General features: G+C 53.4%; 108 protein-coding genes (2 of these 108 running past the window's edge). 63 read left to right on the top strand and 45 right to left on the bottom strand.

Going from position 1 to position 115,343, the window contains the following annotated elements; translation table 11 throughout:
* Nucleotides 1-1,048, bottom strand: partial view of a DEAD/DEAH box helicase gene (locus tag J9253_RS04950; RefSeq protein WP_028489105.1) — the 5' portion only. It extends 260 nt beyond the left edge of the window; only the first 1,048 of its 1,308 coding nucleotides appear in the window; it begins with the start codon at nucleotides 1,046-1,048; its stop codon lies beyond the left edge, outside the window.
* 253 nt (nucleotides 1,049-1,301) lie between these two features.
* Between J9253_RS04950 and pckA the strand changes: the two genes are divergently transcribed.
* Nucleotides 1,302-2,915, top strand: coding sequence for a phosphoenolpyruvate carboxykinase (ATP) (gene pckA / locus J9253_RS04945; RefSeq protein WP_210223567.1), 1,614 nt, complete (start codon nucleotides 1,302-1,304; stop codon nucleotides 2,913-2,915).
* Nucleotides 2,916-2,960: 45 nt separating this feature from the next.
* On the opposite strand, the gene J9253_RS04940 is transcribed toward pckA, so the two are convergent.
* From J9253_RS04940 to J9253_RS04910, 7 genes are all read right to left on the bottom strand, one after another.
* Nucleotides 2,961-4,484 (bottom strand): class I SAM-dependent methyltransferase, encoded by a 1,524-nt coding sequence (locus J9253_RS04940; RefSeq protein ID WP_228291568.1) that lies wholly within the window; start codon nucleotides 4,482-4,484, stop codon nucleotides 2,961-2,963.
* Nucleotides 4,485-4,524: 40 nt separating this feature from the next.
* A complete protein-coding gene (locus J9253_RS04935) occupies nucleotides 4,525-6,570 on the bottom strand; it encodes a heavy metal translocating P-type ATPase (protein WP_210223565.1) in 2,046 nt (681 codons plus the stop codon).
* 288 nt (nucleotides 6,571-6,858) lie between these two features.
* Entirely contained in the window at nucleotides 6,859-9,678 is a 2,820-nt protein-coding gene (gene uvrA, locus J9253_RS04930) for an excinuclease ABC subunit UvrA (RefSeq protein ID WP_210223564.1), read from the bottom strand.
* Nucleotides 9,679-9,746: 68 nt separating this feature from the next.
* Nucleotides 9,747-9,950, bottom strand: coding sequence for a hypothetical protein (locus tag J9253_RS04925; protein ID WP_210223563.1), 204 nt, complete (start codon nucleotides 9,948-9,950; stop codon nucleotides 9,747-9,749).
* A complete protein-coding gene (locus J9253_RS04920; RefSeq protein ID WP_210223562.1) occupies nucleotides 9,947-10,243 on the bottom strand; it encodes a BrnT family toxin in 297 nt (98 codons plus the stop codon). The genes J9253_RS04925 and J9253_RS04920 overlap by 4 nt, the downstream gene beginning before the upstream one ends.
* A 70-nt stretch (nucleotides 10,244-10,313) precedes the next feature.
* Nucleotides 10,314-10,511: a hypothetical protein gene (locus J9253_RS04915; protein ID WP_210223561.1), complete on the bottom strand. Its 198-nt coding sequence runs from the start codon at nucleotides 10,509-10,511 to the stop codon at nucleotides 10,314-10,316.
* A 290-nt stretch (nucleotides 10,512-10,801) separates the two neighbouring features.
* Nucleotides 10,802-11,842, bottom strand: coding sequence for an IS5 family transposase (locus J9253_RS04910; RefSeq protein ID WP_210223560.1), 1,041 nt, complete (start codon nucleotides 11,840-11,842; stop codon nucleotides 10,802-10,804).
* Nucleotides 11,843-12,035: 193 nt separating this feature from the next.
* Between J9253_RS04910 and J9253_RS04905 the strand changes: the two genes are divergently transcribed.
* The 3 genes from J9253_RS04905 to J9253_RS04895 are packed head-to-tail and all read left to right on the top strand — an operon-like array spanning nucleotide 12,036 to nucleotide 15,108.
* Nucleotides 12,036-13,067: a hypothetical protein gene (locus tag J9253_RS04905; RefSeq protein WP_210223559.1), complete on the top strand. Its 1,032-nt coding sequence runs from the start codon at nucleotides 12,036-12,038 to the stop codon at nucleotides 13,065-13,067.
* Nucleotides 13,068-13,073: 6 nt separating this feature from the next.
* A complete protein-coding gene (locus tag J9253_RS04900; protein ID WP_210223558.1) occupies nucleotides 13,074-14,702 on the top strand; it encodes a hypothetical protein in 1,629 nt (542 codons plus the stop codon).
* The gene (locus J9253_RS04895; RefSeq protein ID WP_210223557.1) at nucleotides 14,689-15,108 is read left to right on the top strand and encodes a hypothetical protein; all 420 of its coding nucleotides are present in this window, start codon (nucleotides 14,689-14,691) and stop codon (nucleotides 15,106-15,108) included. The genes J9253_RS04900 and J9253_RS04895 overlap by 14 nt, the downstream gene beginning before the upstream one ends.
* A gap of 227 nt (nucleotides 15,109-15,335) precedes the next feature.
* Here J9253_RS04895 and J9253_RS04890 read toward each other — a convergent pair whose 3' ends face one another.
* Entirely contained in the window at nucleotides 15,336-15,917 is a 582-nt protein-coding gene (locus tag J9253_RS04890; protein ID WP_210223556.1) for a Uma2 family endonuclease, read from the bottom strand.
* A gap of 93 nt (nucleotides 15,918-16,010) precedes the next feature.
* Nucleotides 16,011-16,706, bottom strand: coding sequence for a hypothetical protein (locus J9253_RS04885; RefSeq protein WP_210223555.1), 696 nt, complete (start codon nucleotides 16,704-16,706; stop codon nucleotides 16,011-16,013).
* A 165-nt stretch (nucleotides 16,707-16,871) separates the two neighbouring features.
* Here J9253_RS04885 and dbpA point away from each other — a divergent pair, with 165 nt between their 5' ends.
* The 3 genes from dbpA to ssb are packed head-to-tail and all read left to right on the top strand — an operon-like array spanning nucleotide 16,872 to nucleotide 20,156.
* The gene (dbpA, locus tag J9253_RS04880) at nucleotides 16,872-18,248 is read left to right on the top strand and encodes an ATP-dependent RNA helicase DbpA (RefSeq protein ID WP_210223554.1); all 1,377 of its coding nucleotides are present in this window, start codon (nucleotides 16,872-16,874) and stop codon (nucleotides 18,246-18,248) included.
* Between the two features lie 12 nt (nucleotides 18,249-18,260).
* Complete coding sequence (locus J9253_RS04875) at nucleotides 18,261-19,625, top strand: MFS transporter (RefSeq protein ID WP_210223553.1); 1,365 nt, start codon at nucleotides 18,261-18,263, stop codon at nucleotides 19,623-19,625.
* Nucleotides 19,626-19,658: 33 nt separating this feature from the next.
* Nucleotides 19,659-20,156, top strand: coding sequence for a single-stranded DNA-binding protein (gene ssb / locus J9253_RS04870; protein WP_210223552.1), 498 nt, complete (start codon nucleotides 19,659-19,661; stop codon nucleotides 20,154-20,156).
* Nucleotides 20,157-20,384: 228 nt separating this feature from the next.
* Here ssb and J9253_RS04865 read toward each other — a convergent pair whose 3' ends face one another.
* Together J9253_RS04865 and radC are read right to left on the bottom strand one after the other, a co-directional pair.
* Nucleotides 20,385-21,101 (bottom strand): hypothetical protein, encoded by a 717-nt coding sequence (locus J9253_RS04865; RefSeq protein ID WP_210223551.1) that lies wholly within the window; start codon nucleotides 21,099-21,101, stop codon nucleotides 20,385-20,387.
* A gap of 34 nt (nucleotides 21,102-21,135) precedes the next feature.
* Nucleotides 21,136-21,807, bottom strand: a complete 672-nt coding sequence (gene radC, locus J9253_RS04860) for a RadC family protein (RefSeq protein ID WP_210223550.1) — start codon at nucleotides 21,805-21,807, stop codon at nucleotides 21,136-21,138.
* A 51-nt stretch (nucleotides 21,808-21,858) separates the two neighbouring features.
* Between radC and coaBC the strand changes: the two genes are divergently transcribed.
* The 5 genes from coaBC to argB are packed head-to-tail and all read left to right on the top strand — an operon-like array spanning nucleotide 21,859 to nucleotide 26,145.
* A complete protein-coding gene (coaBC, locus tag J9253_RS04855) occupies nucleotides 21,859-23,079 on the top strand; it encodes a bifunctional phosphopantothenoylcysteine decarboxylase/phosphopantothenate--cysteine ligase CoaBC (protein ID WP_210223549.1) in 1,221 nt (406 codons plus the stop codon).
* Nucleotides 23,066-23,521 carry a dUTP diphosphatase gene (gene dut, locus J9253_RS04850; protein WP_210223548.1) on the top strand — a complete coding sequence of 152 codons (456 nt, stop codon included), beginning with the start codon at nucleotides 23,066-23,068 and terminating at the stop codon, nucleotides 23,519-23,521. Before coaBC ends, dut begins: the two co-directional genes overlap by 14 nt.
* 3 nt (nucleotides 23,522-23,524) lie before the next feature.
* Nucleotides 23,525-24,925, top strand: a complete 1,401-nt coding sequence (locus tag J9253_RS04845) for a phosphomannomutase/phosphoglucomutase (RefSeq protein ID WP_210223547.1) — start codon at nucleotides 23,525-23,527, stop codon at nucleotides 24,923-24,925.
* A gap of 34 nt (nucleotides 24,926-24,959) precedes the next feature.
* Nucleotides 24,960-25,280, top strand: coding sequence for a DUF3144 domain-containing protein (locus J9253_RS04840; RefSeq protein ID WP_210223546.1), 321 nt, complete (start codon nucleotides 24,960-24,962; stop codon nucleotides 25,278-25,280).
* Nucleotides 25,258-26,145 carry an acetylglutamate kinase gene (gene argB, locus J9253_RS04835; RefSeq protein ID WP_210223545.1) on the top strand — a complete coding sequence of 296 codons (888 nt, stop codon included), beginning with the start codon at nucleotides 25,258-25,260 and terminating at the stop codon, nucleotides 26,143-26,145. Before J9253_RS04840 ends, argB begins: the two co-directional genes overlap by 23 nt.
* On the opposite strand, the gene J9253_RS04830 is transcribed toward argB, so the two are convergent.
* The 3 genes from J9253_RS04830 to thiL all read right to left on the bottom strand — a co-directional run bounded on the left by J9253_RS04830 (nucleotide 26,066) and on the right by thiL (nucleotide 28,513).
* Nucleotides 26,066-26,746, bottom strand: a complete 681-nt coding sequence (locus tag J9253_RS04830; RefSeq protein WP_210223544.1) for a DUF4124 domain-containing protein — start codon at nucleotides 26,744-26,746, stop codon at nucleotides 26,066-26,068. The genes argB and J9253_RS04830 overlap by 80 nt on opposite strands.
* 162 nt (nucleotides 26,747-26,908) lie before the next feature.
* Nucleotides 26,909-27,487 (bottom strand): SPOR domain-containing protein, encoded by a 579-nt coding sequence (locus J9253_RS04825; RefSeq protein WP_210223543.1) that lies wholly within the window; start codon nucleotides 27,485-27,487, stop codon nucleotides 26,909-26,911.
* 75 nt (nucleotides 27,488-27,562) lie between these two features.
* Nucleotides 27,563-28,513, bottom strand: a complete 951-nt coding sequence (gene thiL / locus J9253_RS04820) for a thiamine-phosphate kinase (RefSeq protein WP_210223542.1) — start codon at nucleotides 28,511-28,513, stop codon at nucleotides 27,563-27,565.
* 135 nt (nucleotides 28,514-28,648) lie between these two features.
* On the opposite strand from thiL, the gene J9253_RS04815 reads away from it, so the two are divergent.
* On the top strand, nucleotides 28,649-29,299 hold the full coding sequence (locus J9253_RS04815; protein ID WP_210223541.1) for an arginine N-succinyltransferase: 651 nt from the start codon (nucleotides 28,649-28,651) through the stop codon (nucleotides 29,297-29,299).
* A 17-nt stretch (nucleotides 29,300-29,316) separates the two neighbouring features.
* Here J9253_RS04815 and nagZ read toward each other — a convergent pair whose 3' ends face one another.
* Complete coding sequence (gene nagZ, locus J9253_RS04810) at nucleotides 29,317-30,399, bottom strand: beta-N-acetylhexosaminidase (protein ID WP_210223540.1); 1,083 nt, start codon at nucleotides 30,397-30,399, stop codon at nucleotides 29,317-29,319.
* Nucleotides 30,400-30,442: 43 nt separating this feature from the next.
* Here nagZ and J9253_RS04805 point away from each other — a divergent pair, with 43 nt between their 5' ends.
* From J9253_RS04805 to J9253_RS04795, 3 genes are read left to right on the top strand one after another with little or no spacing between them, the layout of a single operon-like run.
* The gene (locus tag J9253_RS04805) at nucleotides 30,443-31,183 is read left to right on the top strand and encodes a spermidine synthase (RefSeq protein WP_210223539.1); all 741 of its coding nucleotides are present in this window, start codon (nucleotides 30,443-30,445) and stop codon (nucleotides 31,181-31,183) included.
* A 42-nt stretch (nucleotides 31,184-31,225) separates the two neighbouring features.
* Nucleotides 31,226-32,803 (top strand): peptide ABC transporter substrate-binding protein, encoded by a 1,578-nt coding sequence (locus tag J9253_RS04800; protein WP_210223538.1) that lies wholly within the window; start codon nucleotides 31,226-31,228, stop codon nucleotides 32,801-32,803.
* 55 nt (nucleotides 32,804-32,858) lie between these two features.
* Nucleotides 32,859-34,793, top strand: coding sequence for a PHA/PHB synthase family protein (locus J9253_RS04795; protein WP_210223537.1), 1,935 nt, complete (start codon nucleotides 32,859-32,861; stop codon nucleotides 34,791-34,793).
* Between the two features lie 22 nt (nucleotides 34,794-34,815).
* Here the strand turns inward: J9253_RS04795 and J9253_RS04790 are convergent, their stop codons facing one another.
* Together J9253_RS04790 and J9253_RS04785 are read right to left on the bottom strand one after the other, a co-directional pair.
* Nucleotides 34,816-35,724, bottom strand: coding sequence for a CPBP family intramembrane glutamic endopeptidase (locus J9253_RS04790; RefSeq protein WP_210223536.1), 909 nt, complete (start codon nucleotides 35,722-35,724; stop codon nucleotides 34,816-34,818).
* A gap of 130 nt (nucleotides 35,725-35,854) precedes the next feature.
* The gene (locus J9253_RS04785; RefSeq protein ID WP_051542552.1) at nucleotides 35,855-36,169 is read right to left on the bottom strand and encodes an ArsR/SmtB family transcription factor; all 315 of its coding nucleotides are present in this window, start codon (nucleotides 36,167-36,169) and stop codon (nucleotides 35,855-35,857) included.
* A gap of 136 nt (nucleotides 36,170-36,305) precedes the next feature.
* Between J9253_RS04785 and oppB the strand changes: the two genes are divergently transcribed.
* The 6 genes from oppB to J9253_RS04755 all read left to right on the top strand — a co-directional run bounded on the left by oppB (nucleotide 36,306) and on the right by J9253_RS04755 (nucleotide 40,689).
* Complete coding sequence (gene oppB / locus J9253_RS04780) at nucleotides 36,306-37,226, top strand: oligopeptide ABC transporter permease OppB (RefSeq protein WP_210223535.1); 921 nt, start codon at nucleotides 36,306-36,308, stop codon at nucleotides 37,224-37,226.
* Entirely contained in the window at nucleotides 37,219-38,064 is an 846-nt protein-coding gene (locus J9253_RS04775; RefSeq protein WP_210223534.1) for an ABC transporter permease subunit, read from the top strand. The genes oppB and J9253_RS04775 overlap by 8 nt, the downstream gene beginning before the upstream one ends.
* A 64-nt stretch (nucleotides 38,065-38,128) precedes the next feature.
* The gene (locus tag J9253_RS04770; protein WP_210224537.1) at nucleotides 38,129-38,875 is read left to right on the top strand and encodes a hypothetical protein; all 747 of its coding nucleotides are present in this window, start codon (nucleotides 38,129-38,131) and stop codon (nucleotides 38,873-38,875) included.
* 204 nt (nucleotides 38,876-39,079) lie between these two features.
* Nucleotides 39,080-39,436 (top strand): HopJ type III effector protein, encoded by a 357-nt coding sequence (locus J9253_RS04765; RefSeq protein ID WP_210223533.1) that lies wholly within the window; start codon nucleotides 39,080-39,082, stop codon nucleotides 39,434-39,436.
* On the top strand, nucleotides 39,405-39,863 hold the full coding sequence (locus J9253_RS04760; RefSeq protein WP_228291507.1) for a nitric oxide reductase activation protein NorD: 459 nt from the start codon (nucleotides 39,405-39,407) through the stop codon (nucleotides 39,861-39,863). Before J9253_RS04765 ends, J9253_RS04760 begins: the two co-directional genes overlap by 32 nt.
* 85 nt (nucleotides 39,864-39,948) lie before the next feature.
* On the top strand, nucleotides 39,949-40,689 hold the full coding sequence (locus tag J9253_RS04755) for a hypothetical protein (RefSeq protein ID WP_210223532.1): 741 nt from the start codon (nucleotides 39,949-39,951) through the stop codon (nucleotides 40,687-40,689).
* A gap of 74 nt (nucleotides 40,690-40,763) precedes the next feature.
* On the opposite strand, the gene J9253_RS04750 is transcribed toward J9253_RS04755, so the two are convergent.
* Nucleotides 40,764-40,949: a hypothetical protein gene (locus J9253_RS04750; RefSeq protein ID WP_210223531.1), complete on the bottom strand. Its 186-nt coding sequence runs from the start codon at nucleotides 40,947-40,949 to the stop codon at nucleotides 40,764-40,766.
* Nucleotides 40,950-41,018: 69 nt separating this feature from the next.
* On the opposite strand from J9253_RS04750, the gene J9253_RS04745 reads away from it, so the two are divergent.
* From J9253_RS04745 to J9253_RS04730, 4 genes are all read left to right on the top strand, one after another.
* Nucleotides 41,019-41,447 (top strand): putative toxin-antitoxin system toxin component, PIN family, encoded by a 429-nt coding sequence (locus J9253_RS04745; protein WP_210223530.1) that lies wholly within the window; start codon nucleotides 41,019-41,021, stop codon nucleotides 41,445-41,447.
* Nucleotides 41,444-41,701, top strand: a complete 258-nt coding sequence (locus J9253_RS04740; RefSeq protein ID WP_028488876.1) for a toxin-antitoxin system HicB family antitoxin — start codon at nucleotides 41,444-41,446, stop codon at nucleotides 41,699-41,701. Before J9253_RS04745 ends, J9253_RS04740 begins: the two co-directional genes overlap by 4 nt.
* A gap of 97 nt (nucleotides 41,702-41,798) precedes the next feature.
* Nucleotides 41,799-41,969, top strand: a complete 171-nt coding sequence (locus J9253_RS04735) for an oxidoreductase-like domain-containing protein (protein WP_210223529.1) — start codon at nucleotides 41,799-41,801, stop codon at nucleotides 41,967-41,969.
* Between the two features lie 15 nt (nucleotides 41,970-41,984).
* Complete coding sequence (locus tag J9253_RS04730; protein ID WP_210223528.1) at nucleotides 41,985-42,341, top strand: HopJ type III effector protein; 357 nt, start codon at nucleotides 41,985-41,987, stop codon at nucleotides 42,339-42,341.
* Between the two features lie 3 nt (nucleotides 42,342-42,344).
* Here the strand turns inward: J9253_RS04730 and J9253_RS04725 are convergent, their stop codons facing one another.
* The gene (locus J9253_RS04725) at nucleotides 42,345-42,941 is read right to left on the bottom strand and encodes a DUF938 domain-containing protein (RefSeq protein WP_210223527.1); all 597 of its coding nucleotides are present in this window, start codon (nucleotides 42,939-42,941) and stop codon (nucleotides 42,345-42,347) included.
* Nucleotides 42,942-42,988: 47 nt separating this feature from the next.
* Here J9253_RS04725 and J9253_RS04720 point away from each other — a divergent pair, with 47 nt between their 5' ends.
* Together J9253_RS04720 and J9253_RS04715 are read left to right on the top strand one after the other, a co-directional pair.
* Nucleotides 42,989-43,543: a thermonuclease family protein gene (locus tag J9253_RS04720; protein ID WP_210223526.1), complete on the top strand. Its 555-nt coding sequence runs from the start codon at nucleotides 42,989-42,991 to the stop codon at nucleotides 43,541-43,543.
* 61 nt (nucleotides 43,544-43,604) lie between these two features.
* Entirely contained in the window at nucleotides 43,605-45,743 is a 2,139-nt protein-coding gene (locus J9253_RS04715) for a metallophosphoesterase family protein (protein WP_210223525.1), read from the top strand.
* Here J9253_RS04715 and epmB read toward each other — a convergent pair.
* The gene (gene epmB, locus J9253_RS04710; protein ID WP_266097371.1) at nucleotides 45,740-46,726 is read right to left on the bottom strand and encodes an EF-P beta-lysylation protein EpmB; all 987 of its coding nucleotides are present in this window, start codon (nucleotides 46,724-46,726) and stop codon (nucleotides 45,740-45,742) included. The two genes, J9253_RS04715 and epmB, sit on opposite strands and share 4 nt — an antisense overlap.
* Nucleotides 46,727-46,809: 83 nt before the next feature.
* Here epmB and efp point away from each other — a divergent pair, with 83 nt between their 5' ends.
* The 5 genes from efp to secF are packed head-to-tail and all read left to right on the top strand — an operon-like array spanning nucleotide 46,810 to nucleotide 51,533.
* Entirely contained in the window at nucleotides 46,810-47,379 is a 570-nt protein-coding gene (efp, locus tag J9253_RS04705) for an elongation factor P (RefSeq protein ID WP_210223523.1), read from the top strand.
* A complete protein-coding gene (epmA, locus tag J9253_RS04700; RefSeq protein ID WP_210223522.1) occupies nucleotides 47,376-48,296 on the top strand; it encodes an EF-P lysine aminoacylase EpmA in 921 nt (306 codons plus the stop codon). Before efp ends, epmA begins: the two co-directional genes overlap by 4 nt.
* 34 nt (nucleotides 48,297-48,330) lie before the next feature.
* The gene (gene yajC, locus J9253_RS04695) at nucleotides 48,331-48,660 is read left to right on the top strand and encodes a preprotein translocase subunit YajC (RefSeq protein ID WP_210223521.1); all 330 of its coding nucleotides are present in this window, start codon (nucleotides 48,331-48,333) and stop codon (nucleotides 48,658-48,660) included.
* Nucleotides 48,661-48,720: 60 nt separating this feature from the next.
* On the top strand, nucleotides 48,721-50,571 hold the full coding sequence (gene secD / locus J9253_RS04690; protein WP_210223520.1) for a protein translocase subunit SecD: 1,851 nt from the start codon (nucleotides 48,721-48,723) through the stop codon (nucleotides 50,569-50,571).
* Nucleotides 50,572-50,582: 11 nt separating this feature from the next.
* Complete coding sequence (secF, locus tag J9253_RS04685; RefSeq protein WP_210223519.1) at nucleotides 50,583-51,533, top strand: protein translocase subunit SecF; 951 nt, start codon at nucleotides 50,583-50,585, stop codon at nucleotides 51,531-51,533.
* Nucleotides 51,534-51,564: 31 nt separating this feature from the next.
* On the opposite strand, the gene J9253_RS04680 is transcribed toward secF, so the two are convergent.
* On the bottom strand, nucleotides 51,565-54,273 hold the full coding sequence (locus J9253_RS04680) for a cation-transporting P-type ATPase (RefSeq protein WP_210223518.1): 2,709 nt from the start codon (nucleotides 54,271-54,273) through the stop codon (nucleotides 51,565-51,567).
* 142 nt (nucleotides 54,274-54,415) lie between these two features.
* On the opposite strand from J9253_RS04680, the gene J9253_RS04675 reads away from it, so the two are divergent.
* The 4 genes from J9253_RS04675 to J9253_RS04660 are packed head-to-tail and all read left to right on the top strand — an operon-like array spanning nucleotide 54,416 to nucleotide 58,904.
* Complete coding sequence (locus J9253_RS04675; RefSeq protein ID WP_210223517.1) at nucleotides 54,416-54,997, top strand: 2-oxoacid:acceptor oxidoreductase family protein; 582 nt, start codon at nucleotides 54,416-54,418, stop codon at nucleotides 54,995-54,997.
* On the top strand, nucleotides 54,991-56,244 hold the full coding sequence (locus J9253_RS04670) for a transketolase C-terminal domain-containing protein (protein WP_210223516.1): 1,254 nt from the start codon (nucleotides 54,991-54,993) through the stop codon (nucleotides 56,242-56,244). Before J9253_RS04675 ends, J9253_RS04670 begins: the two co-directional genes overlap by 7 nt.
* Before the next feature lie 9 nt (nucleotides 56,245-56,253).
* Nucleotides 56,254-57,276, top strand: a complete 1,023-nt coding sequence (locus tag J9253_RS04665) for a thiamine pyrophosphate-dependent enzyme (protein ID WP_210223515.1) — start codon at nucleotides 56,254-56,256, stop codon at nucleotides 57,274-57,276.
* A complete protein-coding gene (locus J9253_RS04660; RefSeq protein WP_210223514.1) occupies nucleotides 57,273-58,904 on the top strand; it encodes an NAD(P)-binding protein in 1,632 nt (543 codons plus the stop codon). Before J9253_RS04665 ends, J9253_RS04660 begins: the two co-directional genes overlap by 4 nt.
* Before the next feature lie 49 nt (nucleotides 58,905-58,953).
* On the opposite strand, the gene J9253_RS04655 is transcribed toward J9253_RS04660, so the two are convergent.
* Together J9253_RS04655 and J9253_RS04650 are read right to left on the bottom strand one after the other, a co-directional pair.
* Nucleotides 58,954-59,331, bottom strand: a complete 378-nt coding sequence (locus tag J9253_RS04655) for an HVO_A0114 family putative DNA-binding protein (RefSeq protein ID WP_210223513.1) — start codon at nucleotides 59,329-59,331, stop codon at nucleotides 58,954-58,956.
* The gene (locus J9253_RS04650; protein ID WP_210223512.1) at nucleotides 59,328-59,606 is read right to left on the bottom strand and encodes a toxin-antitoxin system TumE family protein; all 279 of its coding nucleotides are present in this window, start codon (nucleotides 59,604-59,606) and stop codon (nucleotides 59,328-59,330) included. Before J9253_RS04650 ends, J9253_RS04655 begins: the two co-directional genes overlap by 4 nt.
* A gap of 116 nt (nucleotides 59,607-59,722) precedes the next feature.
* Between J9253_RS04650 and J9253_RS04645 the strand changes: the two genes are divergently transcribed.
* Both J9253_RS04645 and J9253_RS04640 read left to right on the top strand, forming a co-directional pair.
* Nucleotides 59,723-60,118: a leucine-rich repeat domain-containing protein gene (locus J9253_RS04645; RefSeq protein WP_210223511.1), complete on the top strand. Its 396-nt coding sequence runs from the start codon at nucleotides 59,723-59,725 to the stop codon at nucleotides 60,116-60,118.
* Between the two features lie 48 nt (nucleotides 60,119-60,166).
* Entirely contained in the window at nucleotides 60,167-61,009 is an 843-nt protein-coding gene (locus J9253_RS04640; RefSeq protein WP_210223510.1) for a transposase, read from the top strand.
* A gap of 22 nt (nucleotides 61,010-61,031) precedes the next feature.
* Here J9253_RS04640 and J9253_RS04635 read toward each other — a convergent pair whose 3' ends face one another.
* Nucleotides 61,032-62,243 (bottom strand): RNA-guided endonuclease InsQ/TnpB family protein, encoded by a 1,212-nt coding sequence (locus J9253_RS04635; protein ID WP_210223509.1) that lies wholly within the window; start codon nucleotides 62,241-62,243, stop codon nucleotides 61,032-61,034.
* Nucleotides 62,244-62,377: 134 nt separating this feature from the next.
* Here J9253_RS04635 and J9253_RS04630 point away from each other — a divergent pair, with 134 nt between their 5' ends.
* A complete protein-coding gene (locus tag J9253_RS04630) occupies nucleotides 62,378-62,578 on the top strand; it encodes a hypothetical protein (protein ID WP_210223508.1) in 201 nt (66 codons plus the stop codon).
* An 88-nt stretch (nucleotides 62,579-62,666) separates the two neighbouring features.
* Here J9253_RS04630 and J9253_RS04625 read toward each other — a convergent pair whose 3' ends face one another.
* Together J9253_RS04625 and J9253_RS04620 are read right to left on the bottom strand one after the other, a co-directional pair.
* Nucleotides 62,667-62,894 (bottom strand): toxin-antitoxin system HicB family antitoxin, encoded by a 228-nt coding sequence (locus tag J9253_RS04625; protein WP_210223507.1) that lies wholly within the window; start codon nucleotides 62,892-62,894, stop codon nucleotides 62,667-62,669.
* The gene (locus tag J9253_RS04620) at nucleotides 62,894-63,328 is read right to left on the bottom strand and encodes a putative toxin-antitoxin system toxin component, PIN family (protein ID WP_210223506.1); all 435 of its coding nucleotides are present in this window, start codon (nucleotides 63,326-63,328) and stop codon (nucleotides 62,894-62,896) included. Before J9253_RS04620 ends, J9253_RS04625 begins: the two co-directional genes overlap by 1 nt.
* 18 nt (nucleotides 63,329-63,346) lie before the next feature.
* On the opposite strand from J9253_RS04620, the gene J9253_RS04615 reads away from it, so the two are divergent.
* The 3 genes from J9253_RS04615 (at nucleotide 63,347) to J9253_RS20890 (ending at nucleotide 67,666) form a co-directional block, all read left to right on the top strand.
* The gene (locus J9253_RS04615; protein WP_210223505.1) at nucleotides 63,347-66,823 is read left to right on the top strand and encodes a leucine-rich repeat domain-containing protein; all 3,477 of its coding nucleotides are present in this window, start codon (nucleotides 63,347-63,349) and stop codon (nucleotides 66,821-66,823) included.
* Between the two features lie 144 nt (nucleotides 66,824-66,967).
* Entirely contained in the window at nucleotides 66,968-67,195 is a 228-nt protein-coding gene (locus J9253_RS20895) for a hypothetical protein (protein ID WP_228291506.1), read from the top strand.
* A 33-nt stretch (nucleotides 67,196-67,228) separates the two neighbouring features.
* On the top strand, nucleotides 67,229-67,666 hold the full coding sequence (locus tag J9253_RS20890; RefSeq protein ID WP_228291567.1) for a Fic family protein: 438 nt from the start codon (nucleotides 67,229-67,231) through the stop codon (nucleotides 67,664-67,666).
* Between the two features lie 149 nt (nucleotides 67,667-67,815).
* On the opposite strand, the gene J9253_RS04605 is transcribed toward J9253_RS20890, so the two are convergent.
* Nucleotides 67,816-71,940: a hypothetical protein gene (locus J9253_RS04605; RefSeq protein WP_210223504.1), complete on the bottom strand. Its 4,125-nt coding sequence runs from the start codon at nucleotides 71,938-71,940 to the stop codon at nucleotides 67,816-67,818.
* A gap of 115 nt (nucleotides 71,941-72,055) precedes the next feature.
* A complete protein-coding gene (gene scpB / locus J9253_RS04600) occupies nucleotides 72,056-72,607 on the bottom strand; it encodes an SMC-Scp complex subunit ScpB (protein ID WP_210223503.1) in 552 nt (183 codons plus the stop codon).
* A 356-nt stretch (nucleotides 72,608-72,963) separates the two neighbouring features.
* Here scpB and J9253_RS04595 point away from each other — a divergent pair, with 356 nt between their 5' ends.
* The 5 genes from J9253_RS04595 to glk all read left to right on the top strand — a co-directional run bounded on the left by J9253_RS04595 (nucleotide 72,964) and on the right by glk (nucleotide 80,847).
* Nucleotides 72,964-74,178 (top strand): RNA-guided endonuclease InsQ/TnpB family protein, encoded by a 1,215-nt coding sequence (locus J9253_RS04595; RefSeq protein ID WP_210223502.1) that lies wholly within the window; start codon nucleotides 72,964-72,966, stop codon nucleotides 74,176-74,178.
* A gap of 149 nt (nucleotides 74,179-74,327) precedes the next feature.
* Nucleotides 74,328-75,802 (top strand): ISNCY family transposase gene (locus J9253_RS04590; protein WP_228291448.1). Its coding sequence is split into 2 segments (ribosomal slippage): nucleotides 74,328-74,781 and nucleotides 74,781-75,802, totalling 1,476 coding nucleotides; the frame shifts between segments, so codons are not numbered across the junction.
* Nucleotides 75,803-76,101: 299 nt separating this feature from the next.
* Nucleotides 76,102-76,515: an ATP-binding cassette domain-containing protein gene (locus J9253_RS04585; RefSeq protein WP_228291505.1), complete on the top strand. Its 414-nt coding sequence runs from the start codon at nucleotides 76,102-76,104 to the stop codon at nucleotides 76,513-76,515.
* Between the two features lie 124 nt (nucleotides 76,516-76,639).
* Nucleotides 76,640-79,840 carry a glycoside hydrolase family 15 protein gene (locus tag J9253_RS04580; protein WP_210223501.1) on the top strand — a complete coding sequence of 1,067 codons (3,201 nt, stop codon included), beginning with the start codon at nucleotides 76,640-76,642 and terminating at the stop codon, nucleotides 79,838-79,840.
* A complete protein-coding gene (gene glk, locus J9253_RS04575; RefSeq protein ID WP_210223500.1) occupies nucleotides 79,837-80,847 on the top strand; it encodes a glucokinase in 1,011 nt (336 codons plus the stop codon). The genes J9253_RS04580 and glk overlap by 4 nt, the downstream gene beginning before the upstream one ends.
* 4 nt (nucleotides 80,848-80,851) lie before the next feature.
* Here the strand turns inward: glk and glgX are convergent, their stop codons facing one another.
* Nucleotides 80,852-82,924 carry a glycogen debranching protein GlgX gene (gene glgX, locus J9253_RS04570; protein WP_210223499.1) on the bottom strand — a complete coding sequence of 691 codons (2,073 nt, stop codon included), beginning with the start codon at nucleotides 82,922-82,924 and terminating at the stop codon, nucleotides 80,852-80,854.
* 250 nt (nucleotides 82,925-83,174) lie between these two features.
* On the opposite strand from glgX, the gene J9253_RS04565 reads away from it, so the two are divergent.
* Entirely contained in the window at nucleotides 83,175-83,702 is a 528-nt protein-coding gene (locus J9253_RS04565) for an HU family DNA-binding protein (RefSeq protein ID WP_210223498.1), read from the top strand.
* On the opposite strand, the gene prmB is transcribed toward J9253_RS04565, so the two are convergent.
* Nucleotides 83,699-84,601, bottom strand: a complete 903-nt coding sequence (gene prmB, locus J9253_RS04560) for a 50S ribosomal protein L3 N(5)-glutamine methyltransferase (RefSeq protein WP_210223497.1) — start codon at nucleotides 84,599-84,601, stop codon at nucleotides 83,699-83,701. The genes J9253_RS04565 and prmB overlap by 4 nt on opposite strands.
* A 139-nt stretch (nucleotides 84,602-84,740) precedes the next feature.
* Here prmB and J9253_RS04555 point away from each other — a divergent pair, with 139 nt between their 5' ends.
* On the top strand, nucleotides 84,741-85,262 hold the full coding sequence (locus J9253_RS04555; protein WP_210223496.1) for a TIGR00645 family protein: 522 nt from the start codon (nucleotides 84,741-84,743) through the stop codon (nucleotides 85,260-85,262).
* 5 nt (nucleotides 85,263-85,267) lie between these two features.
* Here the strand turns inward: J9253_RS04555 and J9253_RS04550 are convergent, their stop codons facing one another.
* Both J9253_RS04550 and J9253_RS04545 read right to left on the bottom strand, forming a co-directional pair.
* Nucleotides 85,268-86,035 (bottom strand): fumarylacetoacetate hydrolase family protein, encoded by a 768-nt coding sequence (locus J9253_RS04550; RefSeq protein ID WP_210223495.1) that lies wholly within the window; start codon nucleotides 86,033-86,035, stop codon nucleotides 85,268-85,270.
* Between the two features lie 58 nt (nucleotides 86,036-86,093).
* Nucleotides 86,094-86,843: a lysophospholipid acyltransferase family protein gene (locus tag J9253_RS04545; RefSeq protein WP_210223494.1), complete on the bottom strand. Its 750-nt coding sequence runs from the start codon at nucleotides 86,841-86,843 to the stop codon at nucleotides 86,094-86,096.
* A 120-nt stretch (nucleotides 86,844-86,963) separates the two neighbouring features.
* Here J9253_RS04545 and J9253_RS04540 point away from each other — a divergent pair, with 120 nt between their 5' ends.
* Nucleotides 86,964-88,001 (top strand): substrate-binding domain-containing protein, encoded by a 1,038-nt coding sequence (locus J9253_RS04540; RefSeq protein ID WP_210223493.1) that lies wholly within the window; start codon nucleotides 86,964-86,966, stop codon nucleotides 87,999-88,001.
* A 167-nt stretch (nucleotides 88,002-88,168) separates the two neighbouring features.
* Nucleotides 88,169-89,728 carry a protein adenylyltransferase SelO gene (locus tag J9253_RS04535; protein ID WP_210223492.1) on the top strand — a complete coding sequence of 520 codons (1,560 nt, stop codon included), beginning with the start codon at nucleotides 88,169-88,171 and terminating at the stop codon, nucleotides 89,726-89,728.
* Between the two features lie 23 nt (nucleotides 89,729-89,751).
* Here the strand turns inward: J9253_RS04535 and J9253_RS04530 are convergent, their stop codons facing one another.
* From J9253_RS04530 to J9253_RS04495, 8 genes are all read right to left on the bottom strand, one after another.
* Nucleotides 89,752-90,078, bottom strand: coding sequence for a hypothetical protein (locus tag J9253_RS04530; protein ID WP_210223491.1), 327 nt, complete (start codon nucleotides 90,076-90,078; stop codon nucleotides 89,752-89,754).
* Nucleotides 90,079-90,220: 142 nt separating this feature from the next.
* Nucleotides 90,221-90,694 (bottom strand): rhodanese-like domain-containing protein, encoded by a 474-nt coding sequence (locus J9253_RS04525; RefSeq protein WP_210223490.1) that lies wholly within the window; start codon nucleotides 90,692-90,694, stop codon nucleotides 90,221-90,223.
* A gap of 30 nt (nucleotides 90,695-90,724) precedes the next feature.
* Nucleotides 90,725-91,399, bottom strand: coding sequence for a response regulator (locus tag J9253_RS04520; protein ID WP_028487968.1), 675 nt, complete (start codon nucleotides 91,397-91,399; stop codon nucleotides 90,725-90,727).
* A gap of 27 nt (nucleotides 91,400-91,426) precedes the next feature.
* On the bottom strand, nucleotides 91,427-93,118 hold the full coding sequence (locus tag J9253_RS04515) for an ATP-binding protein (protein WP_210223489.1): 1,692 nt from the start codon (nucleotides 93,116-93,118) through the stop codon (nucleotides 91,427-91,429).
* 4 nt (nucleotides 93,119-93,122) lie between these two features.
* Nucleotides 93,123-93,434, bottom strand: a complete 312-nt coding sequence (locus tag J9253_RS04510; protein WP_210223488.1) for a HesB/IscA family protein — start codon at nucleotides 93,432-93,434, stop codon at nucleotides 93,123-93,125.
* The gene (locus J9253_RS04505) at nucleotides 93,431-94,834 is read right to left on the bottom strand and encodes a cobyrinate a,c-diamide synthase (RefSeq protein WP_210223487.1); all 1,404 of its coding nucleotides are present in this window, start codon (nucleotides 94,832-94,834) and stop codon (nucleotides 93,431-93,433) included. Before J9253_RS04505 ends, J9253_RS04510 begins: the two co-directional genes overlap by 4 nt.
* Nucleotides 94,835-94,890: 56 nt before the next feature.
* Nucleotides 94,891-96,261 carry a sigma-54-dependent transcriptional regulator gene (locus J9253_RS04500; protein ID WP_210223486.1) on the bottom strand — a complete coding sequence of 457 codons (1,371 nt, stop codon included), beginning with the start codon at nucleotides 96,259-96,261 and terminating at the stop codon, nucleotides 94,891-94,893.
* On the bottom strand, nucleotides 96,258-98,168 hold the full coding sequence (locus J9253_RS04495) for a sensor histidine kinase (protein WP_228291504.1): 1,911 nt from the start codon (nucleotides 98,166-98,168) through the stop codon (nucleotides 96,258-96,260). Before J9253_RS04495 ends, J9253_RS04500 begins: the two co-directional genes overlap by 4 nt.
* Before the next feature lie 263 nt (nucleotides 98,169-98,431).
* Between J9253_RS04495 and J9253_RS04490 the strand changes: the two genes are divergently transcribed.
* The 7 genes from J9253_RS04490 to J9253_RS04460 all read left to right on the top strand — a co-directional run bounded on the left by J9253_RS04490 (nucleotide 98,432) and on the right by J9253_RS04460 (nucleotide 105,534).
* Nucleotides 98,432-98,740, top strand: a complete 309-nt coding sequence (locus J9253_RS04490) for a hypothetical protein (protein ID WP_210223485.1) — start codon at nucleotides 98,432-98,434, stop codon at nucleotides 98,738-98,740.
* Between the two features lie 46 nt (nucleotides 98,741-98,786).
* Entirely contained in the window at nucleotides 98,787-99,830 is a 1,044-nt protein-coding gene (locus J9253_RS04485) for a hypothetical protein (protein WP_210223484.1), read from the top strand.
* Between the two features lie 82 nt (nucleotides 99,831-99,912).
* Nucleotides 99,913-100,893, top strand: a complete 981-nt coding sequence (locus J9253_RS04480; RefSeq protein ID WP_210223483.1) for a hypothetical protein — start codon at nucleotides 99,913-99,915, stop codon at nucleotides 100,891-100,893.
* Nucleotides 100,890-103,451 (top strand): molybdopterin-dependent oxidoreductase, encoded by a 2,562-nt coding sequence (locus J9253_RS04475; RefSeq protein WP_210223482.1) that lies wholly within the window; start codon nucleotides 100,890-100,892, stop codon nucleotides 103,449-103,451. The genes J9253_RS04480 and J9253_RS04475 overlap by 4 nt, the downstream gene beginning before the upstream one ends.
* 20 nt (nucleotides 103,452-103,471) lie before the next feature.
* Complete coding sequence (locus tag J9253_RS04470; RefSeq protein WP_210223481.1) at nucleotides 103,472-104,200, top strand: 4Fe-4S dicluster domain-containing protein; 729 nt, start codon at nucleotides 103,472-103,474, stop codon at nucleotides 104,198-104,200.
* Nucleotides 104,200-104,817: a TorD/DmsD family molecular chaperone gene (locus J9253_RS04465; RefSeq protein WP_210223480.1), complete on the top strand. Its 618-nt coding sequence runs from the start codon at nucleotides 104,200-104,202 to the stop codon at nucleotides 104,815-104,817. The genes J9253_RS04470 and J9253_RS04465 overlap by 1 nt, the downstream gene beginning before the upstream one ends.
* A gap of 3 nt (nucleotides 104,818-104,820) precedes the next feature.
* Nucleotides 104,821-105,534 (top strand): 4Fe-4S dicluster domain-containing protein, encoded by a 714-nt coding sequence (locus J9253_RS04460; RefSeq protein WP_210223479.1) that lies wholly within the window; start codon nucleotides 104,821-104,823, stop codon nucleotides 105,532-105,534.
* Nucleotides 105,535-105,583: 49 nt separating this feature from the next.
* Here J9253_RS04460 and J9253_RS04455 read toward each other — a convergent pair whose 3' ends face one another.
* Nucleotides 105,584-106,552 (bottom strand): calcium/sodium antiporter, encoded by a 969-nt coding sequence (locus J9253_RS04455; RefSeq protein WP_210223478.1) that lies wholly within the window; start codon nucleotides 106,550-106,552, stop codon nucleotides 105,584-105,586.
* 122 nt (nucleotides 106,553-106,674) lie between these two features.
* Between J9253_RS04455 and J9253_RS04450 the strand changes: the two genes are divergently transcribed.
* Both J9253_RS04450 and mutS read left to right on the top strand, forming a co-directional pair.
* On the top strand, nucleotides 106,675-107,742 hold the full coding sequence (locus J9253_RS04450; protein ID WP_210223477.1) for an AI-2E family transporter: 1,068 nt from the start codon (nucleotides 106,675-106,677) through the stop codon (nucleotides 107,740-107,742).
* A gap of 21 nt (nucleotides 107,743-107,763) precedes the next feature.
* The gene (gene mutS / locus J9253_RS04445; protein ID WP_210223476.1) at nucleotides 107,764-110,340 is read left to right on the top strand and encodes a DNA mismatch repair protein MutS; all 2,577 of its coding nucleotides are present in this window, start codon (nucleotides 107,764-107,766) and stop codon (nucleotides 110,338-110,340) included.
* A 116-nt stretch (nucleotides 110,341-110,456) separates the two neighbouring features.
* Here the strand turns inward: mutS and J9253_RS04440 are convergent, their stop codons facing one another.
* Nucleotides 110,457-111,188 (bottom strand): DsbC family protein, encoded by a 732-nt coding sequence (locus J9253_RS04440; protein ID WP_210223475.1) that lies wholly within the window; start codon nucleotides 111,186-111,188, stop codon nucleotides 110,457-110,459.
* Nucleotides 111,189-111,311: 123 nt separating this feature from the next.
* Nucleotides 111,312-112,250: a site-specific tyrosine recombinase XerD gene (gene xerD / locus J9253_RS04435; protein WP_210223474.1), complete on the bottom strand. Its 939-nt coding sequence runs from the start codon at nucleotides 112,248-112,250 to the stop codon at nucleotides 111,312-111,314.
* 64 nt (nucleotides 112,251-112,314) lie between these two features.
* Between xerD and J9253_RS04430 the strand changes: the two genes are divergently transcribed.
* Complete coding sequence (locus J9253_RS04430) at nucleotides 112,315-113,577, top strand: hypothetical protein (RefSeq protein ID WP_210223473.1); 1,263 nt, start codon at nucleotides 112,315-112,317, stop codon at nucleotides 113,575-113,577.
* Between the two features lie 4 nt (nucleotides 113,578-113,581).
* On the opposite strand, the gene mtnA is transcribed toward J9253_RS04430, so the two are convergent.
* On the bottom strand, nucleotides 113,582-114,637 hold the full coding sequence (gene mtnA / locus J9253_RS04425) for an S-methyl-5-thioribose-1-phosphate isomerase (protein WP_210223472.1): 1,056 nt from the start codon (nucleotides 114,635-114,637) through the stop codon (nucleotides 113,582-113,584).
* A 46-nt stretch (nucleotides 114,638-114,683) separates the two neighbouring features.
* On the opposite strand from mtnA, the gene J9253_RS04420 reads away from it, so the two are divergent.
* Nucleotides 114,684-115,343, top strand: partial view of a TRZ/ATZ family hydrolase gene (locus J9253_RS04420; RefSeq protein ID WP_210224534.1) — the 5' portion only. Its footprint extends 648 nt past the window's final position; only the first 660 of its 1,308 coding nucleotides appear in the window; the start codon lies at nucleotides 114,684-114,686; its stop codon lies beyond the right edge, outside the window.

The raw sequence follows: 115,343 nt of genomic DNA, 5'->3' as shown, positions 1-115,343 counted from the left end.
CGGCACGCGCAGTACGCCCGATACGGTGGACATAATCTTCCGCCAATTGCGGCAAATCGAAGTTGAAGACGTGCGACACATCGGGGATGTGCAAACCACGTGCCGCCACATCGGTGGCAATCATCACTTGAAACTCACCCGCCTCAAACGCTTGCAGCAGCTTTTCACGCTTGTTCTGGCGTACATCGCCGGAAATCAGGTCGGAGGTAATGCCATTCGCCCGCAAGAAATCATCAATCTTTTCCGCAATGTGCTTGGTATTAACGAACACAATCGCCCGGAACGGCTGGAGCTTACGGATCAGGCCAATCAACAGGGGAATCTTTTCATCATTCGCTGGGAAGTACACATGCTCGGTAATATTATCCGCCCGCACCGATTCGGTCTCGATTTTGACCTGTTGCGGGTTATTCATGTGCTCATACGCCAATTCCAGCACGCGCTGCGACAGCGTAGCGGAAAACAGCATGTTCAAACGTTTCGCAGGCGGCGGCATTTTGTGCATCAGGAAGCGCACATCTTGAATGAAACCCATGTCAAACATGCGGTCGGCTTCATCCATCACCAAGGCTTGGGTGTATTTGAGGGTGAAAACGTGTTGTTTCCAGTAATCAATCACCCGACCCGGCGTACCGATCAACACATCCACCGGCTCTTCAAATTGACGGCGTTGCTTGTCGTAGCCTGCCCCACCGTAGACCAGCACCGAACGTAAGCCGGTATGCTTGCCCAGCTCTTCAGCATCACGCGCAATCTGGATCGCCAGTTCGCGGGTCGGCGCGAGGATCATGCAGCGCACGGTGCCTGCCCCGGCATCCGGCAACGGGTTACTCAGTAAATGCTGGAACACAGCCACCAGAAACGCGCCGGTTTTACCCGTACCCGTTTGTGCCTGACCAGCAATATCCTGCCCTGCCAAGGTGAATGGCAAGGTTTCCGCCTGAATGCGCGAGCAAAATTCAAAACCGGTTTCCCGAATAGAGGCCAATAAGCGCTCATCCAGCGGGAAATCGTCGAAACGTGTTTGACTTAAATACAAATTTTCCATTGCGTGAGAATATCACACTGCCTCAACAAGTCGTCACAAAAAGCACCGCAACTTTGACCTATTTTTCAAGAAAACCGTACACAAGTTTGTATTGTCGACAGCTTTCTTGAGCAATGTCGACAATAGCGCTGATTAAACCTGATTTTCGGATGAAATGTATTCTAATAGTCGACACCATACGATATTATCTTTTGCCTTCTTTATACCTGAACGACATATTGTCGACATTACACAGCGCTACCGGAGGCGTCACATGAGTACAACAGGCACACTGGCACAACACCTTGCCAGCACGTTGGGACTGAAAACTTCACAAAACCTTTATTGGAACCAATCATCCCCGGTTCTATACGAACAAGCCCTGAATCGCAGCGAAGGCAAAATCAGCGAAGATGGCGTATTTGTTGCCTACACAGGCACCTTTACAGGCCGCGCCCCCAACGATAAATTTATCGTGGATGATGCTGGCTCGCATGACAAGGTATGGTGGGGCAAAGTCAACAAGGCATTGAGTGAAGCACAGTTCAACCAAATTTTGGCAGATGCCCTTCAGTTCCTTGATGGACGTGAACTGTTTGTACAAGACCTGTTAGCAGGCGCAAGCGAAGCCGATGAATTGCCGGTGCGTATTATTACCCAATATGCTTGGCACGCTTTGTTTGCCCGCAATATGTTTATCCGCCCAGACGAATTGAACCGCACGCTAGATGTGGCTGAACCCAAATTTACGGTCATCCATGTGCCTGATATGCAGGCAGACCCGGAAACGCACGGCACACATTCCGGGGCTTTCGTCCTGTTGAACCTGAGCCGTGGGCTGATTCTGATTGGCGGCACGCATTACGCGGGCGAAATCAAGAAATCCATCTTCTCGGTACTCAACTACCTGCTGCCGCAACGTGGCATTATGTCGATGCACGCTTCCGCCAATGTTGGCAAAGAAGGCGACGTTGCTATCCTGTTCGGGCTTTCTGGCACGGGCAAGACGACCCTTTCCGCTGATCCAAAACGCTCGCTGATTGGTGATGACGAGCACGGTTGGAGCGACAATGGCGTGTTCAATCTGGAAGGCGGCTGCTACGCCAAGGTCATCAACCTCTCGGCAGAACAAGAGCCGATGATCTACCAAACCACCAAAACCTTCGGCACGGTGCTGGAAAACGTGGTAATGGATCAGGCAACCCGCAAGCTGAATCTGGATGATAACAGCCTGACCGAAAACACCCGCGCCAGCTACCCCATTACCCAGATTCCGGGCGCGTTGTACCCCGGCAAAGCAGGCCACCCCAAGCACATTATCATGCTGACCTGTGATGCTTTCGGTGTGTTGCCACCGATTTCCAAACTGACCACCGAACAGGCGATGTACCACTTCATTTCCGGTTATACCGCCAAGGTTGCGGGCACGGAAAAAGGTGTGACTGAACCGACGGCGACTTTCAGCACTTGCTTTGGTGCGCCGTTCATGGCGTTGCATCCGTCGGTTTACGCGGATTTGTTGGGCAAGAAGATCAATGAACACGGGGTTTCGTGCTGGCTGGTGAATACGGGCTGGACAGGCGGCGCTTACGGTGTGGGCAAGCGCATGAACATCCATCACACCCGCAGTATGGTCAATGCGGCACTGAGCGGTGAATTGGATGGCGTAGCAATGCGTCAGGATGCCATTTTCGGCCTGAATATCCCGGTTGAATGCCCGGATGTGCCTTCGGCAGTGCTAGACCCGTCTTCAACCTGGGCAGACAAAGCCGCGTATGAAGCGAAAGCCACGCATCTGGCCTCGCTGTTCCATCAGAACTTTGCGGAATACAGCGCGGGTGTGGCGGATAGCATTTGCGCAGCAGGGCCGTTGAAAGGTCAGGTTTAACCATACGCATAAAAACCCGTGCGGGTTAACGTCTGCATGGGTTTTTTATTCAGCGGGATTCACCGCCATAAACGTCACAAACGCTGCATTCGCATTGATAATTTCAATTTGTTCAAACCCCAGATTGGTCAGCGCATTCAGATACCAGGTGAAAGGATAAGTCACCAACACGCCTTCAATTTGCTGGCGTTTCCTCAGAATTTCTTCCTCGGTAACACCATTGGTACGCTTATAGTCATAATACAGGTCGTGGACGCACTCACTGCTCGACACCTTGTCAGACAGAATCAAAGTACCACCCGGAGCCAGTGAGCGCTTGATCGCCTCAAGGTAATTCAACGGGTTGCGGATGAAATGTAACGTCCAATTGTTCAACACATAGTCAAATGGGCCATGCGCTTCTGGGAAGTCTTCTGAATGGATGAGGGTTGCCTGCTGGAAGGATTGGGCGAGCATGTCTGCTGAAGCATCCACACCGTAAAGATTCCGGTAGCCCGCCTGATGCAGTTGCCGCAAGGTTTCGCCGGTTGCGCTACCCACATCAATGATTTTCGGCTGCTCAAGTTTACCCTTGCCGATGACCCGCACGCACAGGTCGATAACCCGCAGGTAATCGGGAATTTCACGGCGGGCAATGCCATCAAACACTTCCGCCACCTGCGCATCAAACTTCCACTCGCCCGGTTTAGCAGTGCTCGCCAGCGCTTTGGCCTGCCGTTGGTATGCATCAGTTCTGGCTGTAGCGACCGGATCATTCTCCCAGGAACGTTTCTGACCAGACTGTTCGGGCAGATTGCTTTCCAGCGTGGTCAGGCGCTGCTGCTTTTCATCACGGAAATAACGCACGGCAAAACGAATCTGCAAATCGCTACTACCCAGTGCGCTTTCGTCATAAATAACCGTGTCAGAGCCAAGTGGAAACACCAGCTTGTTTTCCTGTTTGGCAAAACCATTCAGGCGAAACAAAATATCCAGCGCCGACAGGGAAGTAGTGGCAGAAATGCCCAGCATCGACTGGTTGCCATGATCGAGATTGACTTCCTGATCGGTGACGTATTCGGTGACTGCCACATCCATTGGCAATTTCCCGGAACGCATACCCGGCGGGTAATTGGTTTCCACCACCACCTGCTGACTGGCTATCCGGCACGCTTGATCAATAATCTGCTTGGTATCGACGAAGTGATAAAGCATCCCCGCCAGCAACACCAGATCGAATGCCTGATCAGCCGTGGCCAGCAGGTAGCTGGTGACATCCTGATGCACAATCTCGACTCGATCCTGCCAGTGCGCCAACAAACGACGGGATTCACTGACGTAGTTTTGCTGCACTTCGACGCCGGTATAACTTGCCGCCCCGTTGTACAGCACCCACTGACCCGCAGCACCGTAGCAGGAGCCTAAATCCAGCACTTTCTTGCCTTTGAGCAGATGTTCTGGCAACAGGACGCCAAACTTGGCTTCCAGAAATGCCTTGCTGGTGGGATTGAAACCCCGGTTGCGGCGGTTATCGTCCTGATAAAAAGCCGGGTAGTCATCGAAAGCCAGTGTCTTGCGCAGGTTTGTCATCTCTTTCACCACATATCCTTATACATTTGTTTACGACGCATCAGCCAATGATTCGGGTTTGTTGGTGGCGAATCAGTGGCAACATGGAACTGCCAAAGCCTGCCAATACACTGGTAGCACTCAGGGTCATCGAAGCAGCCAGCCCGTAGCCGGGAACGAAAGCCAGACCCAGATTCATCAGTGAAGGAATGATGACCATCTGGGAAGTGGTTTTCACATTCTGGTCGTACTCGCGGGCTAACTGGAACAGGTCACACAAGCGGTTCAGATTTTGATCCATAAGAATGACTTCGGCAGTATCGGTTGCCACGCTGGATGCACCCCGCAACGACACCGAAACGCTGGCTTCCTTGAGTGCAATGGCGTCATTGATGCCATCACCGATGTAACACACCGAACGCCCTTCGGCCTGAAGCTGCTTTATGATTTCCGCCTTGGTTTCCGGCAGCACTTCCGCATGGTAATTATCAATATGCAGGGTTTCCGCCAGCCGTTTGGTGGGCGCCGGATGATCGCCAGAAATAATGTGCAAGGACAAACCCTGATCACGCAGTCTCTGAATCACTGCGCTGGTTTCCGGGCGAATCGTGGCTTGTAACTCAATGGCACCGGCAATGACACCATCCACACTGACGATAATCAGTGAGTTACCCAGTAAGTGGCATTGTTCGGCCTTGTCCAGCAGCGCGGGCGGAATCGCGAAGCCTTGTTGCTGGGCATAACGCAGACTGCCCACCTGAATCTGTTGCTTACCAATACTGGCGACCAGACCGTAACCGACCTGATAGCTGGCCTCATGACTGGCTTCGACCTGCAAACCGAGTGCGGCTGCCTTGTTGCAAATCGCTTTGGCTACCGGATGGCTTTGGCGGCCTTCGACCGATGCGGCAAGGCCGAGAATGGTATTGGCATCCCAGTCACCAAAGGCAGTGACCTCAGCAACGTTAGGCGTCTCCAGCGTCAGTGTGCCGGTTTTGTCGAAGACCACCGTGTCTATGTTTTGCATCTTCTCCAGTATGATGCCTGACTTCAGCAACACGCCTTTTTGCGCCGCCAGATTCAGGAAGGTCAATGCCGAGGTGGACGTAGCCAGCATCAGGCGATAGCGGAAATGGGAGTTGATGAAGATCAATGCAGTAGTCGGCCCAGCCAGCGCCAGCGTCAGAGCACTCAGACCCAAGGTGGGCATTACGGTCTGCTGGGTAATCTTTTCCGCCCAGAGTTGTTTGCTGGTTTTGAAGTCCACGGTACTGTTAAGAATCTGCCCGATGCGGGCGGAAGCGGTTTCTTCCCCGGTTTTTTCTACCTGCACATGGATAGAGCCGGTCAGGACAACGGTGCAAGCAAATACGGTGTCGCCTGCACTTTTCTCCACTGGCTGGGATTCCCCGGTTAGCATGTGTTGATCCACCGCAGCAAAGCCTTCCAGCACCTGCCCGTCAACCGGCACGGATTCCCCCGCCCTGACCACCACGATCGCTTTTTCCCGAATGGCGCTGACCTGTTGTTCCACCTCTGTGCCATCAATAATGACCCACGCGGTACTCGGCTGGTCGCGGAAGACATCAATGATGTTTCTCTTCGATTCCTGCTTGACCCGTTTAATCAGTTGCCGGTTTAGCAAATACAGGGAAATGAAAAAATGGCTGACGACGAAATGCCCCTGATAAAGCATACTGGTGGTGAAAATCGCCATTAACGGGTCAACACCGACAGGCTTGCCTTTGATCACTGTGTCGGCAGTATTAACATACACATCCCGCAGCAGATAGACTGCTCCCGGCACACTCAGAACCGCCAGCGGCGGGTAAAGCACTGTTCCCGCCACGGCAATGGCTGTTGAGCCAGCAAAGACGGAGGCAGTTCTTTTTAGCTCACGTTGATCCGCAAGGGCTTTTTCATCGGCTTCCTGATCGGGAGATTCGGCAATAAAGGTCTGGAGTGACTGTTTATGCGCTTTTATGGGAGCCAGTGCCGCCCTGAGCCTAGCAAGGGCATTGCGTTTATTGCCAGTTTTTTCAGGCTTTTTTCCAGCATAAAAAAAACCACCACTGAAACCTAATAACGCGAGCTCAAGCAAAGCCATACCATTCTCTACCATGTAAACAGGCGGAATACGCCATAAATTTTTCTGATAAAATATCACCAGAGCATTCTGGGTAAGCATACTTTTTCTTAGGCTGCTTCAGCAAGTGACGGTGACATTTCTTAACATTTCCCCCAATCCTCACGATGCTAACAGAAAACCTATTTTCGCAGCGTCAGGTGACAGATTGGATTGGCGCAATGATCTGGTGGTTGTATCTGGCGATTTTGCTATTCGCCAACAATTCCAACAATTGATAGGGGAAAGGATGCTTTTCTTGATACTGTATCACAACATCCGTTTGAGGAAATGCCCGGTAAACGACCCTTCCACCTCCGCCACCTGTTCCGGCGTACCGACCGCAATGATATTCCCGCCGCGACTTCCGCCCTCGGGTCCCAAATCCACCACCCAATCCGCCGTCTTGATCACATCCAGATTGTGCTCAATCACCACCACGGTATTGCCGCCATCGCGCAAGCGGTGCAGCACTTTCAACAACTGGTCAACGTCGTGGAAATGCAGCCCGGTGGTCGGCTCATCCAGAATGTAAATCGTCTTGCCCGTGCCGCGTTTGGACAACTCTTTCGCCAGCTTGACCCGCTGCGCTTCACCGCCGGAGAGCGTGGTAGCGTTCTGCCCCAAGGTAATGTACGACAACCCCACGTCCATCAGCGTTTGCAGTTTGGTGTGGATCGACGGCACAGCGGCGAAGAATTCGCAGGCATCTTCCACCGTCATCGCCAGCACTTCGCTGATGTTCTTGCCCTTGTAGCGCACGTCCAGCGTTTCGCGGTTGTAACGCTTGCCTTCGCACACTTCACACGTCACATAAACATCCGGTAGGAAGTGCATCTCCACCTTGATCAAACCGTCGCCGGAACAGGCTTCGCAGCGCCCGCCCTTGACGTTGAATGAGAACCTGCCGGGCTGGTAGCCTCGTGAACGCGCTTCCTGCGTGGCCGCGAACATGTCGCGAATCGCAGTGAACACCCCGGTGTAAGTGGCTGGATTAGAACGCGGAGTACGCCCAATCGGGCTTTGGTCGATGTCGATGATCTTGTCGATCTGATCCGCGCCCAACACTTCACGCACTGGGGCAACGTCCACGCTGCTGTCGTGCAGATGCCGCGCCAGAAACGGGAACAGCGTGCGGTTGATCAGCGTCGATTTGCCCGACCCCGACACGCCCGTGATGCAGGTCAGCAAGCCCAGCGGAATTTCCAGCGTCACATCATTCAAGTTATTGCCGGTCGCGCCGACCACTTTCAAGGTGCGTTCCGGGTCAAACGGGGTGCGCTGGGCAGGGATGGTAATGCTGCGCCGCCCGGACATGAATTGCCCCGTGACCGAATCCGGCGTGGCAAACACTTCGTCCGGCGTGCCTTGCGCGATAATGTAGCCCCCATGCACGCCCGCACCGGGGCCAATATCCAGCACGTAATCGGCGGAACGGATCGCGTCTTCGTCGTGTTCCACCACGATCACGGTATTGCCGAGGTCACGCAGGTGGAACAGCGTTTTCAGCAAGCGTTCGTTGTCGCGCTGGTGCAAGCCGATGGATGGCTCATCCAGCACGTACATCACCCCGACCAGCCCCGCGCCGATTTGCGAGGCAAGGCGGATGCGTTGCGCTTCACCGCCGGACAAGGTTTCCGAACTGCGGCTCAGGGTCAAATAATCCAGCCCCACGTTAACCAGAAACGCCAACCGCAAGGTGATTTCACGCACGATCTTTTCGGCAATCTTGCCTTGCGTGCCGGGCAATTGCAGGTCGCGGAAAAATGCATGGCTTTCGCCTATCGCCATGTGGGTGGTGGATGGCAGGTTTTTGCCCGCGATAAACACGTTGCGGGCTTGTTCGTTGAGGCGCGTACCACCGCAATCGGGGCAGGCACGGCTGGCAAGGTATTTCGACAATTCTTCGCGCACCGCGTTGGAATCGGTTTCGCGGTAACGGCGCTTGAGGTTGTTCAATACGCCTTCAAAGGTGTGCGAACGCTGGTAGACCTGGCCTTTTTGCCCGACGTAGGTGAATTCCACCTCCTCCAAACCGCTGCCGCTCAGGATCAGTTTGTGGACAGCGGCGGGCAATTCATCCCACGGCTGTTCCACGTCAAAATGGAAATGGTCGGCCAAAGACGTCAGCATCTGGAAGTAGTAGGCGTTGCGCCGATCCCAGCCGCGCACTGCGCCACCCGCAAGGCTCATGGATGGGTTTACCACCACCCGTTGCGGGTCGAAAAATTGTTCCACGCCCAGCCCGTCGCAGGTCTGACACGCTCCGGCGGGCGCGTTGAAGGAAAACAGGCGCGGTTCGAGTTCCGCCAGTGCCCAGCCACAATGCGGGCAGGCGTAGTTGGCTGAAAACACCATTTCCTCGCCCTCGCCTTCCATCGGTGCGACCCGCGCAATGCCGTTGGCGAGTTTCAACGCGGTTTCAAACGATTCCGCGAGGCGTAGCTGCATGTCGTCACGTACCTTGAAACGGTCGACCACGACTTCGATGGTGTGTTTCTTGCGCAATTCCAGCGCGGGCACATTGTCCAGATCGTAGACTTCGCCATTGATCCGCGCCCGTAAGTAGCCTTGCGCCCGCAGCGATTCAAACAGTTGCAGGTGTTCGCCCTTGCGATCACGCACCACGGGGGCAAGCAACATCAGCTTGCTGCCTTCCGGCAAGGACAATACTTGATCGACCATCTGGCTGACGGTTTGCACTTCGAGGTCGATTGCGTGGGTCGGGCAACGCGGCTTGCCTGCGCGGGCGTAGAGCAGGCGCAGGTAGTCGTAAATCTCGGTGATTGTGCCGACGGTGGAACGCGGGTTGTGCGAGGTGGTTTTCTGCTCGATGGAAATCGCTGGGGAAAGCCCTTCGATGTGGTCGATATCCGGCTTTTCCATCATCGACAGGAACTGGCGGGCATAGGCCGACAGCGACTCGACGTAGCGCCGCTGCCCTTCCGCAAAGATCGTGTCGAACGCCAGCGACGACTTGCCCGAACCCGACAGCCCGGTGATCACGATCAGCTTGTCACGCGGCAGGTCGAGGTCGATGTTTTTCAGGTTGTGGGTACGTGCGCCGCGAATGCGGATGAATTTTTCCATGGGGTCTGCAAGCTCGTGCCGAACAAAAAACGAAGTTTAGCAGGTTTTGTTTGGTATTCGTTGCTCGCTTAACTCATTGCCGATTGAATCAAAGAAATATCTTTGCGTAACAAGTCGTTAACCAATTGTTGTACGTCAATACCTTTGGCTTTGGCGCGTTCCACAAACCATGTTTCTACATCCTGATCTAAATAGACGGGGATGTTGAGATGGGTATCAGGGTGGAAAAATTGACCCCGCACTCCTTTAGAAAAATCGTATTCGTCTTTCATCCTAAATCCTCATACTGTCGTTGTTCATGGCGTGTAGCAGGTCTAGCAGAAATGATTCGTATCGTGACCTGATCGTCGTAATACGTTAGAAAAGTATGCACCACCAAATGAACCTTGTGTGCTTTGGTATTACCCAAAGTAACCCAACGTTCTTCAGTGTCACTGTGTTCGTCGTCAGGGATGGTTAAATGCAGGGGGTCAAGAAACACTTCCGCTGCCTCTTCAAAGCTAATTTTATGTTTTTTAAGGTTGGTCTTAGCCTTGACTGGATCCCACTCGAAATTATATTTCATCCTCTCATTCTCGGTTTGGGTATAGCCGCACAACACACTGTAATGATATTAGTATCAAATAGATAAGCCATTACTGCCAACCTTCGCGTGTTTCTCTCAGGTAGGCATCAATAGCCGTTTTAGGTTGTCGACCCACGCCGAAGAAAGCCCTTGGATTGAACACTGCGGGTGTAGTAGCGAGTGATGCCTCATGGGTCAAAACAATGATTCTGGCATGAGCCTTCTGTAAATTCCGGTAGATATAAGGGATATAGATGAGTTTTTCCATGAAGTGAAGCTCGTTACTTAGACAAAGTAGGGAGTTTAGCAGGATTCCGAGAGGGAGGGAGGATCCAAAATGAATGGGAAATACTTCATATCATAAAGAATAGTCACGTAAAAAATTTGCCTAAGCTCTCAGACATAGGGGAACCTCTAAAAACCCGTAGTATTGCAGAGGTTAGCGTTAACCTATCGGCATTTTGTTAAAAAAACACCAATCCATCTCAATTTTTAGCACACCAAGCCATAATCAGGTGGTTTTTCCGCATTTTTGCAGCTTTTTCAGGGGTTTTCCCGTCAAATGGGCACAACTCCGCCTTCTTTGAGCGAACAAAGCCGACGCAGGTTGTATACGGCAGCCTTGATGCTGAGTCCGAATACTGCCCGTGCCAACCCAATGCTACGGATGGCTTTGCCACCCATCGCACAGATTGACCCAAACACATGCTCAACCCGTGCGCGGGGTCTGGCGATGCGGGTGTTGCGGCGTTTCTGGCAGTCGGATTGCGGTTTGCCTTTCTTGGCTTTGTGCTGGATGTGTAACCGCCAGCTACCTTGGTTGATGCGTTGTTCACGGGATTGGTCTTCGTAACCTTTGTCCGCCCATACGTCACGGCTGGTGTTGGCTCGGTCAAGCACCGCTTCAAAATGGTTGGTGTCATGCTCTTTGGCAGTGCTGATGTGGCGTTTGCGGATGAGTTTGTATTTCCGGTCGGCACTGATGCTGAGTTTGTAGCCGTGGTAGCTTTTACCGTGTTTCTTCGTCCAGCTTGCTTCCGTATCCTTTTGGCGACGTTGGGCAGGCGTCCAGTCAGCAGGTGTTGCCGCTTGTTCCAACAGCACTTTTTCTTCTTTGTGGAAATGTTGTTTAGGTGCTTCCACCAGCGTGGCATCGACGATTTGACCACCACGGGCAATAAAACCGTGCTGTTGTAACTGCCGTTGGACGGCATCAAACAGCACATCCGCGCCACCTGCCTCGCTGATCCGTTCACGGAATACCCACAAGGTGTTGGCATCCGGGATCGTGCTGGAATGCCGCAGACCACAGAACCGTTGGAACGACAGTCGGTCAAGCAACTGGTATTCCAATGCCTCGTCCGACAGGTTGTAAAGGTGTTGTAATACCAAGATACGTACCATTAGTTCCGTTGGGTAGGGCGGACGACCTCCTCGTTTGTCACTGGGGCGTGGGGCGATGTGGTCGATTTCTGCTGCCAAGGCGACAAAGTTGACGTGCTGGTTCAGCGTGGACAGCAGGTCGCCCTTGCGGTCGAGTTTCTGTTCACGCTCTTCGGCGGCAAACAGACTGGTTTTGATGGCACTTTTCTTGGGCATGGCTAGTAACGGGGCGGTGGCTCAGATGAGCATTTTCTCACATTTTACGGGGTTCAGGGGGTTTTTAGAGGTTCCCATAGCTCTTAACTAACATCCTAAAATGATGAATAATATCTCTATATGGACTAGACATTAATAAAATTTTGGAAGAAAATCGCTCACCTAGTATCACATGCTTTATGAAGGATCGAAAATGACTAGTTACTTACAGAAAATATTGTTTGGTGGGCCAGGAATCGGGAAAAGTCATAAAATAGACAACATACTAGAAAAACTTAATATTGACCCTGACTCTAGTAATTGCATCAAAACAGTTTTTCATCCTGAATATAGTTATGGAGACTTCATGGGTAAATTATTACCCATAACTAAGGAGGGAAGAGTTGAATATAAATACTACCCCGGTCATTTTTTACAAGCACTAGCAAAATCATACAAAAATATATTGATTGATCAAATATCACCAAAACCCGTCTCTTTAGTTATAGATGAAATAAACAGGGGTAACTCTTCAGCCATTTTTGGTACAATTTTTCAGTTATTAGATAGAGATGACAATGGTTGGTCTTGCTATAGGACAACATTGTCAGAAGTGGAATATCTTACACTTCTTGAACGCATAGGAATTAAACATGTAGCATCGAAAAGTGAATATACAATAGAAGATAAAGTATTAAAAAATTCCATTAATGATCGCCATGCATTTTTGGAGGCGAGAGAAAACGAAATGAAAGTATTTAATGAAAAAATACTCTCGCCAATTAATATTAATAATATGTCTATAAAGATTCCTCCAAACATGTCTATATTGGCGACGATGAATACATCTGACAACTCTATATTCTACATGGATAGTGCATTCAAAAGAAGGTGGGATTGGGAATTCATAAAGGGAGAAAGACAAAATATCACCATAGACAACAAATATGACTGGTGTCTTTTTATTGATAATCTAAACAAATTTTTTATTGCAAACAGCAAATCAATTCGTCAAATAGAAGACAAGCAAATTGGCTATTGGTTTATAAAACCAAAAAACAAAAATAGCATCACAAGTGAAGAAATCAGTAATAAACTATTATTTTTTATTTGGGATAGCGTTTTTAGCAGGGATAAAACAAGCCTACAAGACCTCCTAAAGATAAAAAGTGATGAGCTTATAACATTCAGTCAGTTTGCGGATCAATGCAGTAACTTTATTGAAAAAATCATCAACTACAAATAATATACTATGTTTAATATTGATAATTTAGATGTAATTAATGGTAAAAGCAGAGATAATTGTAGCTATTCTTTTGTTGGCATTAAACGAAATACTGACACTAAAAGGCTGGAATTTTGGCTTCCTTTAAATTTTGAGAATTTCCCCATAAATGACAAAAAAGAAATACGGGTATTTTTCTTTAAAATGTATAAGACTCTAAAAGTATTTATCAATAGAAAACAAAAAACATCAAAGCAAAAGAAAAATGATCGTGATGGCATAATTCAATCTAGTGATGGATTGAAAATTTCCTATACAGATAAAGACGATGTGATTTGTTATGGGAAAATATCCATGATAGAGTCAATAATAGAATCTTACGATGAGATGATAATATCATCAATAGTTAGAAAAAACTTTCAACGAGAAAACAATATTGATTTTAGCAATATCAATAAGCATATTGATAAAGCAATTTACTTGGAAGACGATACAATTTATATTGACAAAATGCCTTCGCACTTAAGCATTGTTGATTTGAGTGCAAATCTTTTAGTAGAAATGTATTGCTTTATTTACTCTGAAATTAAAAAAGAATTATTTGAGGCAGATGAAGTACGAGAAGATGTCAGGTATATTGCTGCTAAATTCAAAGAAGGGCATTTAACCAGTAGTAGTTCAATTTTTGGGGAATCATTTGATGAAACCATATCTATTCTTAAAGAAACATTAGATTATATTCATAGGCAGACATCTTATAAAGATGGTGATTTCTGGTTGTTCTTTGATGCAATTGAAATGTTTTTATATGGCGAATACTTTCCCAATGATAATTCAGGGGATTTTTGGGGAGTTAGCAACTTCTGGGCAATATGGGAAGATATGTGTCATACATATTCATTCTCCGTTAATGCAGATTTAAGAAAAACAATAATTTATGCAGACAATGGAACTAACTCTAATTACAAATTAGAAAACAATAAGAGTGTATACATAAATAAAGAAGTCCTTCATGAAAATATATTTTATTTAGAATATCAAGGAGAGAAACGATATTTGTACCCCGATATGGTTAGATATATTGACCCGTTAGAAGAAGCTCGCCGTGATTTTGAAAAACTGATCAATTTACAAATCAAAAAAAATTCAAACACAGACAAAATCACTATAATCATTGAGAAAAATGACAATATTGGCTCTGATCGTTTTACTAACACTTTTATTGATAGGCTCAATTCTCATGTAACGAAGAAACAATCAAAGAAAAATCAAAAGACACGGTTTGATAATTACATCATGGCTATTTTTATTAAAGAGAAAGAAAATAGAATACAGTCAATAGCATTGAAAAATAAGCACGAATTTATTATTGTAGATTACAAATATCATGCAATATCTCATTACAACTCAGAGAATAAAAAAATTAATAATGATATAGTAAAACAACATGTTTATGAACTATCAATAAAAACTTGGCACAAAAACAATGATCAAACATCTTACAACCATCAGTTTTGCGTCCCAGTTTTTACATTAAGCCAAGACTTATTCCCTCAAACAGAACAACCAGAAATTCTATCCAGAAGTAGAATTGAACTTGTTTGTGTAAATTTTTCAATCTTACAAGAGTTATATATAAAAAATGGAATATTTTGACAAAAAATTAGAAGAAGTATATCAACCAGATATTGAGTTTTTTTCATTCAATTTAATCAGACCTTTAGTTCAAGAAAAAGCTAGTAAATTTTTTTATTCAAGAGAAATAAAAGAATTTGATTTGCTTTCTGAAAAAATAATAGTATCAAGCATTTTTTTCAAAAAAATAGATTTTCACGATTACTTTTATAGCGAAATTTTCAGAGACATTCACAAAAATAAGTTTAATGTGAAGTATAGCGTGACTATAAACAGCTCATTAACTGATCAATATTGCGATAAAACAGATACTAAATTTTCAACAATTAATTTAAATAGTGAGCCAGTTTTATATTATATATTCTTGCCTATAGAAGAAATCTCATGTTTTATGGAAAACAAAATAAAAAATTATTTGATCGCATAATTTACTCTCGTTGAACTTTGGCTAACACCAAAATTTCGGATAGTTTTAAATGCACTTAACACTATGACGGTGCAATCCTCCATTTGATATTTCAGTAAATTAAAGCGCACTTTAACTCGAAAAATTCAGGAGTAAGAAAAATATTAGCTTCGTCAATCATTGATGATAATTCATAAAGCACTTTAGATTCATTAAAAAACTACCTGTTTTTATCAGTTGGGGTTTTTTCAAGCCAACAAACGCCCAACATCCTCGTTCCGCACCCGCTCGTAAATACTTTCCACACTCAAACTCAACCCAACCGATTCCAACACCACCATATCCCCCCAATAATAATACGAAGGTCGCCAGCTATCGCTCCGGCGGAAAACTTCCACTTCTACCGTATCCTGCTCAATCAGCATGTATTCCTGCAAACTGGACAACTGCAAATACTCCAGCCGCTTAACTTGTCGGTCACGCTGGCGGGTAGCCTTGGATAGTACTTCAACAATCAGCACCGGGGATTCGGTCGAATAGTCATCCAGAAACTGTTCATCGCACACCACCACAACATCCGGGTAACGGTAGCGGTCTTTGCCCGTTCTCACCAGCAAATCGCTGCTGAACGGGCGGCAATCCACACCCGTTTGCTTGAAATGAATCCGCAATTCGGTCAGGACATTAGCCGTAATCTGGTTATGGTTCACGCTTGCGCCCGCCATCGCATAAGCAACCCCATCCACGTATTCGTGGCGGATTTCGCTCTCACGTTCGCCCGCGAGATATGCCTCAACGTTCAGGTAATCGGCTTGCCTTGCTAATGCCACTGAAATATCTCCTTAGCTACTATCACCGCATTGTAGCAAATGCCTGAAGCGATTATCTAACACCGCCAACACGGTTCTGAATCAGGTCACGTACTACAGCCCCAACGCCTCAAATTGGATAGAAGTACGCAATTCCCCCTCAAATAACGCATCAAACCCCACCACACCCTCTTGCTGCTGCACAGCAAAACCAGGTTGATTATTGGGCGTAACCGTCCCTACTTCCAGTAAATTCGCGGGGTACTCAATCTGCATGGAAACCCGCATGGGGTAATAGCCATCCAAAAACTTACGCATGTAAGGGCCATTCACCAAAACATACGTACCATCATCTTGAAAACGTAAGGCACGAGTACGCGCCTGCAAACAAATACGCGCATTTTCACCCACCTTGCTGAGTTGCAGGCTAGAGCCTTCGACCCATGCTTTGCCAATGTTGCGCTGCTCCGTCACCTGCATGTCGCGTATGTAGCCATCACGGAACGTGATTTGCATCGCAGCCACTTGATCCAGATTCTCGTGGCATTGTTCAAGTTGCGCCCAACCTTCATCCAATGATTCAGCGGTAATCTTGACCTTATTTTGGTGATGGTGAATCGCCTCCCCAGCCGGTGCTTGCTTCAGGAAATCCAATTGACCTTCGTTAATGTCTTCCACCTTGGTTTTCGTTGACGTATCTTCCTCAAACCACTTTTCCAACGCTTCACGACTAGCCCCTGCTGCGGGTTCCTCCGCTGAAGCAGGTAACGACAACCCCAAGAAGCAAACCCAATAAAAGACCTTACACATGTTGGAATTCTCCCAATAAAACCTGCAATATCCGGCTTATTAAACAATCTGACAAATACTGCCAACAATTGCGGGGAAGGAACCCAACGTATGCGGGATTTGATGGGCGTTACCCCGCAAAACCCGCTATGATACACAGCTCCCCCGTTACCCAAGAGCCTTCCCATGCCCAATTCCTTTGCGAATTTGAATCTCCCCCCCCAACAACTCGCCAACCTCGGCAACCTAGGTTACAAATTAATGACCGGGATTCAGGCCAAAGCCCTGCCACCCGCGTTACAAGGCTCTGACCTGATTGGGCAAGCCAAAACCGGCAGCGGCAAAACCGCCGTATTCGCCATTACCTTGCTGGCCAAACTTGACCCACAAAACTTTGCCATACAAGCCTTGGTGATGTGCCCTACCCGCGAACTCAGTGCGCAAGTCGCCACCGAAATCCGCCGCCTTGCCCGTTACCAGCCCAATATCAAAGTCGTCACCTTAACGGGCGGACAACCTCTCGCACCGCAAGCCACCTCGCTGGAACACGGCGCACACGTCATCGTCGGCACACCGGGGCGCATCGGCGACCATATCGGCAAAAAGACGATTGACCTCAGCCAGATTCACACACTGGTGCTTGATGAGGCCGACCGGATGCTGGAAATGGGCTTCATGGAAGACATTGGCAGAATCATCAGCCTCACCCCCAAATACCGCCAAACCTTGCTGTTTTCCGCCACCTACCCGGACGACATTAAACGCCTGAGTGCACAATTTCAGCGTAACCCCGTCGAAGTCAAAGCCGAAGCCTTACATCACGCAGGCGTCATCAACCAGCACTCATTCCTGTGTGAAAAGACCCAGCGCTTACAAGCGCTTGAAATCCTGCTAGCGCATTTCAAACCCCGTTCTGCGGTGATTTTCTGCAATATGAAAGTCGGTGTACGTGAAATCACCGAACACCTCGACCAACTTGGTTTCAGCGTCAAAGCCCTGCACGGTGAAATGGACCAACGTGACCGCGATGAAGTCTTCGTGCAATTCAAGCACAACAGTTTCAACATACTGGTTGCTACCGACGTCGCCGCTCGCGGGCTGGACATCGAAGACCTGCCTTGCGTCATCAACTACGAATTGCCGCACGATGCTGATGTTTACATCCACCGCGTCGGGCGTACCGGGCGAGCGGGCAAGGAAGGCATGGCGCTCAACCTGCTCACCGATGCCGAACGCCACAAACTCGCTGACATTGGTATCGCGCAAAAAACCGAACTGGACTACGAAGTCATTACCGCGCTACCTAAAGCCGCCCTCAGCCCCACCCAGCCCAACAACGTGACATTACGCATTGCTGCCGAGCGTAAGGAAAAAATTCGCCCCGGTGACATTCTCGGCGCATTGACTGGCGAAGGCGGTATCAACGGCAAATCCGTCGGCAAAATCGACGTGATGGATTACGCTGCTTACGTCGCCATCGAGCGCAGCGCTGCCAAACAAGCCCTCGCTTGCCTGCTCAATGGCAAAATCAAAGGGCGCAAATTCAAGGTTACAAAGTTGTAAGGGATTGAACCGATGAATAGTCTGGAATGGCGTGTCACCGCCTCGCTTGCTGCCATTTACGCTGTGCGGATGCTTGGCCTGTTCATGATCCTGCCCGTGTTTGCGCTGTATGCCGAAACCCTGCCGGATTCCACCCCGTTTCTGGCAGGCTTCGCGATTGGCATTTATGGCCTGACACAAGCCATTTTTCAGATTCCGCTGGGGGTGCTCTCGGACAAAATCGGGCGTAAACCGGTGATCATCGGCGGCTTGCTGGTGTTTGCACTGGGTAGCGTGATTGCGGCAACAGCACACTCCATGTGGATTATCATCGTCGGGCGAGCCGTGCAAGGCTTGGGCGCGATTGCAGGCCCGACCATGGCATTGGCCGCTGATCTGACGCGTGAAGAAAACCGTACCCGCATCATGGCCGTGATCGGCATGACCATTGGTTTATCGTTCATGGGTGGGATGATCCTCGGCCCCCTCATCAGCCAGTTCCACGGTGTCGGCGTGCCGGGCATTTTCTGGTTTACCATGATACTGGCCTTGTCAGGCATTGCACTGGTGATATTCGCCGTACCTACTCCCGCACGCATTACCCGTCACCGCGATGCCGGAATCATCAAAGGTTATCTGGGCACTGCACTGCGCAACATTGCTCTGTTACGCATGAATGCAGGCGTATTCATTATCCATCTGGTGATGACCGCCAACTTTCTGGTATTGCCCGCGATTTTTGAACATGAGCTTGCCCTACCCCGCGCCGAACACTGGAAAATCTACCTACCGGTGTTTGCAGGCTCGTTTCTGGTCGCCATCCCGCTGATTATTCTCGCCGAAAAGAAGCAGCAAATCCGTACCCTGTTACTGGGCAGTACCCTTGCCCTAATTCTCGCGGAAACTGGCATGGCACTGGGGCATACGCAAATCGACTGGTTACTGGCGGCGTTTTTCCTGTTTTTTGTCGGCTTCAATTTTCTGGAGGCCACCCAGCCCTCACTGGTCGCCAAATACTCCGATGTCAGCACCAAAGGCACGGCGATGGGCATTTTCAGCAGCTCACAATTCCTCGGCATTTTTGCGGGCGGTTCCCTCGGTGGCATGATCAACCATACGTGGGGGGAAACCGGCGTATTCGTGTTCAGCGCCATCGTGGTGCTGATCTGGTTTGTGATTGCCCTGCAATTACCGCAGCCGACCTTCTATACTAGTCGGATACTGAAGCTCGACCCACTGCTACTGTCTGACCCGCAGCGCCTGCACAAGGAGTTGCTGGCAGTACCAGGCGTCAAGGAAATCGCCATTGCAGCAGATGAGTGCGTCGCTTATCTGAAACTCGACAAGGCCAGTCTGGACGAGGCCGCTCTGGATGCATTCTCCCCCCCTTCAGCGTAGAATCTCACAGAAATATTTACATAAGGAACGAATATGGCACGAGGTATCAACAAAGTTATTCTGGTCGGCACGGTCGGCAAAGACCCTGAAATGAAATACATGCCCAGCGGCGATGCGATGGCGAATATCAGCGTCGCCACCAATGAATCCTGGAAAGACAAAAATACCGGCGAGAAAAAAGAAGCTACCGAATGGCATCGCGTCGTATTTTTCCGGGGCTTGGCAGATGTGGTAGGCAAATACTTGCGTAAAGGCCAACAAGTCTACATTGAAGGCAGCCTGAAAACGCGCTCATGGGAAAAGGACGGCCAGAAACATTACTCTACTGAAATTGTCGCTTCTGACATGCAAATGCTGGGCGGGCGTCCGGGTGGTGGTATGGAATCAGGTCATTACGAAGATTCCCCAGCACCTCGCGGCAATCAGGGTAATACAGGCGGTGGTTACTCCGGTGGCAGCGCACCGGCATCGAGTGGTGGCAGCAATAACTCCAATAACTTTGAAGACTTCGATGACGACATCCCGTTCTAGGCGTCATCTAGGGCACACCCTTGCAAACACTGGCTTTCACACCAGTAGGCAAGGGTGAACCTACCTTATTATACTGTCTACGGTGCTTGTACTGGAGAAGCTCACCGAGCCAGCTAGGAGGAATACAAGCACTTCACAGAGTTGTGATAACGTAGTAAACCATGACACAACCCACAGAATTAAAATAACGTTTTCAGAGCCACCATTGGTGGCTCTTTTCTTTTGTGCCTAGCTTTCAAAGCCCTGACCGATCCACGCCGTCAAGGTTTCGTGGAACATCACGTCGGTTAACTCTTCAGTAATCGCGTCCTGAACATCAGCGACATCATGTTCTAACCCCTCTTCGCTTTGAGCCGTTTCCAGCATCTCCGCCCGCACCTGATCCAGATACGCCAAAATTTCTTCAGCCTCTGCCCGCTCAATCGGCAACATGCCAAAGCTGAAAATAAACTGGTTATTCGGCAGGCTCAGCAAACGCGAAGCAATGCAGATATTGGTGGGAATATTGGTAGCATCCAATTGTGCCAATACACTCGGTTCATCAGAACCTAGGCGGCGCACCTCAACCTTTTTACCGACTTTGCCGACGACTTCCCACAACGCCAACTCAGAGTGGGCAAACGCTTCCAGATACTGGCACGCGAAAGACTTTTCTTCCTGCTGTACCCGCGCCCGGATAAATTCTTGCAGCACGGTTTCGCCGTCTTCATTGGTTTCAGTCGTGACAAAATGCTCAAACACATGGGAATGCAACATTTGCCCCAGCGGCTCTTCTTCGAGATAGTCCAGCACCTCGTCACCGGATAACTCCAGCATTTCGGCAGCATAAGCAATGGCATCGGAGAAGACTTCAACCATCCAATCTTCCCAAGGTGGCTTGGCGATATAGGCGCTCAACAGTTCCATTGCGCCGCTGACTTGTTTTTCCTGTTCCGCTGTAATCACGGCTCAATCCTTTTGGTGGTAGTAAAAGGTTATTCTACAACAACCCACGCTCAGCAAACGACACTACTTGATCACCGATCACAAAATGATCCAGCACCCGTACATCAATCAGGTGCAAGGCATCCTTGAGTTTCTGGGTAATCCGCTCATCCGCCTGACTGGGTTCAGCGACACCGGAGGGATGGTTGTGGGCGAAAATAATAGCAGCCGCATTGTGATGCAGCGCACGGCGCACCACCTCACGTGGGTGTACACTGGCTCCGTCGATGGTGCCACGAAACAGCTCCTCGTACTGGATTACCCGGTGACGATTATCCAGAAACAGGCAGGCGAACACCTCGAAACGGTAGTCACGCAATTTGGATGTGAGGTAAAAGCGTACTGCATCCGGGTCCGTCAAGGCGTCGCCACGGCGCATTTTCTCACCCAGATAACGCCGCGACATTTCCAGCACGGCTTGCAGTTGCACGTATTTGGCTTCCCCCATACCGTGCGTTGCACAAAAATTTTGTGCGTCTGCATCAAATAATTGACGTAGACTACCAAACGTTTGTAACAACTCCCGCGAGAGGTCAACGGCGGTTTTGCCCTTGACACCGACCCGCAGGAAAATAGCCAGCAATTCAGCATCGGATAGCGCTTGTGCGCCACGTGACATCAACTTCTCGCGGGGTCGGTCTTCAAGCGGCCAGTCAGTAATTGCCATAATAGTTCGCTTTTTTTATGCACATTTATAGGGATTTAGAAAACAAATCTTATGTCACTCCTCACTGGTAAAAACATCCTTTTAGGGATAAGTGGCGGCATCGCGGCCTACAAATCCGCCGAGCTGCTACGTCTGCTGGTAAAACAAGGCGCAAACGTGCGGGTGTGCATGACCGAATCCGCGCAAGCCTTCATTACCCCGTTAACCATGCAGGCACTTTCCGGCAACCCGGTGCACACCCAACTGCTCGACCCACAAGCCGAAATGGGCATGGGACATATTGAGTTGGCGCGTTGGGCAGACATCATCCTGATAGCACCCGCCACCGCGAATACGCTGGCGCGTTTAGCGTGGGGCATGGCAGATGATTTGCTGAGCACGGTTTGCCTCGCTTCCACCGCAACGCTGGCAGTCGCCCCCGCCATGAACCAGCAAATGTGGAAAAACAGCGCGACCCAGCACAATATCCACACCCTCAAAGAACGCGGCATCAACGTATTCGGCCCCGCCGAAGGGGTGCAAGCGTGTGGTGATACCGGCTTTGGGCGGATGCTGGAACCCGCTGATGTGGTACGCGAACTGGAAAACGGCAGTGCCAGCAGTGCCTTGCTGCACGGCGTGCAGGTACTGATCACCGCAGGCCCCACCCGTGAAGCCATTGACCCGGTACGTTTCCTCACCAACCGCAGCTCCGGCAAAATGGGTTACGCTGTAGCACGGGCAGCAGCACGCATGGGCGCAAACGTCATGCTAGTTTCCGGGCACGTAGCGCTGGAATGCCCCCCCGGTGTGCAACGCATGATTACCGAATCAGCAGCCGACATGCTCAAGGCCACTTGCGAACAAGCCAGGCAAGCCGACTTGTTTATCGCCACCGCCGCCGTTGCCGATTATACCCCCACAGCAGTCGCTGACCGGAAAATCAAGAAGAATGCCGACACCCTTCATCTTGAAATGAAACGTACCACCGATATTCTGGCTACAATCAAGCAGGAATACCCGCACCTGTTTACTGTCGGCTTTGCCGCTGAAACCCACGACCTGATGACTTACGCCCGCAGTAAACTGGAACGCAAAAACATTGACATGATTGCCGCCAATTCTGTCGCTGGCGGTAAAGCCTTTGACCAGCCCACCAATGCGCTGGAAGTGGTCTGGAAAGACGGTCATACCTCCCTGCCAGAAATGGACAAACAACAGCTCGCCGAAGCACTCATGCAACTGGTAGCGGCACAATACAAGCAACGGAAACAGGCTCATGGCAACGATTGAATACAAAATCCTCGACCCCCGTATCGGCAGCGAATTCCCCCTGCCTGACTACGCCACCACGGGCTCTGCCGGTATGGATTTACGTGCCTGTCTGGATGCAGCCATTCCCCTAAACCCCGGTGATACCACGCTGATTCCTACCGGCATCGCCATTCACATTGGCGACCCCAGCCTTGCAGCCGTGATTTTGCCGCGCTCCGGCCTTGGGCATAAGCACGGCATTGTGCTCGGTAATCTGGTTGGCCTGATCGACTCCGACTACCAAGGGCAGTTATTCATTTCTTGCTGGAATCGCGGCAACGACAGTTTCACCATCCAGCCGGGCGAACGCATTGCCCAACTGGTATTTGTCCCCGTAGTACAAGTTGCCTTGCAGCAAGTGGAAGACTTCAATCAATCACAACGCGGCGCAGGCGGCTTCGGACACTCAGGAAGGAGCTAAGCTATGACTATCCCACACTCCCCGATTGCGCATTCATTGTTTCGTGCCTATGACGTGCGCGGTGTGTATGCCGACAACCTCACCGAACACAGCGTGCGCCTGATTGGGCAAGCCATTGGCTCACAATTACGCGACATGGGCACCCAATCTGTCGTACTCGGACGTGATGGGAGACTTTCCAGCCCAACATTAGCGCAAGCAGTCACGGAAGGTTTGTTGCAAGCGGGTTGCCACGTCACCGATCTGGGCATGTTGCCAACACCGGTGCTGTATTTTGCAGTGCAATCCGGCCTTGCCCCGCATGGCGTGATGATTACCGGCAGCCATAACCCACCCAACGAAAATGGCATCAAAATCGTCATCAATGGCGAATGCCAATACAACGAACAAATCCAGAATCTCTACGAACGCATTATCCGGGGTGAACTCTGGCATCAACCCCACGCGGGCAAGCTGCAAACCGCACCTATCCTGCCCGCCTACCAGCAAGCAGTCTGCCAGCAAATCCACCTGCAACGGCGTTTACGCATCGGGGTAGACTGCGGCAATGGCGCGACGGCACTCTTGGCGGAACAACTGTTCCGGGACATCGGCTGCGACGTACACCCCCTGTTTTGCGACGTAGACGGCAACTTCCCCAACCACTCACCCGACCCGACCCAGCCCGCCAACCTGCAAGCCCTGCAAACATTGGTGCGGGAACAAGCCCTGGACATTGGCATCGCCTTTGATGGTGATGGCGACCGCCTGATTGCGGTGGATGGCGACGGGCATATCCTCTGGCCTGACCGCATCCTGACCCTGTTGGCGCAAAGCGTCTTGCCTGAACAGCCGGGGCGGGTAGTGGCTTATGACGTGAAATGCACCTATCGGCTGGATAAAGCCATCCATGACGCAGGCGGCATTCCTGGCATGTGCATCAGCGGGCATTCCCTGTTGAAAAAATACATCCGTGAACACGACGCGGTATTGGGTGGCGAATTCAGCGGGCATATCGTGCTGCGCGACCGGGGCATGGAATACGATGATGGCATGTACATCGCCGCTCGCTTGCTGGAAATCCTTGCACAGGAAACCGCCAGCCCGGCAGACGTCTTTGCCCGCATCCCCGAAGGCTTTAGCACCCCGGAACACAAACTGCGCTTTGCCTCCTACGAAGCCGCCACGGCGGTCATGGCGATCTGGATGCAAGACCAGCAGTTGCAAGCGCAACGCCTGATTACCCTCGACGGGATGCGGGCGGAATACGCCGACGGCTGGGGCTTGGCACGTGCATCCAACACCAGCCCTAGCATTACCTTACGCTTTGAGGCCGATACACCGGGGCGACTGGAAGACATCCGCGCCCTGTTCCGTGCAGATATTCAACGCCTACAATTGACCCCGGAGGCACTGCCGTTTTAATCTTGCTGCCTAACTCCCCAAGGATGTGCATTACATGAGCAAGAAACCCGCCAATCCGCAAGATAATGACCCCGAATTCTGGGATCTTGCGGAAAAATTCATTGATCTAGCCAACAGTTCTGTCGAAACCTGCGATTTAGGCAAAGTCGGTGCAGCCATGCTGTATGCCGCCGCCCGTTTCAATACCTTCGGTGTCGCGGCTACCTCCCTTGACCGCAAAGAGTTCATCGCCGACGCTGATGACACGATGGACTACCTCAGCAAACAGTTCCGCCACATGCTCGGCGACAACTTGCGCGACTTCAAGGACAACTACAAGGTCTATATCAAACATGACGACGAACAGCCCGAATAATACTGCCGCCATCCTGATGGAGGCGCTGCCTTACATTCAGAAATACTCAGGCAAAACCATCGTAGTCAAATACGGTGGCAATGCCATGACCGACCCGGCTTTGCAACAGAGTTTCGCCCGCGACATCGTGCTATTGAAACAGGTCGGCATCAACCCGGTGGTGATCCACGGCGGTGGCCCTCAAATCGGTAACTTGCTGAAACAGATTGGCAAGGAAAGTCATTTCGTTGACGGGATGCGCGTCACCGATGCCGAAACCATGGATGTGGTGCAAATGGTGCTGGGCGGGCTGGTCAACAAACAAATCGTCAGCATGATCAATCAGGCAGGCGGACGCGCCATCGGCTTGACCGGCAAAGACGGCAATATGATCCTTGCCCGCAAATTGGTACTGGAACGCAAAGCCCAGGAAAACCAGCCCTCCGAAATCATCGATCTTGGTCACGTGGGTGAAATCACCAACATTGATGCTAGCGTCGTCAGGATGCTGGAAGAAGACCGTTTTATCCCGGTCATTGCCCCGATTGGCGTGGGTGAAGATGGCACCAGTTACAATATCAATGCTGACATCGTAGCGGGTAAAATGGCTGAAGTGCTGAATGCCGAACGCTTGCTGTTGCTGACCAATACACCGGGCGTCCTCAATAAAGAAGGCACTTTGCTGGAAGTCTTGAGCCAGCAAGATATTCAGGATCTTATAGCGGATGGCACGATTCAGGGTGGTATGTTACCCAAACTCGCTTGCGCCACGGATGCGATTGCTGCCGGGGCAAAAAGTGCCAGTATTATTGACGGTCGAGTGCCGCACGCAGTATTGCTGGAGCTTTTGACGGATCTGGGTGTTGGGACGATGGTGACTCGTTGAGCAATTTGCTCAGGCGCTCATGGTCTTTTTCATAACCCTGACGTAAACGGTCTTGCTCGGTCTGGTTTTCCTGTAAGGCGTAATCGTAAGCGGTCAGCGTGTTTTCCGCTTCCAGAACATAGCTATTGAGCTTTTCACGCTGGGCAGCTTCCTCAACCTTGTCCAGTTGTGCTTTGACTGTCGCCAGCTTGCTCTTCAGTGACTGGCGACGTTCCGCAATCGAACGGGTATTCTTGTCCAACACCGTCAGCTTGCTGTTGAATACCGTTTCCAGCTCAGTCGTATCCGTATAATTAGCCAGCAGGTGGTTATCTTGCTCCTGCTGCTGGTTATCCAAGGCATCGCGCAGTTGTGCCAGCGTCTCACCGCGTTTCGCAGCGGCAATGTCTGCCGGGCTGGGTGCGGCGGGGAAAGTTTCAACGGTCATGCCCTGCTTGTTGAGTTCGCTGTGTCCGTGTTTTTCGACGCTGGCAGGCACGACATCCGAATAATGGACACCACCCGCATCATCAACCCAGCGGTATAAACCCGCTTGCACTGTTCCGCTTGCCAACAGCAGCAAGGCAATGAGTGCGGGGTAGAATGTAGTGATCCTGAACATGACGGATAAAAATCTCATATGACTTATATATAACGATTTTTAGCATTTACCTAAACATAAAGTGTAGAGCAAACGGAAGAGCGGGGTAATTGATGCTACGAAATGCCAAATGCCCCCATTAATGGAGGCATTCTAAGAATGCATTAATGCTTACACCACTATTTAACGGACAGTATAGAAAGCATCCGGTGCGCCACTGGAACGGATACGCCCCAAGTTGGATTTTGCTTCACTTTCGCTGCTGAACGGTACACGCACCTTGTAATAACCTCCGACCTGATCAACCACCGCATTAAAGCCCATCGACTGCATCTGACCACGCATGGACTCAGCCGTACCGCTGTTGCCGCTGGCCAATACCTGTACGGCGTAAGCACCACCTATCGAGTTGCTGGCAGTACCGCCACTTGAGCCGGGTGCAGCGTAGTCGTAGTAACTACTGCTCGTAGGTGTTGCCGTTGCGCCATAACTAGGAGCAGGTGCTGCACCATAACTAGGAGCCGCGCTCGCTCCATTATCAAAGTAAGAGGCGCTAGAGGTTGTACCGGTATTGGCTGCTGTCCCGGTGTTATAACCGTAATCAGTGCCCGCCGCTGGAGCCGTTGCCCCATAACCATTGGTGTTGTAATTACCACCTGTGGTCGTGCCCGCCTGAGGAGCCGTTCCTGGGACAGGTGCGCAACCAGACATCAATACTGCCAAAGTCAGCGCGGCAGCTCCCACTTTCATATTGTTTTTCATATTCAAGGCCCTAAGTGATTGTTATTTTGATAGACCATGGTATGTTTGCAAAGGTTCCAACACAAGATGCCATTCTCAAGAAAAATGTTCGTATCCACACCGCTTATCGGAAAAAGCGTAATCTAGCTGTAAATCAACCTGCTGCGCGTCGATTTCCCCAATGACGGTAACCCCAATTTTCTGTTTGGACGCCTCTTGCCGCACAACAGCTAACAAGGTTTTGGGCAAGGTAAATAATAACTCATAATCGTCCCCCCCCCTGAGTGCAAAGTCCAGTCGTTGATCAAGCGCAACGCTGGTCAATGCGGGTGAAACCGGCAGCAAAGCGTGGTGCAAACGCGCACCTACCCCCGATGCTTTCAGCAAATGCCCCAGATCAGCTAACAAACCGTCAGAAATATCCATGCAGGCGGTTGCCCTGCCCTGCAACACATTTCCCAATCCCAAGCGTGCTGTCGGATAATTCAGGCGTTGGACGCAGTACTCCGCCGCCTCTGCCGCCAAAGCCAAACGGTTTTGTACTACCGCCAACCCGGCTGCTGCATCCCCCAGCGTCCCTGACACACAAATCAGGTCGCCGTGTTGCGCCCCACTGCGTAATAATGCCTTGCCCGGCGCTGCCAGCCCCATCACTTGCAGGGTGATGCTCAACGCCCCACGAGTGGTATCCCCGCCTATCAGGAAAATACCGTGTTGTTGTGCCAGCTCGCGCATTCCGCGTGTAAATTCGCCAACCCAAACCGTGTCAGCAACCGGCATTGACAACGCCAAGGTAAACCAAGCAGGTTGTGCCCCCATCGCCGCAAGATCACTGAGGTTGACCGCCAGCGCCTTGTACCCAATAGCATGGGGTGGGGTTTTTACTGGGAAATGGATTCCTTCATTGAGGGTATCAACAGAAATAATCAGTTCTTTATCCAGTGGTATCCTCAACACCGCAGCATCATCACCAACGCTGATCCGCACCGTCGTATCAGGGGATGCGTCCCACAAAAAGTATTCGCGGATTAGATCAAATTCCGACATACTACCGCCCGTTAATCGTTAAATAATAGACTCTGGCAGATTTCCATAAACCCAGCCAGACGTTTTATGCTAAATGCTAACAATGACAATGACCCAGCCTCAACAGGCTCGTACATTATTCTTGCTGGAGCATAAATGAGCACAAGTTCAGAACATAAGATTGGGTGTTTGCACTTAATAGGGCTGATATTGCTGACGGTATTCATCTCCGTCAGCGTCACGCTGTGGGTAGTACAGTATTTCCTGTTCCCCAAACCTTTTCAGCCCGTCACCCTGAATACCCAGGAAACCTCCGTACTGGAACGCAAGCTCCAGCAAATTGGCCTGCCTGAGCTGATGGCAAGCACACCCACCCCCGACCTGAAACCGGAACCTTATACCGAGATCGGGGCGAAACGCGAAATTGCCCTCACCGAAAAAGAGCTGAATGCCTTATTGGCAACAAACACCGACATGGGCGAAAAGGCTGTGATCGACCTTGCTGACAATCTCGCCAGTGCCAAAATCCTGCTGCCACTCGACCCAGACTTCCCGTTTATCGGCGGCAAAACCCTCAAAGTGAACGCTGGCATAGAACTCGCCTATGCCAATGGTCACCCCATCGTCAAACTCAAAGGCGTCAGCGTCTGGGGAGTCCCCGTACCTAACGCTTGGCTAGGCAACCTAAAAAACGTTGATCTGGTCAATGAGTTTGGCAGCAATGCCGGTTTCTGGCAGTCATTCGCCGCTGGTGTTGAAGACATCCATGTTCAAGAAGGCAGCTTGCTCATCAAACTCAAAGAGTAAGCTTCACATCTTCCTACCTACAACACCGTTCCGCCGCGTGTGGTAGGGTCATACGCCAAGGTCACACCCGACACACTGTAAGCCGCAAATTGTTCCAACACCGTTTCAGCTTCTGCCCAATACGGATGCTGTTGCACTTGTACCAGCGGGGTGAAATGGCGGCTGTATAAACGCGCCAAGCGTGCCTGTGCTGCCGGGTCACGGTAATCCGCCAACGCTTCTACCACCGTCACGGCTGCCGCACGGTTATTGCACATCAGTAACTGGTCACAGCCTGCTGCCAAAGCTGCTTGCGCCCGCCCGACAAAATCCCCGGCTGCCGCCGCTGCGGCCATATCCAGCGCATCGCTGAAAATCGCCCCCTGAAACCCCATCTTCCCGCGCAAAATCGTCTGTAACCACGCGCTGGAAAATCCCGCTGGTGCGTCATCCACACAAGGGTAAACCACGTGGGAGGGCATCACCGCTTCCAAGCCCTGAGCGATCAAATGCCCAAACGGCAACATATCTTCCTGCCACAGCGTTTCAAAACTGCGCTCGTCACACGGCAAAGCCTCGTGCGAATCGGCCGTCACCCCACCATGACCGGGGAAATGTTTACCGACCGACACCATGCCCGCCAGCCGCACCCCCTGCATCCACGCCCCGGTCAAATCGCTCACCGTTTGCGCTTGCTCACCAAAGGCACGGTCGCCGATGACCCGACTTAAACCCCGGTCAATATCCAGCACTGGGGCAAAGCTGAAATCCACCCCCACCGCCTGCAACTCGGCGGCCATCAACCAGCCCATGCGCTGCGCAACCTGACCTGCCGCAATAGGTGACTGTTGGTACAAAGCCGCGTAATACCCCGCTGGTGGCAAACGCTTGAAACCTTCACGGAAACGTTGCACCCGCCCGCCTTCTTGATCCACCGCCACCAGCAAATGCGGCTCACGTAGCGCCCGGATACTCGCCGTCAACGCCGCAAGCTGTGTCGGGTTCTGGTAATTACGCGCAAACAGGATCACGCCACCCACGGCCGGGTGCTGCAATAATTCACGATCTTCGGCACTCAATTCAGTACCTGCCACATCCAGCATCACTGGCCCCAATGACATTTCCTTGCTCCTTTTAGTCACACACTTGTGATACGTTTACGCCATGATACAAACCTTACACCACAGCGACGATGAATTCGGCTCCATCACGGTACTCGACGATGGCGAATGCCGCATTCTAGCCTTTGCACCCAACGATGAGCAAAGCCGTTGTTTGAAAGCCACCCCCCACGTACTGCAATACGAATACACCCAAGCCATGTTGCTGGTGCTACTATTTTGCCAACCGAAACGGGTACTGATTCTAGGCTTGGGCGGCGGCAGTCTGGTCACAGCTTTACACCGCCACATTCCCGGCATTCACATCACCGCCGTGGAATTACGCGCCACCGTGATCGAATTGGCACACCGCTATTTCCAGATGCCGCGCAGCAAACGCCTGCAAATCATCCAGCAAGATGCCGATGACTTCCTGAACAGCAATGAGCTGCGTAAAGTGGATGTGGTATTTGCCGACCTTTACCACGGCGACGGGGTGGATCAGGTGCAATTACGCACCGACTTCATCGCCCGCTGTGCCGATGCACTCAAGGAAGATGGCTGGTTGGTGCTGAATTGCTGGACAGAACACCGCGAAGACCCCTTGCTGCGCGACGCCTTGCGCCTGCACTTTGCTGACATCCGCACCGTACTCACCGGTAGCAAAAACTGGGTGATTCTGGCGGGCAAAGTACCCGATTTCCAAACCACCCGTTCCTTAAAAGACACTGCCGAACGCCTCACCGCCTCACTCGGCTTTCCGCTAATGCGTTCACTGATGCGCTCACGGGCATTAGGGGAATAGCCTGTGTTATAGTGTTTGCTCCCTCAACGACAGGAAAAACTCATGCGCAAATTGCCACGCTTGTTACTTGCCCTCTGCCTGCTCTACAGCCCGTTTGTACTGGCTGAAACCGTGCTGAAACGCGGTAATGGCACTGAACCGGAAACCCTCGACATCCATAAATCCTCCGGGGTTTCCGAAGCGAATATCCAGCGTGACATGTTTGAAGGACTCGTGACCGAAGACGCATTCGGCAAACTCCAGCCCGGAGTCGCCGAAAAATGGGAAATCAGCGCCGACGGCAAACGCTACACCTTCCACCTGCGTAACGACAGCCAGTGGTCGGATGGTACACCCGTCACCGCTGACGATTTCGTCTACGCCTACCATCGCGCCCTTGACCCGGCAACAGCTTCCGACTACGCCTTCATCCTCTGGCCGATTGCAGGCGCGGAAGCCTTCAGCAAAGGCGAGCAAAAAGACCCAGCACAAATCGGCGTCAAAGCCATTGACCCGCACACGCTGGAAATCAACCTCAAAGCGCCCACGCCCTATTTCCTCGGCATGTTGATGCACCCAATGGCCTACCCCGCCCCCAAGCAAGCCATTGAAAAATCAGGCAAGGACTGGATCAAGCCGGAAAATATCCGCTGCAACGGCGCTTACTGCCTAAGCGAATGGATTCCACAAGACCACATCAAACTGGTGAAAAACCCGCATTACCGCCGTGCCGCCGAGGTAAATATCGACAGCGTGTACTACATCCCTACCGAAGACCAAAGCAGCGAACTCAAACGTTACCGTGCCGGGGAAATCGACATCACCTACGACGTGCCCGCCGACCAAATCAAAACCGTGGAAAAAGATTTCCCCGCCGACTTCCGCAGCACGCCTTACATTGGCACGTATTACTACGCGCTCAATCTGGAAAATCCCGCCTTCAAGGGCAACCCCAAATTGCGCCGCGCCCTGTCACTGGCACTGGATCGCGACATCCTCACCGACAAAATCACCCAATCGGGCGAAATTCCGGCATGGGGCTGGGTTCCACCCGTTGACCACTACACCCAGCAAAACATGGAAGAAAAATCGCTGGATAAAGCCGCCCGCACCCAACTGGCGCAATCGCTGTACGCCGAAAGTGGCTATGGCGCGGACAAACCGCTGGAGCTAGAAATCCTCTACAACACCAGCGACAACAACAAAAAACTCGCCATTGCCATCGCTGCCATGTGGAAACAAGTACTCGGCGTCAAAACCAGCCTGCGTAACGAAGAATGGAAAGTCTACCTCAGCTCACGCAAGCAAAAGCAGTTTCAGGTCGTGCGTTCAAGCTGGGTCGGCGATTACAACGATGCCCACACCTTCCTCAGCCTGTTCAAATCTGATGTGGGTGAAATGAACACCGCCGGTTACAACAACCCCGAATACGACCGCCTGATGCAGGAAGCCGAAACCCAAAGCGACACAAACAAGCGCCGCGAAGCGCTGGAACAGGCCGAACGCATCCTGCTGGCCGATACACCCATCATTCCTATCTACTACAATACCACTCAGCACTTGATCAGCCCAAAACTGAGCGGCTGGGAAAACAACGTGATGGATGTCCATCAAACCCAGTATTTACGATTAAAACCATAACATAACATCGCAGCACCACAACCAAAATCAGAGACCACTACCAAAGGAGACACACATGGCCGACAACAAACAGGCTGCGGATAACCAAGCCGATATCGGTGCGCTAGGCTATGCCTCAGTGACCAAAGAAATGCAGGACAATTTCAAGCAGGTTGAAGAAGTCATGGCGGGTTTCAGCAAAGCCCACGAAAACATGAACCTTGACCCCTTCAACCTGAAAACAGCTTACAGTGACTGGGCAGAAGCCATCGCCAAAAACCCGGAAAAACTCATCGAAACCAATATGGCTTTCTGGCAAAAGTCGATGGAGCTGACTCAACAAGCCATGCAAAGCTTCATAAGCGGTCAAGCCGCGCCTAAAGTCATGGAAACAGCCAAATCAGACCGCCGTTTTAGCCATGAAGACTGGGAAAACAAACCTGCCTTCGACATGATCAAACAGTCTTACCTGCTGATGTCCGATTGGACGCGCAAACTGGTAGCCTCTGCCGAAGGGCTGGATGAGCGTACCGCCGAACGGGTAAAATTTTTCACCGAACGCGGGTTAGATGCCATCTCACCCACCAATTTCGCCATGACTAACCCGGCGGTACTGGAAAAAATCCGTGAAACCAAAGGTGCAAATCTGGTACACGGCTTGAAAAACATGCTGGAAGACCTCGAAGCCGGGAATGGTCAATTGCGCATCCGCATGACCGACACCAAAGCCTTCAAACTGGGGGAAAACGTCGCAGCCACACCCGGCAAAGTCGTGTTCCAGAACCGCATGTTCCAGTTGATCCAGTACACACCGAGCACCGAAAAAGTCCTCAAGCGCCCCTTGATGATCGTGCCACCGTGGATCAACAAGTTCTACATTCTCGACCTGCAACCCAAAAACTCCATGCTCAAGTGGCTGGTAGATCAAGGCCATACCGTTTACGTCATGTCATGGGTCAACCCGGACGAAACCTACGCTGACACCGGCTTTGAAGACTACCTACAGGCCGTTATCACCGCGATGGATGCGGTGGAGTGCGATACCGGTGAAGCCGATATGAACCTCATCGGCTACTGCATCGGCGGAACCTTGCTGTCTTCCACCCTCGCTTACCTGAAAGCCAAAGGTGATAACCGCGTCAAAAGCGCGACCTTCTTCACCACCATGTTGGACTTTTCCGAACCCGGCGAACTGGGACTGTTCATTGATGAAATCCAAATCAGCAACATCGAAGCCCAAATGAACGAACAGGGTTATCTGGATGGCAGCACTATGTCAGGTGCCTTCAACCTGTTACGTGCTAATGACCTGATCTGGTCGTTCTACGTCAATAACTACCTGTTGGGGAATGACCCGCGTCCGTTTGACTTGCTGTATTGGAACTCAGACTCCACCCGGATGCCTGCCAAAATGCATTCCTGGTATTTGCGCAACCTCTACAAAGACAACAAGCTTTGCCAACCTAAAGCTCTGAGCGTGGAAGGTGTAGAACTGGATCTGAGTACCATTGACGTGCCTGCCTGCTTCATTTCCACCCTCGAAGACCACATTGCTCCGTGGAAATCCACCTACGCCGGTGCTCGCTTGTTTGGCGGTGATGTACGTTTTATCCTGGGTGGTTCCGGTCATATTGCGGGTATCGTTAACCCGCCTGCCGCCAACAAGTACAACTACCGTGTCAGCAACGAGCTGCCAGAAAACCCAGATGCTTGGTTAGCAAACACCCAAATCAACGCAGGTTCCTGGTGGCCAGAATGGGATAGCTGGGTACGCACCCTCGCCAACAATGAACAAGTTGATGCCCGTCAACCTGGGTCTGGCAAACTAGCTGTCATTGAAAACGCACCGGGGACTTATGTCAAATCCCGTTTGGGAGAGGCGACACCCGTACTAGAGGCCACTATCTTGCCTGAAGCCTCAGCAAAAACGCCCAAGGCTGCTCCAGCGCCGCAAGCGGCCAAGAAACCTGCCGTCAAAAAGCCTGTGAAACCTAAAACCCCTAAGGTTTAACCTGCAAATCGGGGCAATTCACTTACTGTGGTTGCCCCAGCAGATTTGCTTTACGCCACACAAACACCACCCAGTAAAACAGCGCTGCTACCACTACAAAACTCACCAGACTGGACAGCGGGTCAACCTTCTCAGCCATGAACAGTGATGGTGCGGGCAAAGCTGAATTCGCATAATTCATAATCAGTACCGCAAACAGGTTATTGGCAGCATGTACTCCAATCGCCAGTTCCAGCGAATTGCTTTTCACCGTAATAATCGCCAAAAACAACCCCATCAACAGATACAACAGCGGGATCAAATATATATCTTCCCCCACCTCCGGGTTGGTCAAGTGCGCCGCCATGAACAGCAAGGAAGACCCCAGCACCGGCACAAACGCCCGACGACTCCACAAGCCCAAGCTCTGCATCACATAACCCCGGAAAAACAGCTCCTCTGCGGCAGCCTGAAGGGGCGTCACCACCAAGGCAATCGGCAAAAAAATCAGGAATTGCTTAGGGTCAAAAGTCATTTGGAAGACTCCCGGCTTAAGCCAGACTTCCACGGCGGCGGCACTGGCAATCAACACAAAAAAGACCGTAAACCCTTCGAGAATGCGCTTCCAGTCAACAGTGGCAAGCGGTGTCAGCAAGCTGATAAAATGTCGATTGTGCAAAAAACGCACAGCCAAGAACACCCCTAACAGCATTGCCAACAAGGTAAAATTAATCGCCAGATACGGCCACAAGCTGTCAATGCCTGTAAAATGCAAGGTATTCAAATCAACATCGGTAGCGGGGTTATCATCCCCCAGCAACATAACCACCATGATTCCTAACGGGATGACCCCCAGAATCTGCCAAAAAAAGATAATCAGTAACAGACCCAGCAGGTAGCGCCACCAATGATTTTTGCCAAGACTAGCTAGGGTTAGATACTGCGTATTCATTATTTTTCCTTGATTTTGCATAAAGATGTAGCATTTATTTATCTGAGTGTAGTGCATATTCTGGAGCACACACACTTTTCCAGACAACCATAATCAGGATGAATAGGCAAATAATATTGATAGAATGAATTTATTTCAGAGAAGAGCAAGCCCTCAGCAGGGCACGGCGGGATTCAGCAAGACGATAGTAAACCCGGTTGGCAACCCGGTGTGAAGACAACAAGCCCTTGTCACGCATTAACCCAAGGTGTTGGGAAATGTTACTCTGTGTTGTGCCGACACTATCGACAATTTCCTGCACGGTCATTTCAGTGTTTTCCAGTAAACACATGATTTTCAAGCGTAAAGGATGAGAGGCCGCTTTCAGGGAACGGCTCGCGTATTCGATGTCTTCATCTTGTATGGGGACGCCGTTAATAGTGATGCTATGATCTTGATTTTTCATGATTAACCCTACATAAATTAGTTCCAGAGTCTTGGCTAGCGGGTCAAAATCTTCTAGATTAGAATATTAGAATACACTTAATCTTAGGTGCTTTCAGAAAATTTGTCACTTTTAATTCGGAAAAGATCACAATCGTATGTTGCAGTATGTCTTCAAACGCTTGCTGGGTGCGTTGCCCACCTTGCTGGTCATCATTACCTTGGCATTCTTTTTAATCAGAATGGCACCGGGTGGACCATTTGACCGGGAGCGAGCCATTCCGCCGGAAATTGCCGCCAATATTGAACGCGCCTACCACCTCGACCAGCCGCTGGTGGTTCAATACGGCTATTACCTGCTGAATGTGGTGCAGGGGGATTTCGGCCCCTCCTTCAAGTACAAGGATCACACGGTCAGTAGCTTGATTGCACAAGGCTTTCCGGTATCGCTGCAACTGGGGCTGTTTGCCATGCTGCTGGCCTTGCTGGTGGGGATTCCGGCGGGAATGTTGGCGGCATTGCACCAGAATCGCCCGCTGGATCATGCGGTGATGGCGGTGGCGATGACCGGGATCACCATCCCCAATTTTGTGATGGCACCGCTGCTGGCGCTGGTGTTTGGGGTATTCCTGCACTGGCTGCCGGTGGCGGGTTGGGATGCAGGCTGGAAATCGGCCGTGCTACCGGTGATTGCGCTGGCCTTGCCGCAGATTGCTTACGCCGCACGGATGATGCGTGCCAGTATGCTGGAAACGTTATCCAGCCCGCATATCCGCACCGCGTTTGCCAAGGGTTTGCCGATGCGCCTGATTCTGTGGCGGCATGTGCTGAAAGGTGCGTTGCTGCCGGTGATTTCCTGGCTGGGGCCTGCGACGGCGGCCATTATTACCGGGTCGGTGGTCATCGAACAGATTTTCGGGATTCCGGGTATCGGGCGGCATTTTGTGCAAGGGGCGTTGAACCGCGATTATACGCTGGTGATGGGCGTGGTGGTGTTCTACGGGGCGTTGATTATCCTGATGAATTTGCTAGTGGATGTGATTTACGGGCTGATTGACCCAAGGGTGCGTTATGAATAGTTGGTGGGGCAAGGCGTGGCGGCGGTTGTTGCGCAATAAAATGGCGGTTGGCAGTGCGTTGGTGTTAATGGCGATTGCGTTATTGTGCCTGTTGGGACCCTTGTTCAGCCCGCACCCGTTTGATGAAATTTACTGGGATAGCATGGGCATTCCGCCAGACTGGAGCGCAGGCTTTTATTTCGGCACGGATGCGAACGGGCGTGATTTATTTGTGCGCACCTTGGTCGGGGGACAAATTTCGTTAATGGTGGGGTTGGCGGCGACTTCGGTGAGCTTGCTGATTGGGGTGTTGTACGGGGCAACGGCAGGTTATCTGGGCGGGCGCACCGATGCGCTGATGATGCGTTTTGTGGATGTGTTGTATGCCCTGCCCTTCATGTTTTTCGTGATTTTGCTGATGGTGTATTTCGGACGCAGTATTTTCCTGATCTTCGTGGCAATTGGTGCGGTGGAATGGCTGACGATGGCGCGGATTGTACGCGGGCAAGCTTTGTCGCTGAAAGGCCGTTCATTTGTGGAAGCGGCACGGGTCAGCGGGGTGAGCCATTTCGGGATTATTCGCCGCCATATTGTGCCGAATACGCTGGGGTCGGTGATTGTGTATGCGACGCTGACCGTGCCACAGGTGATTTTGTTTGAGTCGTTTTTGAGCTTTTTGGGGCTAGGGGTACAGGAACCGCTGACCAGTTGGGGCGTGTTGATTGCGGAAGGCGCTGCGCAGATGGAAACCGCGCCGTGGATGTTGCTGTTTCCGGCAGGATTTCTGGCGATAACCTTGTTCTGCCTCAACTTTGTAGGGGATGGGTTGCGGGATGCATTAGACCCGAAAAGTATTTGAGTATCCAGCGCGAGCCGCTTGCCCTATAATTTTCGCCCCATGACCCAATAAGGATTCCCCCGTGATGCTCTACCCTGCCAGCACTCAAAGCCTACTTGACGAAGCAACTGCCTTTACCGGACGTGGTTTCGACATTGTGTTTGATGACAGTTTGCCCGTTGATTCCAGTGTGCGTATCGGCGGGCGCGAAGGCCGTGACAACCATGAAATCGTGCTGCGTCGGCCGGGAGATGAAAACAACTACCTGATCGCGTGGCAAGCCGCTTTCGTGCTGCACCAATATCGCACTCCAGAAACCGAGCACGCCAACTTGAAACCGAATGCGGCTTACCTCGCCAGCATCAAGAATGAACTGCTGTCGATGCACCCCAGCATTCCCCTGTCGCAACGCGAAGCCTTCACCGATCACGTCATCGGCGGGGTGCTGACACAGTTGCGCTCGGTGCCCATCGGGATGCTGATTGATTTCCAACTGCACCGCGACTATGCGGAACTGCACGCTGTTCAACAACACTCTCTCACCCAGCAAGTCGTGGAACATATTGCTTGCTTGCAACTGACGCCGGAGATGTTCCCACGTACCTTGGTTCGTGCCAATCAGGTGATGAATGCGGCGCAAGCGCTGATGGTCGCTGAGTTATTCGACATCCCCGGTCTGTTTGAGCCTTACCGCACCGTCGGCATGGAAGCCGCTGCCGCTCTGTTACTGGAACCGTGTATGCAACAGATTTTCGACGGCACCACTGACCGTGAGCTGGTTGACTCTTGGAGCAGAACGCTGGGGTTGGAGAAGTGGTATCGGTGGGTTTGATTCCCATACTGTGCCAAATTTGCCTTAAATCCTATACCAGCCGATCATGATCATGATTATTATCTGTAACCAACATTGGTTGTGGCACGCGGTTGACCATGCGACTAATACCATTATTGCTTATGTGTCATGACTCACTCCTCTGCCAACTTAACCAGCTTTTGCACCAATGTTGCCGATAAACGATACCCAACCGAGACAACCATGCCCATCAACACCCTACTAACCCAACTCGCCACCGCCCCCGAGCAAATCGTCTTTGCCGACGTACTCGCCACCATCGCCGCGCACTACACCTACACCCCGCAAAGCTTCACCAATGGCAGCGCCGACGACACCGTAAGCAACCCGGCAGGCACCAACGAAGGCTCGTGCAAACTCTTCGCCTTCGCCCAATTGCAAGGCTTGAATGCAGCGCAAACACTGGCCTGTTTCGGCGAACATTACCGCGACGTACTGGCAACGCCCGACGGCACCAACCACGCCAATATCCGCACTTTCATGCGCCACGGCTGGGCAGGCATCCACTTTGACGGCAAAGCCCTGCAAGCCAACGACTAAGCATTACGCCTTGCGCCACACCAACAGCCGGAACAGCCAGCCAGTTATTGAAAGGAATACTTGGAACGATGAAGTGAAGGGGCGGCTGGCGGCAATGCAGGCGGGGTATTCGACGCGGATGGGCGCGGCGGTGCGTCATGCGGCGCATTATCTGGAGCATCAACAGGCGGATAAAAAACTGCTGCTGATTTTAACCGATGGCGAACCGTCGGATATTGACGTGGATGACCCGCAATTACTGACGCAAGATGCGCGGCAAGCGGTGAAAGAATTGGATCAGAAAGGCATTTACAGTTATTGCATTAGCCTTGATCCGCGAGCGGATGAGTATGTGCGGGATATTTTCGGCAAGCGCGTTACCGTGGTGGATAATGTGCAGCGGTTGCCGGAAAGGATGACACAGGTGTTTGTTACGTTGACGGGGTGATATTAATCTGGTTTTTCCACATCACATACAGCACAATACCCCTTCATTTTATGTTGGTAAATAATTTTTAATTAGGTATTGCGTGATGAAACTCAAATTAATAGTAGGGGCGTTGATATTCATATGGAATCCTGCTTTTGCAACTTGTTTTAATGTTGATAAAGCAGAGCCAAAAGAATTAACAGGAACATTAGAATTCGAGATATTTCCGGGGCCGCCCAATTTTATAAGCGTAAAAGATGGAGATATGCCAGAGCCAGCATATATTCTTACATTACATGAGTCTATTTGTATCCAAGGCTCAGATGCTGGCGGTAATGATGATGAAATTTCAGCGGTACATCTAATAACCAACGCTAATATATCAAAAAAAATGAAGGCATCAATAGGAAAAACCGTTGATGTAGGCTTATCAGAATCTATGATTGCAATGACAGGACATCACCACGCTCCATTAGTGTCCACCGTCACTAATATAAAAATTCATGAAGAAGGTGACATTACTGATGAGTATGGAACATCTGCAACTGTAATACGTGCGTTTTACTATGCTCTGAGTTTTGGACAGGGAGATAAAGCAGTCGAGTACATTGTTCCAGAAAAAAGACAAGGAGCTTTTGATCCAGACGCTTTGACAAAATTTTACGGCAATATGTCTGAACCATTGAAATTAGACTCAATAAAACCTTTAAGCGACGATAAGTACTCAGTTAAATACTCTTATAAGAAAGGAGAGAGTGCTTGTGATGGCGAAGCTACAGTGGATATGGTGAGCAGGAATAATGAAAGTTTGATAATGAAAATCAAAGCATTGAATGGATGTTGATGGAGCAGTTCAAATGTGAAAATTGGGTGCGAACCTGATTTTCGCTAAAAGACTGCAACCGCATTCTCTGTTTCTCAAACTCTGTTAGTGATGCCAGTAGTAGCCCCACGTTGGCGGATAGCTTCATCCATTTGTTCCAAAGCCACTTTTTTCTTCACCTTGATGCTGTCGAAAGAGCATTCAAGTGTACTAGCTGCGGCTGCGCGTTCCGGCTCTTCCAAAAACGCCAACACGATGGCTTCCCCCCCTTGATTGTTCAAAAACTCTCTTTGCCATAGTCTTAGATATTGCATAAGATGTCATATAAGATGCCAACAACAAGGAATGTTATGCTTCGCTGTGTTTTGGATACAGATGTGATCATCGCTGCCATGCGTAGCCCAACGGGAGCTTCTGCGGCTATTTTGCAAATCGCAGCGGATACATCACAAGTCTGTTTACTAGCAAGCGTTCCGTTAGCACTGGAATATGAAGCTAAATGTCTGGAAACGCGCCATTGGACAGAAGCCCAGTTGAGCAAGGAAGAAGCCAGCATTTTTGTCGATGCGGTCATCGCATTGGTCGAACCCGTCCACATGGACTTTTTGTGGCGACCACAATTGCATGACCCAGCCGATGAAATGGTGTTAGAAACCGCTATCAATGGCAGGGCAGAGATACTTGTTACCTTCAATCTACGCGATTATGGCGATGCCCCCGCCCGTTTCGGTATCCAAGCCATGCGTCCCGCTGATGCTATTAGGAGAATTCGCATATGAAACAACAAACTGCAACTTACCCTCTGCGCCTACCTCGCTCTCTCAAAGAGGCGGTCAATGAAGCGGCAAACAATGACGGTGTGAGCATCAATCAATTTATCGCTATCGCCGTAGCAGAAAAACTGGCTGCAATGAAAACCGCCCGTTTTTTCACTGAACGTCAACAGCGGGCAGATAAAGATGCGTTCAAACGTATTCTGACACGCCAAGGCGGACAAGAACCGTGTGAGGGAGATGAGTTGGTGATTGGCTAATGAGTGGGGCATTAGACAAGTTATCACATATTGCAAAAAACTAGCCCAACCAACTTCAAATTGCTATGTTGCGCCCATGAAATCAGGAGCAACCGCCATGCAACCATCGCCCATCACTGAAAAACCCCAACCACCCGCCCCCAACGAATGCTGCGAAAGCGGCTGTGACCCCTGCGTGTGGGATATTTACCGCGCAGCATTGCAGCAATGGGAGCAAGCGCAGCAAGACGCAAACACCGACACAACCAAGCCCGCAACGCAAACTTAAACCCTCGAGACAACCATGACCATCAACACCCTACTAACCCAACTCGCCACCGCCCCCGAGCAAATCGTCTTTGCCGACGTACTCGCCACCATCGCCGCGCACTACACCTACACCCCGCAAAGCTTCACCAATGGCAGCGACGACGACACTGTAAGCAACCCGGCAGGCACCAACGAAGGCTCGTGCAAACTCTTCGCCTTCGCCCACCTGCAAGGCTTGAATGCAGCGCAAACGCTGGCCTGTTTCGGCGAACATTACCGCGATGTACTGGCAACACCCGACGGCACCAACCACGCCAATATCCGCACTTTCATGCGCCACGGCTGGGCAGGCATCCACTTCGACGGCAAAGCCCTGCAAGCCAACGACTAAGCACTACGCCTTGCACCACACCAACAGCCGGTTATTCACCGGCAGGGTGTAATCGTGCTGAAACTGCATTCCCGCCTGTTCCGCCAGCCGGTTCAGGTCGGCAAAATCGCGAATCCCACTGCGCGGATCACGCATCTTCAACCACTGATCAAACCGCGCATTGCTCTCGCTGCTGTACTGCCCGTCATAGTTAAAAGGGCCGTACAGCACCAAAAAACCACCCGCTGACAACAACGTACCAACCCCTGCGAAAAATGCCTCCACTTCCGTCCAGCCCATAATGTGCACGGTATTGGCAGAATACACCGCATCCACCGCCAATTCAGGCCACATATCGCGCACCACATCCAAAGCCAGCGGCGCACGGGTATTCGGCAAACCCGCCTCATCCAGCCACCTCTGAATACCGGGGTGATGTACCGCCACATCGCTGGTATGCCACACCAACTGCGGCAAGGCCGCCGCGAAATGCACCGCGTGTTGCCCCGTGCCACTGCCCACTTCCAGCACCGCAGCACAGTCCCGTAACAACGGCTCCAGCACCGCCAGAATCGGCGCTTTGTTCTCTTCGCACGACTCAGAAAAAGGTTTTATTATCATCAGGCAACATCCGTTAGAATCCACAAAACAAAACCAATGGTAACAACATGACCCGCTACTTGACACTTACCCTCACTGCCCTGCTGCTGACAGGCTGCTTCGACAGCAAGCCCGACAACAAACTGCAAGCCCAGCTCCCACCCGGCGCAACCCTCAACGCCGACGGCACCGTGCTGGCACAAGGGCGCGTGGTTGGGGTTAGCGATGGCGACACCCTCACCGTACTAGCCAGCAACAAACAATCATACAAAATCCGCCTGCAAGGCATCGACGCCCCCGAAAAAGCCCAACCCTTCGGTCAAAAGTGCAAGGAAGCCCTGATGACGCAAGCCATCAACCTCACCGCGACCGTGGAAGCCCACAAACTCGACCGTTACGGGCGCGTCCTCGGCAAAGTCAGCGTAGAAGGCAAAGACGTAGCCCTCACCCAGATCCAATCAGGCTGCGGCTGGCACTACACCGCTTACATGAAAGAACAAAGCAAAGACGACCAAATCGCCTACGCTGCTGCTGAAAAACAGGCACGCAAAGCCAAACGCGGTTTATGGAAAGACAAACAACCTCAAGCCCCGTGGGATTTCCGCAAACATAAGGTAAGTTAAGGAAAGTTGCGTGTATTCGTCCTATGCTTGTAGAAGAACACAACAACTCAGGGCAAAGATCATGCATCACACACTCCCCGACCTCCCGGTGTTGCCGCGCATTCTCGCAGGCCCCATCCTGCGGCGCGTCACCGTTGACAGCGCCAATGTCTGGCTAGCCAGCAGCAGCGAATTGCAGTTGGAATTGCGCATTTTCGATCCCAACGGCACGCTGATTAGCCAACCACCGGAACCCAAAGCAAAACGCCGCCGCAACCGTACCGACCCCACAAGCTGGCAACTGGGCGCACAATTGTGGTTTACCTTGGTGGAAGCACTCCCGCTAGCTGATGCAGGTACATTTCCTCAAGACACCCTGCTCAGCTACGAACTTTTGGACACGGAAACCGAACAGCTACTTGATCTGGATGATGTCTGTCTGGAAGGTGCAAGCCGCCCCGGTTTTTACATACCCAGCCAACTCGGCGTCATTGCCTACGGTTCGTGCCGCAAGGCGCACGGACTAGCATTCAACGACGATGGCAGCGTCCAAAGCAAGGATTCCCTCGCCCTGCTGACCGAACAACTGGAAGAAACCCAGCATGATTTGAGCCAACGCCCGGCGATGCTGTTCCTGATTGGCGACCAGATTTACGCCGATGATGTCCTGCCCGAATTGATGACCTACCTGCAAGCCCTGTCACTGCAATTAATGGGCAAAAGCATCCCACTTCCCGATGGCAGCGATGCCTGCATCATCAGTACCCAGGAGCGTACCGCTTTGAAAGCTGGGTGCGGCCTGACCTCCAGTTCACAACATGCCCACGTGCTCAGCTTCGGGGAATACGCCGCTTTGTATCTGGTTACGTTCGGCAACCGAGTCGGTTTCCAGTTTCCCCCCGAAGGCAGGGAAGACCTCGCCGCCGCACGTCACATGAGGACTTATTCCCCCGAAAAGCTCAAAGATTTTGAACGCTTGAGCCTGAAAACCTTTGTCAGTAGCCAGCCGCAGGTACGCAAAGCATTCGCCAATATCGTCACCTACATGAACTTTGACGACCACGACATCACCGATGACTGGAACCTCAATCGCAGTTGGTACGACAAACTCAGCGCCAGCGCCAATGGCACGCGGGTCATTTCCAACGGCCTCGCAGCCTACTGGGCTTTTCAAGGCTGGGGCAATAACCCCGACAACTACCCTGCCCGCTTTATCCGAGTCATCAAGGATCATCTGGATGACCCGGAGGATCGTCACAAATGTGCTGAATTCGATTTCCGCCTGTGGAAATTCCGGCGCTGGAGCTTCGTATTACCCACCACCCCGCCGATCTTTGTGATGGATTCGCGTACCCAACGGGATTTTGGCAGCAATAACGAACCACCTCATTTGATGGATCGTTATGCACTCGATGAAATGCGCGGCGAATGGTTGAGCATAGAAAATCAACAGCAAACCCCGATTTTCATGACCGGCACACCCGTGTTCGGCTTTTCCTCGATCGAATGGTTGCAAGACGTGTTGTACCGAATCGGGGTACTCATGGGTGGTTTCACCGGCTTGTTCAGCGCCAGCAGCATCGACGTGGAAAGTTGGGTCGCCAATCGGCGCGGCTTTGCGTTTTTCCTCGACACCTTGCTACTGCGGATGGGGCTGACAAAAGTCACCTTCCTGTCCGGCGATGTGCATTACAGTTTTGCCAACCGTGCTTATTACAGCAACCGCAGCAACCTGATGAAACCGCAGTCCGACACCAATGACTGGCAATACTCCCCTACCCTGCAATGCCTGCAACTCACCAGCAGCGCGATGCGCAATACCCCCGAATCAGGCCGCTGGCTGGAAACCTTCCTCGCCAACTGGACCACCAAGGTACGTCTAGGCCCATGCAGCCCGGAAACCCTGCCTTGGTGGGAACGTGTGTTTTTCTGGCGATTTTTCCGTTACAACACTTGGGCAGTAGAAGTGAATGGCATTCCGGGAAAAACTGTACAGCAGCACAGCATCAAACCGTGGTGGAAAATCCTGTTGTTCTGGCGCGTCATCAAGATCGAAAATTGGCGTCCGAGATTACGCACCGAACTCAACTGGATCACCAGCCGCCCGAATGTGGCGCTGGTGTATTTGCAGAATGGGGAGGTGGTCAGGCAAGTGTTACTGTCCGGCGATGAACGCGAAAACAATCTGACGTATGAAATACCGCCAGACACGCCGTCTTAAACCACGGGTGTTTTCGCCTTTTCACCTGCCACTTCCCGCACCAGTTTAGGTACGAGGAAGCCGGGTAGCCGCTGACGCACGCCTTCCAGTAACGGCAAGGCTTCGCTTTCCGGCACTTCAAAATGCGCCGCACCTGCGACCCGATCCAGTACATGCAGGTAATACGGCAACACCCGCTGGGCAAACAAACTTTCGCTCAAATCGACTTGCGCCTGCACACTGTCATTCACGCCGCGTAACAACACGGCCTGATTCAGCAAAGTCACGCCTGCGGAATGCAAGGCAGCCAGCGCTTGCTGCACATCATCCGCCGCCAGCTCCTGCGCGTGATTGGCGTGGATAACCATCACCACTTGCTGGCGGATACCGGCCAGTAGCTGCAAAAACCCGGCATCAATCCGCGACGGCAACACCACTGGCAAACGGGTGTGAAAACGTACCCGCGTAATGTGCGGCATCGCTGCCAGTTGCCCCAAAAACAGCGCCAAACGCTCATCCGACAAAGTAAGCGGGTCGCCACCACTCAAAATCACTTCGCGCACATCCGGGTTAGCACGGATATAGGCTAATGCACCCTCCCACTCGCCCTTCACCGGGTTGGATTCGCTGTAAGGGAAATGCCGCCGGAAACAATAACGGCAATGCACTGCACATGCCCCCGTCGTCACCAACAACACCCGCCCGTGGTACTTGTGCAAGACCCCATCCGACACCAGCGAAGGTTGGTCGCCGACTGGATCGTGGTTGAAACCTTCTACCACTTGCAACTCATCATCCAGCGGCAAGACTTGGCGTAAGAGCGGGTCGTTCCAATCGCCGGGCTTCATGCGCGCCATGTAGCTGTGCGGAACCAGCAAACGGAACTGGCGTGCTGCTTCCACACTGACACCTTCGCCGACCAAGTTCAGCGCCTGCATCAGCAGCAGCGGATCACGCACTGCACCTGCCAATTCACGCTGCCAAACAGCTACTTTTGCAGACACAACATTTTCTACCTGATTTTTTATCTGGATTCCGGTTATCATAGCGGGCTATTTTACGTTTAGATGATTTTGGAGACGGACTAATGGCCACCTATGGTAGCAATGATTTAAGAGTTGGTGTGAAGATTATCCTCAATGGCGACCCTTACACCGTCGTGGAAAGCGACTTTGTAAAGCCCGGTAAAGGCCAAGCCTTCACCCGCGCCCGTGTCCGCAACCTCAAAACGGGGCGTACTATCGAACAAACCTTCAAGTCAACCGAGACTCACGAAGGCGCTGACGTTGAAGACCGCGACATGGAATACCTGTATTCCGACGGCGAAAACTGGACGTTCATGGATACCACCACCTTTGAACAGCTTGATGCCGGTGCAACTGCGATGGCTGATGCTGTCAAATGGCTGAAAGGCAATGAAAAGTGCATCGTCACCCTGTGGAACGGCGTACCGTTGCAAGTGACTCCACCCAACTTTGTCGAACTGAAAATCACCCAGACCGACCCCGGCCTGCGTGGTGATACCGCCACCGGCGGCACCAAGCCTGCTACGCTGGAAACCAACGCAACCGTCAAAGTTCCGTTGTACATGGAAGAAGGCGAAATCCTCAAAATCGACACCCGCACTGGCGAATACGTTTCCCGCGTCAAAGCGTGAATCTGACTGCCTTGCAGGAACGCGCATCCCTGAATCATCAGGTGCGCGTTTTTTTTGCGGAACGTAAAGTGCTAGAGGTTGAAACCCCAGCACTGTCGCAAGCAGGCAATACCGACCCTTTCATCGACAGCTTCAGCGTCAACACCCCGGCGGGCTTACGCTATTTGCACACTTCGCCGGAATACCCGATGAAACGCTTATTGGTCGCAGGGTCTGGCGACATCTACCAACTCTGCAAAGTATGGCGGCGCGATGAAAGCGGCAAGCGCCATAACCCCGAGTTCACCCTGCTGGAATGGTATCGGCTCGGTTTCACTTGGCGACAACTGATGCAAGAAGTCGCTGACTTATTGCACATTCTGATTCCGCATCTACAAAAACCACCGCGTTTTTGCAGCTATCGCGCGTTGTTCCTTGAAACTTTGCAGCTTGACCCCCATGTTGCCACAGAAGCCGAACTGTCAGCCTGCGCCCGTGCGCACGCTATTAACATCGACGGCGATATGCCCGCGCAAGCGTGGCGGGACTTGCTGCTCACCCATTGCGTGGAACCGCACTTCCCGGCAGACCAGTTGACCTTCGTCTACCATTACCCAGCAAGCCAAAGTGCGCTGGCCAAGGTGGATACCTTTGACGGGCAACGCTTGGCAGAACGTTTCGAGGTCTACCTCGGCGCGTTGGAATTGGGTAATGGTTATCAGGAACAAACTGATTCAGCGCAGAATCGCTTAATTCTGGTAGAAGATGCACACACGCGCGGTGATGACATCCCCGTCGATGAACGGTTTCTTGCCGCACTCGAACAGGGATTGCCAGAATGTGCCGGGGTTGCGGTCGGTATCGACCGCATCCTGATGTGCAGGATGCAAGTGAATGACCTGAAACAGGTTATCGCTTTTCCGTGGGAGGTGGCATAATAGCCACCGAAAATGACATTCAAGGAGATAGAACGTGGACTTTCTGATATCTAACGCTTATGCCGAAGGCGCGGCAGCACCCGCTGGTGGTGGCATTGAAATGCTGTTAATGATGGGTGTGTTTTTCGCCATCATGTATTTCATGATTATCCGCCCGCAGCAAAAGCGCGCCAAAGAACACAAACAAATGCTGGAATCCCTGAGCAAAGGTGATGAAGTCGTCACGGGTGGTGGTGTACTTGGTAAAGTAGCAGGCATCAACGAAAACTTTGTCGAACTGACGGTTGCTGATAATGTCGTCATCAAAGTACAAAAACAGGCTGTTGCTTCTGTCCTGCCTAAAGGCACGATGAAAGGCGCATGAAGAAGGTGAGTGAGGGGGAATATACCCCCTCGCACCCAACCCACACGGAATCCTATAACAATGAATCGCTATCCACTCTGGAAGTACCTCATGATCGCAGTGATCCTGCTGGTCGGGGTCATCTACTCAGTTCCCAACTTTTTCCCGTCGGAACCGGCTGTACAGCTCAGTTCCAAGGTCGACAAAACGATCGACCCCGCTACCATGCAGCGCTTCGAGCAAGCCTTACAGGCTAAGGGCTTGACGATCCGCGCCAGCGAAAACAACGGTCAGCAAGCCCTGTTCCGCTTTGAAGACAATGATGTCCAGCTCAAAGCCTCCGAAGCTTTAAAAGCAGCCGTCGGCGACGAGTTTGTAGTAGCACTCAACCTTGCACCCTCGACACCTAGCTGGCTGCGAGCGTTGAATGCCAACCCGATGTTCCTCGGCCTTGACCTGCGCGGCGGCGTATACTTCCTGATGGAAGTGGATATGAAAGCCGCCCTCGACAAGCAAATTGACCGTTATCAGGATGAATTCCGCGACTTCTTGCGTGAAAAGAATATCAAGTACCAAGGCGTTGCCCGCGAAGGTGACTCAGTTGTTACCAAATTCGCTGATGCCGCCAGCCGCGATGCCGCCCAGACAGCGTTAAACGACGAATACCGTGACCTGCAATTCACCATCCCCAGCGGCAGCACCGATTTGCAAGCCAGCATTTCACAAACGGCCATGCTCAATATCCAGAAGTTTGCCCTGCAACAAAACATCACCACCCTGCGCAAGCGGGTCAATGAGTTAGGGGTTTCCGAACCTGTTATCCAGCAACAAGGTACCAACCGCATTGTGGTGCAACTCCCCGGTGTGCAAGACACTGCCCGTGCCAAAGAAATTTTGGGGGCAACCGCTACCCTCGAATTCCGCTTGGTGGATGAACAAAACGACCCAATGCAGGCCAAGCAAAGCGGGCGTGCTCCGCTTGGTTCCGAACTCTACAAAGAGCGCAATGGCGACCCGGTATTGCTCAAGCGTCAGGTCATGCTGACGGGTGATTACATCATTGATGCCTCTTCCGGCTTTGACGATAATAACCGCGCGGCGGTACACATCACGCTCGATGGCAACGGTGCTAGCCGCTTCAGCAAAGTGACCGGTGAAAACGTGCAAAAGCTGATGGGCGTGGTATACATCGAAACCAAAATCGAGAGCAAGGAAGTCGATGGCAAGCAGGTAAAAACCAGCACCACCAATCAGGAAGTCATCAACGTCGCACGGATTCAGGAACGGTTGGGTAAACGTTTCCAGATTACCGGGCTGGATTCTCCCAAGGAAGCTCGCGATCTTGCGCTATTACTGCGTGCCGGTGCTTTGGCTGCGCCGGTGTATATCGTGGAAGAACGCACCGTCGGCCCCAGCATGGGTAAGGAAAATATCGACAAAGGCTTCAATTCCAATATGTGGGGCTTTATCGCTGTCGTATTGTTCATGGTGATTTACTACCGCGTGTTTGGTGTCATTTCCAGCGTGGCGTTGGCGATCAACGGTTTCTTCCTGTTTGCGCTGTTGTCGATGATTCAGGCAACCCTGACCTTGCCGGGTTTAGCCGGTATTGCCTTAACACTGGGTATGGCGATTGACGCCAACGTGTTGATCAACGAACGTATCCGGGAAGAATTACGCGCGGGTGCTTCGCCGCAAGTCGCTATCAACGTCGGTTACGACCGGGCGTGGGGAACCATTATCGACTCCAACCTGACTACCCTGATTGCAGGTATTGCCTTGTTCCTATTAGGTTCCGGGCCAATCAAGGGCTTTGCCGTGGTGCTGTGTCTGGGGATTTTGACCTCCATGTTCAGTGCGGTCACGGTATCACGGGCGATGGTCAACCTCGTCTACGGTTACAAACCACACCTGCAAAAGGTTGAAATTTAAGGGGCTAGGTCATGTTAGAACTGTTTCCATTCCAAAAAGCCATTCCGTTTATGCGGTATGGCAAAACCACCACCACCATCTCGTTGGCGACCTTTGTGTTTTCGGTATTCGCGCTGTTTTTCTACGGCCTGAATCTGGGGGTGGACTTCACCGGCGGTACGGTCATGGAGGTGCGTTACGCACAAGCGGCTCCCATCGACAATATCCGTGAAGCCATCAAGGCCACTGGCTATCACGAAGTGGCGGTGCAGAACTTTGGTTCTACTCAGGATGTGTTGATCCGCCTGCCCTTGAAGGAAGGCGTTTCCAGTGCGCAAGTCAGTGAACAAATCATGAGCGTGCTGAAAACAGGTACACCAGATGTATCACTCAGCAAAGTGGATTTTGTTGGTGGGCAAGTCGGTCAGGAACTGTATGAAAACGGCGGACTGGCACTGATTCTGGTGGCGGCTGGTATCATTATTTACCTCGCTTTCCGCTTTGAATGGCGCTTTGCGGTCTCTGCCGCAGTTGCCAACCTGCATGACGTGGTGATCATTCTGGGTTTGTTTGCCTTCTTCCAATGGCAGTTTGACCTGACAGTATTGGCGGGTATTCTGGCGGTATTGGGCTACTCGGTGAATGAATCAGTGGTGGTATTTGACCGGATTCGGGAAAATATCCGCACCATGCGCGATGACACCATCCCCGACATTATCGACAGCGCCATCACCACCACCATGTCACGTACCATCATTACCCACATTTCCACCCAAATCATGGTATTGGCCATGTTGTGGTTCGGTGGTGAAGCCCTGCACAATTTCGCACTGGCACTGACCATCGGGATTATGTTTGGTATTTACTCCTCGGTACTGGTGGCATCACCCTTGCTGCTGCTGTTCGGCCTCCAGCGTGAACACATGATCCCGAAAGAGAGCGAAAAAATCGAAGGCATGAACGCCGACGGTTCTGTCGTGTAAGCTCACACCTGAAGTTAAGCGGGGCAACCAGTCAGGTTGCCCCCAAACCGCGCCGCATCTGTTTTTCCAGCTCCACCAACACAAACAGCGCCACACCTATCCCAACCACCAATAAACCATCCACCAAACTCACCGCTTCTGTCGCAAATACCGCCTGCATCGCGGGTAAATAGGTAATCGCAAACTGCGCCATGATGACCACGACTACCGCCAACCACACCATTTTCGTACCGCGCACCGCCCGCCAGGTCAATGACGTGCTGTACAGGTTGCGGATGAAAAACAAATGGAAAATTTCCATCACCACCAGGGTATTCATCACCAGCGTCCGCGCCAGTTCCAGCGAGTAGCCTTGATCCTGCGCGTAAGCGTAAACCCCAAACGTGCCACACAGGAACAAGGTTGTCACCAGCGTAATATGCCAGATCAGACCACCACTGAGCAGAGGTTGATTACGCAAACGCGGTGGACGCCGCATGGTATTCACCTCGGTAGGCTCAAACGCCAGCGCCAAACCCAACGTAGCCGCCGTCACCATATTGACCCACAAAATCTGGAGCGGGGTAATCGGCAACAGCATCCCCAGCAACAAAGCCAATACAATCACCGCCGCTTCACCGGTACTGGTAGGCAACGTCCAACTGATGACTTTTTTGATATTGTCATACACCGTGCGGCCTTCACGCACGGCTGCCACAATCGAGGCGAAATTGTCATCGGCCAGTACCAGTTCAGCGGCTTCCTTGGCGGCCTCACTGCCCTTGTTGCCCATCGCGATTCCCGCATCGGCACGCTTCAGCGCGGGGGCATCGTTCACCCCATCCCCGGTCATGGCCACGGTCATGCCTTGCGCCTGTAATGCCATGACCAACCGCAATTTGTGTTCCGGGGTGGTGCGGGCAAACACGTCGGTATGCAAGACCACCACTGCCAGCTCGGCATCATTCAGCATGTCGAGTTCCGAACCAGTCAGCACCTTATCCGGGTGGCGCAAACCAATCTGTTTGCCAATCGCCGCAGCCGTGCTGGCGTGGTCGCCTGTGATCATTTTCACACCGATACCCGCCTGATAGCATTCGGCAATGGCGGCAACCGCCTCCGGGCGCGGCGGGTCAATCAAACCCACCAAACCCAACAGGGTAAGCTGGCCTTCCTGCACATCCGCCATTGTCAACACGGTATGCTCGGGCGGCACACCACCACTCGCCAACGCCAACACCCGTTGCCCCTGAGAGGCAATGGTCTCCGCTTGTTGCTGCCAATATCCACTATCCAGCGGCTCCGCCTTCCCCGCCGCCGTGCGCTGGTAATGACACATGCCCAACAGACTTTCCGGCGCACCTTTGACCAGAATAGCCGCGTGCTGCTGTGGATGCGCGTGATGATGAGCGTGGTACAGCGTTGCCATGAATTTATGGCGGGAATCAAAGGGAATTGCATCGGTGCGCGTCCACTGGGCACGGGTCGCGGCCTGTTCCAACCCGGTTTTGGCGGCAAAAGCCAGTAACGCCCCCTCCATCGGATCACCTTCCACCGTCCAGTGGGCGGCTTGCTGATGGAGTTCCGCATCATTACACAGCAATGCAGCCCTCCCCAGCTCATGCATCAACTGTTGCGCGGCGTGTTCCAGCGGCTTGCCTGCCTGCTGAATCGTGCCGTGTGGTTCATAACCTGCCCCATCCACGCTGAATACGCCGACCGCAGTGCTCACACTGGCCACCATCATTTCATTGCAGGTCAAGGTGCCGGTTTTATCGGTGCAAATCACTGACACCGCCCCCAGCGTTTCAATCGCGGGTAAGCGCCGCACAATGGCATGGCGTTGCGCCATCGCCTGCACCCCAACCGCGAGGGTAATGGTTAACACCGCAGGCAAACCTTCGGGAATCGCCGCCACCGACAAGCCCACCACCGCCATGAACAAGTCGCCGAAATCCTGATGCTGCACGAAATAGCCAAACGCAAAAATCAGCGCGGCAATGGTCAGGATGAACAGCGTCAGCCATTTGGCGAACACATCCATCTGCGCCACTAACGGCGTTGTCAGGGTTTCCACCCCGGACAGCAGCCCGCTGATACGCCCGATCTCAGTGTTCCCGGCAATCGCCACCACCACACCCCGGCCTTGCCCGCTGGTCACGGTGGTGCCGCTGAAAACCAGGTTGGTGCGGTCGCCTAACCCAGCTTCCTGCGCGACAGTTCCGGTCTGTTTATCGACAGCCACTGACTCCCCGGTGAGGATCGCTTCTTGCACCTGCAAACCGTAAACCTGTAACAAGCGCAAGTCAGCGGGCACTTTATCCCCCGCTTCCAGCAATACGATGTCACCGGCAACCAGCGTATCCCCCGCTACCGTCTGCCGCCGCCCGTCCCGCAACACCGCCGCATGGGGAGCCAGCATCTGGCGGATCGCATCCATCGCTTTTTCGGCCTTGCCCTCTTGCAGGAAACCAATGACCGCATTGGCAAACACCACCCCCAGAATCACCCCCGTATCCACCCAGTGACCCAGCAAGGCCGTCACCAGTGCTGCCGCCAGCAACACATAAATCAGGATATTGTGAAATTGCATGAGAAAACGCAGCAACAGGCTGCGGCGCGGCGGCTCCGGCAAACGGTTAGCCCCGCCGCTTTCGTGGCGTTGCCGAGCGACTTCGGCACTCAAGCCATCGGCGTGACAGTCAAGTTGGGTCAGTACGGCATCGGACGGCAGGTTGTGCCAATGAGTAAAATCCGGCATGGGTTCACCTGTTATTTTGCTGCTGAATGCAAGAAGTCTATCAGGGTAGCAGGATTTGCTTGGCCTTTTTCCGACTTCCATCAAGTAAATGCTTTTCCAAAGCTGCTAGCCTTTGAGTGGCAACAATAGGAGGGAGGAACACATGTTTCAAGTCAGAATCCACGGGCGGGGTGGGCAAGGTGTCGTCACCGCCGCCGAGATGCTCTCTATCGCCGCGTTTATCGAAGGCAAGCATTCGCAAGCCTTTCCCAGCTTCGGCTCCGAGCGCATGGGCGCACCGGTCATGGCGTTTTGCCGTATCGACGCCAAGGAAATCCGCCTGCGCGAACCTGTCCTCAACCCCGATGCGCTGATCATTCAAGACCCCGGCCTGTTGCATCAGGTCAACCTGTTTGAAGGGCTGGCGGAACACGGTTACATCCTCATCAATTCCACCCATACGCTGGCAGAGCTGGGGCTGGAAGATTACCTGCGCGAACACCCGCAGTGGCAAGTGCGCGTCATTCCCGCCTCCGAGATTGCGCTCAAACACGTCGGGCGTCCGCTGCCGAATGCGGCTTTGCTGGGGGGCTTTGCCGCCCTCACCGGCCTGATCCAGATGGAAGCGCTGCAAGCCGCGATCCGCGACAAATTCAGCGGCAAGATTGCCGAACAGAACATCGCCGCCGCGCAAGCCGCTTTCGCGCAAGTGCAGGCCAACACGCAAGGAGCCACCCCATGCTAAAACAGATCGAAGGCTCCCAAGCCGTTGCCGAAGCCATCGGCCTGTGCCGCCCGGAAGTGATTTGCGCCTACCCCATCACCCCGCAAACCCACATCGTGGAAAACCTCGGGCAGATGGTCGACAAGGGGCAAATCGACCCGTGTGAATACATCAATGTCGAGTCCGAATTCGCCGCCATGTCGGTGGCGATTGGCGCGAGTGCTGCCGGGGCACGCGCCTACACTGCCACCGCCAGTCAGGGTTTGCTGTTCATGGCGGAAGCGGTCTACAACGCCTCTGGCCTCGGCTTACCCATCGTCATGACCATTGGCAACCGATCCATTGGTGCGCCGATCAATATCTGGAACGACCATCAGGACAGTCTGTCGATGCGTGATGCAGGCTGGATTCAGCTCTACGCCGAAACCAATCAGGAAGCGGTCGATTTGCACATTCAAGCCTTCCGGCTGGCGGAAGAACTGTCCGTGCCGGTAATGGTGTGCGTGGATGGCTTCATCCTCACTCACGCTTACGAGCGCGTCGACATCCCCGAACAGGCGCAGGTCGATGCTTATCTGCCGCCATTTTCGCCGCGCCAGATGCTCGACCCCGCCAACCCCGTCACTATCGGCGCGATGGTCGGGCCGGAAGCCTTTATAGAAGTGCGTTATCTCGCGCATTACCAGCAGATGCAGGCGCTGGGGCTGATCCCGGAACTGGCGGAAGCATTCCAGCAGCAATTCGGGCGCGATTCTGGCGGGCTGGTCAAACCGTACCGCAGCGCAGACGCCGACACCATCGTGGTGGCACTCGGTTCCGTCAACGGCACGATCAAGGATGTGGTGGATGAAATGCGTGAGCAAGGCGTTTCCATCGGCTCACTGAGCATTTGCACGTACCGCCCGTTCCCACGTAAAGCGGTGCGTAGTGCCTTGCAACACGCCACGCGCATTGTGGTGGTGGAAAAATCCCTCGCGGTGGGCATCGGCGGCATCGTTGCCACCGACGTGCAAATGGCCGTCGCCGGGCTGCACAAGCCGGTGCATACCGTGATTGCAGGCTTGGGCGGCAGGCCGATTACCCGCGATTCGTTACGCAAGCTGTTCCGCAAGGCAGACGAAGGGCATCTGGCGCATTTGCAATTCCTCGACCTCAAGCACGAGCTGGTGCATGAGGAAATCGCCCGCATGGAAGGCCAGCGCCATTCCGGCCCCAGCGCCGAAAATATCCTGCGCGGCATGGGAACCATCGCCAGCCAGATACGCTAGGAGAGACACATGGAAACCACCATCAAGTTTTACCAGACCGACACCTTTACTGTCGGCAACCGCCTGCTCTCCGAAGCCGAACGCAGCGTGCAAGCGGGAATGCAGCGCACCAACGCACTCAATTCCGGGCATCGCGCCTGTCAGGGCTGCGGCGAAGCACTCGGCGCACGCTTTGCCGTGGATGCGGCGATGCGGGCCACCAATAACCAGTTGGTCGCGTGCAATGCCACCGGCTGCCTCGAAGTCTTTTCCACCCCTTACCCGGAATCATCGTGGCAATTGCCGTGGCTGCATTCGCTGTTCGGCAATGCGGCGGCAGTGGCTACCGGGGTCGCGGCGGCAATGAAGGTCAAGGGTAAACAGCACATCCGCGTATTGGCGCAAGGCGGCGACGGCGGCACTACCGACATCGGTTTCGGCTGCTTGTCGGGGATGTTCGAGCGCAACGACGACGTGCTCTACATCTGCTACGACAACGAAGCTTATATGAATACCGGGGTGCAACGTTCTTCCGCCACCCCGCCCGCTGCGCGTACCGCCACCACCATGCCGGTCGGGCAGCACGCCAACGGCAATGTGTTCGGCAAGGGCAAAAGTGTGCCGCTGATTGCGATGGCGCATGAAATTCCTTACGTGGCGACCGCTTCGGTGGCCGATTTGCGCGATCTGGAGGCGAAAGTCACCAAGGCGATGTCGATCCACGGGGCGCGTTACATCCACATCCATGTGCCTTGCCCGCTGGGCTGGGGAGCCGACCCGAGCCACACCATCAAGCTGGCGCGGCTGGCGATTGAGTCGGGGCTGTTCCCCGTGTTCGAGGCGGAACACGGCGAAATCACCGGGCATCGTGCCATTCGCGCACAAGTGCCGGTGGAGGATTACCTGAAGCTGCAAAAACGCTTCGCCCATCTGTTCCGCAATCCCAAACAGGTCGACGTTATTGCGCATTTGCAGGCGATGGCTGACCGCAATATCCGCCGCTTCAAACTGCTGGAGAAATCCACACCACCTACCGGAGGGGCTGCCGCATGAGTATTCAAAAGCCATTCGCGATTACGCTGGATAAGAATACCAGCCTTGCCAACCATACCGGCTCGTGGCGCAGCAAACGCCCGGTGTACGTTGACCGTTTGCCACCTTGTAATGCGACCTGCCCGGCGGGGGAAAATATCCAGAACTGGTTGTTCCATGCCGAATCGGGCAATTACGAAGCGGCTTGGCGCAGCCTGACCGAAAACAATCCGCTACCCGCGATCATGGGGCGAGTGTGTTACCACCCCTGCGAAGGCGCGTGCAACCGGGGGCAACTGGACGAAGCGGTCGGCATCAATGCGGTGGAACGTTTCCTCGGCGACGAAGCGCTGAAACAGAGCTGGGCATTCGCCAAGCCAGTGGCAGAAAGTGGCAAGCGCGTGCTGGTGGTCGGTTCTGGCCCGGCGGGCTTGTCGGCAGCTTACCATTTGCGCCGCATGGGTCATGGCGTGACCATTGTGGAGGCGGAAACGGCGGCGGGTGGGATGATGCGTTACGGCATTCCGCGTTACCGTTTGCCGCGTCGGGTGCTGGATGCCGAAGTGCAACGCATTGTCGACATGGGTGTGGAATTGCGCCTCGACACCCGCGTGGATGACGTGCTGGCGATGCAGGCGGCAGAAGGTTTCGACGCGGTATTCCTCGGCATTGGTGCGGGCATTGCCAAGCGGGCGTACATCCCGGCGGGCGACGCCAGCCATATTACCGATGCGGTCAGCGTGCTGCATGAGGTGGAAGACCATCCGCCATTGCTGGGGCGCAAGGTGGTGATCTACGGCGGCGGCAATACCGCCATCGACGTGGCGCGTACTGCCAAGCGGTTGGGGGCTGAAGAGTCCATCATCGTCTACCGCCGCACCCGCGACAAAATGCCCGCGCATGATTTCGAGGTGAAAGAGGCGCTGGAAGAAGGCGTGAAAATGAAGTGGCTTTCCACCATCACCGAAGCCGACGCAGGCAGTATCACCATCGAAAAAATGGCGCTGGACGACAAAGGTTTCCCACAACCCACCGGCGAATTCGAGACATTGGCGGCGGATTCGGTGGTGCTAGCGCTGGGGCAGAACGTGGAACAAACCCTGCTGGAACACATGCCGGGTCTGGAACTGAAGTGGGACAGCGTGCAAACCGACGCGGTAATGATGACCAGCGTGGCGGGCGTGTTTGCCGGTGGCGACATGGTGGCAGGCGGCGAACGCACCGTGACCGTCTCAATCGGGCATGGCAAGAAAGCGGCGCGGGCGATTGATGCTTGGATGCGCGGTGAATGCTACCAGCCTGCGCCCAAGCACGAACCGGCTACCTTCGAGCGCCTCAACACCTGGTATTACGCTGACGCCGAAAAGACCGTGCGCCCGGTGCTCGACATCATCCGCCGCCAGTCCACCTTTGATGAGGTAGTCGGCGGGCTGGATGAAGGCAACGCGATGTACGAAGCGCGGCGCTGTTTGTCGTGCGGCAACTGTTTCGAGTGCGACAACTGCTACGGCGTGTGCCCGGATAGCGCGGTGATCAAGCTGGGGGCGGGCAAGCGGTTCGCGTTTAATTACGACTACTGCAAGGGGTGTGGGTTGTGTGTGGAGGAATGTCCGTGTGGGGCGATTGCGGTGGAGTTGGAAGACAAATAACAACAGGCATTTGTAGGGGCAGACCTCCGTGTTTGCCCTTCCCTGATTATCAAGCCGCCTTCTGCTGTGGCAGATGCACATCCACCACAATTTCCGAATAAGGTGTAAACACCTTACCCTGTTCATCGCGTTCAATCGCTAACCACTCCATCAGACGTTCCACGTCGTTGTGGACGTTTTTGTAGTCGCGTTGCAGGGTACGGGCAAGTTCGGCAATGCTCATCGCACCATGTTCCCGCAAAGCAGCCAGCAAATCCCAGCGTTTGGGAGTAAAGACACCCAACATCTGGCTGACATTTTTGAAGCCTACGCCGAAGTAAGGAGCGGGCTCTTCGCCGAGTTCGAGGCGTTCCAGCATTTGTTGGGCGAGTGCGAGTGAGGACTGGATGCTTGTGCCTACTTTAATGGTCAGAATGTTTTGGTTCATGTGCTTACCCCTGCGATGTCGTGCATAAAGTCTACGATTAACGTTGCCGGACTTTGGAAAAAATAGGGCAATTCAGCCCCTTGGATATGCTTGTGATCGCCTTTGCCACGCTCATTGTCATACCCTACTACCCGCTTGCCCTCAACAATGTAGACCAACCGATATTTGTACGGGTGTTCCGATGGCGAAACAGGCTTGGGAACGCGCCATATCAAGATTTCCACGAAATCTTGGGCATATTCTTCTTTGGTATGGAGCAGTTTGGTGGCTTTCATTGGGGCATTGTGACATGGCACTTTTATGGTGTAAAGAACCATAGTTATTTTGCTGAAATCTCCCTCTATACGTGTCAAAATCCCTGCATCTTACCCAACTACGATGCAGGGTTTGCATGACAGAACAATCCAACAATGAAGAAGTTCTTGGCTTTATCCGTGAAGCCAAAGAACAGCATCTAACCGAACTGAATTTGAGTGATTGTCTCTTGACAGAACTACCAAAGGAACTTCTTGAGCTTTCTTGGCTGGAAAGACTAGACCTCCATATCAATCAAATTGTCGATATACAGCCGCTCGTATCGCTCTCGAATCTGACAAAGCTAGATCTCAGTAATAACAAAATTGTCGATATAAAGCTTTTAAAAAAGCTGCTAAAGAAAGGGACTCCTATTTATTTCATTACTGTAAATAATAGAAATTTTCCTAATATTATTTATCGAACCATTGATTCTGATAAAATTCTTGTTAGCAATAATCCTCTGCAACACCCCCCACTGCCATTAAGTTAAGCCCACATCCCCTCAAGCAGAGGTACAATCGCCCCTTTGGTTTCCCACATGGATAAAAAAAAGCAGGCATTGAAAAACAGCCGCGCCAGCGCCCACAATGCTTTCTTCAAATGCCGCAACCGCAAGGCGGATAAGGACTTCAGCCGTCAGCGCAGCCTCCCCTTTGCCCAGGTATTAACCATGATTTTGAGAAAAAGCGTCAAACCGCTGCAAAGTATGGTGAATGAAGCCATGCAGGCAGCCGGGGTCAAATCGGTGCCCGCCAGCGCCTATACGCAAGCCCGGCACAAACTGCGACATACTGCCTTCATTGAGCTGAACCAGACAGCGGTGGTTGAGGTGATGTACGCGGATGGTGTCTATAAGCGTTTCTGGGGCTACCGGGTACTGGGGGTGGATGGCTCCCGAATTCGCCTGCCCACTACCGAGGAGTTGGTGTTTGACCGCAATTACGCTTCTTACGAACTGTTGGCAGAGCTGACCCAACAGCAACGCGCCTTCGCCACCGCGCGTGCCATGCTCAATTTGCCGAAAACGTTGCGTGTCCGTTTTGTGCGGGTACGCCTCGATACCGGCGAGTGGAAAGTCCTCGTCACCTCGCTGTTGGATGAACAGCTTTACCCAACCGCCACCTTCAAAGCGCTATACCACCTGCGCTGGGGCATTGAAACTTTTTACGGGATACTCAAAACCCGGCTGGAATTGGAAAACTTCAGTGGCATCAGCGTAGAATCGGTCAAGCAAGACTTTTATGCCACGCTCTATCTGACGGGGCTGGAATCCATCCTGACCGCTGATGAACAAGACTCATTGAACCAACGCCTCACCCAACACCCGCAAACGGTCAATCGGGGTGTCGCGTTCAACATCTTGACATCCTCCCCTCCCTAAAGGAAGGGGATTCCTACTGCATTCAGCTAGATAGCTGACTTACTTCGGTGGGTTCCTGCTTCACAGAGCGGCTTAACGCCGCATCTCCACAGGCTAACAAGCGGTATCCCCGCTCTAAAACATTGATCGCGCCGACATGATCGGCGTGATTTTCGTAATGGCATTTCACGCACACAAATTGGGCTTGCGTCTGGCGGTTATCCGCTGATACATGGTGACATTCAGGGCATTCCTGGCTGGTGTAGTGTGGCGGTACGGCGAACAACATGCCGCCCTTCCACGCCATTTTGTAGTCGAGTTGCCGCCGAAATTCACCCCAACCTTGGTCGAGGATGGCTTTGTTTAAGCCGGACTTCTGGGCAACGTTTTTGCCGGGGTTTGCTGCTGTACCTGCCGCTGATTGGGACATATTGCCGACCTGCAAATCTTCGATGAACACGAGCGCGTGGTTTTGGCTGAGCGTGGTCGTCGCCTTGTGCAGGAAATCGCGGCGGGCGTTGGCGATTTGTGTGTGAATTTTTTGAACTTTAGCTTGGGCTTTTTTCCAGTTGTTACTGAATTTTTGCTTGTGCGCCATGCGCCGTTGGTATTTGGCGAGTTTGGCTTGCTTGTGTTTGAAGCTGTTGCGCGGTTCGATGTGTTTGCCGTCGGAGAATGTGGCAAAGCGGGCTATGCCAAGGTCAATACCGATGGCTGTTGTGGCTTGAGAGGCGATTTTCTCCACTTTCCGTTGAGTTTGGATGCTCACAAACCATTTACCGCCCTTGCTGGAAACCGTGACATTGCGCAGTTCCCCCAGCACATCACGGCTGTTGCGGTAACGTATCCAGCCCAATTTGGGCAAGAAAATACGGCTATTGCCTTGGTCGAGTTTGATTTGTTTGGGGTCAGGATAGCGGAAGCTGTCACTGCTGCCTTTACGCTTGAAGCGAGGAAAATCGGCACGTTTAGCAAAGAAGTTTTGGTAAGCCTTGTCGAGGTCTTTGAGCGCGTGTTGCAGGGGATGAACGGGAGAATCTTTTAGCCACGGGGTTTCTGTGCCGTTACGCCATGCCGTCAGGTGTTTTGCCATTGCCACGTAACCGATGAACTTTTCACCCGCCTCATGGTTGGCTTGCTGCAACGCCAACGCCTTGTTGTAAACGAAGCGGCATGACCCCGAAAAACGGCGTAGCTGGCGCTGCGTTTCACCGTTGGGCATGAGTTCGTATTTGAAGGCTTGAAGTCGTTGCATCCTCAAAGCATAGCCAAAAATGGAGAAAGTCGCAGGGGCATTATGCCGTTAACGGGGCTGATTATCCGACCAAGCTACCGAACAGAGGGAGGCGTTGCCTCCCGCGCTATCCTCCCCGACCTGAAGGACGGGGTTTGCCGCGCAACCTGATCAAGAACCAAGCGTTCGACCTACTCAACAGCCGTATCAGCAGCCACAAACTGCTGAACAAAATGACCGCACTGTTTCTGCAAAGTCCTAATGCTGACAGAAAAGGGAGAAACCCTACCCGCCAGCAATCTTCCGCCTACCGTTTGCTGAATTACCATAAGAGCAAAAAGAAGCATTGTTTTTAAGCGCTGGGCTTAACTTAATGGCAGTGCCGCTTTTAAGGGCGGGGGTTAGAGGAGTCGAAGCAGGGTGCTACGGGTGTTACACCACTGTTTACTTTGATTGGGCGAAGTGCTTATCCAGCTTGTCGAGAACGGCCAAGCCTTCTGCGACATTGCCACGCGCTGCCCGCAGGCGGAAACGGGTTTCTGCATCGGTTTCGGTGAGAATGCGGATAGCAAATTCCTCCATCAGCTTGTTCAAGCTCACACCGCGACGTGTCGCTAGCGTTTTCAGGCGGTTGTGTTGTTCGTCAGGTAGACGGATTGTCATGGTTGCCATTAGTTTGCCTCCTGTAGTGTTTGCAGAAATTCTGTCACGGTTGCTATCCGAATCTCAGGAAATTGCAATTCATGTTGCCGAAAATCACGGGTATTACCTGTAATCAGCCATTGGGCATTGCCTGCTACGGCAAGTTCCATGAGGTGATTATCTGCTTCATCCTGAAGGTTTGGTCGCCACCGATAATAGATATTGACCCATTGGCACCGAGAAACAAAAGCATCGAACAGTGCTTCGCGCTCTTCCGCTGTTACAGCACTGGTGGTAAACACATGCTCCCGCGCCATGATGTCTTCGTATTCCGAATACAGGGCGTTACCAATCAATGGCTGCACTTGTCCCAACAGGCAGCGGCGCAACAATGCTCGTGGCGCGGTGTCTGCCTTCATCAAGGCGGAAATGAAAACATTGGTGTCGATAACGGCGGTAATCATGCCGTTATGATAGCTGATATGCTGTCAGTTGTCGTGGTGTATGGTGAGGGTATTTCTGGCATACTATACGCTAACTGCAACACACTGGGCTTTGCTATGTCTGAACTCGCTCTACAACGTATCCGCGAAGCTAAAGCAAAACATTTGATCGAGCTAGATCTAAGTGATAGTGAACTAATCCAACTACCCGATGAACTATTTGAACTAATATGGCTAGAGAATCTATTTCTTGGTGGCAATCAAATTAGCGACTTGAGTCCACTAGCTCAGTTAAAGAATCTTAATATGCTTGGCCTCAACGACACCAAAATCAGTGATCTGACCCCGCTCGCCGCGTTGACAAACCTCAAGACGCTATTTATCCATGAAAACCTTCTTATCTTCAACGATATAATCAGGCCTACCGAGCTTAGCAAGCTTGCTGAGCTGACAAATCTCACGACATTAACTCTCAGCAATAACCTCATCAAGGATGTGACCCCGCTCACTGCGCTGACAAATCTCACGACATTAATTCTTGACAATAACAGGATCAGCGATGTGACCCCGCTCACTGCGCTGACAAATCTCACGATATTAACTCTCAACAATAACCGGATCAGCGATGTGACCCCGCTCACTGCGCTGACAAATCTCACGATATTAACTCTCAACAATAACCGGATCAGCGATGTGACTCCGCTCGCAACGCTGACAAATCTCACGACATTAACTCTCAACAATAACGAGATCAGCGATGTGACTCCGCTCGCTGCGCTGACAAACCTCATGGAACTAACCCTCGACAACACTAAAATCAACGATGTGACCCGACTCGCTGCGCTGACAAACCTGACAAAATTAACCCTCGACAATACTAAAATTAGCGATATAACCCCGCTCGCTGCGTTGAAAAACCTCACGGAACTAACTCTCGACAACACTCGAATCAAGGATGTGACCCCACTCGTTGTCCTGAAAAACCTGACGAAACTAACCCTCGACAATACTCGAATCAGCGATGTGACCCCACTCGCTGTCCTGAAAAACCTGACGAAACTAACCCTCGACAATATTCGAATCAGCGATGTGACCCCGCTCACCGTGCTGACAAACCTCACGATGCTATACCTCGATAACATCCGAATCAGTGATGTGACCCCGCTCGCTCCACTGATAAATCTCAAGGAATTAACCCTTAACAACAACAAAATTAGTGATGTGACCGTGCTAGCCGCGTTTACAAAGCTCACGACGCTATTCCTCAACAATAATGAAATCAGCGATGTGACTCCGCTCAACGCACTGACAAATCTCAAGGAATTAAGCCTTAACAATAATGAAATCAGCGATGTGACTCCGCTCAACGCACTGACAAACCTCAAGGAGTTAAGCCTTAACAACAACGAAATCAGCAATGTGGCTTCGCTCATCGCACTGACAAATCTCAAGGAGTTAAGCCTTAACAACAACGAAATCAGCAATGTGGCTCCGCTCATCGCACTGACAAAGCTCACGACGCTATTCCTAAATGGCAACCAAATTAGCGATATAAAGCCGTTATTAGTTTTGATTGAGAAAAATATTACTATTAATGACCCTTATGATGGTGAATATGGAATTTTCGTAAGAGATAATCCTCTGAATCACCCACCTTTAGAAATCGTCGATCAAGGCAATGAAGCCGTTCTAACCTATTTCCGTAACTTGGAAGAACAAGGAGAAGGCAAGCTCAACGAAGCCAAGCTGATCATCGTCGGTGAACCCGAAGCAGGCAAAACCTCGTTGATGAAAAAGCTGTTAGACCCTGCTTACGTCATTCCCCAGTTAGAAACTTCAACTCTTGGCATTCAAATGCACGAAGGCTGGCAATTTTCCCATCCCGACGACGACACCACTTTTTCCGCCAATATCTGGGATTTCGGTGGACAAGAAATTCAATACATGACCCATCAGTTTTTCCTCACTGCTGGTGCAGTCTATGTGCTGGTTTCCGCCAATGACCGCAAAGAAACCACCGCAAACTTCCCCTATTGGTTCAAAGCGATCCATTTATTCGGCGAAGAACATGGCGTTTACAGTCCCGTATTGGTAGTGCAAAACGATAAAAACGGACAATTCATCCAACAATTCGACACAAAGCATTACACCCAACGCTACCCAGAATTATCTATCAGCACCCGCACCGTAAACTTAGGCAAAGACGATGCCGATTTCCAAGCACTGCGAACCAAGATACAAACCTTGCTTACCCAGCTACCGCACGTCAATGATGTTCGTCCCGCACGCTGGAATGACATCCGCACTACCTTACGCGAATGTGCCAAAAAACAGCATCACATCAACTTTGCCGAATACGCTGCCATTTGCCAGCAACATACGGTTAAAGATGAGGCGAGCCAGCTACTCCTCAGCTCTTACCTGCATCGTTTAGGTAGCTTGTTGCATTTTGTCGATGATCCAACACTACGCAATTTCATTATCCTCAATCCACAATGGGCGGTAGATGCAGTCTACAGCGTCCTCAACGACAATCGCATCGCGCAAGCAGGCGGCTATTTTACCTTCGAGACATTGGAAAATATCTGGCGTGACAAATACAACATGGCTGAACGTAACAATCTGCTTAACCTGATGAAAAAAGATAGCTTTGAAGTCTGTTATGCTGTCGAAGGCAAACCAAACACCTACCTCGCACCACAACTCTTGACGGATAAGCGCCCGTCTTACGAGTGGAACGACAACGATACCCTAAAATTCCGCTTCCAATACAAATTCATGCCCGAAGGCATTATTACGCGCCTAATCGTGCGTTTGAATGAGCTGATTGCCAAAGGCAACAAAGGCGATTTGGTTTGGCGTAACGGCATGGTATTGGAAACAGGCGGTTGCCGCGCCCAAGTGCAGGCTGAGGAAAGCCGCGAAGGCTTGAATGTCATCGACATTGCCATAATAGGCAAACAAAACCAACGCAAATACCTACTACACACCATCCGCATGGAAGTCGAAAAACTGCATCGCAAATGGTTCAAAAACATCGCTGTGGAGCAGATGATCCCCTGTAACTGCGAAGTTTGCACCAAGCCGAACAATACTGATCCCAAATATTTCGAGTTCAGTGTCCTACAACGTGCCCAAGAACGTGGCAAAAAAACCGTAGAATGCGACCGCGAGTTTCTGGATGTTCCCGTATCACGCTTGCTCGAAGGCGTATTTGAACGTAATGAAGTAAATGAACTATTACACAGGAGAGACATGATGACAGGTACAAATATTTCCGGCATCACCTTAGCTGCTGGCGCACAATTAATCGTCGGCAACGCAAACACCCAAAAAGCAAATTCGGACAACCTGACTATTACCATTACCGCCGACCAACGCCAAATCATCAGCACCGTGCTAGATGAAATGCTCGAACACAAGCTCCCCAAAGACATCACCAAAGCCGTCGTCAAAATGCAGGATGTGGTCGAAGCCGATGCCGAAAAACCCACAGAAAAACCCAATCGCTGTTAAGCCGTTTTATCGGAGGAGTCAAACAAATTGCAGGTTTCACCGACGATGCTAGCAAAATTGGCGAGTTCGTAGCCAAACACCAAGACGACATCGGCGCTGTGCTAACCTCTATCCAGAACAGCCTTTAACGTCATGAGAACGCCCATGCAAGACCTCCACTGGCAAATCCCCCCCAACCCCGCCACCGCGCTAATGCTGGCAAAACGCCAACTCAGCGAATTCGTTTGCGATGCGGTCAATCTGGAAGGTATCAACATGACCCTGCCAGAAGTCCAAACCCTGCTGGACGGCATCACGGTGGGCGGGCACAAACTTTCCGACCAGCAAATCACCGTTAACCAAGGTAACGCATGGCGGCTATTGTTTAGCTAGCTTGAGCGCGGCGAATTCACCGTTTCAGCGGAAATCGCCTGCCAGCTCCACGCCGCTGCGGGTAAAGAAGAAGTCTTAGAATGGGGACGCTTCCGCTCTGGTGGCGTATTCATCGCAGGAACAGACTACATGCCGCCCCCCGTCGCCGAATTGCCCGACCGCTTCGATGCAATGATCACCGACCTTGCTCAAATCAACGACATTTACGACCAAGCCATCCACCTCTTTCTGACAATGGCACGTTGCCAATTCTTCTACGATGTGAACAAGCGCATGGGGCGTTTCATGATGAACGGGCACTTGCTCCAACATGGCTACCCGGCAATCAACTTGCCCGCCAAACGCCAACTGGAATTCAACACGCTGATGCTGGCGTTTTATGCGCCGGGGGACGAAACCGCGATGAATGCCTTCATGCGATCATGTATGGATGAGCGGGTGGTCAGGATTATGCAGGAAGGTGCTGTTTAAAATTTTACCGCGTTCGTTGTCATAACCGAAAAAAATGGCTGGCTACAATATATTCTGCCGGGCTTGTTCCGGCAGACGTAGCACCTGTTCACAATGGGAAAGATAGCGCTCCTCTGACTCCACGTGGTGTTCAAGCTGATTCCGATGATTTATGGCGCATCGGGTGGTGTAGGCGCTAGGGGAGTCGCTGGCTTCTCTTCAGTCTGCCACAACCCACCGTGGTTAATGGCAGCCCAACCCCAACGCAACCAACCCAACAACGCCACTGCTAACCACAATGCCCAAGCCAGCATCAGCAAACGGTAATACAAAATCGGCACGCTGATGACACCCGGCTGCGGCAATACACCCTCGACCCGATCCTGATACCACTGCAACTGTTGCGCCCATGAACCATTGCCCACAATCTGCATATCCGGTGAACCCAGCAAGCCTTTAGCCACCGCCCCCACCAACGCCGCCAGCGCAACCAATGTCAAAAATGCCAAGCTCAACTGCATCGCATTAAATTGCCAAGTCGGACGTTTCCATCCCTCCAGCGAAAGTTTGCCGCGCATCGCCAAAGCAATCAGCCAGAACGCCATCAGCACCATCAAAAACGACGTGCTTTGGCTCAAACCAATGCCCAGTAAAAACCATTGCCAGCTTTTCAGCGGGGTAAGGCGCGACCGCCCCAAGCCAATCGACAACACCAGCAAGACCACCAACATGCCCCAGAACAACACCGCAGGCCCTAGCAAGGATCCGTGTGTCCACAAAATCCAGCGGTCTGCTGGCAGTTGTAACGTCGCTTCGCTGTTCACGCTCGGCAAACCCACATCCACGGCGGGAAAGGTGTAATGCAAGGGCATTGCGCCACTTTCCTGCCATTCCAGCACGGCTTCCTGTTTGCGCGGCAAGAGCGGCAACACGACTTTGCCTTGCTGCTGCTGAATCGCCTGTTTGGTGCCGTCAATCGTCAGGCTTTGCACCACCGTGCCTTCCGGCAGGCTGATGCTGTGTTGCGAACCGCGACTGCTTTGCAAGTTCAGGCGCAAGGTCACGTCGCGGGCGCGTTTGCCGACTGCCACCTGTGTCTGGCTGGCGAGCAGGGTGACGGTTTGCCCTTCTACCCCACTGGGGCGATTGATCGCTAACGTGAGCTTTTCACCTGCCCACGGTTTCCAGAGCAACGAGCCTTGCGCGTCGGCTTCTTCGTAGGCATTGACGGGCAAGCCACTCGCTTCAACGTGCCAGACCGGGCTGGCGGCGACTCGCCACTCTTCCAGCCACGCATTGTTCTGGCTGGCGGTAAGCTGGAGTTGCTCGGCCTGTGGCAGGCGCGAAGTCCATTCCAGCGTGTCCTGTTGTGGCTTGAGGTTGATTTGTACCGCATTGTCCTTGATGGTGAATTGCTCACTCAACGGCTGTTCGCCCGGCAGCAAGGGAATCGCCACGCTGATCGGCGCGGCACTGTCGGACACGCGGCTGACCGTGGTGGTCACGTACCAATCCAGCCCCAGATCAAGCCGCCGCCCGATTTTAACGAAGGCGGGTAAATTCGGCATATCCTGCAAACTGGCTTCGGTGGTGGTCGCGGCGGTGCGGTTGAGCTGTAACTGGTCTTCGGGCACGCCGTTATCGCGGATGCCGTTCACTTGCCAGCCTTCGCCCTGCCAGGTCACACGGTGCGGCTTGAGTGGCAAAGGCAAGGCCACGCTGCTACGGCTCGGCAAGCTGCCTTGCAACACCACATCGTGCTGACCTTGCGCCAATACCACCCACAATTGCTGGGCAGCATCGCGGCGCAGCGCTTGGGTCGGGGTATTATCGACCAGCACCGTGGTCGGCAACCAGGTGCTTTGGCTTACCGGCAAAGGTACTGCGACTTGCGTTGCAGCATGTACCCGCAAGCGTACTGCCAAACCATCGTTACCCAGCGTCAGGTTCATTTGTTCGATTTGCGCACAGTCCGGCACGCAATCTGGCGCACGCAGCAAGCGTTCCTGCAAGGTTTGTAATAGCTCAGGTTCAGGGGTTACGGGCATAGGCGTTTCTGCCCAAGCGGGTTGTGGCACTGCCAAGACCCACGGTACGGCTACCAGCAAAAGCCCTGTTGACCACCAGTGACCGGGTTGCCGCACGGTTTGCCACAAGCCTTGCAGATTGCCGGACAGCAAGGCTAAACGCGCCGCCAGTACCAATAAAATCAGCACGCCCAGCACTTTCAGCAAGGAATGCACCAGCGGCGACAATAACCATAAGCCCATGCGCTCATCGGGCTGAATCACGCCTGACCATTCCAGTTGCACCTGTTGCCATTGCCAGGTTGGCAGGCCGGGGCCGGTCTGGATCATGCTGTTGGGGTCAATATCGCGCAGGTTGGCTTGCTGCTTGGCATTGCGAGGCGCATTGTAAGAACCCAGTGAGGACAAACCGCCCGCCACTTTATCTGCTGCATAATTGCTTCTGGATTTCATCAGCGGCGCTGGTGCAGGCATGGTGGCTTGATCTGCCATCATCTCCGCTTCTGCGGCAGGCGCAGCCGCTGACATCACAGTCTGTTCGTAACCAACGTTACCACCACTGCCTTGCAACTGCGGGTAAAGCGCCATGCGCACCGTGTCGATGGTATACGGCAACACGATCAGTACCAATATCAGCAAACTCAGCCAGCGGTAACGCCCCAGCCAAGACTGAATGGCCCCGGCAGGTACCGAACGCAATAACGCCGTCACCGCCAGCAAATTCAACCAGATGAAACGCGGTGCAGCAGGCTGATGCCATGTCAACAACAAGGCAAGCCCCGCAACACTGCCCCATTGCCAGCCATACAAATAACCCGTGGCGACTGTCACCAAGAGCACCAGAAACAAGTCCAGCAAACTCCATTGTTGCAACCATGTCATCGGCAGATTATCCGTACCACTCGCGGCAAACAGCAACCAGCCGGGCGGCAAATGCAGGGTGGTGTTCACTTGCTGCAATTCCTGTTGCCAACCGCTGACGGGTGGGCTGGAACGGTCGGCGACATAGCGGCTATCGGCTTCCAACGACAAGGCACGCTGGCGCACTTCCACACCATCCGCCTGCCCTTGCGCTTGTTGGGTAATCAATTGCGGTGTGCCGTCAATACTGACCCTGCCCAAACGGATGTCGGGCAAGACTTCCAGCCGTGACTGTTGCGCCAGCGTGCCGTTCAATTGGTCTTGCAGGGTGTAACCCTTGCCGTCGAAATCCAGCCACAACTGGCGCTTCAAGCTGACTTGTGCGGGGCTGGATGCCATGCCGCGATGTTGTTCTGCGAGGTTCATATTGCTGCCAGTGGTCATCAAGTAAGCGGGGAATCGTGCCCATTCTTCCGGCAAGCGGGTCTGGCTGGGGTCGACGCTGTTGACGCCTTCGACTTGCACTTGACGCATACTCGCATCGGCTTCAAATACCCAGACCTCTTCGCTTGGCCACGGTGCGGCGCTGGCGGGCAAGGCTAAACTGGTGAGGTTGGCGGGGGAACGCCCGGTGAGTTTGAGCGTCCATTCGCCGGGGCGCAGTTGCACTTGCAGCTTGCCATCCTGCCCCATGCGCGTGGGTAAGGGGCTATCCAGATGCAGCGGGATGAAACCGTCCAGCAATACCGGGGCGAATTCAGCCTGACGTTGCTTGCCTGCGACGCGGAGCTGGAGCGTGGTGGTGACTTCGAGTGGGTGTGAGTCCAACACTTTGCGGAAGACTTGTACTTCGAGGCCGTCTTCGCTGGCTTCCTGCGGGCTGCGGCTTAACCACAAACTGCCTGCGGTATTGAATTCGGGGGTGGTAATCACTGTGCCGTTGACGCTTAATTGCACCAAGCCGGTAGCAGGCGCGACGAACAGGGCTTCGGGCAGTTTGTCCCACACGAATTGCCCGCTAATGTCATGGCTGCCTGCGGCGAGGGTCACGACCGGGTAGCTGTCGCTGGCAGTGACGATCAGCGGGGTAGTGTCGGCGCTGCTGACTTGTTGTGGCCAATGTTGCGCATCACCGGGCAGGCGTATTTGGGTTTCGCCGTAGACTTCCCAATGTTGGGTGAACGTGCCGCCGGTGCTGGTGAGTTGTAAATCCAGTTTGCCCGGCCAGGCGCATTGGCGTTCTGCGGCGTTGTAAAGGTAGGGACAGGCTAAATCCTTGTGTCCATCCAACACCCAGCCGACCCACGGTTTGAGGGGTTCGGGTACTTGCTCGGGAGACAGCGGGTTGGCATGTGCGCTGGTGAGCAACAGCAGCCAAAGCAGCAGGAAGCGCGGGAGGTGTAACATGGCAGTGCCTTTGGATTTAGTTATTATTGTTAACTATACCTCTATCACTTTAATTTCACTAGCGGAGCAACAATATACACCCCAATCCTTGCCCATAGGTGTCAAAATGCTGAAATTACCCCAGCAACTCCAACTGCAATTTGTCTACATCCAGATCTTTCATTTCCACCAGACTCGGCAGGTCACCCAGTGATTTGAGGTTGAAATAATCCAAGAAATGCCGGGTCGTACCGAGCATTTCCGGGCGACCCGGCACTTCCTTGTGCCCAATTACCCGCACCCAGTCGCGTTCCAGTAAGGTCTTGATCACGTTGGCATTGACCGCTACCCCGCGCACTTCTTCAATTTCCCCACGCGTAATCGGTTGCCGCCAAGCAATCAAGGCCAGTGTTTCCAGAAAAGCACGGGAATATTTAGGCGGGCGGCTATCGTCGTGGCGTTGCACCCACGGCTGGAAGGCCGCACGGGTTTGTAAGCGAAAACCACTGGCCGTTTCTTTCAGCTCAAAACTCTGACCTGCACAAGCGCTTGATAGTGCCTGCAACGCGGTGCGAATTGCAGCACGGGGAATGCCCTCTTCTGGGGTGAAATAACTTTCTAGTTGTTCGAGTGACAAGGTCTTGTCAGCGGTAAGCAGAATGGCTTGTAAGATGGTTTCAAGCTGCATTGTTTTTCCTCATAATCGAACCATTCGGGTTGACCGAACGGAGTGGTGAACTGATTGCCAAAACTCATAGGGTGAAGTCTTAGGCGCATGACAATCTGACGTAATTGCTATGCCTCCCCGCTTACTGTACGCTTTTTAACGCACAGTCAGGAGTTTCTTATGACGCAGGTGGTTTGCCAATTTTCCCAGTTAACCCAACAATTTGATCAGGTTGCGCGGCAAACCCCGTCCTTCAGGTCGGGGAGGATAGCGCGGGTGGCGAAGCCGCCCTATGTTCGGTAGTTTTGTCGGATAATCCGCGCAGTTTAACGCAGAATACCCACTCAAGCCGCTCTTTATTTAGCTACACTCCGAAGATGCAACGACTCCAAGCCTTCAAATACGAACTCATGCCCAATGGTGAAACACAGCGTCAACTACGCCGTTTTGCTGGGTCATGCCGCTTCGTTTACAACAAGGCATTAGCGTTGCAGCAAGCCAACCATGAAGCGGGTGAAAAATTCATCGGTTACGTCGCAATGGCCAAGCACCTGACCGCATGGCGCAACGGTGTGGAAACCCCGTGGCTGAAAGATGCCCCCGTTCATCCCCTACAACACGCCCTCAAAGACCTCGATAAAGCCTACCAAAACTTTTTCGCCAAACGTGCCGATTTCCCCCGCTTCAAGCGCAAAGGCAGCGGTGACAGTTTCCGTTACCCCGACCCCAAACAAATCAAGCTCGACCCAGGCAATAGCCGAATTTTTCTGCCAAAACTCGGCTGGATACGCTACCGCAACAGCCGTGATGTGTTGGGAGAACTGCGCAATGTCACGGTTTCCAGCAAGGGCGGGAAATGGTTTGTCAGCATCCAAACCCAGCGCGAAGTGGAATTGCCAGCCACACCCGCAACCACTGCTATCGGTATTGACCTTGGGATAGCGCGTTTTGCGACGCTCTCCGACGGCACATGGATGGAATCGCGTAACAGCTTCAAGGGCAAGCAAGCCAAACTCGCCAAATACCAACGGCGCATGGCGCACAAACAAAAATTCAGCAACAATTGGAAAAAGGCACAAGCCAACGTTCAAAAAATTCACACGCAAATCGCCAACGCCCGCCGCGATTTCCTGCACAAGGCGACGACCACGCTCAGCCAAAACCACGCGTTCGTGTTCATCGAAGATTTGCAGGTACGGAATATGTCCAAGTCAGCGGCAGGCACAGCGGAAAATCCCGGTAAAAACGTTGCCCAGAAATCTGGCTTAAACAAAGCCATTCTCGACCAAGGCTGGGGTGAATTTCGACGGCAACTCGACTACAAGATGGCATGGAAAGGCGCCATGTTGTTCGCTGTGCCGCCGCATTATACCAGTCAGGAATGCCCCGAATGTCACCATGTAGCGGCGGACAATCGTCAGACGCAAGCGCGGTTTGTGTGCGTGAAATGCCACTATGAAAATAACGCCGATCATGTCGGCGCGATCAATGTTTTAGAGCGGGGATACCGCTTGTTAGCCTGTGGAGATGCGACCTTAAGCCGCTCTGTGAAGCAGGAACCCACCGAAGTCAGTCAGCTATCTAGTGTCTGACCGGAAACCCTAAAACCCTTTTCCGATCAAGATGCTACGCCCGTTTTCCTTGCCCTAAGATTTCCCGGAAGCAGGCCAGAAAGCTGCAAAAGCGCCCAAAATAGGGCAAAATAGGGCATCCATCCGCCAAACTTCGCAGGAGACACACGATGCGTGAAGTGATCGCCCGCCAACTTCGCCTGGGTCACGCTGACATCGGCAGGCTGACCTTCAACCCACGTTCGCGGGACGACATCCCGCAGGTGTTGCAAGGGCTGCAATACATTTATGTGACAGACGAACTGCGTGAGGCGGTGTTTGCGGTGCTGGAAAAGCGGGTTCCGGCGGAGGTGGACGCCAGCCGTGGACGCCCCGGCATGGATCTGTGGAATGCGCTGGTGCTGGCGACATTGCGGGTGAACCTGAACTGGGACTATGACCGGCTGCTGGAGATGGCGAACCAGCACCGCAGCATCCGTCAGATGCTGGGGCATGGTTTCTGGGATGATGACGATGAGTACAAGCTGCAAACGGTCAAGGACAACGCCGCTCTGGTGGACGAAGCCAGCCTGCAACGCATCAACCAGTTGGTGGTGGAGGCCGGTCACAAGCTGCTAAAAAAAAAGCCGCGCCGCTGAGCGCCCGTTGTGACTCCTTCGTGGTGGAAAGCAACATCCACTACCCGACCGACATCAACCTGTTGTACGACGCGGTGCGTTGTTCGGTGCGCACGGTGGCCGATTGGTGTGAAGGGCACGGCGACAGCCGCTGGCGGCAATGGCAGTACAATCTCCGCCAGGTGAAGAAAGCCTGCCGTCATGCGCAGAAGCTCAAGCACTCCAGCTCCCAAGACCCGGACAAGCAGGCCACCCGGCAACAGGCCATCCGTGACGCCCACCACACCTACCTGGGCCTGTGCGCCGCGCTGTTGTCGAAAGTGGAGGAAACGGTGGCTGACCTGCCCCTCAGCCTGCTGGACAGCCGGTCGGGCAACGACCTCCAGCGCTGGCTGGGGTACGGGTGGCATCAGGTTGACCTGGTGCGGCGGCGGGTGCTGGACGGGGAAACCATCCCCCACGGCGACAAGATCTTCTCCCTCTTCGAGGATTACAGCGAATGGCTCAGCAAGGGCAAAGCCGGTGTGCCGGTGGAGCTGGGCCTGAACGTGTGCGTGATGGAATCGGCTGACGGCTTCATCCTCCACCACCAAGTGATGCAACACTGCCCCGACAGTGAGATTGCCGTGACCATGGTTAAGCAAGCCAAAGCGCTGTTCCCCTCCCTGAGCGCGTGCAGCTTTGACAAGGGGTTCCACTCACCGGCCAACCAGCGCGAACTGGCCGAACTGCTCGACCGGGTGGTGTTGCCGAAAAAGGGCCGCTGGAGCCAGGCGGACACTGCCCGTGAAACCGACCCGGCGTTTGTCCAGGCCAGACGCCAGCACTCAGCGGTGGAATCCGGCATCAACGCACTGGAAGTCCATGGGCTGGACTATTGCCCCGACCGGGGGCTGGAACGCTTCAAGCGCTATGTGGCACTGGCGGTGGTGGGCAGGAACCTGCAAAAGGTCGGGGCCATTTTACAGGCCAGGGCGTTGGAGGCCTTGCAGAAGGATGAACGCCGACGACAGCGCCAAGCCGCCTGAACCACCCCACAACGCCGACCGATGAGGGAAAATGCCGGGAAGGCAGGGCAGCCCCTGCACCGAAGGCAAGCCTGCGCTGCCAGCCATGCCTTGAAACCCAGCGTTTTACCCTCGTGCTTGCCAGAAGGTGGCGGGGAAAACGGCTGCATGGACTAAAATTGGGCACTCGTGGCGGCAGGAAGGCTTTTTCGGTCAGACACTATCTAGCTGAATGCAGTAGGAATCCCCTTCCTTTAGGGAGGGGAGGATGTCAAACCAAAACGGTATTTACCTCGCTTTCCTCCACCCTGACCGACGGATTGACCGGGCTGGTCGGACGCAACGGGCAAGGCAAATCGGTATTGCTTACCCTTCTCGCGCAAGATTTCACACCCACCAGCGGCAGTATCCGCTGGCTTGTGCCGTTCTATTGGGTGCGGCAACTGCAACGCCTGCAAGGTTTGCGTCTGGCCTTGCACGAACTGAGCGGGGGCGAACGCCTGAAAGTCGCTCTGCTGGCGGTACTTATCGGGGAAAATGCCCCCACCTTACTGTTGTTGGACGAACCCGACAACCATCTGGATTTGGACTCACGCTTATTACTGGAGCAAACTTTGGCAGATTACCCCGGCGCATTGCTGGTGGTTTCGCACGATCCGGCGTTTATTGCAGCCTTGGGTGTTTCGGCAAGCCTCGTATTAAATCCCACTTCACCAACACACCAGCGGCAGTAAACGCCCTAACTGCCCCGCCGCGATGCCACAACCACGGCAACAACATCAACCCAAAAATGTTTGTAAAAATGCCGTCAACGTGTAGATTGTCAGCCAAGAAACCTAACTTAAAGATCAAACTACCATGAACTGCGTCTCTCTCGACAAACTGGATCACTATTACCAGCAAGTAACCCGCATCATCCTGTCGCGCCAACATCCGATCACCGGCTTGTTACCGGCCAGCACGGCTATCACCGCGCACGGCGATTACACCGACGCTTGGGTACGCGACAATGTGTACAGCATTCTGGCCGCTTGGGGGCTAGGTCTGGCTTATCGCCGTCTTGATGAAAGCGATGGACGCACCGTGCTACTGGAACAGAGCGTGGTCAAGCTCATGCGCGGCCTGTTAATCGCCATGATGCGTCAGTCTTCCAAGGTGGAATGCTTCAAACAGACGCAAGACCCGCTCGATGCCCTGCACGCCAAATACGACACCGGCAGCGGTGATCCCGTCGTGGGTGATGATGAATGGGGGCATCTGCAACTCGACGCGACGTCCCTCTTCCTGCTAATGCTGGCGCAGATGACCGCCTCCGGTTTACGCATTACCTTTACCCTTGATGAAGTCAGTTTCGTGCAGAATCTGGTGCACTACATCGGTCGCGCCTACCGCACGCCGGACTATGGCATCTGGGAACGCGGCAACAAGATCAATCATGGCATTGCCGAAATCAACAGCAGTTCAGTCGGCATGGCGAAAGCCGCGCTGGAAGCACTGAATGGCTTCAACCTGTTCGGCGCTGGCGGCGGGCAAGCATCGGTCATACACGTCGTGCCTGACGAGGTAGCCCGCGCCCGCATCACCCTTGAATCCAGTCTGCCGAGCGAATCCCTCTCGAAAGAGGTTGATGCCGCCACCCTCAGCATCGTCGGCTACCCGGCCTTCGCCGTCGAAGACGCAAGCCTCGTCGAAGCAACCGTCGCGGAAGTCGTCAACAAGCTGGAAGGCCGTTACGGGTGCAAGCGTTTCCTGCGCGACGGCCACCAAACCGTGATCGAAGATCACCAGCGCCTGCATTACGAACCCGAGGAGATGTTGCAGTTCGAGCATATCGAATGCGAATGGCCGTTATTCTTTACCTACCTGCTGCTGCATCACCTGTTTCGTGGCGATGAAAAGCAGGCGAAAATCTACCGCGACAAACTGGAAAACCTGCTGGTCGAGCGTGACGGCGACTTGCTATTGCCAGAGCTGTACCGGGTTCCAGCGGAGCGTATCGCAGCGGAACGCAGCAATCCCCACAGTCAGGATCGCGAACCCAACGAAAATGTGCCGCTGGTATGGGCGCAAAGCCTGTATATCCTCGGCGCACTGATTCAGGATGGCCTGCTGGACGTGACCGACATCGACCCACTGGGTCGCCGTCTGCGAATTGGGCAACGGCGCGGACGCCGGGTGCAGTTTGCGCTGCTAGCCGATTCGCCCAGCATCAAACTGCGCTTGGAGGCACAAGGCATCAAGGCAGAGACGCGTAACGAAGTGTTGCCTGTCATCATCCATGAAGCCACGGCCTTGGCGGATGCTTACTGCCAGCTTGGTCGTAACGAACGTCTCGGCCTGAGCGGACGCCCCTTGCGTCACCTGCGCGGGCTGGCGACCAGCTTCCTTTATACCTTCGACGGTCAGCGCATCTTGTTCCAGCCGCATTTCATCAACCGGCATGATTTCTATCTGGCGCTCGACAATGCCATGCTGGTCGAACGCTTGAAGATGCTGCTTACCTACGTCAGCAAACAGTGGGACGCCCCCGGTCGGCCATTGGTCGTCTTGGTCGTCACTGAACGCATGTTAACGGCAGAAGGCAGCGCGGCGTTGCTCGATTTCATGAGTGAATGCCGCGAGGGGCAAGTCGGTGATACCCCTGTTCAGCTTGGGCGTGTTGCCAACTTTCTGCCGACCGCCGGACGTGAACGCATTGATAGCCTGCACGGCTACCAGTTTCCAGATGACAGCGGCGCACAGACCGACCGCCCCTGTTTCATACTATTGCCAATCACCGACGACGAAGAGCACCTCAGCGATCAGGTTGAGCCTTTGCTGCTGGGCGACACTCACCTGATCCGCCTGATGACGACACGGGCAGACTTGCAGGTTCAGTTCGATGCCTTGTATCAACTGGAAGCACGCCACGGCCTCGATTTCGATACCGGCCTGCTTGACATGGATGACCAACCTGCGCGGGTTCGCGACCTGCTGGAAGAGGTTTATGTCCGCGCTTGCGAGGAACGCCACTGGCAACTGATCCGGCTCAGCGCAGCGGTGTTGGGCAAGCATGACATTAACCTTGAAGGTGCTGCCACCGAGATCGTGGTACACCAGAAGGCGCTAAGTGTGTCGCGCTCTTACAGCCGCGACTCGACATTCCGTCGCCCAATGGGGGCAGACGAACTGTTGCAAGCCATTCGCCAGTTCAACCCTGATGACCTACGCGCCCAGATTCTGACTCAGGAACTGATCCTCAATCTGGGTTTGTTGTTGCGGGCGCACCCGGAGTTGTTCGACAACATGACCCTGATCCGCACCGGGCAATTGCTGCAATTGATTGCGGTACGCTTGCGCCGCGAAAAGCGTTTGTCGATCAGCGATGCGATGGATGTCTTAATGATCATGCCGCCGTATGAAGTCGCCAAAGCCGTGCGTGACGTGCTGGAGCATTTTCAGGACGCGAGGGATACCCTGCTGCAACGCGAACAAATGCAGGTATCGTCGGATTCAAGCCGTATGCTCACCGTCACGTTTGACGCCAGCATGAACCCTGAGCTTGCGGATGTCGCCAACTGGCATGAATGGCGTTCCATCCAAGGCAGCATCGGACGCTATCGCGAAGGTTTCTTCGAGGGCGTCTGGGATATTGTCAATCAAAGCATGGGTCTGGTCATCGGTGATCAGTGGAATCCGAAACTGCGCCTCGACCACAAGCTATGCGCCAACATGACGCGCGGCGAAAAACTTTTCAAGGATAGGGTCGAGCACATCCTGCATAAAACACCCGCACCGGACAGCCGCCAGTTGTATACCGAAGCCTTGCAGGTACTGATGGTGGTGATGTGGAAGAATCCGGCATTGCGCATTGATGATACCTTGTTCATCGACGTCATTATCGGCCACGCCGTGCGGCTGGCTTGGCAGCAGAACCACCCGCAACAGACGGCTGATTATGATCAATACCGGGGCATTGCCTGGAGCGAATTTTACCAATGCCCGCCGTCAGAGGTTGCCAATCACATCGTGGCGGCACTGGCGCATTTGCTCAACAATAATACAGGAGAAGCACCATGAAACACGTACTCGCAGGGGATGTCGGCGGCACCAAGACAGTTTTATGCCTGTACCGGGTGAACGCTACCAAGCCCGCTGGCACATCACTGGAAGAGGTTCACAAGGCTGTCTATCCGAGTTCGGGTTATGAACGTTTTGGCGATCTGGTCACCTCTTTTCTAGCCGCCGTAGCGCCGTTGCGGCCTGAACGCGCCTGTTTCGGTATCGCTGGCCCCATCCAGCAGCAGCGTTGCAATGCGACCAACCTGCCGTGGGTGATTGATGCAGGCAAACTGGCTGAAGACTTTGGGTTTGAGGATGTGTACCTCATTAATGACCTTGAGGCGGCCGCTTACGGAATGCTGCATTTAGCCGCTGACGAATTCGTGGAACTGAATCCGCACGCCGCCCCCCAAGCCGGACATGCCGCCGTGATTGCAGCGGGAACGGGGCTAGGACAAGCGATCATGGCGTGGGATGGCCAACGTCACATCGTCATGCCAACTGAGGGCGGGCATTGCGATTTCGGTGCCAATTCTTCTCAAGAGGACGCCTTGCTGGTCTTTTTACGTGAACGCTTTGGCGGTCACGTCAGCGGCGAACGCATTCTGGCGGGTGACGGTTTCGGCAATCTTTATGATTTTCTGCGGGCATCTGGTTATGCCGCACCAAATGCCACCATCGAAGCTGAAATGTTGCACGAAGACCGCAATGCCGTGATCAGCCGTCATGGCTTGCAAGGCGATGATCCGCTATGCACCGAAGTCATGCGTTTGTTCGTGCGTATTTACGGGAGCGAGGCGGGCAATCTCGCGCTGAAATGCCTGCCACGCGGCGGTATTTACATCGGCGGCGGTATCGCGCCAAAAATCCGGGCAGCACTGGAAACCGGCTTGTTCATGCAAGGCTTCCTCGACAAGGGGCGCATGGCGCGGGCGATTGAGCACATTCCGGTGCGCTTGTCGCTGAACCCTGAAGCGCCGTTACTGGGCGCAGCGCACATGGCCTTGTCCCGTTCCTGCTGCTAATGCCTCAGTGGGACTCCAGCACCACCACACAGCGTCCCTCCACTGTGAGCTGGTTCGCACTGATGATGGGTTGTTCAGCGGGTTCATAAACCCCCGGTGCGGTGGTGGTATCGACAGCGAGTCGCCACTGCCGACCGGGGAACGGTGGCAATGCAAACGTCTGCGCTTCCACCGCCATATTCAGCACGATATGCAGCGCGGGTTCGTCGGGCTTGCTACCGGCAAGGGTGAACGCAATGTGCCGGGCATCCGGGTCGTTCCACGGTGCTGCATTGAGTGCCGTTCCATGCCAAGTAATGTCGGGCAGGTCATGACCATTTCTGGGCTGACCGGTAACAAAACGCGAGCGGCTTAAGGTTGGGTGGCGACGCCGTAGCCGGATCATGCCCTGCACGAAAGCCAGCATGTCGGCGTTGCGTTCCACCAGATTCCAGTCTTGCCAAGACAAGGCATTATCTTGGCAATAGGTGTTGTTGTTGCCCTGTTTGGTAGCCAGTATCTCGTCGCTACCATGCAGCATCGGCACGCCCTGACTAAGCAGCAAAATGGCGACAAGGTTTTTCGCCTGACGACGACGCAGCCGGTCGATACGCGGGTCATCGCTAGCCCCTTCCACCCCGTAGTTGGCGCTCAAGTTGTGATTATGACCGTCGCGGTTGTCTTCGCCATTGGCCGCGTTGTGCTTGCCTTCAAAACTGACCAGATCCCACAGGGTGTAACCGTCGTGGCAGGTGACAAAGTTGATCGAGTTCCACGGCAAGCGTCCACGGGAAGCATACAAATCGCTGGAGCCACACATACGGGTAGCGACTTCAGGAACCAGTCCGGTGTCACCACGCACAAAAGCGCGGATCACATCCCGGTACAGGCCATTCCATTCCGCCCAGCGGAAACCGGGGAAATCCCCCAACTGGTAAAGCCCGGCAGCATCCCATGCTTCGGCGATGATATGGGTTTGGCTCAAAAACTGGGATAGCTCAATATGCCAGAGCATCGGCGCATGGTACTGGGGGTTGCCATCCTCACCCCGCGCCATCGCACTCGCCAGATCGAAGCGGAAGCCATCCACATGCATCTCTTCCACCCAATAGCGCAGGGCATCCACCAGAAAGCGGCTAACCATCGGGTGATTGCAGTTCACGGTATTGCCGCAGCCGCTGTAATCCCGATAGCGGCTCCGGTCGATGAAGTCCAAGTGGTAAAACATCTCGTTGCCGAGTCCCTTGAAATTGATGGTAGGGCCAAACGGGCTGCCCTCGGCGGTGTGATTGAAGACCACATCGAGAATCACGCCCATGCCTGCGCGGTGCAATGCCTTGACCATATCGCGGAACTCATCGCGGGCACGCGCCGCTTCCACCGCAAAATGCGGATGCGGTGCATAGAAACTGTGCGTGCTGTAACCCCAGTAATTGCTTAACCCCATCGACGCCGTTTTGGGCGGTAAATCCTGCCGGTCGAACGCCATCACTGGCAGCAGCTCCACGTGGGTAACACCCAGTGCCTGTAAGTAGGGAATTTTCTCGATGACGCCAGCATAACTACCGGGATGCTCGACCCCGGAGGAAGGATGCCGGGTAAAGCCGCCCACGTGCATCTCATAGATAACCGACTCGCTCAACGGAATGTGTAACGGGGTATCACCTTCCCAATCGTAAACATCACTCTGCACCATCGCCCGCATCGCTTGGGCGACATTATCACCGGGAAGAGAAGCGGCCTCGCGATTCCACAGCCGGTCACTGATCGTGGTCGCCCACGGGTCTAGCAAGGCTTTTTCACCATCAAAGCGGCGACCGGTGGTGCGGGTGTCGCCCTGCCCGTGGGCACGCCAGTTGTACCAAGTTCCCATCGGCAGACCCAGCACCAATACGTGCCAAAAGAAAAAGGTACGGTGCGTATCTGGATCCAATTCGATGACCTGGAAAGGTTCTGTGCTGTCATCACGCTCGAACAACAGCAATTCCAGACGCTCCGCGTGCCGGGAGAAAACGCAGAAATTCACGCCGTCTTCAGTGATGGTAGTGCCGCCTTGGTTACGATTTCCAGGTTCGACAGGGTAACTCGAATGCGTCATGTTATGCTCCGGCTGACAGGCATGGGGGTGTGGATATGGTGTAAAGAATACCAGAGGCGAGCGTCATACCCTACGGGGAATGCGTTATCCATCACGTTCTGGAGGTAAATGCGCGGATAGTAAGCACCCCGAGAACCATTAATCCAGCAAGCTGGAACTGAAAACAGTTCCAGTCACTCAAATGGGTAGTTATCATCAAACGCTTAAATTCGGCGATGACACTGCCTATTTTTTTATTAAGGAGCCACTTATGTCATCTATCCACCTTGGGGCTGTGGCCTTGTTGTCCAGCCTATTCCTCAGCGCCTGTGTTCCGACAGGCGCTTACGTCAACCCGTGGAGTCCGTGGGGCGTGGCAACGCCAACGTATCCCGCCGCGACACCCATGCCGATTACTTACGTGGACATTTACAAATATCAGGGTTCACGCCAATGTGAAAGCGGTGGCATACCGTTAGAAGAAATGCAGCGTCAACTGCAAGCCGGTGGTGCAGTCGTCACCAGCAGCAGTTGCGGGATGGACGGGCGTGCGTACCCGGCCTTCTGTGGTGGTGCTGACGGCAAGATCAATATTTTCACCGTCACCAGCAATTCAATGAACGCCGCCTTATCGCAAGGTTTCACACCGCTGAACAACCTGCCCGATGCGCAAAGGATCAATTGCTACACCAGCAACAATGTCAATAATAACGTCAATAACACGGGCGACACCACCACCTATCCTTATGCAGGCACGGACGGTGATGCGTCTTACTACACGTACCGCCTGAAACCTTAGTTCGCCAGTTCACGCACCTGAGCGGCGGTGAGCAGGAATACCCCATCACCGCCGCGCTCGAATTCCAGCCAATGGAACAGCACATCCGGGTAAGCGGCTTGCAGGGCGTATTGGCTATTGCCCACTTCCACCACCAAAATGCCGTGATCCGTCAAATGCTTGGCGGCATCACGCAGGATGCGGCGGGTATGATCCAGCCCATCATCCCCTGATGCCAGCGCCAAAGCGGCGGGCTCATGCAAGAATTCCGGGGTCAAGGCAGCCATGTCCTGCGCATCCACATACGGCGGGTTGCTGACGATAATGTCGTACTGGCGACCTTGCAGATGGTCGAACAAATCAGACTCAAGTGCTTCTACCTGACCAGCAAGGTTATGGCGCTCGATATTGATCCGCGCCACTTCCAACGCTTCCGCCGAAATGTCACCCAAATCAACCCGTGCATGGGGGAAAGCGTAGGCGCAAGCAATGCCGATACAGCCGCTACCGGTACACAAATCCAGAATATGATGTACCTCATGCTCTGCAATCCACGGTGCGAAATGCTTTTCGATGTATTCCGCAATCGGCGAACGCGGGATCAGCACATGCTCATCCACGTAAAACGGCAAACCGAGGAACCAGCCTTCATGGGTGAGGTAGGCCGCTGGTTTACGGGTTTCAATCCGCTGCTGAATAATCTCAGCCACCGCAGCGCGTTCGCTACGGGTCAAACGGCTATCAAAATACAGATCGGGGGTATCCACCGGCAAATACAGGGTATGCAACACCAAATAAGCCGCCTCATCAAACGGGGAAGACATCCCGTGTGAAAAGCTCAATTCGGCGTCAGCAAAGCGGCTTGCGCCCCAGCGGATATAATCCTTAATGGTCAACAGTTCAGAATGATCGAAATCCATAGTCATCGCAGGTCAGTAAATCGGGGTAAGCCGCGTATCATCCCGCATTTTGTGGCAGGCCGCTATGGGTTATTGCCGGAGCGTGCAACACAAATTATGATTGCATCCCTTTTTTACCAACACAATAAACCGGGATATCATGAAAAGCGCCGCGAAAAAGATCGAACATCTCTTTGAACATTTCCTGTTTACCAGTCGCTGGTTGCTCGCGCCTGTGTATTTAGCCTTGGTCGTAGCCTTGGGTGTATTACTGGTGAAGTCAGGGAAAGTATTGTGGGTATTAACCACTACCATACTGACTGCCAGTGATGACGACATCATTATCGGCGTACTGTCTCTCGTCGATATCTCGCTGATCATGAACTTGTTGATCATTATCATTTTCAGTGGCTACGAAAATTTCGTCTCCAAAATGGATGACCTGCACGAACACGCTGACCGCCCCGACTGGATGGGGCATATCGGCTTCAGTGACCTGAAATTGAAGCTCATCGGCTCTATCGTTGCCATTTCCGGGGTTGACCTGCTCAAAAACTTTATGGCATTAGGCTCAATCCACGCCCCCCCGACTGAGGACATGGCTTGGATGGTCGGCATCCACCTGACCTTCGTCATTTCTGGCGTACTGTATGCGCTGACGGATCGACTAAACCGTAAATAATAAGCCTACCCGAAACGGTTGGTCAGCTCGCCTACTCCGGCGATGCTGACCACCACCGTATCACCATCAGCCATGCCACACACACCGACGGATGTACCACAAGCAATCACATCGCCCGCTTCCAACGTCATGTCATGTGAAATGCGGCTAACGATCTCATCGGGGGAAAAGAACATATCGGCAACTGGGTAATTCTGTTTTTCCACACCATTCAACTCCACCCGCACGCGTAACGTTGCCGGATCAAGCCCGGTAGCGATGCTAGGGCCAAACACTCCAAACTGATCAAAACTCTTGGCACGCGTCCAATGCACAAAAGCCGGGTCAAGTTTCAGCAACTCACGCGCGGTCACATCGTTCACGCAGGTATAACCAAAAATATGTTCGGAAGCCTGTTCCAGCGCAATACCCTTGCAACGTTTGCCGATCACAATCCCCAATTCACCCTCGAAAACCACCATGCCACTGTAACCTACCGGGCGTGGAATCAGCTCGCCATCAGCAGCAAAACTGTTGGCGGCCTTGAGGAAATACAGCGGGTGTTCGGGCTTATGCAGGTTTTCCACCACCGCCCTTTCCTGAAAATTATTCCACAAGCCAATCAGCTTGGAAGGCTCGCACGGGCGCAACAGCTTGACAGCCGCCAGCGCAAATTCGCGCCCACTCAGGGTACTGCCAGCAAACATATCCCCGGTATATTCGGTAATGATGCCGTGTACCAATGTACCAAAACGGGTTTCACCCTCGGCTGTAAAACGTACCCACTGTGCCATGTCGCGCTCCTGTCAAAACAATTTCCAGAGCTTACGGTTGCAACGCACAAAAATCCAGTCATGCAGGCCGTTTTACCAACGCCCGGACTTGCTGTTCACACGCTGCCGCCAAGGTTTTACGGTCGACCCCAGTCGTTTGCAGCAATGGCAAGAAGTGGATTTCGGCCTGAATTTCTGCTTCATCCAGCAAACTTTTCAGGTTATCCCACAGCGATTGCTGCTCAACATACGGAACCAGCGGGTGCGTCAAACCATCAGCGCCGGGATACCGCAACGCCACCGGCTGCACCGGCACATTCGCCTCAAAGGCTGACGCGAGTAAGCGGGCATGGAACGTGCGTACATCATTACCCGTCGTCGTCGTGCCTTCCGGGAACAATAACACGACCCTCCCCGCCTGCAAGGCTTGCAAAATGGTGGCTGATGCCGCCGCCGCCGCGCCTGCTTTCCCGCGCGTAATAAATAAAGTACCCGACTTTTCCGCCAACCAGCCAATGATTGGCCAATGGCGTACTTCCTGCTTGGAAAGAAAACGCACGTTAGCCGCTCCACCCAACAGCGCAATATCCAGCCATGAAATGTGATTGGACACCATGAGCGCCGCCTGCCCGACAGGTTCGCCGATGACCCTCACCCGCACCCCCAAGATTTGCCCGGTTTTACGCAACCACCCACTCACCAGTCGCTGATAGAATGGCGCATCCGCCGACATCCGCCACACACCCGCCACCAACAGGGTGAGCACCAGCCCGTTCAAAACATGCAATACCAACCGGGTCAGGCGCACTGACCGCCGCAATAGCTTCATCCTAATTTTCCTTTTTTTAAGCTTGTCACAAAGCTGTCATATTAAACGCTTAGAGTACGCAGCAGTTCAGTCTTTCTACGGATTGACCCCAATATTGACTTAAACTTTGGAGACATTCAAATGAAGAAACTTGCTCTTACGATTGCTGCTGCTCTGGCACTGTCTGCTACCGCTGCACAAGCCCGTGACAATATCGAAATCGTGGGTTCTTCCACCGTTTATCCTTTCTCCACCACGGTTGCTGAGCAGTTTGCCAAGAAAACCGGCAGTTCTGCGCCTAAAGTTGAATCAACTGGCACAGGCGGCGGCTTCAAACTGTTCTGTTCTGGCGCGGGCATCGACACCCCCGACATCACCAACGCTTCACGACGCATGAAACAAAGCGAACTGGATGATTGCATCAAGAATGGCGTTGATAAAGTCACTGAAGTGCAAGTCGGCTTCGATGGTATCGCCATTGCGAATGCCAAAGCAGCGGCTGAGTATGACCTGAGCATGAAAGACCTGTTCATGGCTCTGGCGAAAAACGTTCCAAACGACAAAGGCGAACTGGTTGCCAACCCTTACAAAACCTGGAAAGAAGTCAACGCTGCCCTGCCAGATGCGAAAATCGAAGTACTGGGCCCGCCACCCACCTCCGGCACACGCGACGCTTTCTCCGAAATGGTCATGGAAGGCGGCTGTAAAGGCATTGCACCTTTGGACGCCCTCAAGGATAAACCCAAAGACCATAAAGCCGCTTGCACCACCGTTCGTGAAGACGGCGCTTACATCGAAGCGGGCGAAAACGACAACCTGATCGTGCAAAAACTGGATGCCAACCCTAACGCCCTAGGTATCTTCGGTTACAGCTTCCTCGAACAAAACGAAGACAAAGTGAAAGGCTCCAAAGTCGACGGCGTAGCGCCTACCTTTGAGAGCATTTCTGATGGCAGCTACCCGGTTTCCCGCCCCTTGTTCATGTATGTGAAAAACTCACATGCTGAACAAGTGAAAAATATCAAAGAATTCCTCGCTGAATTCACCAGCGATGCAGCTTGGGGCGATGATGGCTATCTGGCAGACAAAGGTCTGATCCCCATGCCGGAAGACCTGCGTAAAACCGTCGCCAGTGCAGCGGCTGAACTCAAACCACTGGCGGCTGACGAACTGAAATAATAAGTATCCTCCTCGCCGACAATAACATTGCCAATGATGGCGTTAAGGGAGCACAGCAGTGCTCCCTTTTTTATGGCGCAAACACAATCCACCCCACCCATTACGGCTTCTCGACACACCCGCCCCCATCTGTTCTGCTTGGAAGCCTGACACCAACAGGATTTCCCATGCATCCCTTGAATTTCGACAACCGTTTCGTGCGTGAACTGCCCGGTGATACCGACGGTTTCAAACTCCCCCGCCAAGTCCACAATGCGCTTTGGTCAGAGGTGCAACCTACGCCAGTCGCCGACCCGCACCTGCTGATACATTCGCCGGAAGTCGCCACCCTGCTCGGCTGGATAGAGGCCGACATTAAGCACCCCGATTTTGCGCAAGTCTTCGGTGGCAACCAACTGCTGGAGGGAATGCAACCCTACGCAGCCTGCTACGGCGGACACCAGTTCGGCGGCTGGGCAGGCCAATTGGGTGACGGGCGTGCCATGAGCCTCGGCGAAACTGTCAATGCCAACGGCGAACGCTGGGAACTGCAACTCAAAGGCGCAGGCCCCACGCCCTATTCGCGCCGCGCGGACGGGCGTGCCGTGCTGCGTTCCTCGGTACGCGAATTCCTGTGCAGTGAAGCCATGCACCACCTCGGCATTCCCACCACCCGCGCCCTGAGTCTGGTAGCAACCGGCGATGGCGTGCTGCGTGACATGTTCTACGACGGCCATGCAGCCATTGAACCGGGCGCTATCGTCTGCCGTGTTGCCCCGTCGTTCATCCGTTTCGGCAACTTTGAACTACCTGCTTCACGCGGTGACATCGGCTTGCTGGAACAACTAGTGGATTTCACCATCGACCGCGATTACCCCGAACTGCAAGGCGATACCCAAGCCAAACGCGGGCAATGGTTCCTCGAAATCTGCCGCCGCACAGCGGTAATGATTGCGCACTGGATGCGGGTCGGCTTCGTGCATGGTGTGATGAACACTGACAATATGTCGATCCTCGGCCTGACCATCGACTATGGCCCTTACGGCTGGCTGGAAGATTACGACCCGATGTGGACACCCAACACCACCGATGCCCAAGGCAAACGCTACTGCTACGGGCAACAACCCTACATTGGTCATTGGAACCTTGCCCGCCTGCGTGATGCCTTGAAGCCGGTGATCAGCGATGCCAGCGTGTTGGAAGCCGGTTCACAGCTTTACGCCGACACTTACAGCGCAACCTTTGGGGAAATGCTTGCCGCCAAATTCGGCATACGTGAGTTGTCGGATGAAGATGCGCCGTGGATCAACGGTGCGTTTGAATTGCTACACAAGGCAGAAGTGGACATGACGCTATTCTTCCGCAACCTCGCCGAGATTGACCTGCAAAACCCCTCGCTGGAACCGCTGCACCCCGCGTTTTACCGTGATGACTGGCGGCAAGAACACCAACAGGCATGGGAAAGCTGGTTGGTGCAATATTGCCAGCGTTTACAACAGGATGAGCTGCCAGCAGCCGAGCGCCGCGCCCGCATGAATGCGGTTAATCCACGTTTTGTGCTGCGTAATTACCTCGCCCAGCAAGCGATAGACCAAGCCGCCCATGGCGATAATGGGATGTTGCAGGAATTGTTAGAAGTGTTACGCCGCCCTTATGATGAGCAGCCTGTAAAGGCAGTTTTTGCCGAAAAACGCCCGGAATGGGCACGGCATAAGGCAGGGTGTTCGATGCTGTCGTGCAGCTCGTAAATACGGGAGTGGAAGATTAAGGGTTAATTGGCGACAGGTGGTTTACGCAGTGGTAAGGCACAGAATGTCGTGCATTTTTTGTTATCCCCCACGTTAACCTCAACAGCCTGCTGCTGCCGCAGCGCAGGTTGTTTGGATTCCACCCAGATAGCGGCAGGAGGTGCATCAGGGTTTTCCTGATAGCTAGGCGCGGTTTCTGACGGGGTTGTTTTGGTTTCTTCCTGCTGTTGGAACGGGTTCAGACCGGATACCGTATCAGGGATATCGGAGAGGCTTGAACAACTGGATAACAATACGCCAAGCGCTAGTATCAGCGTACACCAGAGTACCGTGTGGTTAGTTCGATTCATGCTAGTTCTCCTGACTTTTTCTGCTTAAATAGGGACATTTGTACACAAAGCGCCACTAGTGTATCAGTAAAGAGACAAAAAAACCGTTGAATTTATTTAAATGTTGCAGAAAAAACACATAAATGTTTTATCATACCCGAACTCAGGTTTTGGGTTCAAGTTGCTCCGGGCGTACTGGCGGACTCAGCTCTGCTTCCGCCCAATCAATGTCGACTGGCTCACCGGCTGGGTTAAACAGCGGTAACTCGTAATCATTCCAACCGCGCACCCCGGTTTTCATGGAATAGACTTGCTGATACCCCATCAAGCTCAAGGTCAAAGCCGCCAAAGCCGTGCGATTCCCGGAACGACACACCAACACCACGGGCTTGTCACGCGCTTGCACCAAAGTCGGGATAGTGTCGGAATACCCCCAATCACACGATGCCTCCAAGATTCCTCGCGGTACATGCAAGGAATCCTGAATATGCCCGGCGTTATACTCATCCGCTTCACGGATATCGACGACCAGCATTTCCGGGTGGGTGGCACGCATTTCATCCACATCCCAAGGCATCAATTCACGGATATGGGGCAAGGCATCAGCGACCAGCGCTGCAAATGTTTTCTGAGACATGCTAATCATCTATCAAATGGCAAGATTAAATCAGTGATCGGCGTTAGCCGCTTCTACACGGATACCGTGTTCCACCGCCATGACCGCTGCTGTAATCCGCGAACTGACGTTCAGTTTGCGTAAAATGGCTTTCACATGCAGCTTGACCGTGCCGTCGGAAATACCGAGGTTACGCGCAATCACCTTATTACTTTGGCCTTCCGCCAACAGGGTGAGGATCTCGTATTCACGCGGGGTCAACTCTGAAAACGGGTTGGGAATCTTGTTTTCGTTGGAACGTGCATCACCACCCTGCACTACCCTCGCCAAGACCGGCGCAAGTTCTGGCGCAACCACCGTCTTGCCCGCAACGATTTCGCGCAAGGCCACCACTAAATCATCCGGCTCAATGTCTTTGAGCAAATAACCGCGTGCACCACTGCGTAAGGCTTCCACCAAATCGTTTTCGTTGCTGCTGGTGGTCAGCATGACAACGCGCAGATCGGGGCTGTTTTTACGCAACTGGCGTAGGACGCTGAGACCGTCCATTTGCGGCATCCGCATATCCAGCAATACGATGTCGGGAGCAAGGTTGGCGGCAGCAATCAACCCTTCATCGCCACTGCCGACGGCAGCCACGACGCGGATACCCCGCCGGGTCAGCAAATCTTCCAGACCTGCACGGAACAGGGTGTGGTCGTCAATCAGCAATACTTTTTCGTTCATGTGGGGTCGCTTATTATAGGGTGATCATCAGGCAACTGGCTGAGCTCCAAAGAGGTCAGACAGCTTCTTGGTCGGTGGTGCGTCGAAATTCAATTGTATCAGTGTACCCTCACCCGGTTCACTTTCAAACTGTATCTCGCCGCCAATCTTCTCGGAACGTTCCTGCATAATGCGTAAACCAATGTGTTCACCCGTCGTCGGGTTTGGCTCAGGCAGCGGGTCAGGCAGACCAACGCCATCATCTTCCACCAGAATGCTGCAACGTCCCTCTTCATTGCTGAACAGCAACAAGCGCACGGTGGAAGCCTGGCTGTGCTTACGGATATTGGTGAGCGCCTCCTGTACAATGCGGATCACTTCCACTTCCGCCTCACGGGACAAGTCTTTCAACGCCCAATTATGGTAGAAAAACACTTCCATCCCCGTCTCTTGGCGGAAACGTTCAGTCAAGCGCTCGACCGCCCGCAGGATGCCTTTGCCATCAATCGGCGCACGGAAATCGGTAATCAGGCTGCGTAACTCAGCGTAGGCTTCGTCGATGGTATTTTCCAGCACCTCCAACTCGTGCCACATATCAGCTTCGTGCCCCCGGTTAAAGGAGTCGTCCAGCAAACGCACCTTGAAACGCAAGCTGGCAAGTGTTTGTGCGAGGGAATCGTGCAATTCGTGCGCCATGCGGGTACGTTCTTCCATGATCGACAGGGTACGCATGTCCTCGTCACTATTGGACTTCTCGATAGCCATGCCCAAGTGTTGCCCGATACTCAGCAACAGTTCATCATCTTCCAGCTTGTCGTAACGCCCTTTACGAATGAACAGGTTGTAAACGCCCAGCACCTTGTCACGGTATTGCAACGGAATCGCCAGCATCTCCAGATCTTGCGCCCCGGCACACAAGGGCTGGCCGATGATCAGGTTACACTCTGCCACATCGCTACGTACCTTGATGTCGCGGTCAAGCGCCGCGTGTCCACACAAGCAGCTTGGGGAGGGCAAGGTTTCCTCCAGTTTCACCGCTTCGGCATTCAGGCCGATACTGGAAACCAGCCGCAGCTTGCCCTCGCGATCCAGCAAACGCACCGTCGCGGCTTCCGCCTTGATCACATCCTTGAGCGTGTCTAAAAAACGCTTGAATAGATTTTCCAGACTATCCGCCCGGTTGACGCAACTGGCCACTTCGTACAGCACGCTAAGGTGGCGCTTTTTCTGAGCAAGGTATTTTTCCTGACGGCTCATGCGCTTTTGCTGCATCCGCGACAGGGCGTGGTAATCCTCGGTAATGGCGTTGATTTGCTCGCGTATCTTGCGGGAGGGGCAGCTTTTGCCTGAAATGTGCATCCGTGCACTCAGATCGCCTTTGCGTAAGCGAATCGCCCAGCGTGACAACTCTGTACCAAAGCGCGAAAATTCCCGCCAGAGCCAGTACAACAGCAGCAACACACCCACACCTGATATGCCCCATAACCCCGTCATCACGGGCGCAACCCAACTATCCTGACTGCTGCTACTGGTTGTCCAGAAATACACCGCTCCAATCACCGTGAACACAAAAAACAGAATCAGCAAACTGATTTGTGCTTGCCACGGCAGATCAATCACCGGGCGGCCTTCTTGACTCGCCCAGTAAGTGTTGCGGGAAGCCGACGCAAGCTCGTCATCAACCTCCGCTTGCTGCTTCAGCGTGGTGGGAATCGGTAACTTGACGACGGTTTCTTGCATGGGCTTATACCTGCGGTGGGCGATAGTTAGGGTCGTTAGGGTTGATGAATACGAACTCTAATTTGCCGTCAATTTCAACATAATCCAGCGTCATACCATCAACCAAGGGCTGGGATTCTGCTGCAACCACCAGACTGACACCTTCGGATGCGATGGTTTGGTCGCCAGCCTGCGCTTGGTCATCGAAACCCATCAGGTAATGGAAACCGCCATCCGGCTTTTTCTGGACAGCAATGCGTAACGGCAGGCCAATGGCATTACCTTCTACCGAAGCAGTAAGAACTTGAGTAGCAGCAGCAGGGGTGACTGTGATCATGCAGTTGTTTTCCTAGTGGTTTGTCGAATAAATGCTACAAAACGCTGCGCCCAGTGGAATTGGGAAGTGTCGCGCATGTGCGTGTAAGAAGCCAATAAATGGCGGTAAATCCAGCCATCGTGTTGACCGTCGATGCCGGTTCCGCGTTGCATACGGTAGGCGAATTTACCCGTCGCGGTCAAATTTTCAAGCCGCGAATAATGAAACTCGTGGGCATTAATGGTGTGGGTCATATTACCACCTGGCCAGGGCATATCAGCGGTTTCCTGCAATTTCACATAACCCCTGCCCTGCGGCTTGGGGTGCATCACCGCATCGCCGGGAATAATGCCCACCATTGCCGCCTGCTGCCCGTTCCAGACCAGGCTGCGGGAAAGGTACATCAGCCCGCCACATTCTGCATACGTTGGCAGGCCGTTGTCGATGGCAGTGCGGATGGATTCGCGCATGGCAACATTCGCCGCCAGTTGCTGCATGTGGGTTTCGGGGAAACCGCCGCCGATGAACAAGCCGTCGATGTCGGGCAGTGCCGTATCGGTCAGGGTATTGACGGGGACGAGTTCCGCGCCAGCTTGTTGCAAAGCTTCGAGGTCGCCGGGGTAGTAGAAGCCGAAGGCGGGGTCTTGGCAGATGCCGATACGAAGGAGGGAATGTGAAGAGGGCGTATGCAATACGCCCCTACGATCAGAGGGTAGGGGCGTATTGCATACGCCCTCTTCCGCCGTTGCCGCAATCCCACGCAATAAATCCAAATCCACCTGCTCTGCCACCAGATCGCGAATCCGCGCGATTTGCGCCTCCGCCTCACCGCTCTCGTTGCTGGGCATCAACCCCAGATGGCGCTCTTCAATTTCCATCTCCGGGTTGTTTTGCACCGCGCCTAACACGTTGATGTCGGTATGGTATTCCACCGATTCGCGCAACTTGGCTGCGTGGCGTGCGCCACCGACGCGATTGAAGATGATTCCAGCAATATTGATGTCGTGGTCAAATGCTTGATAGCCGAGCAGCAGCGGGGCAATGCCGCGCGTCATGCCGCGTGTATCCACCACCAGCACCACCGGGGAACGGGTCAGTTTGGCGATGGCGGCATTGCTGTCGGAACCATCCAACGCCATACCATCGTACAAACCCTTGTTGGCTTCGATCAGAGCAATGTCGGTATTCAGGGAATAACGCTGCACGGTCTGGATGATTTCACCCGGCGTCATGGTGTTGAAATCGAGGTTGTGGCAAGCGCGACCACTGGCAGCGCCGAGCCACAGCGGGTCGATGTAATCCGGGCCTTTCTTGAAAGGCTGCACGATCGAGCCTTGCGCACGCAAAGCCGCACACAGGCCAATCGAAACCGTGGTCTTGCCGGAGGATTTGTGGGTTGCGGAAATGAAAATTCTTGCCATGCCGGTATTCTAACGCAATTCCAGTATATTATTAAATGTTAATACTATTTGCCGGGTCAGGCATCCATGTAATCGTACTTCTTCAACAAGCGGTATACATTTCGCTCGCTGATACCCAAGGCACGCGCCACTTTGCCCCGATGCCCGTCATACTTATCCAGCAACAGGTGCAGGTAATGCTTTTCCAGATCGTCCAGTGTGGGGGTGTGCTCAAAACTCAGGTGTACGCCCTTGCGGGCATTCGCTGCTAGTGCTGTCGGGGAAACTTCACTGCCAAAGCTGCTGAGGGTAATGTGTTCCGGCTGAATCCGTGCTGCATCGCCGGAAAGTATAATGGCGCGTTCCACCATGTTCTTCAGTTCGCGGATATTGCCCGGCCATGGGTAAGCCAGCAGCTTGTCGAGCGACTTGTCACCCAGGCGCTTGTTGACCCGGCGTGAAAAGTCGTGGTTGCTGATAAAATGATCAACCAGCGCCTGAATGTCTTCCTTGCGCTCACGCAGGGGTGGCACGTAGATGGTGAACGCATTCAGGCGGTAAAACAGGTCAGCGCGGAACGTGCCTTCCTGTGACATTGCCAACAAATCGCGGTTGGTAGCGGCGACCACCCGCACATTGGCACTCAGGTCACGGGTTCCGCCCAGCCGCCGGTAGCGCCCAGTTTCCAGCACCCGCAACAGCTTGGCTTGAATCGCTGGGGTAATTTCGCCGATTTCATCCAGAAACAGCGAGCCACCTTCGGCGCTTTCGATCAGCCCTTTTTTCTGGCGGTCAGCGCCGGTAAATGCGCCTTTTTCATGCCCGAACAATTCGGACTCGAACAGGTTTTCTTGCATGGTGCAGCAGTCCAGCGCCACGTAACTATGCTTGGCTACTTGGCTACGCTCATGGATTTCGCGGGCTACCAACTCCTTGCCGACGCCGCTTTCACCCTGAACCAACACGGTCATCATGCTGGGGGCAACCGCACCAATCATGTTTTCCACTTCCTTCAAGGCGGGGCTTTGACCGACCATGAAAGATTTGCGTTTTTGTACTTGTTCCTTGAGGTAGAGGAATTCTTTCCTCATGCTGTGGGTATCCAGCGTCTTGCGGATCACCATTTCCAGCTCATCCATATTGATGGGTTTGAGCAAATATTCCGCCGCCCCTGCCCGTACCGCGCCGACCGCTTCTTTCACGCTGCCATAGGCGGTAATGATGACGACCGGGTAATCCGTCACCAGTTGCGGCAGAATCTGGCTACCACGAGCATCCGGCAACTGGCAGTCCAGCAACACCAGATGCGGGTCGTGCTGTTGCAGGTACACTTGCCCTTCCGCCCAGGAATGCACTCCGGTAGCGGCGTAGCCCATGCGGTTCAATTGCCCCACCATCAGCCGGTTCAGGGTCACATCGTCATCAACCACCAGTATCAGGGGAATCATGCCACCTCCTTACTGAGCGCATCGGCATCCGGGAAAGACAGGACAAAAGCTGTCTTGCCCGGAGCGTGTGCCGCTACCCCAATCTGCCCGCCGTGCTGGTTGACCAGTGAGCGGGTAATGGTCAGACCCAACCCTGAACCACGCTGGTCATGCCGACGGCTGAAGAAAGGGTCAAAAATATGTGGCAACACCGCGTCATCAATGCCGGTTCCGGTATCTTCCACCCGGATTTCGATATTGTCGCCCTGATAACCGCTCCCCACCAGCAGTTCCCCCCCATCCGGCATGGCATGGAAAGCGTTCTGCACCAGATTCAGGATAATCATGCGTAAATCATTGTCGGCGGCAAGAATGCGCGGGTTGCCGGAAGCCAATTCCAGCCGCTCGTGGATACCGCGCTGCTCACGCTCAAAACGCAGCAGGGAGAGGGTTTCGCGGATAACGGTGTTCACTTCCACCAATTCCGGGTGACCGCTGGCGAGTGTGCCGAGTTTCATCAAGCGGTGGGTGACATCCAGACATTGCTCCACCCGCTCATCGACCAGATGCAGGTAGTCCTTCAGTTCCGCCACATCTTCCGGCGAATCATCCAGTATCTGCCCGCTCGCCTGTAAGGCAATACGCACCGAAGCCAGCGGGTTGTGGATTTCATGCGCAACACCTGCCGCTAATTCGCCCAGTGAAGCGAGTTTTTGTTCATGCGAATACTGCACTGCCTTGTCCAGATCGCGCACCGATTCCACCACCAAACATTCGGCGTCTGCACTGTCATCAGGTGCCAGTGGCAGGCGGGCTGCATACACCTCGGTAGACAGCAGAGAACCATCCGCCCGTTGCAGGGTTTCCATGAATTTCAGGCTGGAGTGGCTGGCATCCAGTACTTGCAAGGGGCAGGTGTGCAGCGATGACGGGCACGGCGTGTCGCGCTGGTGTGCCACCTTGTAGCAATATTGCTGGCGCAGCTCGGCGGGCGAGGTAAAGCCGCTTTGCTCTGCATAGGCACGGTTGGCAACCACAATCTGGTAATACGGGTCGATCACCCGCACGCCATCGGGTACGGCATCAATCAGCCCCTGCAAAAACTGTTCGCGACTTTGCAGCACGCGATGGCTGTGTTGCAAGCGTTCCGCCATGTGGTTGAAGGTGTTGGCGAGGTTCGCCATTTCATCACGCCCCGCGACCGGCACGCGGGTCGCCAGTTCCCCCTGTGACAAAGCTTGGCTGGCGCTATTCAAACGCTTGACCGGCTGTAAAACGTAACGCTGCATGAACCACCATGCCGCCCCCGCACTGAACACAACAGCAATACTGCCTGCACCAATCAGTACCAGAATATTCATCAACCCCTTTTGACGGATAGAGGCTGCGTCGTAATCGACCACCAGAATGCCGTTGACCGGGTGGGAAGCCACACTGCCGTGACATTCCATGCATGGCGACCTGTTCCTGACCGGGTGGAAAGTGCGCAGGATTTCCCCACCGCTATCACTGACCAGAAAACGGGTCACAGGCTCGATGGGCAGGCTGGCAGACGTACACCCCGGACAAAATTGCTGGATCACCTGCGCCGCCGCTTGCCCCTGCCGTTCCGGTCGGGAGGCAAAACGCACCTCCCCCGCCGGGTTCAGGATCATGACATCGCGAACCCCTTCCTGTTTGCCCAGATCGGTGATGATGTCCCGCAGCCCTGGCAGGTCACGGCGCAACATGGCACGTTCCAACGAAGATTCCAGCAGCAGGCTGACCGCGTGGGAAGCCTGAGTGCGCTCTTCGGTAATCTGGGCATTGTAGAAATAATAAAACATCATCAAGAAACACACCGACACCAACCCCAGCACCCCAAACAGGAAGGCAATAAAGCGGCGGCTCAAGTGTTGTTGGTAAAATATCTGCATTGAATCAGGCATACACACCCACAGGTTCATTGGTAGCAATCCTGTAAGTGTAATCCACTCCATGACAAAATGTCTGGCAAATCCACCTCCATGACATAATGTCACGCAGTGAATGACATTATGTCATGATCATCCAGCTAAAATACTCACTCGACAATACTGAAAATAAATAATAAAAATAACAATACCAGTATCTTACATCAAAATTTCCACGTATGGCACAGTTCCTGCTTTAAAGCCTATGAGCCAAGGATAGCGAGAGGAGACAACCCAATATGCGAATGTGTTATTTCATCTACCCCCTGATGCAAACCACCCTGTTTACACTACTGGTTGCTACTGCACAGGCAGAAGAACCTGCCTATATCGCAGGTACGAATCCGGCGGAACGACCCGCCACTGCCCCTGTCATCACGGAAGTCCACAAGGATGCCGCGTGGTATTCCGCCGCGTTGCATGGAGTGGAGCAACCTTATCCCCAGTCTCTTCATTTTCTGGAAAATCAGGGCAACTGGTTTTCCCCCTTCACTCATCCCGGTATGACGTCCCCCTATGACATTCGGGGCTGGCATAACGGCGAGTAAGGTTTTTTGTATCAAACTTATAAATCCATTTGGAGGAATTTTCATCATGAAACAATTAGTTAAAAAGGCTCTGGTAGTCATGGTTAGCGCAGTCCTGCTTGCACCTATAGCGTTTGCCGACCAACAACAAGGCATGTCGGGGATGCAGGGCATGGATGGCATGTCTGGGATGAACGGTATGTCAGGAATGGGCGGCATGTCCGGGATGCAAGGCATGGGCGGTATGAACGGCATGTCCGGGATGCAAGGCATGGGCGGTATGAACGGCATGTCGGGGATGCAGGGCATGGGCGGCATGAACGGCATGTCTGGGATGCAGGGCATGGATGGCATGAGTGGTATGTCGGGGATGCAAGGCATGTCAGGAATGGGTGGTATGAACGGCATGTCCGGGATGCAGGGCATGGGCGGTCAACAAACAGGCTACTGGGCTTGGGCTTGGATCCCTACCCAAGCAGGCATGAGTGGTATGTCTGGGATGCAAGGCATGGGCGGCATGTCAGGAATGGGCGGCATGTCAGGAATGGGCGGCATGTCTGGGATGGGTGGCATGTCTGGGATGAACGGCATGTCTGGGATGAACGGCATGTCAGGAATGGGCGGCATGAACGGTATGTCAGGAATGGGCGGCATGTCTGGGATGAACGGCATGTCTGGGATGAACGGCATGTCTGGGATGAACGGCATGTCAGGAATGGGTGGCATGAACGGTATGTCAGGAATGGGTGGCATGAACGGTATGTCAGGAATGGGTGGCATGAACGGTATGTCAGGAATGGGTGGCATGAACGGTATGTCAGGAATGGGTGGCATGAACGGTATGTCAGGAATGGGTGGCATGAACGGTATGTCAGGGATGCAGGGTATGGATGGCATGTCAGGAATGGGCGGCATGTCCGGGATGAACGGCATGTCAGGAATGGGCGGCATGAACGGTATGTCAGGAATGGGCGGCATGAACGGTATGTCAGGAATGGGCGGCATGAACGGTATGTCAGGAATGGGCGGCATGTCCGGGATGCAAGGCATGGGTGGCATGAACGGCATGTCCGGGATGCAGGGGCAAACCTGGACACCTCCAATACAATAAACCTGTAATACCTCGTTACCTCTCCCCCTCCTCGCACGGGGGAGGGGGATTTTTCAACAGGGAACAGCCAAAGGAGTCATTCATGAATTCAGGCAAGAACAAATGGTGGATTGGCGCAATAGCCCTCATTGGCGTGATTGTCTGGGCATTCACCTCCTATCTCACCACCAACACCAACAGTGCATCGCTTGCACTACCGACCGATTCAGGCGCAACTGCCGCAAGCACCATAGTACCCCCAGAAAAAGTAGTAGCTACTGCCGCGCCAGCCAATGAAGCACAGGCAACATCAGTACCAGTAACAACCGAAACAGCAAGCAGTGACACACCAGCACAACAAGCTGCTATCCCTTCGGCAACGATTGCCGATTATGATCGTGCCCGCTACGACCCCATCCATTTCAAACCTGCCATCGACAAGGCCAGCGATGCTGACTGCCTGAAATGCCATCAGGAAGTGCTGGATACCAACGTCCGCGACGCCTCACCTGCCGGTTTGAAAACAGCCAATACCCTCGCTTGGTACCAAACACTGGATACCTACGAAGGCGAACAAATGACCTTCCACCAACGCCACCTGACCGCACCTTTCATCAAGAAAGTCGCCAATATGAGCTGCACCACCTGCCATCAGGGCAATAACCCCCGCGACGAAGTGTCCGGCACGGCAGCAGACAGCCCTACCAATTTAACCATGCGCAAAATGGTTGACCCGAATACCTGCCTGATGTGCCACGGGCAATTCCCCTACCAGAGCATGGGGTTACCGGGGCCTTGGCATGAAAGCGGCGCTGCCTTCCAGAACAACTGTTTGCTCTGCCATGCAGCCATCCGCACCAACCGCCATAAAGTCAATTTCCTCAACGCCGCCGCGATTGAACAGGAAGCAACCACTAACGGTGGGGATACTTGCTACGGCTGCCACGGCGGACGCGCATGGTATCGCACCAGTTTCCCTTACCCACGTCATCCGTGGCCGGGAGCAAGCGCCCCCCCCGACTGGGCGAAAGACCGTCCTACCGAATCCGACCTACGTTTTTTGATTGAAGGGAGCAAACCATGAGCGGACAAGACTGGCAAGATAAGTTGAAATCTGCCCTGAAAATGGATCGGCGCAGCTTCCTCAAAACCACGGCTATGGGTTCTGCTGCCATCGCAGCGGGTGGCCTAACGCTGAAGCCCAAGGAAGCCCAAGCCTTTGCGTATGAGCCTTACCCCCGCGACAACGACCTCACCACCGTCGTCACCAGTTGCGCCCACAACTGCGGCTCACGCCACATGCTGGTAGCACACAAAAAAGGCGACGTGATCGTGCGCCTGTCCAGCGACGACGGGCGTTACCAGCGCGGCGGCGAATTCGGCAAGGATACCTTTGAAGAGCCGCAGGTTCGCGCCTGTTTACGCGGGCGTTCCTACCGTTCACGCCTGTATTCGCAAGAACGCCTGCTGTACCCGATGATCAGCACCGGCAAGCGCGGCGAAGGCAAGTTCAAACGCGCTTCATGGGATGCCGCACTCGATCATGTTGCGGGCAAGATGGAAGAGCTGAAAAGCAAATACGGCCCCACGGCACTGCTCGACCAGAGTTACGCGGGCGCATCCTACGGCGTGTTGCACAAGTCCGACCAGATCGAGGGTTTGCTGGGGCGCTTCCTCGGTATGTATGGCTGCCGTACCAGTTCGTGGTCAGTCCCCTCCTACGAAGGCACTAAGTTCAGCTCAAAAACCACCTTCGGCACGATTGAAGACGGCAACGAAGATGATACGTTTGCGCATTCCAAACTGATCATTATGTGGGGTTGGAATCCGGCGTATACCTTCCACGGTGGCAATACCTTCTACTACATGCGCATGGCGAAACAGAACGGCTGCAAGTTTGTGCTGGTTGACCCGCAATACACGGATTCTGCTGCCGCTTATGATGCGTGGTGGATTCCGATCCGTCCCAATACCGATGCGGCGATGATGGCGGGGATGGCGCACCACATTTTTACCAGCAACCTGCAAGACCAGAACTTCATCAACAAATTTGTGCAAGGCATGGATGCTGGCACAATGCCGGACTGGGCGAAGGACAAGGAAAACTTCAAGGATTACATCCTCGGCAAATACGATAACACCCCGAAAAGCCCGGAATGGGCAGCGGAGATTTGCGGTGTTTCCGCCGATGACATCAAAAAACTGGCACAACTGTACGCCACTACCAAGCCTGCCGCGCTCAAAGCCTCGTGGGCACCGGGGCGTAACGCTTATGGCGAGCAATACAACCGCATGGCAGCCGCCTTGCAATCCATGACTGGTAATATCGGCATACTCGGCGGTTGTGCGGAAGGCATCGGCAAGGCATGGCACGCAGAAGGTGTCGCCTACCCTTACGACGAATTCGCCAATGTGTTTTACGAATCCATCAAGTCTGACCGCTGGGCGCATTGCGTGCTGAATTACCCGAATGTGAAGCGCGAGGAAATCGGCTTATGGCCGGGTGGCAAGGCGGGCGATGGGGTTATCCCCAATATTCGCGGCATTTTCTGGCAAGGCTCGGACTGGTTTAACCAGCTCACCAATATCAACAAGGAAATCAAAGCGATCAACAAGCTGGACTTGGTGGTGTGCAATGATTCCACCATTACCCCATCCGGCCTGTACGCGGATGTATTGTTCCCGATAGCGACCCACTTTGAACGCCATGACGTGGCACTGCCGTGGTACAAGGGGCATTACTACATCCACCGCCCCAAAGTGATTGAGCCAATGGGCGAGAGCAAGACTGACTTGCAAATCTACACCGAATTGGCTTACCGGCTGGGTGGCGACCAATTCGGGCGGCGTTATAACCCCAAAGCCAACCGCGATTACTTCCTGTACAACGACGCGGTGGATAACGCTTACCTGCAAGAATGGTGGGAACACAAGGTGATGGCACACCAGCACGTCGATATGTCATGGGAGGAATTCCAGAAATACGGCATCTACAAATTCAAGCTGGATCGCCCGCACGTTGCGTTTCAGGATAACGTGGAAAAAGGCATACCGTGGCCTACCGCCTCCGGCAAGATCGAAATCTTTTCGGGGCAATTGGCACAATACGACGACTGGACCAAAACCGCTTACGGGTATGAAATCCCCGCCATCCCCAAATGGATTGAGCCGTGGGAATATTTGGGTGAAAAAGAAAAAACCGCCAAGCACCCCTTCCACTTGATTTCACCGCACCCGCGCCACCGTACCCATTCGATTTTCAACAATATCGGCTGGTTGCGTGAAACCTATGAACAGGAAGTCACCATCAATGCTTCCGACGCAAAAAAACTCGGCATCAAGACCGGCGATACCGTGGAAGTGTTCAACGACCGGGGCAAGGTGGTCGTACCTGCCTACGTGACCGAACGTTGTATGCCCGGTGTGCTGGTGATCTACGAAGGGGCGTGGCTGGATCTGGATGAAAACGGCATCGACCGTTCCGGCAACCCCGACATGCTGACGCTGGATGAACCCAGCCCCGCTGGTTCGTTTGCCTACAACACGGTGCTGGCAAGCATCCAGAAAACCGACCTTGCCCACAAACCCGGTTGGGACAGGCTGGCAACTGCCCGCAGCCATGTGTTCCGGCGTGACCTGTAATATTCCGAGGAGAATTCCCTATGGCAAACGAACCAGTACCCAAAAACCCGGTATTACAGGACAAGGCTACGCTCAAGGAGGCCATCACGCGCCACAAGAAAGAAGTCTATACCCCGGTAGTACCTGAGCAGCAGTTCGGTTTCATCCACAACAATGTCGATTGTATCGGCTGCCGCGCCTGTGAAATCGCCTGCAAGGACAAAAACGGCCTAGCACCGGGGCCGCGTTTCCGCCGCGTGATGTACGTGGAAGGCGGTACTTACCCGGCGGTGTATGCCTACAAAGTCAATATGTCGTGCAACCATTGCGCCGAACCCGCGTGCTTGCCGGTTTGCCCGACCGGGGCGATTTACAAGCGCAAGCAAGATGGCATCGTCGACATTGATTCCAGCCTGTGCATTGGCTGCCGCCGTTGTGAAGCGGCTTGCCCGTATGGTGCGCCGCAGTTTATCCCCGAACAGAACATCGTTTCCAAATGCAATATGTGCGTGGATGAGATTGATGCCGGGCGCAAGCCGTATTGCGTGATGGCGTGCATGATGCGGGTGCTGGACATCGGCCCGATCGACAAACTGCGCGACGCCACTTACCCCACCAAAGCCATGGCGCCGCACGAAAAAGATAAGCTGGTACGCCAAGTCAAAAGCATGGCAAACCCGGAACTGACCAACCCTTCCATCGTGTTTATCGCCCACAGCAACGGGCGCGTGGATGAACCCAAGGATGCAGCCCCCAAGGAGCCCAAGTAATGCTGGATATAGCCAATAACTTGCGATTGCTGGCGGATTTGCACGCCACCGAATTGACGCGGGAACAGGTTCTTTCCGACCAGCAATTCGATGAACTGGCCTGTGATTTCGCTGATATTTACCTCCACGGCAAATTTCACAGTTCACCGCAGGAATCGGTGTGGCTGGACGATGAGGAACTGGTGTGTCAACAACCGATGTTCGAGGTGCGCGAATGGTATGCGCGGCACGGCTTGGCAGTCCCCAACTGGCGCGTCATGGCGGATGACCATCTGGTGAACCAATTGCTGTTCGTGGCTTTCCTGCTGGAAAAATCCACTACGGAGCATAACCCGCAACGGTTGGCAGAAGCTGCCCGCTTTCTGGATGAACACCTGTTGCGCTGGCTGCTACCGTTTGCGCAACGGGTGGCGCAACGCTGTGCCACCGCCTTTTATGCCGAATTGGCGCAGGAAACGGCGGTGTATGTCGAGCACACCCGTGACGTGCTGGCGGAAACCCTCGGTGTGCCGCGCTTGAGCCATGAGGCAATCGAAGCACAGTTACGGGCGCAACAACTCGCGGTATCGCAGCCCCAGCCGGTGAAGTTTTACCCCGGCGTTGCGCCAAGCTGGTAAGCCATGAGTTTATCACTGGGTTGGTTGCAACAATTAAAGCGGGAATGGACGATCCCGGAGGTTATCGCCGAACGCTGCGTCCACAGCCATTGCGAAGTGGCAAGCTGTACTCGCTGCGTGGATGCTTGCCCGCATGAAGCATGGCTGTTGGATGACGCCAGCCTGAAGATAGATACGGCGCGTTGTGATGGCTGCGGCTTGTGTGTCGCAGCTTGTACCGAGTCGGCGTTAGTCGGGCATACCCCGGCGGTGAAAGTCACGCCTGTTATCAACCGCCGTCAGTTTTTACGCAAAGCCCTCACGTTTTCCGCCGAGCAAAGCATGGCAGCACCGGTGGCATTGCCGCCAATCCCCCTCATACCGACATTTAGCGTGGAAAACTGCAACGGCTGTGATGCCTGTGTGCAGCTTTGCCCACATCAGGCGCTGCAATTGGCGAAGCACGAAGACGGGCAGGCGCTGGCTTACCAAATTCAGGCGGAACGTTGCACCGGGTGTGGGATTTGTGTGGATGTTTGTGAGCGGGATGCAGTCACGGTCAGGCAGATGGAGCGGATGGACAGCGCGGAAATCCTCTTGGAAATTCCTTTGGAGCAGGCCCGTTGTAAGGCGTGTGGCAGCCATTTCCACTACCCGGCGGATGGCAATACCGTGCGGCAGTATTGCCAGATTTGCGCCCATACCAATCATCATCGGCAGTTGTTTCAGGTGTACTGAGGCAACCGGATCAGGTCCCACTGGATAAGACGCAAATGAAGCTATAAATTTAGCCAACTACGCTGTACAACAACCACCCCGTATAAGCAAAGTAAGCGCTCAGTAACACGCCCCCTTCCCAATGGGTCAAATGCCCCGGTTTCCTGAAGCCATACGCCATAATGAACAAGCCCAGAGTAACCGCCAACATCACACCCCAGTCACGCCCCAATACTTCGGGCGCGACCTGAATCGGTGAGATCAACCCCGCAATACCGACCACTGCCAAGGTATTGAATAAATTGGAACCGACCACATTCCCCAGCGCCAAATCAGCCTCGCCTTTACGTGCAGCAGCGATAGAAGCCGCCAACTCCGGCAGAGATGTGCCAAACGCCACAATCGTCAAGCCGATAATCAATTCACTGACACCAAAAGCCTGAGCAATACTCACTGCACCCCATACCAACATTTTTGAGCTGGCCATCAACAGCAACAAACCCACCACCAACCACAGCGTCGCCGCCTTCGGTGTTAAGGGGTGTTCGGCCATTTCCTCTTCGACCTCGCTGCTCAAAGCATCCTGCTTGCCACGCTTGGCGGCGTACACCATCCAGCCCATGATGCCAAACAGCAACAGCACCAAGACCAACGCATCGTTGCGGCTGATAACGCCATCCCACAACTGCCAGCCCGCCAGCAAGGTGACGCCCAACAGAATCGGCATTTCCTTGCGCACAATACTGGAATGCACCGCTATCGTGGCAAACACAGCGGACAAACCCAAAATCAGCGTAATATTAATAATGTTGGAACCGTAAGCATTCCCCAGTGCCAGAGCGGGCTTGCCATCCAAGGCCGCAAACGCAGACACCACCATTTCCGGGGCAGATGTCCCAAACCCCACCACCACTATCCCAATCAACAAGGTAGACACACCAAGATGTTTGGCGGCGGCGGCAGCACCTTCCACAAATTTATCAGCACTCCACATCAATAAAGCAAAGCCGATCAACACGGCGAGCAAGGGCATCCACATAAGTAAACTCTCCATTATCCAATCAAACAGATGTTAACGGTGAACGGGGTTTATGACATTTTTCAGGGTTGTCTGCTAGTATCCCCTACATCAAACCGGCAAGATTAGAAAACCAATATTTTATGCTTACACTGTTGAACAACTGGTATACCCGCCACTTTTCCAACCCTCAAGTCGCTATCCTCGCACTCTTGTTGCTGCTGGGTTTGGGGATGATTGTATTCGCCGGGCAAACCCTCGCGCCCTTGTTGGCAGCCATCATCATTGCCTACCTATTGGACGGGGCGGTGGACTGGTTACGCCGTTACAAACTGCCCCGCTTTGTGGCAGTGGTGCTGGTGTTCAGCCTGTTTGCGCTGGCGTTGCTCTTGGTGCTGGTGGTGCTTGCCCCGTTGATATTGAAGCAAACCACTCAGTTTGTGCTGGAAATCCCCGGCATGGTGGCAGCCGGACAGAACGCCTTGATCCTGTTACCCGACAAATACCCCACGATTCTTTCCGAACAGGTGATTATGGAACTGCTGACCAGCTTGCGTAACGAACTCACCCAGTGGTCCGGGCATGTGTTGAGTTTTTCGCTGTCATCCGTCTTCAACCTGCTGGCATTTATTGTGTATCTGGTGGTCGTGCCCTTGCTGGTGTTCTTTTTCCTGAAAGACAAGGACATGGTGTTGGGCTGGTTTTCCACTTTTTTACCGCGTGACCGTGAGCTGGTGATGCAGGTTTGGCGCGAGGTCAACAAAAAGATTGCGGGCTATGTACGCGGCAAGTTTATGGAAATCCTCATCGTCTGGGTGGTGTCGTTTGTCGCTTTCATTGCTTTCGACTTGCGCTATTCGATGTTACTGTCGTTTTTAGTGGGCATTTCGGTGCTGATTCCCTACGTGGGGGCTGCGGTGGTAACGCTGCCAATTGCGGTCGTGGCTTATTTCCAGTGGGGATTTAATAGCGATTTCGCGTATGTCATCATCGCTTATGCCATTATCCAGTTCTTCGACGGCAACCTGCTTGTGCCTTTGCTGTTTGCGGAAATGGTCAACCTCCATCCCACCGCGATTATCACGGCTGTGCTGTTTTTTGGCGCGGTGTGGGGCATATGGGGGGTGTTTTTTGCCATCCCGCTGGCAACGTTGATCCATGCCGTGATCAATGCATGGCCGCGCAATACCCAAATACCACGCCCCCTTTGACAAGATGTTTACAGGCACGTAATGAATAAAAAGTCGGCTCCCCAGCACACCCCGATGATGCAGCAATACTTCAGGATCAAGGCGGAATACCCTGACATCCTGCTGTTTTACCGCATGGGCGATTTCTACGAACTGTTCATGGATGACGCCAAAAAAGCCGCTTCCCTGCTGGACATTACCCTCACTGCACGCGGCTCTTCGGCGGGCGACCCGATAGCGATGGCGGGTGTTCCCTACCATGCTGTCGAACAATACCTTGCCAAACTGCTCAAGCTCGGCGAATCGGTTGCTATCTGCGAACAGGTTGGCGACCCCGCCAAATCCAAAGGCCCCGTGGAACGCAAGATTACCCGCTTGCTCACACCGGGCACGGTTACTGACGATTACCTGCTGGACGACCGCCGCGACAACCTGCTCATGGCTGTGTGTGAGGAAAAAACTGGGGGTAACTACGGCATTGCCGCCATCGACCTCAGCACCGGGCGTTTCACCGTCCAGCAAGCCGATTCCGACACCACCTTGCTCAACGAAATCGAACGCCTGCAACCCGCCGAAATCCTCCACGACGAAGACTGGAAGCCGCCCTTCGTGCGCACCCAGCATTGCACTTCGCGCCCAACCTGGCACTTCGACCTCGACACTGCGCAACGCTTGCTGCTGCGCCAGTTCGGCACGCATGACCTGTCCGGTTTCGGCTGCGATCACCTGCCACTCGCCATCACTGCCGCCGGAGCCTTGCTCAATTACGTGCAGGAAACCCAGCGCACCGCCCTGCCCCATATCAATAGCCTGACGGTGGAACTCAGCGATGAAGGCATCATCCTTGACGCTGCCAGCCGCCGCAATCTGGAGCTGGAGCACAGCCTCAGTGGTGAACACAAAAACACCCTGATTTCGGTGATCGACAAAACCGCCACCAGCATGGGCAGCCGCCTGTTACGTCGCTGGCTCAATAAGCCGCTGCGTGACCGTCATATCCTGCGTAACCGCCACCAAGCCGTCGGCGCATTACTTGAGCAATACCACTACGAAAACCTGCTCGACACCCTGCGCGGCATTGGCGACATCGAACGTATCGCCAGCCGTATCGCGCTCGGTTCTGCCCGCCCGCGTGACCTTTCCACCCTGCGGGATTCACTGCACGTCTTGCCGCGCATTCACGCACACCTCCAGCCGCTCGACAACCCACGCTTGCAAGCGCTGCACCAGCAGATTGATCTGCACGAAGCACTCAGCCATTTGCTGGACAGCGCCATTATCGACAACCCACCCGTGGTCATCCGCGATGGCGGTGTCATTGCCCCCGGTTTTGATGCCGAACTCGACGAACTGCGCAACCTCAGCGAAAACGCCGACCAATACCTGCTGGATCTGGAAGCCCGCGAAAAAGTCCGCACCGGCATCAATAACCTCAAAGTGGCCTACAACCGCGTCCACGGCTATTACGTGGAAGTACCGCAAAGCCAACTGAGCAAGATTCCAGCGGACTACATCCGCCGCCAAACCTTGAAAGGGGTGGAGCGCTACATCCTGCCCGAACTGAAAAAGTTTGAAGACAAAGTGCTGTCCGCCCGCGAACGCTCACTGGCACGCGAAAAAGCCATTTACGAAGAGCTGTTACGGGATTTGCTGGCACACCTCAACCCGCTACGCAGCAGTGCGCAAGCCATCGCCGAACTCGACGTACTCGGCAATTTCGCCGAACGCGCCAACACGCTGAATTACAACTGCCCCGCGCTAGTCGATGGCGCAGGCATACAGATCGAAGGCGGACGCCACCCGGTAGTCGAGCGCACGCTGGATGCGCCTTTCGTGCCCAACGACCTGTACATGGATTCGCGCCGCCGCATGTTGATGGTGACAGGGCCAAACATGGGTGGAAAATCCACCTATATGCGTCAGGTTGCGCTGATCGTCTTGCTGGCACACATCGGCAGTTACGTGCCTGCGCAAACCGCTCGCCTCGGCAATATCGACCGCATTTTCACCCGTATCGGCGCACACGATGACCTTAGCAGTGGGCGTTCGACTTTCATGGTGGAAATGACCGAAGCCGCCAATATCCTCAACAATGCCACCGCCCACAGTCTGGTGTTGATGGATGAAATCGGGCGCGGCACCAGCACTTTCGACGGCTTATCGCTGGCGTGGGCATTCGCGGAATATCTGGCGCGTGACCGCAAGGCTTTCACCCTGTTCGCCACTCATTATTTCGAGCTGACGGTATTGCCGGAACAGATCAGCACCATCGTCAACGTGCATATCGACGCGATAGAGCATGGCGACAAGATCGTATTTTTACACGCGGTGAAGGAAGGCCCTGCCAATCAAAGCTATGGCTTGCAAGTCGCACAACTGGCAGGCGTACCCAAGTCCGTCATTGCGCAAGCCCGCAAAAAACTGTTATCGCTGGAAAAGGATTCGCAAGCAGCTCCGCAACAAGGCCAAACCTTGCCGCTGATGTTTAGCACATCAACCGAACCAAAAGATGAAATTGCGGAAAAAGTGAAGGCTGCGTTGGAAGCAGTAGACCCGGATGAACTCACGCCACGACAGGCGCTGGATGAGCTTTATCGACTGCGGAAATTATTGAAATAGCGAAGAAAATCCCCCTCAATCCCACTTTTTCAAAGGGGGAAGCAGGAGAACCAATACCGGACTCTTGCTCCCCTCCTTTGAAAAAGGAGGGGCTGGGGGAGGATTTTCTTCAAATATTATTTGGCTTTTGGTGCTGCATCCAGCATTTTGACCAAATCAGCCGCCGGACGGAAACCCGGAATCATCAGGCCGTCAGCCGTTACCAGTGCAGGCGTACCGTTCACACCCAGCTTTTGGCCTAGTGCAAAATCATCCGCCACTGGGTTGGTGCATTCCTTGGTTTCAATGGTTTCGCCATTTTTAACCTTAGTCATGGCTTCCTGCTTGTTATCAGCACACCAGATATTGACCATTTTCTTGTAAGCCGGTGAACCAACACCCGCCCGTGGATAAGCCAAATAACGCACGGTGACACCTGCCTCATTCAAGGCTGGCACTTCTTTGTGAAGTTTCACGCAGAACGGGCAGTCAACGTCAGTAAAGGCATACAGAACGTGTTTTTCATCGCCTTTGGCTTTGAATTCGATGGTTTTGCTGGCATCAATGGTTTTCATGATCCCTTGGCGATCAGCAGAGCGTGAAGCTTCCGTCAAGCTGGATTTAGTCTGGGCATCAATCAAATCACCGACAAACACGTAACGCGCGTCACCGCTTACATAAATGATTTCGCCGCCAAACTTGGCTTCAAACAGATTGGCAAGCGGTGTGGTTTTCAGGGAATCAGGAGCACTGCCGCCAAACATGGGCTTGAGTTTGTCGCCCAAATCAGCCGGTACACCATCAGCCATCGCTAGGGATGTTGCGAGCGCGATACCAACCATTACGCCCATAATCGTTTTCTTGTACATGGTTTCTCTATTCCTGAGTGAAAATCGAAAGTAAAAAATGCTTATTGTTTAATCACATAATGCAGCATACATTATCATGGCTGACTGTAGTGTGTATACGTTTCCCCACTTTCGCACAGCCTTCTAACCACGCGGGTGGTGCTCGCGATGCACATCCTTTAAACGGGCTTGCGCCACGTGGGTATAAATCTGGGTGGTCGACAAATCGCTATGCCCCAGCAACATTTGTACGACCCGCAAATCGGCTCCGTGGTTCAATAAGTGTGTCGCAAACGCATGGCGCAAGGTATGCGGTGAAATATGCCGCACAATCCCTGCTTCCACAGCATAACGCTGGATCATGACCCAGAACATTTGCCGGGTCATGCCGCTACCGCGTGTGGTCACAAATACATCCTCCGTAATCGCCTTGCTTTGCATCAGGGTCGGGCGGGCATCGCGTAAATACGTTTGTATCCAGTCATGCGCTTCTTCCCCCATGGGCACGAGGCGTTCCTTGCCGCCCTTGCCAGTAATGCGGATAACGCCGTGTTGCAGCGACAATTCCCCCAGCCGGATACTCACCAGCTCGGAGACCCGCAAGCCGGTGGCATACAACAATTCCAGCATTGCCCGGTCACGTAAGCCTAGGGGATTATCGGTATCCGGCGCATTCAGCAAAGCATCCACTTCGGCTTCCGATAAGGTATTGGGTAAATGCCTGCCTTGTTTGGGCGCTTCAATCTGCGCAGTCGGGTCATCCTTACGCTTGTTTTCGCGAACTTGCCAACGGTAAAAGCGCCGCAAACTGGACAGCAAGCGTGCCGTCGTTGCCGCTTTTGCGCCATCGCGCACGCGGATAGCGAGGTATTCCAGTAATTCCCCACGGCTGGCCTGATCCAGGGTTCCGCCGCGCTCATCCAACCAGTGACACAACAAACGCAGGTCACGTTCATAGCTGGCAAGGGTATTACGGCTAACACCACGCTCTGACCAAAAATCGTCCAAAAAACGATCAATTAATGCCTGATTAAGGCAATTTGTACGAATGATAGCGGGTAGGGATTTTTTTTCAGGTTTCATTGTCTTACTACGTGAAAAGGGAAATTTGCATAGTTTCTACTAAATATCCAAAGGGCTAACAATAATGACCAATAATGAATACCAGACCATGGCGATGAGCCATCACATGCTGCGAGAATTTCAGGAGCAATGCAAGCAGCAGGAGGCGGCAGCTATCGCGGCAGAGGTCGAGAACACACTAGACTACCAGCAATTTGAAGATGAAGTGCTGGCTTACCCTATTTTTTCCAATCACGCCTGTCGCAACCACGATGCCAAGGAGTTACTGGCAGCGGGTTCGGAAGAAGCCTATTGTGAGCGCTGGCGCTTTTTTTACGCCCCTGACCCTTGGAAACTGCCCCAAATCGAATACCAGCAGCAGATGGAAGCTCATCTGGACAAACTGCGGCAACGTATGCTGAACCTGACGTCACCGCGCCTGATCCTGTTTGCTGTGGCGTTTGTTGCCATTATCTTGCTGGTGATGCGCGGGCATTTCCTGTTACCCGCTCTGCCCATCGCCGCGCTGAGCTGGTACTGGTATCGCTCTGAACTGAAAATCACCGAGACTCAGCGGGACTTGCATGAACATCTGGATAAGCTGCACGCCTTGGAAAAGCAGCAGCAAGGCATGGCACACCAGCTTGACAGCCTGCCCCCACCTGCCGGGCTGGAACAACTGCACCAGCAATACCAACAAGCGGTGGAACACCTGTTCCGGGGCACTTTGCTACACCTGCTTAACCCGCCAGAGTTGGGTGATTTGTCGCAAACCTTGCCACAACAACACTGGGAAGGCTTTATTACCGAAAGCTGGGGACACCTCCAACTGCCATTACCCAATCAGAAACACACTGACTTGACCCGTAAATTACTGGATGAAGCCCATATACCTTTGATCGCCATGCTGGATGACCCTTACGGACGCAAAGGACATAGCCTCTACCGGCTGCAATATTTGCATGTGTGGATTCTGACCCAGAACGGCCTGTTGATGGGGCGGGGTTATTTTGACCGGGTAGCCAACCAGTTCCTGTATGAACAGCATGAATTCTACCCTTACACACAACTGTCACACCTGGAGCTGACCGAGCAGCCCTTGCCGGAACTGGCTATCCTGAAACAACGTTTGCCGGAAAACCTTTACCAGCGTTATTTCCAGCAACCTGTCAGCGTTTTATCCGTCGGAACCAGCAGCGGCAAAACCTATGAATGCGCGGCGCTCCCCATCAGCGAACGCCCTTTCCGGCAAACCCTGTGGAAAGAGCGTTACGGGCTGGATACTGACATGCAGCGTCTGAACCGCTGTTTACACCGACGTTTGTACCCAGTTGCCAGAACCGCGTAGCACATTACGAAGCCATCAGTGCCGCAATTTTTTCGGCAGTTGGGTTTTCTATCACCCCTTTTTCCGTGACCAACGCATCCACCAGTGAGGCGGGGGTCACGTCGAAAGCCGGGTTCCACGCCTGGGTATGGTGGGCAGCAATGCGCTGGTTACTGACGTTCAGTACTTCATCCTGCGGACGTTCTTCAATGGGAATGTCATTACCGCACAAGGTCGCAAGGTCAATGGTGCTGGTCGGGGCGACCACCATGAATTTGACGCCGTGGTAACGCGCATTCACCGCCAGACTGTAGGTACCGATCTTGTTGGCGACATCGCCGTTCGCCGCAATGCGGTCAGAACCGACAATAACCCACGAGACTTTACCCAACTTCATCAAGTGCGCTGCCGCGCCGTCACACAGCAGATGGGCGGGGATTTTGTCTTTGGCCAATTCCCACGCGGTCAGGCGCGAACCTTGCCACCACGGGCGGGTTTCGTCTGCGTAGACATGCTCGATTTTGCCGTTGCTGTAAGCACTGCGGATAACACCCAGTGCCGTGCCATACCCTCCCGTTGCCAAGGAGCCCGTATTGCAATGGGTCAGCACGCCGTGTGAAGGCGCAATCAGGGCGCTGCCCAATTCACCCATGTGGTAATTCGCGTCAATGTCATCCTGATGGATTTTTTTAGCAAGCTCCAGCAGCGGGTATTCCGGGTCGCCCTGAATCTGTTCGGCTGCCAGACACATGCGATTCAGCGCCCACATCAGGTTGATGGCAGTCGGACGCGAATTTTTCAGGGTTTCAATTTCAGCCAGCAAGCGTTGACGCCAGTCCTGCGGGTACTGCTTGTAGCTTTTGCGGGCTGCCATGACAACGGCATACGCGGCGGCAATCCCGATGGCAGGCGCACCCCGTACCACCATGTTGCGGATGGCTTCGGCAGTATCATCGGCACTGTACAAGGCGATAAACTGCTCGTTGTGCGGCAATTTACGCTGGTCTAACAGCACCAGATGATTATCTTTCCATTCTACGGCACGGATCGAATCGTGTTGACTCATGATGATTTTCAGCATAAATAGGTTGTTTTACGTGGCAATCTTACAACACCCAATGGTTCCAATGGATATTGAATTACTCATCACGCCTGAATGGATTATAACGGTCGATCCAGACAATCAGGTTTTGCGACACCACACTATAGCGGTTGATAATAGCAGGATTGTTGGCATCATGCCCACTTCTGAGGCAGAAAAATGCTACAGCCCACGACAAACTGTCGTATTACCACAACAAGCTGTACTCCCCGGCTTGATAAATGCCCATACGCATGTGGCAATGTCGCTACTCAAAGGGCTAGCGGATGACTTACCCTTGATGGATTGGCTACAAAACCACATCTGGCCTGCGGAAGCTCGCTGGGCGGATAGCACCTTCGTCCATGACGGGGCGCAACTGGCGATTGCCGAAATGATTCGTTCCGGCACGACCTGTTTCAATGACATGTATTTTTTCCCGGAAGCCACCGTTCAAGCAGCCGAGGAAGCGGGTATCCGCGCCTGTATCGGCTTGATCATGATCGACTTCCCGACGCGCTGGGGCAGTGGCCCGGAAGAATACTTGCAAAAAGGCTTGGCATTGCATGATCGCTTGCAAACTAACCCGCTGCTGACCACGGCGTTTGCCCCGCACGCGCCTTACACCGTCTCCGACGACCCGCTGCACAAAGTGCTGCATCTGGCTTGCGAACTTGACATTCCCATCCACATGCATGTCCACGAA

The organism is Thiothrix litoralis (genome assembly GCF_017901135.1).
In the GTDB taxonomy this organism is placed as follows: domain Bacteria; phylum Pseudomonadota; class Gammaproteobacteria; order Thiotrichales; family Thiotrichaceae; genus Thiothrix; species Thiothrix litoralis.
This window is presented reverse-complemented; position numbering and strand designations above follow the sequence as displayed.

Excerpts from the sequence above, each read along its gene's own strand:
- mutS (WP_210223476.1), top strand. The coding sequence starts at position 107,764 with ATGAATAAAAAGTCGGCTCCCCAGCACACCCCGATGATGCAGCAATAC.
- J9253_RS04725 (WP_210223527.1), bottom strand. The coding sequence starts at position 42,941 with ATGATAATAAAACCTTTTTCTGAGTCGTGCGAAGAGAACAAAGCGCCG.
- efp (WP_210223523.1), top strand. The coding sequence starts at position 46,810 with ATGGCCACCTATGGTAGCAATGATTTAAGAGTTGGTGTGAAGATTATC.
- J9253_RS04900 (WP_210223558.1), top strand. The coding sequence starts at position 13,074 with ATGTTTAATATTGATAATTTAGATGTAATTAATGGTAAAAGCAGAGAT.
- J9253_RS04480 (WP_210223483.1), top strand. The coding sequence starts at position 99,913 with ATGAATTCAGGCAAGAACAAATGGTGGATTGGCGCAATAGCCCTCATT.
- coaBC (WP_210223549.1), top strand. The coding sequence starts at position 21,859 with ATGTCACTCCTCACTGGTAAAAACATCCTTTTAGGGATAAGTGGCGGC.
- J9253_RS04450 (WP_210223477.1), top strand. The coding sequence starts at position 106,675 with ATGCTTACACTGTTGAACAACTGGTATACCCGCCACTTTTCCAACCCT.
- xerD (WP_210223474.1), bottom strand. The coding sequence starts at position 112,250 with ATGAAACCTGAAAAAAAATCCCTACCCGCTATCATTCGTACAAATTGC.
- J9253_RS04530 (WP_210223491.1), bottom strand. The coding sequence starts at position 90,078 with ATGAATCGAACTAACCACACGGTACTCTGGTGTACGCTGATACTAGCG.
- J9253_RS04640 (WP_210223510.1), top strand. The coding sequence starts at position 60,167 with ATGGATAAAAAAAAGCAGGCATTGAAAAACAGCCGCGCCAGCGCCCAC.
- J9253_RS04565 (WP_210223498.1), top strand. The coding sequence starts at position 83,175 with ATGTCATCTATCCACCTTGGGGCTGTGGCCTTGTTGTCCAGCCTATTC.
- J9253_RS04635 (WP_210223509.1), bottom strand. The coding sequence starts at position 62,243 with ATGCAACGACTTCAAGCCTTCAAATACGAACTCATGCCCAACGGTGAA.
- J9253_RS04430 (WP_210223473.1), top strand. The coding sequence starts at position 112,315 with ATGACCAATAATGAATACCAGACCATGGCGATGAGCCATCACATGCTG.
- J9253_RS04805 (WP_210223539.1), top strand. The coding sequence starts at position 30,443 with ATGATACAAACCTTACACCACAGCGACGATGAATTCGGCTCCATCACG.
- J9253_RS04675 (WP_210223517.1), top strand. The coding sequence starts at position 54,416 with ATGTTTCAAGTCAGAATCCACGGGCGGGGTGGGCAAGGTGTCGTCACC.
- J9253_RS04910 (WP_210223560.1), bottom strand. The coding sequence starts at position 11,842 with ATGCCCAAGAAAAGTGCCATCAAAACCAGTCTGTTTGCCGCCGAAGAG.
- glk (WP_210223500.1), top strand. The coding sequence starts at position 79,837 with ATGAAACACGTACTCGCAGGGGATGTCGGCGGCACCAAGACAGTTTTA.
- dbpA (WP_210223554.1), top strand. The coding sequence starts at position 16,872 with ATGCCCAATTCCTTTGCGAATTTGAATCTCCCCCCCCAACAACTCGCC.
- J9253_RS04935 (WP_210223565.1), bottom strand. The coding sequence starts at position 6,570 with ATGGCTTTGCTTGAGCTCGCGTTATTAGGTTTCAGTGGTGGTTTTTTT.
- J9253_RS04545 (WP_210223494.1), bottom strand. The coding sequence starts at position 86,843 with ATGAAGCTATTGCGGCGGTCAGTGCGCCTGACCCGGTTGGTATTGCAT.
- secD (WP_210223520.1), top strand. The coding sequence starts at position 48,721 with ATGAATCGCTATCCACTCTGGAAGTACCTCATGATCGCAGTGATCCTG.
- J9253_RS04525 (WP_210223490.1), bottom strand. The coding sequence starts at position 90,694 with ATGTCTCAGAAAACATTTGCAGCGCTGGTCGCTGATGCCTTGCCCCAT.
- J9253_RS04495 (WP_228291504.1), bottom strand. The coding sequence starts at position 98,168 with ATGCCTGATTCAATGCAGATATTTTACCAACAACACTTGAGCCGCCGC.
- secF (WP_210223519.1), top strand. The coding sequence starts at position 50,583 with ATGTTAGAACTGTTTCCATTCCAAAAAGCCATTCCGTTTATGCGGTAT.
- J9253_RS04645 (WP_210223511.1), top strand. The coding sequence starts at position 59,723 with ATGACAGAACAATCCAACAATGAAGAAGTTCTTGGCTTTATCCGTGAA.
- prmB (WP_210223497.1), bottom strand. The coding sequence starts at position 84,601 with ATGGATTTCGATCATTCTGAACTGTTGACCATTAAGGATTATATCCGC.
- J9253_RS04515 (WP_210223489.1), bottom strand. The coding sequence starts at position 93,118 with ATGCAAGAAACCGTCGTCAAGTTACCGATTCCCACCACGCTGAAGCAG.
- J9253_RS04770 (WP_210224537.1), top strand. The coding sequence starts at position 38,129 with ATGCTCTACCCTGCCAGCACTCAAAGCCTACTTGACGAAGCAACTGCC.
- J9253_RS04555 (WP_210223496.1), top strand. The coding sequence starts at position 84,741 with ATGAAAAGCGCCGCGAAAAAGATCGAACATCTCTTTGAACATTTCCTG.
- J9253_RS04460 (WP_210223479.1), top strand. The coding sequence starts at position 104,821 with ATGAGTTTATCACTGGGTTGGTTGCAACAATTAAAGCGGGAATGGACG.
- J9253_RS20895 (WP_228291506.1), top strand. The coding sequence starts at position 66,968 with ATGCAAGACCTCCACTGGCAAATCCCCCCCAACCCCGCCACCGCGCTA.
- J9253_RS04875 (WP_210223553.1), top strand. The coding sequence starts at position 18,261 with ATGAATAGTCTGGAATGGCGTGTCACCGCCTCGCTTGCTGCCATTTAC.
- mtnA (WP_210223472.1), bottom strand. The coding sequence starts at position 114,637 with ATGCTGAAAATCATCATGAGTCAACACGATTCGATCCGTGCCGTAGAA.
- J9253_RS04465 (WP_210223480.1), top strand. The coding sequence starts at position 104,200 with ATGCTGGATATAGCCAATAACTTGCGATTGCTGGCGGATTTGCACGCC.
- J9253_RS04550 (WP_210223495.1), bottom strand. The coding sequence starts at position 86,035 with ATGGCACAGTGGGTACGTTTTACAGCCGAGGGTGAAACCCGTTTTGGT.
- J9253_RS04485 (WP_210223484.1), top strand. The coding sequence starts at position 98,787 with ATGAAACAATTAGTTAAAAAGGCTCTGGTAGTCATGGTTAGCGCAGTC.
- J9253_RS04540 (WP_210223493.1), top strand. The coding sequence starts at position 86,964 with ATGAAGAAACTTGCTCTTACGATTGCTGCTGCTCTGGCACTGTCTGCT.
- J9253_RS04670 (WP_210223516.1), top strand. The coding sequence starts at position 54,991 with ATGCTAAAACAGATCGAAGGCTCCCAAGCCGTTGCCGAAGCCATCGGC.
- J9253_RS04475 (WP_210223482.1), top strand. The coding sequence starts at position 100,890 with ATGAGCGGACAAGACTGGCAAGATAAGTTGAAATCTGCCCTGAAAATG.
- J9253_RS04925 (WP_210223563.1), bottom strand. The coding sequence starts at position 9,950 with ATGAAAGACGAATACGATTTTTCTAAAGGAGTGCGGGGTCAATTTTTC.
- J9253_RS04840 (WP_210223546.1), top strand. The coding sequence starts at position 24,960 with ATGAGCAAGAAACCCGCCAATCCGCAAGATAATGACCCCGAATTCTGG.
- J9253_RS04715 (WP_210223525.1), top strand. The coding sequence starts at position 43,605 with ATGCATCACACACTCCCCGACCTCCCGGTGTTGCCGCGCATTCTCGCA.
- J9253_RS04920 (WP_210223562.1), bottom strand. The coding sequence starts at position 10,243 with ATGAAATATAATTTCGAGTGGGATCCAGTCAAGGCTAAGACCAACCTT.
- argB (WP_210223545.1), top strand. The coding sequence starts at position 25,258 with ATGACGACGAACAGCCCGAATAATACTGCCGCCATCCTGATGGAGGCG.
- J9253_RS04490 (WP_210223485.1), top strand. The coding sequence starts at position 98,432 with ATGCGAATGTGTTATTTCATCTACCCCCTGATGCAAACCACCCTGTTT.
- J9253_RS04440 (WP_210223475.1), bottom strand. The coding sequence starts at position 111,188 with ATGTACAAGAAAACGATTATGGGCGTAATGGTTGGTATCGCGCTCGCA.
- J9253_RS04665 (WP_210223515.1), top strand. The coding sequence starts at position 56,254 with ATGGAAACCACCATCAAGTTTTACCAGACCGACACCTTTACTGTCGGC.
- J9253_RS04885 (WP_210223555.1), bottom strand. The coding sequence starts at position 16,706 with ATGTGTAAGGTCTTTTATTGGGTTTGCTTCTTGGGGTTGTCGTTACCT.
- J9253_RS04915 (WP_210223561.1), bottom strand. The coding sequence starts at position 10,511 with ATGGAAAAACTCATCTATATCCCTTATATCTACCGGAATTTACAGAAG.
- J9253_RS04735 (WP_210223529.1), top strand. The coding sequence starts at position 41,799 with ATGCAACCATCGCCCATCACTGAAAAACCCCAACCACCCGCCCCCAAC.
- nagZ (WP_210223540.1), bottom strand. The coding sequence starts at position 30,399 with ATGTCATTGGGGCCAGTGATGCTGGATGTGGCAGGTACTGAATTGAGT.
- J9253_RS04505 (WP_210223487.1), bottom strand. The coding sequence starts at position 94,834 with ATGGCAAGAATTTTCATTTCCGCAACCCACAAATCCTCCGGCAAGACC.
- J9253_RS04815 (WP_210223541.1), top strand. The coding sequence starts at position 28,649 with ATGAGCACAAGTTCAGAACATAAGATTGGGTGTTTGCACTTAATAGGG.
- pckA (WP_210223567.1), top strand. The coding sequence starts at position 1,302 with ATGAGTACAACAGGCACACTGGCACAACACCTTGCCAGCACGTTGGGA.
- J9253_RS04765 (WP_210223533.1), top strand. The coding sequence starts at position 39,080 with ATGCCCATCAACACCCTACTAACCCAACTCGCCACCGCCCCCGAGCAA.
- J9253_RS04500 (WP_210223486.1), bottom strand. The coding sequence starts at position 96,261 with ATGATTCCCCTGATACTGGTGGTTGATGACGATGTGACCCTGAACCGG.
- J9253_RS04625 (WP_210223507.1), bottom strand. The coding sequence starts at position 62,894 with ATGGCAACCATGACAATCCGTCTACCTGACGAACAACACAACCGCCTG.
- J9253_RS04755 (WP_210223532.1), top strand. The coding sequence starts at position 39,949 with ATGAAACTCAAATTAATAGTAGGGGCGTTGATATTCATATGGAATCCT.
- J9253_RS04580 (WP_210223501.1), top strand. The coding sequence starts at position 76,640 with ATGAACTGCGTCTCTCTCGACAAACTGGATCACTATTACCAGCAAGTA.
- J9253_RS04520 (WP_028487968.1), bottom strand. The coding sequence starts at position 91,399 with ATGAACGAAAAAGTATTGCTGATTGACGACCACACCCTGTTCCGTGCA.
- J9253_RS04830 (WP_210223544.1), bottom strand. The coding sequence starts at position 26,746 with ATGTTCAGGATCACTACATTCTACCCCGCACTCATTGCCTTGCTGCTG.
- J9253_RS04720 (WP_210223526.1), top strand. The coding sequence starts at position 42,989 with ATGACCCGCTACTTGACACTTACCCTCACTGCCCTGCTGCTGACAGGC.
- J9253_RS04535 (WP_210223492.1), top strand. The coding sequence starts at position 88,169 with ATGCATCCCTTGAATTTCGACAACCGTTTCGTGCGTGAACTGCCCGGT.
- J9253_RS04455 (WP_210223478.1), bottom strand. The coding sequence starts at position 106,552 with ATGTGGATGCCCTTGCTCGCCGTGTTGATCGGCTTTGCTTTATTGATG.
- J9253_RS04730 (WP_210223528.1), top strand. The coding sequence starts at position 41,985 with ATGACCATCAACACCCTACTAACCCAACTCGCCACCGCCCCCGAGCAA.
- J9253_RS04620 (WP_210223506.1), bottom strand. The coding sequence starts at position 63,328 with ATGATTACCGCCGTTATCGACACCAATGTTTTCATTTCCGCCTTGATG.
- J9253_RS04790 (WP_210223536.1), bottom strand. The coding sequence starts at position 35,724 with ATGAATACGCAGTATCTAACCCTAGCTAGTCTTGGCAAAAATCATTGG.
- J9253_RS04800 (WP_210223538.1), top strand. The coding sequence starts at position 31,226 with ATGCGCAAATTGCCACGCTTGTTACTTGCCCTCTGCCTGCTCTACAGC.
- glgX (WP_210223499.1), bottom strand. The coding sequence starts at position 82,924 with ATGACGCATTCGAGTTACCCTGTCGAACCTGGAAATCGTAACCAAGGC.
- J9253_RS04745 (WP_210223530.1), top strand. The coding sequence starts at position 41,019 with ATGCTTCGCTGTGTTTTGGATACAGATGTGATCATCGCTGCCATGCGT.
- radC (WP_210223550.1), bottom strand. The coding sequence starts at position 21,807 with ATGGCAATTACTGACTGGCCGCTTGAAGACCGACCCCGCGAGAAGTTG.
- J9253_RS04740 (WP_028488876.1), top strand. The coding sequence starts at position 41,444 with ATGAAACAACAAACTGCAACTTACCCTCTGCGCCTACCTCGCTCTCTC.
- J9253_RS04595 (WP_210223502.1), top strand. The coding sequence starts at position 72,964 with ATGCAACGACTCCAAGCCTTCAAATACGAACTCATGCCCAATGGTGAA.
- thiL (WP_210223542.1), bottom strand. The coding sequence starts at position 28,513 with ATGTCGGAATTTGATCTAATCCGCGAATACTTTTTGTGGGACGCATCC.
- uvrA (WP_210223564.1), bottom strand. The coding sequence starts at position 9,678 with ATGGAAAAATTCATCCGCATTCGCGGCGCACGTACCCACAACCTGAAA.
- J9253_RS04785 (WP_051542552.1), bottom strand. The coding sequence starts at position 36,169 with ATGAAAAATCAAGATCATAGCATCACTATTAACGGCGTCCCCATACAA.
- J9253_RS04680 (WP_210223518.1), bottom strand. The coding sequence starts at position 54,273 with ATGCCGGATTTTACTCATTGGCACAACCTGCCGTCCGATGCCGTACTG.
- J9253_RS04895 (WP_210223557.1), top strand. The coding sequence starts at position 14,689 with ATGGAATATTTTGACAAAAAATTAGAAGAAGTATATCAACCAGATATT.
- ssb (WP_210223552.1), top strand. The coding sequence starts at position 19,659 with ATGGCACGAGGTATCAACAAAGTTATTCTGGTCGGCACGGTCGGCAAA.
- J9253_RS04615 (WP_210223505.1), top strand. The coding sequence starts at position 63,347 with ATGCTGTCAGTTGTCGTGGTGTATGGTGAGGGTATTTCTGGCATACTA.
- J9253_RS04655 (WP_210223513.1), bottom strand. The coding sequence starts at position 59,331 with ATGAACCAAAACATTCTGACCATTAAAGTAGGCACAAGCATCCAGTCC.
- oppB (WP_210223535.1), top strand. The coding sequence starts at position 36,306 with ATGTTGCAGTATGTCTTCAAACGCTTGCTGGGTGCGTTGCCCACCTTG.
- J9253_RS04905 (WP_210223559.1), top strand. The coding sequence starts at position 12,036 with ATGACTAGTTACTTACAGAAAATATTGTTTGGTGGGCCAGGAATCGGG.
- J9253_RS04470 (WP_210223481.1), top strand. The coding sequence starts at position 103,472 with ATGGCAAACGAACCAGTACCCAAAAACCCGGTATTACAGGACAAGGCT.
- J9253_RS04660 (WP_210223514.1), top strand. The coding sequence starts at position 57,273 with ATGAGTATTCAAAAGCCATTCGCGATTACGCTGGATAAGAATACCAGC.
- scpB (WP_210223503.1), bottom strand. The coding sequence starts at position 72,607 with ATGCAGCTTGAAACCATCTTACAAGCCATTCTGCTTACCGCTGACAAG.
- J9253_RS04845 (WP_210223547.1), top strand. The coding sequence starts at position 23,525 with ATGACTATCCCACACTCCCCGATTGCGCATTCATTGTTTCGTGCCTAT.
- J9253_RS04940 (WP_228291568.1), bottom strand. The coding sequence starts at position 4,484 with ATGACAAACCTGCGCAAGACACTGGCTTTCGATGACTACCCGGCTTTT.
- J9253_RS04650 (WP_210223512.1), bottom strand. The coding sequence starts at position 59,606 with ATGAAAGCCACCAAACTGCTCCATACCAAAGAAGAATATGCCCAAGAT.
- J9253_RS04795 (WP_210223537.1), top strand. The coding sequence starts at position 32,859 with ATGGCCGACAACAAACAGGCTGCGGATAACCAAGCCGATATCGGTGCG.
- J9253_RS04510 (WP_210223488.1), bottom strand. The coding sequence starts at position 93,434 with ATGATCACAGTCACCCCTGCTGCTGCTACTCAAGTTCTTACTGCTTCG.
- dut (WP_210223548.1), top strand. The coding sequence starts at position 23,066 with ATGGCAACGATTGAATACAAAATCCTCGACCCCCGTATCGGCAGCGAA.
- J9253_RS04775 (WP_210223534.1), top strand. The coding sequence starts at position 37,219 with ATGAATAGTTGGTGGGGCAAGGCGTGGCGGCGGTTGTTGCGCAATAAA.
- J9253_RS04605 (WP_210223504.1), bottom strand. The coding sequence starts at position 71,940 with ATGTTACACCTCCCGCGCTTCCTGCTGCTTTGGCTGCTGTTGCTCACC.
- J9253_RS04825 (WP_210223543.1), bottom strand. The coding sequence starts at position 27,487 with ATGAAAAACAATATGAAAGTGGGAGCTGCCGCGCTGACTTTGGCAGTA.